Origin of the sequence: Alkalicoccobacillus plakortidis, from assembly GCF_023703085.1 — a bacterium.
Lineage (GTDB): Bacteria > Bacillota > Bacilli > Bacillales > Bacillaceae_D > Alkalicoccobacillus > Alkalicoccobacillus plakortidis.
Window position 1 is genome coordinate 57,672 of the sequence record NZ_JAMQJY010000002.1, and the last position, 115,343, is coordinate 173,014.

125 protein-coding genes and 14 pseudogenes (2 of these 139 cut by a window edge) are annotated in these 115,343 nt (G+C 39.0%); 41 read left to right on the forward strand and 98 right to left on the reverse strand.

The features are described from left to right. Together NDM98_RS14635 and NDM98_RS14640 are read right to left on the reverse strand one after the other, a co-directional pair. Positions 1–462 (reverse strand): annotated as a pseudogene (locus NDM98_RS14635) (amino acid ABC transporter permease) (it extends 197 nt beyond the left edge of the window). Positions 463–476: 14 nt separating this feature from the next. Then, on the reverse strand, positions 477–1,346 hold the full coding sequence (locus NDM98_RS14640; protein ID WP_251609302.1) for a transporter substrate-binding domain-containing protein: 870 nt from the start codon (positions 1,344–1,346) through the stop codon (positions 477–479). Positions 1,347–1,758: 412 nt separating this feature from the next. Here NDM98_RS14640 and NDM98_RS14645 point away from each other — a divergent pair, with 412 nt between their 5' ends. From NDM98_RS14645 to NDM98_RS14660, 4 genes are all read left to right on the forward strand, one after another. Next, on the forward strand, positions 1,759–3,090 hold the full coding sequence (locus NDM98_RS14645; protein ID WP_251610381.1) for an L-cystine transporter: 1,332 nt from the start codon (positions 1,759–1,761) through the stop codon (positions 3,088–3,090). Between the two features lie 128 nt (positions 3,091–3,218). Then, positions 3,219–3,740 carry a ribonuclease H-like YkuK family protein gene (locus NDM98_RS14650; protein WP_251609305.1) on the forward strand — a complete coding sequence of 174 codons (522 nt, stop codon included), beginning with the start codon at positions 3,219–3,221 and terminating at the stop codon, positions 3,738–3,740. A 97-nt stretch (positions 3,741–3,837) separates the two neighbouring features. Then, on the forward strand, positions 3,838–5,058 hold the full coding sequence (locus NDM98_RS14655; RefSeq protein ID WP_251609308.1) for a Bcr/CflA family multidrug efflux MFS transporter: 1,221 nt from the start codon (positions 3,838–3,840) through the stop codon (positions 5,056–5,058). 115 nt (positions 5,059–5,173) lie between these two features. Beyond that, entirely contained in the window at positions 5,174–5,836 is a 663-nt protein-coding gene (locus tag NDM98_RS14660) for a histidine phosphatase family protein (RefSeq protein ID WP_308807760.1), read from the forward strand. A 61-nt stretch (positions 5,837–5,897) separates the two neighbouring features. Here NDM98_RS14660 and NDM98_RS14665 read toward each other — a convergent pair whose 3' ends face one another. From NDM98_RS14665 to NDM98_RS14680, 4 genes are all read right to left on the reverse strand, one after another. Further along, positions 5,898–6,185, reverse strand: coding sequence for a DUF3219 family protein (locus NDM98_RS14665; RefSeq protein WP_251609311.1), 288 nt, complete (start codon positions 6,183–6,185; stop codon positions 5,898–5,900). A 489-nt stretch (positions 6,186–6,674) separates the two neighbouring features. Further along, complete coding sequence (locus tag NDM98_RS14670; RefSeq protein WP_251609314.1) at positions 6,675–6,974, reverse strand: peptidylprolyl isomerase; 300 nt, start codon at positions 6,972–6,974, stop codon at positions 6,675–6,677. Positions 6,975–7,059: 85 nt separating this feature from the next. After that, on the reverse strand, positions 7,060–7,305 hold the full coding sequence (locus NDM98_RS14675) for a YetF domain-containing protein (RefSeq protein ID WP_251609316.1): 246 nt from the start codon (positions 7,303–7,305) through the stop codon (positions 7,060–7,062). Between the two features lie 46 nt (positions 7,306–7,351). Then, a complete protein-coding gene (locus NDM98_RS14680; protein ID WP_251609318.1) occupies positions 7,352–7,510 on the reverse strand; it encodes a hypothetical protein in 159 nt (52 codons plus the stop codon). 155 nt (positions 7,511–7,665) lie between these two features. Here NDM98_RS14680 and NDM98_RS14685 point away from each other — a divergent pair, with 155 nt between their 5' ends. Next, positions 7,666–8,040, forward strand: coding sequence for a TIGR04086 family membrane protein (locus NDM98_RS14685; protein WP_251609191.1), 375 nt, complete (start codon positions 7,666–7,668; stop codon positions 8,038–8,040). A gap of 51 nt (positions 8,041–8,091) precedes the next feature. Here the strand turns inward: NDM98_RS14685 and yajC are convergent, their stop codons facing one another. The 6 genes and pseudogenes from yajC to ruvA form a co-directional block, all read right to left on the reverse strand. Continuing rightward, positions 8,092–8,349, reverse strand: a complete 258-nt coding sequence (gene yajC, locus NDM98_RS14690) for a preprotein translocase subunit YajC (RefSeq protein WP_251609189.1) — start codon at positions 8,347–8,349, stop codon at positions 8,092–8,094. 93 nt (positions 8,350–8,442) lie between these two features. Next, on the reverse strand, positions 8,443–9,582 hold the full coding sequence (gene tgt / locus NDM98_RS14695; RefSeq protein ID WP_251609187.1) for a tRNA guanosine(34) transglycosylase Tgt: 1,140 nt from the start codon (positions 9,580–9,582) through the stop codon (positions 8,443–8,445). Positions 9,583–9,600: 18 nt separating this feature from the next. Next, positions 9,601–10,627 (reverse strand): annotated as a pseudogene (gene queA / locus NDM98_RS14700) (tRNA preQ1(34) S-adenosylmethionine ribosyltransferase-isomerase QueA). Between the two features lie 78 nt (positions 10,628–10,705). Further along, complete coding sequence (locus NDM98_RS14705; protein WP_251609320.1) at positions 10,706–10,918, reverse strand: DUF2905 domain-containing protein; 213 nt, start codon at positions 10,916–10,918, stop codon at positions 10,706–10,708. After that, positions 10,915–11,916, reverse strand: coding sequence for a Holliday junction branch migration DNA helicase RuvB (gene ruvB / locus NDM98_RS14710; RefSeq protein ID WP_251609322.1), 1,002 nt, complete (start codon positions 11,914–11,916; stop codon positions 10,915–10,917). Before ruvB ends, NDM98_RS14705 begins: the two co-directional genes overlap by 4 nt. A 17-nt stretch (positions 11,917–11,933) precedes the next feature. Beyond that, entirely contained in the window at positions 11,934–12,545 is a 612-nt protein-coding gene (gene ruvA, locus NDM98_RS14715) for a Holliday junction branch migration protein RuvA (RefSeq protein ID WP_251609324.1), read from the reverse strand. 135 nt (positions 12,546–12,680) lie between these two features. Between ruvA and NDM98_RS14720 the strand changes: the two genes are divergently transcribed. Beyond that, complete coding sequence (locus NDM98_RS14720) at positions 12,681–12,935, forward strand: hypothetical protein (protein WP_251609326.1); 255 nt, start codon at positions 12,681–12,683, stop codon at positions 12,933–12,935. A gap of 60 nt (positions 12,936–12,995) precedes the next feature. Here the strand turns inward: NDM98_RS14720 and NDM98_RS14725 are convergent, their stop codons facing one another. The 7 genes from NDM98_RS14725 to NDM98_RS14755 form a co-directional block, all read right to left on the reverse strand. Continuing rightward, entirely contained in the window at positions 12,996–13,133 is a 138-nt protein-coding gene (locus tag NDM98_RS14725; protein WP_251609328.1) for a hypothetical protein, read from the reverse strand. A gap of 14 nt (positions 13,134–13,147) precedes the next feature. Further along, positions 13,148–14,224, reverse strand: a complete 1,077-nt coding sequence (locus NDM98_RS14730; RefSeq protein ID WP_251609329.1) for a response regulator aspartate phosphatase — start codon at positions 14,222–14,224, stop codon at positions 13,148–13,150. Between the two features lie 141 nt (positions 14,225–14,365). Beyond that, positions 14,366–15,718 carry a gluconate:H+ symporter gene (locus NDM98_RS14735; RefSeq protein WP_251609330.1) on the reverse strand — a complete coding sequence of 451 codons (1,353 nt, stop codon included), beginning with the start codon at positions 15,716–15,718 and terminating at the stop codon, positions 14,366–14,368. A 34-nt stretch (positions 15,719–15,752) separates the two neighbouring features. Continuing rightward, positions 15,753–16,010 carry an MDR/zinc-dependent alcohol dehydrogenase-like family protein gene (locus tag NDM98_RS14740; RefSeq protein WP_251609370.1) on the reverse strand — a complete coding sequence of 86 codons (258 nt, stop codon included), beginning with the start codon at positions 16,008–16,010 and terminating at the stop codon, positions 15,753–15,755. Then, positions 15,982–16,794 carry an alcohol dehydrogenase catalytic domain-containing protein gene (locus NDM98_RS14745; protein WP_251609372.1) on the reverse strand — a complete coding sequence of 271 codons (813 nt, stop codon included), beginning with the start codon at positions 16,792–16,794 and terminating at the stop codon, positions 15,982–15,984. Before NDM98_RS14745 ends, NDM98_RS14740 begins: the two co-directional genes overlap by 29 nt. Before the next feature lie 155 nt (positions 16,795–16,949). Next, positions 16,950–17,567: a poly-gamma-glutamate hydrolase family protein gene (locus NDM98_RS14750; protein WP_251609374.1), complete on the reverse strand. Its 618-nt coding sequence runs from the start codon at positions 17,565–17,567 to the stop codon at positions 16,950–16,952. A gap of 87 nt (positions 17,568–17,654) precedes the next feature. Continuing rightward, positions 17,655–18,041, reverse strand: a complete 387-nt coding sequence (locus tag NDM98_RS14755) for a hypothetical protein (protein ID WP_251609376.1) — start codon at positions 18,039–18,041, stop codon at positions 17,655–17,657. A 108-nt stretch (positions 18,042–18,149) separates the two neighbouring features. Here NDM98_RS14755 and NDM98_RS14760 point away from each other — a divergent pair, with 108 nt between their 5' ends. After that, positions 18,150–19,241, forward strand: a complete 1,092-nt coding sequence (locus tag NDM98_RS14760; RefSeq protein ID WP_251609378.1) for a metallophosphoesterase — start codon at positions 18,150–18,152, stop codon at positions 19,239–19,241. 493 nt (positions 19,242–19,734) lie between these two features. On the opposite strand, the gene NDM98_RS14765 is transcribed toward NDM98_RS14760, so the two are convergent. From NDM98_RS14765 to NDM98_RS14810, 10 genes and pseudogenes are all read right to left on the reverse strand, one after another. Next, entirely contained in the window at positions 19,735–20,202 is a 468-nt protein-coding gene (locus tag NDM98_RS14765; protein ID WP_251609381.1) for a DUF1648 domain-containing protein, read from the reverse strand. Between the two features lie 28 nt (positions 20,203–20,230). Next, positions 20,231–21,211 carry an NAD-dependent epimerase/dehydratase family protein gene (locus tag NDM98_RS14770; protein WP_251609384.1) on the reverse strand — a complete coding sequence of 327 codons (981 nt, stop codon included), beginning with the start codon at positions 21,209–21,211 and terminating at the stop codon, positions 20,231–20,233. Between the two features lie 461 nt (positions 21,212–21,672). Then, a pseudogene (locus tag NDM98_RS14775) lies at positions 21,673–22,750 on the reverse strand (NADH:flavin oxidoreductase/NADH oxidase). Positions 22,751–22,893: 143 nt separating this feature from the next. Further along, on the reverse strand, positions 22,894–23,448 hold the full coding sequence (locus tag NDM98_RS14780; RefSeq protein WP_251609386.1) for a class I SAM-dependent methyltransferase: 555 nt from the start codon (positions 23,446–23,448) through the stop codon (positions 22,894–22,896). A gap of 131 nt (positions 23,449–23,579) precedes the next feature. Next, positions 23,580–24,203: a DJ-1/PfpI family protein gene (locus NDM98_RS14785; RefSeq protein WP_251609388.1), complete on the reverse strand. Its 624-nt coding sequence runs from the start codon at positions 24,201–24,203 to the stop codon at positions 23,580–23,582. 116 nt (positions 24,204–24,319) lie between these two features. After that, complete coding sequence (locus tag NDM98_RS14790) at positions 24,320–24,817, reverse strand: GNAT family N-acetyltransferase (RefSeq protein WP_251609390.1); 498 nt, start codon at positions 24,815–24,817, stop codon at positions 24,320–24,322. Positions 24,818–24,970: 153 nt separating this feature from the next. Beyond that, on the reverse strand, positions 24,971–25,423 hold the full coding sequence (locus NDM98_RS14795; RefSeq protein ID WP_251609400.1) for a VOC family protein: 453 nt from the start codon (positions 25,421–25,423) through the stop codon (positions 24,971–24,973). A 45-nt stretch (positions 25,424–25,468) separates the two neighbouring features. Next, positions 25,469–26,946: pseudogene (locus NDM98_RS14800) on the reverse strand (protein adenylyltransferase SelO). A gap of 122 nt (positions 26,947–27,068) precedes the next feature. Continuing rightward, on the reverse strand, positions 27,069–27,266 hold the full coding sequence (locus tag NDM98_RS14805; RefSeq protein ID WP_251609403.1) for a hypothetical protein: 198 nt from the start codon (positions 27,264–27,266) through the stop codon (positions 27,069–27,071). Positions 27,267–27,284: 18 nt separating this feature from the next. After that, positions 27,285–27,536: a hypothetical protein gene (locus NDM98_RS14810; protein WP_251609406.1), complete on the reverse strand. Its 252-nt coding sequence runs from the start codon at positions 27,534–27,536 to the stop codon at positions 27,285–27,287. Between the two features lie 312 nt (positions 27,537–27,848). Here NDM98_RS14810 and NDM98_RS14815 point away from each other — a divergent pair, with 312 nt between their 5' ends. The 4 genes from NDM98_RS14815 to NDM98_RS14830 all read left to right on the forward strand — a co-directional run bounded on the left by NDM98_RS14815 (position 27,849) and on the right by NDM98_RS14830 (position 29,325). After that, a complete protein-coding gene (locus NDM98_RS14815; protein ID WP_251609409.1) occupies positions 27,849–28,310 on the forward strand; it encodes a hypothetical protein in 462 nt (153 codons plus the stop codon). Between the two features lie 84 nt (positions 28,311–28,394). Continuing rightward, positions 28,395–28,709: a hypothetical protein gene (locus tag NDM98_RS14820; protein WP_251609412.1), complete on the forward strand. Its 315-nt coding sequence runs from the start codon at positions 28,395–28,397 to the stop codon at positions 28,707–28,709. Beyond that, a complete protein-coding gene (locus NDM98_RS14825) occupies positions 28,699–28,941 on the forward strand; it encodes a hypothetical protein (protein WP_251609416.1) in 243 nt (80 codons plus the stop codon). Before NDM98_RS14820 ends, NDM98_RS14825 begins: the two co-directional genes overlap by 11 nt. A 45-nt stretch (positions 28,942–28,986) precedes the next feature. Next, positions 28,987–29,325 carry a hypothetical protein gene (locus tag NDM98_RS14830; protein ID WP_251609419.1) on the forward strand — a complete coding sequence of 113 codons (339 nt, stop codon included), beginning with the start codon at positions 28,987–28,989 and terminating at the stop codon, positions 29,323–29,325. Here NDM98_RS14830 and NDM98_RS14835 read toward each other — a convergent pair. The 5 genes from NDM98_RS14835 to NDM98_RS14855 form a co-directional block, all read right to left on the reverse strand. Then, on the reverse strand, positions 29,320–29,706 hold the full coding sequence (locus NDM98_RS14835) for a hypothetical protein (protein ID WP_251609422.1): 387 nt from the start codon (positions 29,704–29,706) through the stop codon (positions 29,320–29,322). The two genes, NDM98_RS14830 and NDM98_RS14835, sit on opposite strands and share 6 nt — an antisense overlap. Positions 29,707–29,783: 77 nt before the next feature. Next, positions 29,784–30,350, reverse strand: a complete 567-nt coding sequence (locus NDM98_RS14840) for a DUF6434 domain-containing protein (protein ID WP_251609424.1) — start codon at positions 30,348–30,350, stop codon at positions 29,784–29,786. A 16-nt stretch (positions 30,351–30,366) separates the two neighbouring features. Next, positions 30,367–30,906: a tubby C-terminal domain-like protein gene (locus NDM98_RS14845; RefSeq protein WP_444546312.1), complete on the reverse strand. Its 540-nt coding sequence runs from the start codon at positions 30,904–30,906 to the stop codon at positions 30,367–30,369. Positions 30,907–30,936: 30 nt separating this feature from the next. Next, positions 30,937–31,269 (reverse strand): nitroreductase family protein, encoded by a 333-nt coding sequence (locus NDM98_RS14850; RefSeq protein ID WP_251609430.1) that lies wholly within the window; start codon positions 31,267–31,269, stop codon positions 30,937–30,939. Positions 31,270–31,635: 366 nt separating this feature from the next. Further along, positions 31,636–32,487 (reverse strand): GNAT family N-acetyltransferase, encoded by an 852-nt coding sequence (locus tag NDM98_RS14855; protein WP_251609439.1) that lies wholly within the window; start codon positions 32,485–32,487, stop codon positions 31,636–31,638. An 89-nt stretch (positions 32,488–32,576) separates the two neighbouring features. Here NDM98_RS14855 and NDM98_RS14860 point away from each other — a divergent pair, with 89 nt between their 5' ends. Continuing rightward, positions 32,577–33,347, forward strand: coding sequence for a Cof-type HAD-IIB family hydrolase (locus NDM98_RS14860; RefSeq protein WP_251609443.1), 771 nt, complete (start codon positions 32,577–32,579; stop codon positions 33,345–33,347). 15 nt (positions 33,348–33,362) lie between these two features. Here NDM98_RS14860 and NDM98_RS14865 read toward each other — a convergent pair whose 3' ends face one another. Further along, positions 33,363–33,833, reverse strand: a complete 471-nt coding sequence (locus NDM98_RS14865; protein WP_251609447.1) for a DinB family protein — start codon at positions 33,831–33,833, stop codon at positions 33,363–33,365. A gap of 74 nt (positions 33,834–33,907) precedes the next feature. Between NDM98_RS14865 and NDM98_RS14870 the strand changes: the two genes are divergently transcribed. Continuing rightward, on the forward strand, positions 33,908–34,462 hold the full coding sequence (locus NDM98_RS14870) for a nucleotidyltransferase domain-containing protein (RefSeq protein ID WP_251609449.1): 555 nt from the start codon (positions 33,908–33,910) through the stop codon (positions 34,460–34,462). Here NDM98_RS14870 and NDM98_RS14875 read toward each other — a convergent pair. The 4 genes and pseudogenes from NDM98_RS14875 to NDM98_RS14890 form a co-directional block, all read right to left on the reverse strand. Continuing rightward, positions 34,449–34,815: pseudogene (locus tag NDM98_RS14875) on the reverse strand (YybH family protein). The gene NDM98_RS14870 and the pseudogene NDM98_RS14875 sit on opposite strands and share 14 nt — an antisense overlap. A gap of 326 nt (positions 34,816–35,141) precedes the next feature. Next, on the reverse strand, positions 35,142–35,345 hold the full coding sequence (locus tag NDM98_RS14880) for a hypothetical protein (protein ID WP_251609452.1): 204 nt from the start codon (positions 35,343–35,345) through the stop codon (positions 35,142–35,144). Then, positions 35,326–35,769, reverse strand: a complete 444-nt coding sequence (locus tag NDM98_RS14885) for a nucleotidyltransferase domain-containing protein (RefSeq protein ID WP_251609455.1) — start codon at positions 35,767–35,769, stop codon at positions 35,326–35,328. Before NDM98_RS14885 ends, NDM98_RS14880 begins: the two co-directional genes overlap by 20 nt. Positions 35,770–35,791: 22 nt before the next feature. Continuing rightward, on the reverse strand, positions 35,792–37,519 hold the full coding sequence (locus NDM98_RS14890; RefSeq protein WP_251609458.1) for an ABC transporter substrate-binding protein: 1,728 nt from the start codon (positions 37,517–37,519) through the stop codon (positions 35,792–35,794). Positions 37,520–37,634: 115 nt separating this feature from the next. Between NDM98_RS14890 and NDM98_RS14895 the strand changes: the two genes are divergently transcribed. Both NDM98_RS14895 and NDM98_RS14900 read left to right on the forward strand, forming a co-directional pair. After that, a complete protein-coding gene (locus NDM98_RS14895; protein WP_251609461.1) occupies positions 37,635–38,846 on the forward strand; it encodes an MFS transporter in 1,212 nt (403 codons plus the stop codon). Positions 38,847–38,919: 73 nt separating this feature from the next. Beyond that, on the forward strand, positions 38,920–39,708 hold the full coding sequence (locus NDM98_RS14900; protein ID WP_251609464.1) for a CPBP family glutamic-type intramembrane protease: 789 nt from the start codon (positions 38,920–38,922) through the stop codon (positions 39,706–39,708). A 313-nt stretch (positions 39,709–40,021) separates the two neighbouring features. Here NDM98_RS14900 and NDM98_RS14905 read toward each other — a convergent pair. The 5 genes and pseudogenes from NDM98_RS14905 to NDM98_RS14925 form a co-directional block, all read right to left on the reverse strand. Continuing rightward, a pseudogene (locus tag NDM98_RS14905) lies at positions 40,022–40,501 on the reverse strand (GNAT family N-acetyltransferase). Positions 40,502–40,514: 13 nt separating this feature from the next. Further along, positions 40,515–41,459, reverse strand: coding sequence for an HD domain-containing protein (locus NDM98_RS14910; protein WP_251609467.1), 945 nt, complete (start codon positions 41,457–41,459; stop codon positions 40,515–40,517). Further along, positions 41,446–41,913 (reverse strand): GNAT family N-acetyltransferase, encoded by a 468-nt coding sequence (locus NDM98_RS14915; protein WP_251609470.1) that lies wholly within the window; start codon positions 41,911–41,913, stop codon positions 41,446–41,448. Before NDM98_RS14915 ends, NDM98_RS14910 begins: the two co-directional genes overlap by 14 nt. 301 nt (positions 41,914–42,214) lie before the next feature. Continuing rightward, positions 42,215–42,508, reverse strand: a complete 294-nt coding sequence (locus NDM98_RS14920) for a GrpB family protein (RefSeq protein ID WP_251609473.1) — start codon at positions 42,506–42,508, stop codon at positions 42,215–42,217. Positions 42,509–42,574: 66 nt separating this feature from the next. Continuing rightward, positions 42,575–43,504 (reverse strand): hypothetical protein, encoded by a 930-nt coding sequence (locus tag NDM98_RS14925; RefSeq protein ID WP_251609475.1) that lies wholly within the window; start codon positions 43,502–43,504, stop codon positions 42,575–42,577. A gap of 152 nt (positions 43,505–43,656) precedes the next feature. Between NDM98_RS14925 and NDM98_RS14930 the strand changes: the two genes are divergently transcribed. Further along, positions 43,657–44,724, forward strand: coding sequence for a Rap family tetratricopeptide repeat protein (locus NDM98_RS14930; RefSeq protein WP_251609477.1), 1,068 nt, complete (start codon positions 43,657–43,659; stop codon positions 44,722–44,724). Positions 44,725–45,103: 379 nt separating this feature from the next. On the opposite strand, the gene NDM98_RS14935 is transcribed toward NDM98_RS14930, so the two are convergent. From NDM98_RS14935 to NDM98_RS14950, 4 genes are all read right to left on the reverse strand, one after another. Next, positions 45,104–46,114, reverse strand: coding sequence for a DUF4179 domain-containing protein (locus tag NDM98_RS14935; protein ID WP_251609478.1), 1,011 nt, complete (start codon positions 46,112–46,114; stop codon positions 45,104–45,106). Further along, a complete protein-coding gene (locus NDM98_RS14940; protein ID WP_251609491.1) occupies positions 46,098–46,634 on the reverse strand; it encodes a sigma-70 family RNA polymerase sigma factor in 537 nt (178 codons plus the stop codon). Before NDM98_RS14940 ends, NDM98_RS14935 begins: the two co-directional genes overlap by 17 nt. Positions 46,635–46,789: 155 nt before the next feature. Further along, complete coding sequence (locus tag NDM98_RS14945) at positions 46,790–47,362, reverse strand: hypothetical protein (RefSeq protein ID WP_251609494.1); 573 nt, start codon at positions 47,360–47,362, stop codon at positions 46,790–46,792. A 149-nt stretch (positions 47,363–47,511) separates the two neighbouring features. Then, positions 47,512–48,921 (reverse strand): right-handed parallel beta-helix repeat-containing protein, encoded by a 1,410-nt coding sequence (locus NDM98_RS14950; RefSeq protein WP_373370416.1) that lies wholly within the window; start codon positions 48,919–48,921, stop codon positions 47,512–47,514. An 89-nt stretch (positions 48,922–49,010) separates the two neighbouring features. Between NDM98_RS14950 and NDM98_RS14955 the strand changes: the two genes are divergently transcribed. Beyond that, positions 49,011–49,931, forward strand: coding sequence for a S66 peptidase family protein (locus NDM98_RS14955; RefSeq protein WP_251609497.1), 921 nt, complete (start codon positions 49,011–49,013; stop codon positions 49,929–49,931). Between the two features lie 6 nt (positions 49,932–49,937). On the opposite strand, the gene NDM98_RS14960 is transcribed toward NDM98_RS14955, so the two are convergent. The 4 genes from NDM98_RS14960 to NDM98_RS14975 form a co-directional block, all read right to left on the reverse strand. Next, on the reverse strand, positions 49,938–50,492 hold the full coding sequence (locus tag NDM98_RS14960) for a GNAT family N-acetyltransferase (protein ID WP_251609499.1): 555 nt from the start codon (positions 50,490–50,492) through the stop codon (positions 49,938–49,940). Between the two features lie 325 nt (positions 50,493–50,817). After that, the gene (locus NDM98_RS14965) at positions 50,818–50,970 is read right to left on the reverse strand and encodes a hypothetical protein (protein ID WP_251609502.1); all 153 of its coding nucleotides are present in this window, start codon (positions 50,968–50,970) and stop codon (positions 50,818–50,820) included. An 83-nt stretch (positions 50,971–51,053) separates the two neighbouring features. Beyond that, entirely contained in the window at positions 51,054–52,046 is a 993-nt protein-coding gene (locus NDM98_RS14970; RefSeq protein WP_251609504.1) for a Gfo/Idh/MocA family protein, read from the reverse strand. An 82-nt stretch (positions 52,047–52,128) separates the two neighbouring features. Then, positions 52,129–53,037: a helix-turn-helix domain-containing protein gene (locus tag NDM98_RS14975; protein ID WP_251609505.1), complete on the reverse strand. Its 909-nt coding sequence runs from the start codon at positions 53,035–53,037 to the stop codon at positions 52,129–52,131. 126 nt (positions 53,038–53,163) lie between these two features. On the opposite strand from NDM98_RS14975, the gene NDM98_RS14980 reads away from it, so the two are divergent. From NDM98_RS14980 to NDM98_RS24175, 6 genes are read left to right on the forward strand one after another with little or no spacing between them, the layout of a single operon-like run. After that, the gene (locus NDM98_RS14980; protein ID WP_251609507.1) at positions 53,164–53,910 is read left to right on the forward strand and encodes a sugar phosphate isomerase/epimerase family protein; all 747 of its coding nucleotides are present in this window, start codon (positions 53,164–53,166) and stop codon (positions 53,908–53,910) included. A gap of 16 nt (positions 53,911–53,926) precedes the next feature. Further along, entirely contained in the window at positions 53,927–55,036 is a 1,110-nt protein-coding gene (locus NDM98_RS14985) for a Gfo/Idh/MocA family protein (RefSeq protein WP_251609509.1), read from the forward strand. A gap of 19 nt (positions 55,037–55,055) precedes the next feature. Next, positions 55,056–56,348: an ABC transporter substrate-binding protein gene (locus NDM98_RS14990; RefSeq protein ID WP_251609511.1), complete on the forward strand. Its 1,293-nt coding sequence runs from the start codon at positions 55,056–55,058 to the stop codon at positions 56,346–56,348. A 36-nt stretch (positions 56,349–56,384) separates the two neighbouring features. Then, complete coding sequence (locus NDM98_RS14995) at positions 56,385–57,320, forward strand: carbohydrate ABC transporter permease (RefSeq protein WP_251609514.1); 936 nt, start codon at positions 56,385–56,387, stop codon at positions 57,318–57,320. A 15-nt stretch (positions 57,321–57,335) separates the two neighbouring features. Beyond that, positions 57,336–57,734, forward strand: a complete 399-nt coding sequence (locus NDM98_RS24170; RefSeq protein ID WP_307728849.1) for a carbohydrate ABC transporter permease — start codon at positions 57,336–57,338, stop codon at positions 57,732–57,734. Next, the gene (locus NDM98_RS24175) at positions 57,709–58,173 is read left to right on the forward strand and encodes a carbohydrate ABC transporter permease (protein ID WP_307728850.1); all 465 of its coding nucleotides are present in this window, start codon (positions 57,709–57,711) and stop codon (positions 58,171–58,173) included. The genes NDM98_RS24170 and NDM98_RS24175 overlap by 26 nt, the downstream gene beginning before the upstream one ends. Positions 58,174–58,221: 48 nt before the next feature. Here the strand turns inward: NDM98_RS24175 and NDM98_RS15005 are convergent, their stop codons facing one another. Beyond that, entirely contained in the window at positions 58,222–59,028 is an 807-nt protein-coding gene (locus NDM98_RS15005) for a MurR/RpiR family transcriptional regulator (RefSeq protein ID WP_251609517.1), read from the reverse strand. Between the two features lie 155 nt (positions 59,029–59,183). Here NDM98_RS15005 and NDM98_RS15010 point away from each other — a divergent pair, with 155 nt between their 5' ends. Then, a complete protein-coding gene (locus NDM98_RS15010; protein ID WP_251609519.1) occupies positions 59,184–60,509 on the forward strand; it encodes a 6-phospho-alpha-glucosidase in 1,326 nt (441 codons plus the stop codon). 89 nt (positions 60,510–60,598) lie between these two features. Further along, on the forward strand, positions 60,599–62,167 hold the full coding sequence (gene ptsG / locus NDM98_RS15015; protein ID WP_251609523.1) for a glucose-specific PTS transporter subunit IIBC: 1,569 nt from the start codon (positions 60,599–60,601) through the stop codon (positions 62,165–62,167). Positions 62,168–62,205: 38 nt separating this feature from the next. Here ptsG and NDM98_RS15020 read toward each other — a convergent pair whose 3' ends face one another. Then, positions 62,206–63,057 (reverse strand): YhcN/YlaJ family sporulation lipoprotein, encoded by an 852-nt coding sequence (locus NDM98_RS15020; RefSeq protein ID WP_251609525.1) that lies wholly within the window; start codon positions 63,055–63,057, stop codon positions 62,206–62,208. An 86-nt stretch (positions 63,058–63,143) separates the two neighbouring features. Continuing rightward, positions 63,144–64,547 carry a SafA/ExsA family spore coat assembly protein gene (gene safA / locus NDM98_RS23580; protein ID WP_308807754.1) on the reverse strand — a complete coding sequence of 468 codons (1,404 nt, stop codon included), beginning with the start codon at positions 64,545–64,547 and terminating at the stop codon, positions 63,144–63,146. Between the two features lie 155 nt (positions 64,548–64,702). On the opposite strand from safA, the gene NDM98_RS15030 reads away from it, so the two are divergent. After that, on the forward strand, positions 64,703–65,242 hold the full coding sequence (locus NDM98_RS15030) for a transcription repressor NadR (protein ID WP_251610387.1): 540 nt from the start codon (positions 64,703–64,705) through the stop codon (positions 65,240–65,242). 199 nt (positions 65,243–65,441) lie between these two features. On the opposite strand, the gene pheA is transcribed toward NDM98_RS15030, so the two are convergent. From pheA to NDM98_RS15050, 4 genes and pseudogenes are all read right to left on the reverse strand, one after another. Beyond that, positions 65,442–66,311 carry a prephenate dehydratase gene (pheA, locus tag NDM98_RS15035; protein ID WP_251609528.1) on the reverse strand — a complete coding sequence of 290 codons (870 nt, stop codon included), beginning with the start codon at positions 66,309–66,311 and terminating at the stop codon, positions 65,442–65,444. A gap of 17 nt (positions 66,312–66,328) precedes the next feature. Beyond that, positions 66,329–66,769, reverse strand: a complete 441-nt coding sequence (gene thrR, locus NDM98_RS15040; RefSeq protein WP_251609531.1) for a transcriptional regulator ThrR — start codon at positions 66,767–66,769, stop codon at positions 66,329–66,331. Positions 66,770–66,896: 127 nt separating this feature from the next. Further along, a pseudogene (gene obgE / locus NDM98_RS15045) lies at positions 66,897–68,179 on the reverse strand (GTPase ObgE). A gap of 57 nt (positions 68,180–68,236) precedes the next feature. Beyond that, positions 68,237–68,779 (reverse strand): Spo0B C-terminal domain-containing protein, encoded by a 543-nt coding sequence (locus NDM98_RS15050; protein ID WP_251609533.1) that lies wholly within the window; start codon positions 68,777–68,779, stop codon positions 68,237–68,239. Between the two features lie 628 nt (positions 68,780–69,407). On the opposite strand from NDM98_RS15050, the gene NDM98_RS15055 reads away from it, so the two are divergent. Further along, a complete protein-coding gene (locus NDM98_RS15055; RefSeq protein ID WP_251609535.1) occupies positions 69,408–69,551 on the forward strand; it encodes a YrzI family small protein in 144 nt (47 codons plus the stop codon). A 64-nt stretch (positions 69,552–69,615) separates the two neighbouring features. Here NDM98_RS15055 and hemY read toward each other — a convergent pair. The 11 genes and pseudogenes from hemY to NDM98_RS15110 form a co-directional block, all read right to left on the reverse strand. Beyond that, a pseudogene (gene hemY / locus NDM98_RS15060) lies at positions 69,616–71,002 on the reverse strand (protoporphyrinogen oxidase). Then, positions 70,999–71,942, reverse strand: a pseudogene (gene hemH / locus NDM98_RS15065) (ferrochelatase). The pseudogenes hemY and hemH overlap by 4 nt, the downstream one beginning before the upstream one ends. Before the next feature lie 24 nt (positions 71,943–71,966). Then, positions 71,967–73,023, reverse strand: a pseudogene (hemE, locus tag NDM98_RS15070) (uroporphyrinogen decarboxylase). Between the two features lie 757 nt (positions 73,024–73,780). After that, a pseudogene (locus NDM98_RS15075) lies at positions 73,781–75,928 on the reverse strand (transglycosylase domain-containing protein). A gap of 63 nt (positions 75,929–75,991) precedes the next feature. Continuing rightward, positions 75,992–76,624: a response regulator transcription factor gene (locus NDM98_RS15080; protein ID WP_251609537.1), complete on the reverse strand. Its 633-nt coding sequence runs from the start codon at positions 76,622–76,624 to the stop codon at positions 75,992–75,994. Further along, positions 76,617–77,675: a HAMP domain-containing sensor histidine kinase gene (locus NDM98_RS15085; RefSeq protein WP_251609539.1), complete on the reverse strand. Its 1,059-nt coding sequence runs from the start codon at positions 77,673–77,675 to the stop codon at positions 76,617–76,619. Before NDM98_RS15085 ends, NDM98_RS15080 begins: the two co-directional genes overlap by 8 nt. Continuing rightward, positions 77,672–78,418, reverse strand: a complete 747-nt coding sequence (liaF, locus tag NDM98_RS15090) for a cell wall-active antibiotics response protein LiaF (RefSeq protein WP_251609541.1) — start codon at positions 78,416–78,418, stop codon at positions 77,672–77,674. Before liaF ends, NDM98_RS15085 begins: the two co-directional genes overlap by 4 nt. 27 nt (positions 78,419–78,445) lie before the next feature. Further along, positions 78,446–79,249 (reverse strand): DUF4097 family beta strand repeat-containing protein, encoded by an 804-nt coding sequence (locus tag NDM98_RS15095; protein WP_251609543.1) that lies wholly within the window; start codon positions 79,247–79,249, stop codon positions 78,446–78,448. Between the two features lie 95 nt (positions 79,250–79,344). Further along, entirely contained in the window at positions 79,345–79,956 is a 612-nt protein-coding gene (locus NDM98_RS15100) for a PspA/IM30 family protein (RefSeq protein ID WP_251609549.1), read from the reverse strand. Between the two features lie 20 nt (positions 79,957–79,976). Further along, positions 79,977–80,165, reverse strand: a complete 189-nt coding sequence (locus tag NDM98_RS15105) for a hypothetical protein (protein WP_251609550.1) — start codon at positions 80,163–80,165, stop codon at positions 79,977–79,979. Continuing rightward, entirely contained in the window at positions 80,162–80,365 is a 204-nt protein-coding gene (locus NDM98_RS15110; protein ID WP_251609552.1) for a hypothetical protein, read from the reverse strand. Before NDM98_RS15110 ends, NDM98_RS15105 begins: the two co-directional genes overlap by 4 nt. Positions 80,366–80,590: 225 nt before the next feature. Here NDM98_RS15110 and NDM98_RS24840 point away from each other — a divergent pair, with 225 nt between their 5' ends. Together NDM98_RS24840 and NDM98_RS24845 are read left to right on the forward strand one after the other, a co-directional pair. Next, positions 80,591–80,947: a cytochrome c biogenesis CcdA family protein gene (locus NDM98_RS24840; RefSeq protein WP_444546313.1), complete on the forward strand. Its 357-nt coding sequence runs from the start codon at positions 80,591–80,593 to the stop codon at positions 80,945–80,947. 65 nt (positions 80,948–81,012) lie between these two features. Next, a complete protein-coding gene (locus NDM98_RS24845) occupies positions 81,013–81,312 on the forward strand; it encodes a cytochrome c biogenesis CcdA family protein (RefSeq protein ID WP_444546314.1) in 300 nt (99 codons plus the stop codon). Between the two features lie 319 nt (positions 81,313–81,631). On the opposite strand, the gene NDM98_RS15120 is transcribed toward NDM98_RS24845, so the two are convergent. The 6 genes from NDM98_RS15120 to NDM98_RS15145 all read right to left on the reverse strand — a co-directional run bounded on the left by NDM98_RS15120 (position 81,632) and on the right by NDM98_RS15145 (position 86,207). Further along, a complete protein-coding gene (locus tag NDM98_RS15120; protein WP_251609554.1) occupies positions 81,632–82,366 on the reverse strand; it encodes a thermonuclease family protein in 735 nt (244 codons plus the stop codon). Between the two features lie 96 nt (positions 82,367–82,462). Further along, the gene (locus NDM98_RS15125; RefSeq protein WP_251609556.1) at positions 82,463–82,651 is read right to left on the reverse strand and encodes a hypothetical protein; all 189 of its coding nucleotides are present in this window, start codon (positions 82,649–82,651) and stop codon (positions 82,463–82,465) included. A 236-nt stretch (positions 82,652–82,887) separates the two neighbouring features. After that, positions 82,888–83,640: an EcsC family protein gene (locus NDM98_RS15130; RefSeq protein WP_308807761.1), complete on the reverse strand. Its 753-nt coding sequence runs from the start codon at positions 83,638–83,640 to the stop codon at positions 82,888–82,890. 18 nt (positions 83,641–83,658) lie between these two features. Further along, positions 83,659–84,873: an ABC transporter permease gene (locus NDM98_RS15135; protein WP_251609560.1), complete on the reverse strand. Its 1,215-nt coding sequence runs from the start codon at positions 84,871–84,873 to the stop codon at positions 83,659–83,661. Continuing rightward, entirely contained in the window at positions 84,870–85,613 is a 744-nt protein-coding gene (locus NDM98_RS15140; RefSeq protein ID WP_251610388.1) for an ABC transporter ATP-binding protein, read from the reverse strand. Before NDM98_RS15140 ends, NDM98_RS15135 begins: the two co-directional genes overlap by 4 nt. A gap of 168 nt (positions 85,614–85,781) precedes the next feature. Next, positions 85,782–86,207, reverse strand: coding sequence for a PCYCGC motif-containing (lipo)protein (locus NDM98_RS15145; protein WP_251609562.1), 426 nt, complete (start codon positions 86,205–86,207; stop codon positions 85,782–85,784). A 155-nt stretch (positions 86,208–86,362) separates the two neighbouring features. Here NDM98_RS15145 and NDM98_RS15150 point away from each other — a divergent pair, with 155 nt between their 5' ends. Beyond that, complete coding sequence (locus tag NDM98_RS15150) at positions 86,363–86,788, forward strand: HIT family protein (RefSeq protein WP_251609564.1); 426 nt, start codon at positions 86,363–86,365, stop codon at positions 86,786–86,788. Between the two features lie 103 nt (positions 86,789–86,891). Then, the gene (gene serC, locus NDM98_RS15155) at positions 86,892–87,977 is read left to right on the forward strand and encodes a 3-phosphoserine/phosphohydroxythreonine transaminase (RefSeq protein WP_251609567.1); all 1,086 of its coding nucleotides are present in this window, start codon (positions 86,892–86,894) and stop codon (positions 87,975–87,977) included. On the opposite strand, the gene NDM98_RS15160 is transcribed toward serC, so the two are convergent. Further along, positions 87,970–88,134 (reverse strand): hypothetical protein, encoded by a 165-nt coding sequence (locus NDM98_RS15160; protein ID WP_251609569.1) that lies wholly within the window; start codon positions 88,132–88,134, stop codon positions 87,970–87,972. The genes serC and NDM98_RS15160 overlap by 8 nt on opposite strands. A 70-nt stretch (positions 88,135–88,204) precedes the next feature. Here NDM98_RS15160 and NDM98_RS15165 point away from each other — a divergent pair, with 70 nt between their 5' ends. Next, positions 88,205–88,561 carry a YtxH domain-containing protein gene (locus tag NDM98_RS15165; protein ID WP_251609571.1) on the forward strand — a complete coding sequence of 119 codons (357 nt, stop codon included), beginning with the start codon at positions 88,205–88,207 and terminating at the stop codon, positions 88,559–88,561. 138 nt (positions 88,562–88,699) lie between these two features. After that, on the forward strand, positions 88,700–89,287 hold the full coding sequence (locus tag NDM98_RS15170) for an HTH-type transcriptional regulator Hpr (RefSeq protein WP_251609578.1): 588 nt from the start codon (positions 88,700–88,702) through the stop codon (positions 89,285–89,287). Between the two features lie 51 nt (positions 89,288–89,338). Here NDM98_RS15170 and NDM98_RS15175 read toward each other — a convergent pair whose 3' ends face one another. Both NDM98_RS15175 and NDM98_RS15185 read right to left on the reverse strand, forming a co-directional pair. Beyond that, a complete protein-coding gene (locus NDM98_RS15175; RefSeq protein WP_251609580.1) occupies positions 89,339–89,926 on the reverse strand; it encodes a YpmS family protein in 588 nt (195 codons plus the stop codon). A 713-nt stretch (positions 89,927–90,639) separates the two neighbouring features. Beyond that, entirely contained in the window at positions 90,640–90,726 is an 87-nt protein-coding gene (locus NDM98_RS15185; RefSeq protein WP_251610391.1) for a YjcZ family sporulation protein, read from the reverse strand. A gap of 248 nt (positions 90,727–90,974) precedes the next feature. Between NDM98_RS15185 and NDM98_RS15190 the strand changes: the two genes are divergently transcribed. Next, positions 90,975–91,919, forward strand: a complete 945-nt coding sequence (locus NDM98_RS15190; protein WP_251609584.1) for a peptidylprolyl isomerase — start codon at positions 90,975–90,977, stop codon at positions 91,917–91,919. A gap of 32 nt (positions 91,920–91,951) precedes the next feature. Here the strand turns inward: NDM98_RS15190 and NDM98_RS15195 are convergent, their stop codons facing one another. The 5 genes from NDM98_RS15195 to NDM98_RS15210 form a co-directional block, all read right to left on the reverse strand. Then, complete coding sequence (locus tag NDM98_RS15195) at positions 91,952–92,224, reverse strand: sporulation YhaL family protein (protein WP_251609586.1); 273 nt, start codon at positions 92,222–92,224, stop codon at positions 91,952–91,954. Between the two features lie 73 nt (positions 92,225–92,297). Beyond that, positions 92,298–93,251: a 3'-5' exoribonuclease YhaM gene (gene yhaM / locus NDM98_RS15200; RefSeq protein WP_251609587.1), complete on the reverse strand. Its 954-nt coding sequence runs from the start codon at positions 93,249–93,251 to the stop codon at positions 92,298–92,300. Positions 93,252–93,357: 106 nt separating this feature from the next. Then, on the reverse strand, positions 93,358–94,548 hold the full coding sequence (locus tag NDM98_RS15205) for a sensor histidine kinase (RefSeq protein ID WP_308807755.1): 1,191 nt from the start codon (positions 94,546–94,548) through the stop codon (positions 93,358–93,360). Then, entirely contained in the window at positions 94,545–94,778 is a 234-nt protein-coding gene (locus NDM98_RS24180) for a hypothetical protein (RefSeq protein ID WP_307728851.1), read from the reverse strand. Before NDM98_RS24180 ends, NDM98_RS15205 begins: the two co-directional genes overlap by 4 nt. Next, on the reverse strand, positions 94,775–95,458 hold the full coding sequence (locus NDM98_RS15210) for a response regulator transcription factor (protein ID WP_251609589.1): 684 nt from the start codon (positions 95,456–95,458) through the stop codon (positions 94,775–94,777). Before NDM98_RS15210 ends, NDM98_RS24180 begins: the two co-directional genes overlap by 4 nt. Before the next feature lie 198 nt (positions 95,459–95,656). Here NDM98_RS15210 and NDM98_RS15215 point away from each other — a divergent pair, with 198 nt between their 5' ends. Next, the gene (locus NDM98_RS15215) at positions 95,657–96,466 is read left to right on the forward strand and encodes a nuclease-related domain-containing protein (protein ID WP_251609592.1); all 810 of its coding nucleotides are present in this window, start codon (positions 95,657–95,659) and stop codon (positions 96,464–96,466) included. A gap of 574 nt (positions 96,467–97,040) precedes the next feature. Here the strand turns inward: NDM98_RS15215 and NDM98_RS15220 are convergent. The 5 genes from NDM98_RS15220 to NDM98_RS15240 form a co-directional block, all read right to left on the reverse strand. Next, positions 97,041–97,403, reverse strand: coding sequence for a hypothetical protein (locus NDM98_RS15220; RefSeq protein ID WP_251609594.1), 363 nt, complete (start codon positions 97,401–97,403; stop codon positions 97,041–97,043). Positions 97,404–97,486: 83 nt separating this feature from the next. Then, complete coding sequence (locus NDM98_RS15225; RefSeq protein WP_251609596.1) at positions 97,487–98,347, reverse strand: HAD family hydrolase; 861 nt, start codon at positions 98,345–98,347, stop codon at positions 97,487–97,489. A 182-nt stretch (positions 98,348–98,529) separates the two neighbouring features. Further along, a complete protein-coding gene (locus tag NDM98_RS15230) occupies positions 98,530–98,880 on the reverse strand; it encodes a YlbF family regulator (RefSeq protein ID WP_251609603.1) in 351 nt (116 codons plus the stop codon). Positions 98,881–98,967: 87 nt separating this feature from the next. Beyond that, entirely contained in the window at positions 98,968–99,696 is a 729-nt protein-coding gene (locus NDM98_RS15235) for a DUF445 family protein (protein ID WP_251609606.1), read from the reverse strand. Further along, positions 99,689–100,114 (reverse strand): DUF445 domain-containing protein, encoded by a 426-nt coding sequence (locus tag NDM98_RS15240; RefSeq protein WP_251609609.1) that lies wholly within the window; start codon positions 100,112–100,114, stop codon positions 99,689–99,691. Before NDM98_RS15240 ends, NDM98_RS15235 begins: the two co-directional genes overlap by 8 nt. A gap of 153 nt (positions 100,115–100,267) precedes the next feature. Between NDM98_RS15240 and NDM98_RS15245 the strand changes: the two genes are divergently transcribed. From NDM98_RS15245 to NDM98_RS15255, 3 genes are all read left to right on the forward strand, one after another. Continuing rightward, the gene (locus tag NDM98_RS15245) at positions 100,268–100,444 is read left to right on the forward strand and encodes a hypothetical protein (RefSeq protein WP_251609611.1); all 177 of its coding nucleotides are present in this window, start codon (positions 100,268–100,270) and stop codon (positions 100,442–100,444) included. A 67-nt stretch (positions 100,445–100,511) separates the two neighbouring features. Beyond that, a complete protein-coding gene (locus NDM98_RS15250) occupies positions 100,512–101,399 on the forward strand; it encodes a helix-turn-helix domain-containing protein (protein ID WP_251609613.1) in 888 nt (295 codons plus the stop codon). A 115-nt stretch (positions 101,400–101,514) separates the two neighbouring features. Further along, complete coding sequence (locus NDM98_RS15255) at positions 101,515–102,612, forward strand: oligosaccharide ABC transporter ATP-binding protein MsmX (protein ID WP_251609616.1); 1,098 nt, start codon at positions 101,515–101,517, stop codon at positions 102,610–102,612. A 322-nt stretch (positions 102,613–102,934) separates the two neighbouring features. On the opposite strand, the gene NDM98_RS15260 is transcribed toward NDM98_RS15255, so the two are convergent. Further along, entirely contained in the window at positions 102,935–103,135 is a 201-nt protein-coding gene (locus NDM98_RS15260; RefSeq protein WP_143849666.1) for an alpha/beta-type small acid-soluble spore protein, read from the reverse strand. A 205-nt stretch (positions 103,136–103,340) separates the two neighbouring features. On the opposite strand from NDM98_RS15260, the gene NDM98_RS15265 reads away from it, so the two are divergent. After that, positions 103,341–103,895, forward strand: coding sequence for a LemA family protein (locus NDM98_RS15265; protein WP_251610392.1), 555 nt, complete (start codon positions 103,341–103,343; stop codon positions 103,893–103,895). A gap of 20 nt (positions 103,896–103,915) precedes the next feature. Further along, complete coding sequence (htpX, locus tag NDM98_RS15270; protein WP_251609618.1) at positions 103,916–104,797, forward strand: zinc metalloprotease HtpX; 882 nt, start codon at positions 103,916–103,918, stop codon at positions 104,795–104,797. 47 nt (positions 104,798–104,844) lie between these two features. Here the strand turns inward: htpX and NDM98_RS24700 are convergent. Continuing rightward, positions 104,845–106,049, reverse strand: a pseudogene (locus NDM98_RS24700) (aminotransferase-like domain-containing protein). Positions 106,050–106,258: 209 nt separating this feature from the next. Here NDM98_RS24700 and NDM98_RS15280 point away from each other — a divergent pair. Then, positions 106,259–106,945: a PspA/IM30 family protein gene (locus NDM98_RS15280; protein ID WP_251609620.1), complete on the forward strand. Its 687-nt coding sequence runs from the start codon at positions 106,259–106,261 to the stop codon at positions 106,943–106,945. Between the two features lie 103 nt (positions 106,946–107,048). On the opposite strand, the gene NDM98_RS15285 is transcribed toward NDM98_RS15280, so the two are convergent. From NDM98_RS15285 to NDM98_RS15315, 7 genes and pseudogenes are all read right to left on the reverse strand, one after another. After that, on the reverse strand, positions 107,049–107,831 hold the full coding sequence (locus NDM98_RS15285; protein WP_251609622.1) for a hypothetical protein: 783 nt from the start codon (positions 107,829–107,831) through the stop codon (positions 107,049–107,051). A gap of 154 nt (positions 107,832–107,985) precedes the next feature. Beyond that, a pseudogene (locus tag NDM98_RS15290) lies at positions 107,986–109,798 on the reverse strand (ABC transporter ATP-binding protein). Between the two features lie 12 nt (positions 109,799–109,810). Further along, a complete protein-coding gene (locus tag NDM98_RS15295; protein ID WP_251609628.1) occupies positions 109,811–111,559 on the reverse strand; it encodes an ABC transporter ATP-binding protein in 1,749 nt (582 codons plus the stop codon). A 203-nt stretch (positions 111,560–111,762) separates the two neighbouring features. Beyond that, the gene (locus NDM98_RS15300; RefSeq protein ID WP_251609630.1) at positions 111,763–112,182 is read right to left on the reverse strand and encodes a YusW family protein; all 420 of its coding nucleotides are present in this window, start codon (positions 112,180–112,182) and stop codon (positions 111,763–111,765) included. Positions 112,183–112,282: 100 nt separating this feature from the next. Further along, positions 112,283–113,695, reverse strand: a complete 1,413-nt coding sequence (locus tag NDM98_RS15305) for a SpoVR family protein (RefSeq protein ID WP_251609632.1) — start codon at positions 113,693–113,695, stop codon at positions 112,283–112,285. Positions 113,696–113,906: 211 nt separating this feature from the next. Continuing rightward, positions 113,907–114,893: pseudogene (gene galE / locus NDM98_RS15310) on the reverse strand (UDP-glucose 4-epimerase GalE). 18 nt (positions 114,894–114,911) lie between these two features. Next, positions 114,912–115,343, reverse strand: partial view of a phospho-sugar mutase gene (locus tag NDM98_RS15315; protein ID WP_251609634.1) — the end only. Its footprint extends 1,305 nt past the window's final position; 432 of the gene's 1,737 nt are visible here — the last part of the coding sequence; the start codon falls outside the window, past its right edge; it ends in the stop codon at positions 114,912–114,914.

Sequence of the window (115,343 nt, forward strand, 5' to 3'; positions counted from 1 at the left end):
AATCTAAAAACACATTAAAAAGAGGAGGCGTGGCAACAAGTGCACCTTGAGGGATAATGATCCGTCTTAGTGTTTGCCAATACGTAAATCCGAGTGTTCGACTTGCTTCCCACTGTCCGCGATCAATGGAAGCAATGGCAGAGCGGTTAATCTCTGCTGTATAACCAGCTACATTCATGGTAAAACCAATAAGAGCAGCTGTCACTGCACTAAATTGAATGCCTATTGCAGGTAGCCCTTGGTAAAGTAAAAAGAGCATAACAAGAATAGGTACACCTCTAATAAATGAAATATAAAGTCGGGCTTGCAACTTAAGAAAATAGATGAGGCGTTTCTGGCCAGTCCAATAAACAAACCAAGAACTAAACCAATCCCCATGCTAACAAAGGCTATTAGCATCGTGTAACCTAGCCCTCGTAACACATATGGAATAGAGCGTATGGCAAGATCCAGATCAAACATAACGTTTCTCCCTTTTATTGTTCCTCAATCTCTACATCTGGCTCTTGTGAGACATCAGCTCCACCAAAAAATTGTTGAGAAAGTTCTGTAATGGTTCCGTCCTCAAGCATTTCGTTAATTGCGCTGTTGATTTGTTCCTGTAATTCCGTTTCATCTTTTTTCATAATGATCCCTTGAATACTAGGGAAATAAGCTAAAGTAGGATGTACAACGACATCAATTTCAGGTAGAGCTTCTACAGCTAAACTTTGAAGGTAGTAGTCATTTAATATGACATCCAATCGACCGTTCTCCACATCTCGTAAGTAGGTATCATTTGTGACATTGTCATAAATAACTTCTTCCGCACCATGATCTACACCAATTTGCATGTAAATAGTTGTCGCGGCACCACCTGCTTTTTTTCCTTCAAGATCATCAAGCGTCTCGATGCCTGATAAGTCGTCTGAGCGAACAATAGCCGATCCGTAAGAATGCTTATAAGGATCAGAGAATGAGAATTTTTCTTCTCGGTCTTCTGTGATATCTATATCATTGGCGGCAATGTCTACACGCCCATTATTAACGGCTGTTAAGATATTGTCGATTCCCATTTCACTGAACTCAATGTCGAGATCTAGGCGATTAGCAGCTTCACGAAGAATTTCAACTTCAAATCCAGTTAGCTCATCACTGTCATCCGCGTGATATGAAGTAGGATATAGTGTACCTGACGTTGCGGCTACAATTTTCCCTTCTTCTTGTACCTTATCCCATACAGACTCAGTTGACTCATCAGCAGATTCAGATCCACTTGAGCACGCTCCGAGAACTCCAATTAATGCAGCGCCAACAATAAAACTAGCACTAGTAGATATACGCTTATTCTTTAACAATTCCAACATACAACGTTCCCCCGTAAATGTAGTAAGAGTAATGTCTCCTTAGTGATTATGTCATGAATGAGACTGTATATCAATTGAATGAGAGCAAAATTGATCGAAATGTAGGAGGGATTTTCGTTATGTTTAAGAGAGGAACATAGAACTCGCTCAATTTAGAATCGTAGTGCTAAAACATGCAGAAAGCTATATATCGTTACGATAGATAAATCTGCATTATTTGACTAAAAGTTCGTAAACCTCATAAACTAGAGAAGTCTGCAAAGATTAAACTATTCCTACTTGACAGATATGATTAACGGGACTAAACTGACTAAGCCTATCGAAATTATTTAAGGAGTGAACAACGTTGGATATTTTATATGTTATCATTATTTTAGCTATTCTTTTGGGGTTTGTTGGACTATTGTTTTATATGCAGAAAAAGCATATTTCTTTTTCAAAGCGAGTATTTACAGGATTAGGACTCGGGATTGTATTTGGTTTAGCCCTACAATTTCTATTTGAACCAGATTCATTTGTTATTGAAACATCAGCAGATTGGATGAGTATTATTGGCTCAGGTTATGTTAGATTCCTACAGATGATTGTTATGCCATTAGTATTCATCTCCATCCTATCGGCATTTACTCGATTAACCTTTACGAGTAATCTAGGGAAAATTGCTGCTTTAATTCTTGGTACGTTAATTGCAACGACAGCAATCGCTGCTGCAATTGGGATCACATCTGCATCTATTTTTGATCTGAACGCGGATCAAATTACGCAAGGTGAAGCAGAAACATCAAGAGGTTCTTCTTTAGAAGAAACGTCTGCTGGAATTCAAGCAGATACATTACCACAACAAATTATTGAATTGATCCCATCGAATCCATTTTTGGATTTCACGGGACAACGTGCAACGTCAACAATTGCTGTAGTTATTTTTGCCGCTTTTCTTGGCTTAGCGTATTTGGGAATTAAACGTAAGCAGCCTGAACAGGCAGAGCATTTTGCTAAAATCACAGAAACGATTTACAGCATTGTTATGCGTGTGGTTACACTGATTCTTCGTCTAACTCCTTATGGGGTGTTGGCTATTATGACACGAACGGTTGCCACAAGTGACCTCAACGCTATCATAAGTCTCGGTGAGTTTGTAGCTGCTTCGTATGTAGCATTAATTGCGATGTTTATCGTTCATCTATTAATTTTAACGTTTATTGGATTAAGTCCTGTAACGTACCTAAGAAAAGCATTCCCTGTTCTTGCTTTTGCCTTTACATCAAGAACAAGTGCTGGAGCACTACCAATGAACATCCAAACCCAAAAGCAATTAGGTGTACCTGAAGGTGTGGCTAACTTTGCTGGTTCGTTTGGACTGTCCATCGGTCAAAACGGTTGTGCAGGAATTTATCCAGCGATGCTTGCTGTAATGATTGCACCAACTGTTGGAATTAACCCATTAGATCCAGGATTTCTATTCTTCTTGATCTTTGTTGTAGCAATTAGTTCGTTTGGTGTAGCAGGAGTTGGTGGAGGAGCGACCTTTGCGGCTATTCTTGTTTTATCCGCACTGGATCTCCCAATTGCTCTTGCAGGTGTCTTAATCTCTGTTGAGCCACTAATTGATATGGGTCGTACTGCCTTAAATGTAAGTGGAAGTATGGTCTCAGGTTTATTTACAAGTAAGGTAACCAAACAAATTGATCAAACGGTATATAATGATCCAAATAAGCGTATTGATACACAAGAGCTTGAAGCATAATATTGATTCATTTGGAACTCTAGTCACTTTTGGTGGCTAGAGTTTTTTGTATATATAGATTTGCGTCATGATTTGTACCTTCTGCATATACTAACGTATCAAGGATCAGTAGAAGGAGCGAATGGTGGATGGAGCTGAGAACGTTTTATAATCTCCAAGAGAAAGAGATGACTTTTGAACAAGTATTTGAGCGAATAAAAATGTACATGGCACAGCAGCCTATTGGTCATTATAAATTGATGCTAGGTACCGATTCGCAGGTTCATCCACAGCAAACACGGTTTATTACTGGTATTGTTATTCAACGTCTTGGTCAAGGGGTATGGGCCTGTGCCACTAAAACGATTGTAAAGCGTAAAATGAATCATCTACATGAACGAATCTCCTTTGAAACCTCATTAACTGAAGAAATCGCAACTCTATTCACCGAGAATCACAAAAACGAATTAATCCACATCATTCTTCCTCATATATACGACGGTGCTACATTTTCCATTGAAGGTCATATTGATATTGGTGCCGGTCAAAAAAACCGCACAAGAGAATTTGTTCGAGAGATGACGGGACGAATTGAGTCATCAGGTCTTGAGCCAAAGATTAAGCCTGACTCCTTTGTGGCTAGTTGCTACGCCAATCGATACACCAAATAAATGAATCTGTTTAGTACAGGTCACTGGACAGCGGGTGCGTACTCACGTAGACTAACGATTGATTAGAGAGAACGTGGTTTGAAGGAGAGTAAGAGATATGGTACAAAACCCAACAGGGAAAGAACGAATTGCTTTAGCTTTTTTACTTAGTATGCTTGCTGTACTAGGCCCGCTTAATATTGACATGTATTTACCTAGTTTTCCAGACATAGCGGAGGATCTGGGTGCACGAGAATCCCTAGTGCAGTTGAGTTTAACGGCTTGTTTGTTTGGTCTTGCTGTGGGACAAGTAGTGGTTGGACCTATTAGTGACGCAAAAGGTAGGTTAAAACCTTTAATCATATCAGTGTTGCTATTTGCACTAGCCTCTTTACTCTGTGCACTTGCCCCAAATATTACGTGGCTTATAATAGGACGCTTCCTCCAAGGACTAACAGCTGCAGGAGGTGTTGTTGTATCACGAGCGATCGTGAGGGATGTATTTAGTGGAGCGGAACTGACAAAATTCTTTGCACTGCTTATGGTGATTAATGCCGTAGCTCCGCTTGCTGCACCAATTGTAGGAGGAGCAATTCTGTGGTTACCTTTTACCAATTGGAGTACAATTTTTTACTTCTTATCAATTGTAGGACTTGCTATTGTTGGTATGGTGATGTGGAAGTTAAAGGAGAGTCATCCACCTGAGCGTCGAACACCAAGCTCACTCCCCTTTACGTTAAAAACCTTTGGTGAACTATTTAGAGATAAATCCTTTATTGGTTATGCCTTAACACTAGGGTTTGCTCATGGTGGTAGCTTTGCTTATGTATCGGGAACACCATTTGTATACCAAGGCATTTATGGAGTATCACCACAAGCTTTTAGTATACTGTTTGGGATAAATGGACTCGCTATTATCGGGGGGACGTGGCTTGTAGGGAGATTTGTAGGTAGGATTTCAGAGCAGGCGTTTTTAAGAAGTGGTGTCATTCTTGCAACCGCCGCAACCGCGTTTCTATTAGTTATGACAATATTAGAGGCTCCACTTGCTCTCATTGTTATACCTATTTTCATCTACATGACGAGTATGGGGATGATCCTAACAACATCTTATACGTTGGGTATTAAGAAGCAAGCTCACCGAGCAGGAAGTGCGAGTGCACTGTTAGGACTGTTTCCACTTTTAATTGGGGCAATGGTGGCACCGCTTGTTGGATTAGCAGAAGCATCAGCTGTTCCAATGGGATTGATTTTATTTAGCACTTGCTTAATTGCGCTTGGTTGTTTTTACTTCATTGCGAAAAAAGGTGACCAAGAAGACTCTATTGCACAAAGATGATTTGAAAATTGCAGAGAGGTAAGTAGAGGTGTATGCTTTAAAAGAGAGAGATTTTGTTAAGAAGAATTAGGAGGCGCTTCCGATCGACACATCAAATGATATTAAACTACACCTCATTCGTCATGGTCAAACCATTTTCAACTTTCAAGATAAGGTACAAGGATGGTCTGATACGCCACTAACTGTAAAAGGGCGTACGGTAGCCGCTCGTCTAGGGCGCGGATTAAAGGCAAGAAGTATCGACGCCATCTATTCAAGTGACAGCGGTCGTGCAATTGAAACGGCAACATTGATTCGCGAACATAGCGAAAAGACAGACCTTTCCTTAAAAACAGTAAAAGGACTCCGAGAAATGTATTTTGGAACCTATGAAGGTGGACCTAACCCTGTTTTATGGAATGAAGTGAGAGAAAAAATAGTTCAGAGATACGACAAGGATGGCATCACACGTTCTGACGCTGGCATTGATGAAATATGCCAAACTGTTTCATTACTTGATCCAGAGGCCGAAGATTGGGATACCTATACAAAAAGGTTACTTGATTCCCTTCAAGCCATCGTAGATGACGCTGCAAAGAACGGTCATAAGGATGTATACATCGTTTCACACGGTCTAAGTATCCGTGTCATCCTTCATGTACTAAAATATGATAGCGGCTATCTAAAAATAGAAAACACTAGTATATCTGAGCTCATTTATAAAGCAGGAGCCTTCTCAGCATTCGGTTCTATTAACAATACTGACCTTTTAGTAGAAGAGGAAATAATAACAGAGTAAACGTTAGAAAAAAGCCACTCAGAAATCGTTTCTGAGTGGCTTTTTGAGGTTGGCTTTTGGATTACAATTTCTCAATAAACTCCACCTTGAATTCTCCAACCTCACCCTCGTGATATAAATTGGTTATAGACGTTGAGTACGTGTGAATTGTCGCTTGAAATGACAGTTTTTTTGAAGGAAAGGTAATAAGAAAATCATTTTTGTACAGCAACACGGCAATGTCATGGTATTGTTCGTGTGTCACATCAAAAATAACGCCAATGATTTTTGCGTGCCCTTTTTCATCTTCCCAACATTGCTTCGCTATAACTTGCGTATCATTTATAGTAATAGGTATTTGCTCAGACAAAGTAAGTGCCTCCTTTTTGTCAATCAAATAATCAAGTATAGTGAAAGAGTACCTCAAAAATACCAAGGGGGAATTAAACGACTTGTCTTAACCTGTATGGAAAGATGTAGATACGTATGTTGAAGACAAAATCTTATCCAAAGGATGCCATTTTAGAAGCCAACTGAACAGAAATCGGTGTCAATTGTCCATCATGCCTGCAACTTAGCATGCAACGTACACAAGGAAAGTCTGGATATGTGATACGTGCGGTAAAACTTCAAAGAATGCTCACTTCCAAAGCTTAGAGGATTATTTTCTTTTAATAGAGCCCACAATCACAAATCGTAGCTTACGACATTTTTTAAAAATAGAATCTCCACAGCTTGCTCACTCCCTTTTGTCATCTAACTGTCCTTCTTTTACCGGCACCTACAAAAACCGCACCTACACCATCCCATATCCTCTTCTCCCTTAACAAAGCACAAAAAAACCGCAAGAGCTCAGCTCTCACGGCATTTTAAACCTACTCTTTACCAGAAGAAAAAAGCACCTGCTAGCGCAAGGCCTGCGATTGCACCTTAAAACTGCAAATGGTACGACAGTGTTGGATCCGTAACCACCGTAGTAGCCATATCCGCCTCCATATCCGTAACCACGTCCACCGTTACCGTTACGTCCCATGTCTACATAAACGTGTCTGTCATCTACTTCTACTACTCGTCCGTAATAGCTTTGACCATTCTTATGCTGAATGTTAACGTATCTGCCTTTATAGTTGCAGCATTGTTGGTATAGTGATGATCCCATATTTCCCCTCCTCATTATCAGCGTTCATGAGTAGCATATGGGACTTATAGCTTAATGGTATACGCACATCTCCTCCTGCATATACCTATTTCTTGTCCATTTCATCTATATAGTACAACTGATCCCCACGTACACTGCAATAAGAGATCCGTTTGATGTCTCTGTAACCGAGGTCTTTAATTTGCCTACGTAACCAAAATTCATTTTGTTTCAGTTGCTCTAGCTGTGAATATTGAATTTCACCATCCATGATAACTGGTAAAGGCATTGGTTCAGGAGTTACGGTTTCTTTTAATTCTACAGTCGTTTGCTTTCGTATTCGTTTGATCATATATATAAAAAGTATGCTGATGAGGCTTAGTAGGATAATCAGGATACTATTTTGCTGTGTATTTAAGAGTGGGCCGGACATTAAAATGAATACAGTGAAGCTGAGGACTAACAGGGGGTGTTTTATGGTTTCGACTTGCAATCAGTTGAAATAAGCTAAGTGTGCCAAATATAGCAATAGCTCTTGCTAGTTCATGAATCATCATAATCCGCCTCCTCTTGCTCCTAATGTCCCCCACTTTACTTAAAAGCATGTGATGAAGCATCTTCCAAAAACATATTTTACATAAAATCATTCTAAGCTTGGTCAAGCCTGAATATAGTTGTACCAATAGGCTATGTAGCAAAGGGAGGCTCTCAAATGAATGATCGTCCATTTATTCCGGCGGTTTTTAGTGGGTTAGTTGTCATTATGGCAGGAGCAATCTTGGCCAGTTTGTTGTTAGCAAGCTTTTTAAGTCTGACAAGCTATACGGAACACTCAATAAAATGGTTAATCACATTTTTAGCTTTTTTCTGCTTGTTCATTGGTGGATTTGTATCAGGAGCGAAGGCAAAAACAAAGGGCTGGCTAGCAGGAGGTTTAACCGCCATTCTATTTAGCCTTGTTGCTTATTTAATCTCAACGTTAGGTTATGATGTTGCCTTCACAAGTTCTCAGTTTATGCTACATGGCGGCTATCTACTCACAGGCGCAGTTGGTGGGATGATCGGGGTTAACCTCATGAAATCATAACTAGAAAAAAGCACAAACCAGATCTTATCCGGTTTGTGCTTTTTCTTATTACTAGTCTCTAACGATATCACGAACTGAAGCGCGGTCAAATGTAAGCTTACGGTTGTCATTCACTAGAAGAATAACCGTATCCTCATCAATCGCATCAATCGTACCGTGAAGCCCTCCGATTGTCACAATCTTATCTCCACGTTGCAATGAGCTATGCATTTCACGTACTTGTTTCTGACGTTTTTGTTGTGGTCTAATTAAAAAGAAATAGAAGACAACAATCATCAGAACTATGGATAGTAGTGGTGCTAGTTCCATTTATAATTCCCCCTTTCTGGTGTACCAGATTGTCAGCTTGCATCGCTCTCATCAAAAGTCGATATGGCTATCATCTGTTTCACAAATTTACAATTAGAAGTTTTTAGCATTCGCCTTATTGAAACCATACTGCTCAAAAAATTCTTCTTTAAAGTCGAGCAACCTGTCCTCCATAATTGCCTGGCGAACGTCCACCATTAAGTTTAACAGGAAATGTAGATTATGATAAGTAGTAAGTCTAAATCCGAACGTTTCTTCACATTTGATTAGGTGGCGGATGTAAGCCCTTGAATAATTCTGACATACATGGCAGTCACAATTCTCATCAAGTGGTCCAAAATCGCGCGCATACTTAGCATTACGCACGACAAGACGTCCATTACTTGTCATACATGTCCCATTTCTAGCAATTCTTGTAGGCAACACGCAGTCAAACATATCAATTCCCCTTATAGCACCATCAATAAGTGAATCTGGAGAACCAACTCCCATTAAATAACGTGGCTTATCAAATGGCAGGAGTGGCGTTGTGAATTCTAATGCTCTATTCATCACATCTTTAGGTTCTCCCACGGATAAACCGCCAATTGCATAACCTGGAAAGTCTAATGAAACAAGGTCACGAGCACTTTGCTTACGTAAATCTTCGTACTCTCCACCTTGAACAATACCGAAGAGGCCTTGATCCTGCGGACGAGCGTGAGCTTCTAAGCACCGCTCTGCCCAACGACTTGTGCGTTCTACGGATTTTTTCATGTAGTCATGCTCAGCTTGGAATGGAGGGCATTCATCAAAAGCCATCATAATATCTGAACCGAGTGCATTTTGAATTTCCATTGCACCTTCAGGCTTTAGAAAAAGCTTTGCTCCATTAAGATGATTGCGGAATTCTACGCCTTCTTCTGTAATCTTACGCAAATTACTCAAACTAAATACCTGAAAGCCGCCAGAATCTGTTAAAATCGGACGATCCCAGTTCATAAACTTGTGTAGGCCACCTGCTTCACGAATAATCTCATGTCCAGGACGAAGCCATAAATGATACGTATTACTTAAAATAATTTGAGCATCCATACGATGAAGATCTTCAGGACTCATCGTTTTGACCGTAGCCAACGTTCCAACGGGCATAAACATTGGTGTCTCAAATGTCCCGTGTGGTGTATGGACTCGGCCAAGTCTAGCTCCTGATTGCTTACATGTTTTGATGTGTTCATACCTAATAGCAGACATACTCATATCCCTTTCTTGTTACTTAATCAGCATAGCATCGCCAAAGCTGAAAAAGCGATAATTCTCTTGTACCGCATGTGCATACGCGCGTAAAATGGCTTCTCGTCCACCTAACGCACTTACTAGCATCACAAGGGTTGACTTGGGTAAATGAAAATTTGTAATTAAAGCATCAACGGCTTTGAATGTGTAACCTGGATAGATGAAAATATCTGTCCAGCCTGATGCCTCTGTAAATGTCTCTTGAGCCGTAGCAATCGTTTCAAGCGTACGCGCAGAGGTTGTTCCAACTGCAACGATTCGCCCATGACGCTCACGAGTTTCTTGCAGGATCGCTGCTGTTTCAGCACTCATTTGATAAAATTCTGAATGCATCTGGTGTGTTTCAATTGTATCAACACTCACAGGACGGAATGTACCTAACCCAACATGAAGCGTGATTGGTGCGATTTGTACACCCTTCTCTTTTAAACGAGTGAGCAATTCCTCAGTAAAATGCAACCCGGCCGTTGGCGCTGCAGCGGAGCCAACATGTTTGGAATAAACCGTTTGATAGCGTTCACGGTCATCAAGTGTCTCCTTAATATAAGGAGGCAGGGGCATTTCACCTAACTGATCAAGCACTTCATGAAAAATACCGCTATAACTCATTTCAAAGTCGCGCCCACCTTGCTCGCCTTCCGCTACACATGTTGCTTTTAACAAACCGCCACCAAATTCAACCACCGTGCCAACCTTCACACGCTTAGCTGGTTTAGCTAAAGTCTCCCAAGCGGTCACCTTCTATTTGTTTCAAAAGTAAAAGCTCAATTGCGGCTCCCGTATCCTGCTTTTCACCGTGTAATCTCGCAGGCATCACACGAGTGTCATTAATGACCAAACAATCTCCAGCACTTAGCTCATCTTCAATCGAGGAAAAAAATCGATCTTCTGTTTCTCCCGTTTGCTTATCTAGCACAAGCAAACGAGACGCCGTTCGATCAAGAAGCGGCGTCTGCGCAATTAATTTTTCTGGTAGGTCAAAATCAAAATCTTCTACGTTCATATCTATACGTCACCTTTTTTTGTTGTCATACGTAAGTCCTTCATAAGAATAACGGACTTATCCCTTCAAATCAAGCACTCAGCGTCGAAATAATAAGAGAAGCAAACTGAGTACCACACTTACAATAATCGAAGTCATCAACGGAAAATAAAACGTCATATTTTCTCGTTTAATCACAATATCTCCGGGCAAGCGTCCAATTGGCAAAAATCTGCCGCCAAAATGCCATAACAAACCAACTACAATCAAGACCAATCCGCCGATAATCAGCAGCTTTGGAATATCGCTCATGATTCTGGCACCTCTAGTTTAAAGTGTTCATAACAAGCGTGTGTCACTACACGTCCTCTTGGAGTACGCTGTATAAAACCGATTTGTAAGAGATACGGCTCATATAAGTCCTCGATTGTCTCTGATTCCTCGCCAATAGTCGCCGCAATCGTATCCAACCCAACAGGACCACCACGGAATTTTTCGATCATTCCTCGTAATAGCTTGTCATCAATATGATCAAGACCAAGTCGATCTACCTGCAATCTTTCTAAAGCACCTGCTGCTAACTTATATGTGATGACCCCTTCACCCTCTACCTGCGCAAAGTCACGAACACGTTTTAACAATCGGTTTGCAATACGTGGTGTGCCTCTTGCTCGTCTAGACAACTCTTCCGCTGCACCCTCTTCAAGCTCTGTTACAAAAATATCTGCTGTGCGTCTTATGATGTCTGCAAGCTCTTGCTCATTGTAGTACTCCAAACGCTCTACCACACCAAATCGATCACGGAGTGGTGCTGAGATCATTCCAGCTCTCGTTGTAGCGCCAACCAATGTAAATGGAGGTAAATCCAAACGAACGGATCGCGCTGTTGGCCCCTGACCAATGACTATATCTAAGCAAAAATCCTCCATCGCTGGATACAATACCTCTTCAACCGAGCGATTTAAACGATGTATTTCATCAATAAATAGGACATCTCCTGGCTCCAACGCAGTCAGAATTGCAGCCAAATCACCAGGTCGCTCAATAGCCGGTCCCGACGTAGTCCGCATTTGCACACCCATTTCCGAGGCAATAATTGCCGACAACGTTGTTTTTCCGAGACCTGGAGGACCATGTAACAAGACATGATCAAGGCTTTCTTCGCGCATCTTAGCAGCTTGAATATACACTTCTAAATTACGTTTCACCTTTTCTTGCCCAATATATTGTGTAAAACTTAACGGGCGAATCCCACTTTCAATTGAATCCTCCATTGGCTGGCTCTCTGCTGAAACCAAACGCTCTTCCATGTGATAACCGCCTTTCCTTAACGCTTAAGCAGAAGCTGAAGCGCCTTCTTAATGTAGCCATCAATCTCAAGCGTCTCTTCTTCAAGTTTTGGACGAACTTTCTTTAATTCCTTTTCTACATAGCCAAGTGCACGTAAAGCTTCAAATGCCTCTTCTAATGCGTCCGTTTTCGGCTCTTCATAAGGAGCAAATAAAGTTGGTTCTGCTGATAGTACGCCTTCCCCTGCAAAATCAGTCAGTTTACCCTTCAGATCCAAAATAATTTGTCGCGCTGTTTTTTTACCGACTCCAGGAAAACGAGTCAATAGTGCTTCATCCTCTTGTTCAATTGCCGCCACCACGTGTTCAGGCTGCCCAGATGCACAAATAGCAAGCGCACCTTTTGGTCCAATCCCTGAGACATTTAACAGCTTTTCAAATAAAGCTCGATCCTTACGTGTTGGAAAACCAAATAATCGGATTTGATCTTCTCTCACATAATGATGCGTAAAGATTTGAATATCCTTATGTACCTCATGCTGGTAAATATACGGATTTGGACAGAATATCTGATATCCTAACCCGTGATGGTCTACCACTACATATTGAGTATCAATGGTTTCAAGCGTTCCTTTAACATAATCTATCAAAAGTCTAACCTCTCTTATGCGAACATTTATTTCTATTTTAGCACATCAATCGAGCGCGGTCACACCGGAATCATGTGTAAAGCCTTCTAAATCAGGGTATGGTAGCTTATGGTTAAAAAGGAAGGAGAATGTAGTATGTTCAAACGTGATCAAGCAAACGCCTTAATGACCCTTCAGCCTAAAGAACGATACTACCGCAGTCTGATTTTTGTACCTTTTGTCCTTTTGTTTATTGTTCTTATGTTTGTGATTCCCGGTGGCAATTGGCCTCTTCCAGTCAAAATCATCATTTCCGCGCTATTCATTATCTTAGTTACTTGGCGCCTTATCATTAATTATAGGAGGGCTAGAGAGCAGATTGAACTTGAGAAAATAGATCAACAAAGATAGAACAATAAAAAAAGGCGTCCACACTGGGACGTCTACATACTCTTTAGCTCGTTCTTCTTTTTATGGTTTCCCTCTACCTGTGTCGACTTTCCCTGTTGTGGTGTATTCAATAACTGGTTTGCCTACCGCAGCCTGTGTTTGATGAGAGAATCCTGATGAAATACTGATTAACACAATGGCCACACTTAGTGTGATCATCGATTTTCTTATTGCTAATCACTCCCCAAAGTAAATTGAAGAACATTCATTTCACGAGCTATTTTCATATAATTCAACGCAAGTTTGTAATTTCCTTCTTTTTCATAAAAATTTGAAATTTCTTCGCAGACCTCTGCTGTATCAAAATACAGTTCATCATCTTTTAGCATTTGAATGCCTTGATCCACTTTCAATTGGTCAGGATTCACATGAAGATGCCTGCAAATTAAGCATCTAGCCTGATATTCAATGTTGCCACGTTCAACAGCTAACTGTTCAGCCTCAACTAGCAACGACAGTGCCCCAGGCTCTCCAAGTCTCAGCTTGATAAAAGACAGATCTGCTTTTGTTTTTAATGCGATGACAGAGCTTTTATGTTCTGGAATCGCAAGCGCCAACTCCATATATTCTTTTGCTTCTTCTTGTAAGTTTTGTCGTAGTCTATTTAAACCGATTCCTCTAAGGATTAATGCATGAGCAAACGGAATATCTACGGACTCTCTCCGAATGCGTTGATACCTAGTTTCAGCTTCATCAAATCGATTAATTTCCGTATCAATTGCCGCTAAAACAAGTTCAGCATACAAGACTTTCTCGCGATAGGACTCGTCCATTTTAAAGATATTTAACGCCAGTTCCAAATAAGAAACAGCAAATGTGTATTGATTAATGTGATAATACCCTTCTGCAATACGTTGATAAAACTCCGCACGTTCATAATCATCCGTTACATGCTCAAGTAAGTTTTCAGCTCTAACATAAAGTCTAATCGCAGCTTTAAATCTACTTTTGTGAAATTCATTTTGACCGTTCATAAAATAATAAAGAAACTCTAAAAAGGGGTCGGTTTGATCCATTATCACGACTGGAGGACCTTCAACGTGATTTACTGATTCTTGTAACAGCAACTGATGTCTAAACTCAAGCAATGAATAATAGGCCAAAACCTTGTCACTCTGCTCCATGTCCGATAGTAGCATTGAAATTTCTTGCTTTATTACAGTCGATTTCTCTATATCTCTAGCAATCATCAATTTATACCATTCTGCACATCTTGCCCCAACTTCAGCAGCTGAAATTGCTGTTCTCAAACAACCACCTCCCTATATCTATTATACCGGTAAAATTTTCATGCTGACAATCACTAAGAACTGGAAATGGGTTGTTTTTTTTTGAAAACTGAATAGAAAAATAGAGTGCCCATTCATTAAGCACTCTACCTCTTTTTATTTTTAAACAAAAACACTCAAAAGCAGTACAAACACTAATCCACAAACAGATATAATCGTTTCAAGTGCCGTCCAAGTATAAAACGTTTCTTTGACGGTTAATCCAAATGACTCTTTGACAATCCAGAATCCTGTGTCATTCACATGAGAGGCAATGACACTACCTGCTCCAGTTGCAAGCACCATTAGCGCGAGATTGACATCTGATCCACCCATAAGCGGAATTACAAGGCCTGCCGTAGTAAGGGCTGCTACTGTTGCCGAGCCTTGAGCTACTCTCATTAAAGCAGCTATTAACCAAGCTAAGAACAGTGGTGAAAGAGAGCTTCCTTCAAAAATCTGCGCAACGTAATCCCCTACGCCACCAACAATAAGCACTTCTTTTAAAGAACCACTAATCCCTAAAATTAATAGAATCATACTGATTGCTTTCACAGACGTTTCTGCAGACTTCATCAGTTGAGACATTGTCCGTTTTTGTGAAATACCCATCGTATACAAGGCTACTAACAATGAGATAAACATAGTGGTTGTCGGTTGACCAATAAAGGCCATAAAATCAAACGCTGCATTACCGGATACACCGGTTGTTTCCTGCAGTAGATTTGTAATCGTTGCGATTCCCATTAATAGGACTGGGAACAATGCTGTTAGTGCACTTTTAAAAAATCCTGGTGTTTCTTCAATTAGCATCTGCTCTGCATCACCAATTGATGCCATTGCACTTGTATTAATTTTCTCAAATGCCTCAGGAACGAGCTTCCGTGCATATTTTGTAAATAAAGGTCCTGCGATGATAACGGTCGGAATTGAAATAATGAATCCGTATACAAGAACCATCCCAATGTCGGCACCGTATTCCCCGGCAATTACAGTTGGTCCTGGATGTGGTGGCAAAAAGGCATGTGTTACTGATAAAGCCGTTGCCATCGGTAATCCTAAATATAGAAAGGAGACATTCACCTGTTTTGCGATTTGATACACAATTGGAATTAAGAGAACAAGTCCCACTTCAAAAAATAACGCAATCCCTAATATAAAGGCAGTAAGAACTACAGCCCATTGAATCTTCTTCTCTCCAAAAATATCAATTAGCGTAACAGAAATACGTTGGGCTCCCCCACCGTCAGCAATTAATTTACCCAAAATAGCTCCGAAACCAAAAATCAGTCCGACACTACCAAGCGTACCTCCCATACCCGTTTCAATCGCGGCAACGATCTCAGTTAACGGAATTCCTAATGCCACTGCGAGTAAAAACGATACAATAGCCAACGAAAGAAACGTATTGATTTTTAATTTCATGATCAATAATAGTAATAATGCTACTCCTAATGCCGTAATGATTAAAGGCATTTCCTCCACTCCCTTTTAACACCCAAAATTATTTCTATCTTTCTGGATATACAATCACTTTGATACTCTTATCCTTTTGACTCAAAGCATGGTGAAATGCTTCTTGCACTTCACTCATTGCATAAAAATCAGTTAATAGTTTACTAGCTGAATCTTGATCTTGACTTAATAACTCTATAGCCTGTTCAAATGTGTTTCGATATCGATAAATGGGTAGGTAACTGACTTCTTTTTGAATCATTTTTAATAAAGGCATAGCTGAACTAGACTTTGCCTGGAAACCCAATTCCACCTATCTTTCCCCCACGCTTCAAAAGCCTTACAGCCCACTCTAGCGCTTCATCTTTTCCTGTCGTATCTATCACACAGTCATAGCCTCCGAGCATTTCAGCATGATAATCTAACGAGTGAACCGCTTGATCCTCCCTAATTTGGATTCCATGAGTTGATCCTATTTGCTTAGCAATTTCCAAACGAAAAGGTTCAACGTCTGTAACCGAAATCGTTTTAGCTCCAAACCACTTTGCTGCTAGAATCATACATAATCCAACTGGCCCGATTCCCATGATAACGACGTGACTATTTGGTGCTAGCTGTAATTTTTGAGCAGCGTAGATCCCAACTGATAATGGTTCTGCAAGCGTTGCCACTTCATTTGATACGTGATCAGGTATTTTATATGTAAAGTGAGCAGGATGAGCAAGGTATTCCTTTAACACACCATCATTAGGTGGGGTAGAAAGAAATAACACGTCATTACACAAATTATACGTTCCTTTTTTACATGTGGGACACAATCCACAAGGAAGACCAGGCTCGATAACTACTCGGTCGTTTGGTTTAAGATTTTTAACGTTTTCGCCTACTTGTACAACCATACCAGCACACTCATGTCCCTGCACAAGTGGCTTACGAACAACTCGATCTCCAATCCTGCCATGTTCATAATAATGAAGATCTGATCCGCATATCCCAACTGCTTTCACCTTAATAAGTACGTCTTCAGGTCCAATTATAGGCTTGTCTCTCTCATTCAATTTAATCGAGCGAGGTGCCATCAAAACAGCTGCTTTCAAATATAGGTCCTCCCTTCCATTTGATTTCGCTTACATCTTTTTTAAAGCTATACCCCAAAAAACGAGAACAATAACGTCTAGTATTGTTCTCGTTTACATTTAGGCTAATATAAAATTCTTTACTTGAAAAGGTATGACCACAAACTATCACATCTTTACACAAAGCGATCTACTGCTCGCAAAACGGCAGCTACATACTTTGAGAACAGCTCATTTTTTGTTTCGCGCCTTCCAGGTGCCGTGAAGCGCTCAAACAACAATAGCCTTTGTTGGTAGCTTATCTCTAGCTGCACACCTTTTCCTCTTTGATTTTTATTCACAATATTTTCTGGATGAGATCCACCTATCTGGTGAGCAGCAATAGCCTCTTCCGCTTGGAATCCAGCAGCTAAGAGCTCTTCGGCAATAGCTGCACGAAGCTTATAGTCGAGTCCTCCTACGATCGTGTTCATCTCAGACCCACCTGAATAGCCATGATAAGAGATTGTATAAGAAGACGCCGCTACCAAGTCTAAACACTGTGGCTCATCAAAATGTACTGAAGTTATATGCAAATTAGCATTCCCAGAAGAACGAATGCCTTCGAAACAATAAAAAGAATCACGATCAGCAGCAGAATATTCAGCCAGTTCACTCGTTCCAGGTTCAATGCCGCCTCCATGAATCGCTTTGAACAGAATAGTAGACTGCTTAGTTTGATAGCGAATTTGATAATCTCTTCCTATCTCATTATCTCGTTTAAGTTCTTCAATATTTTGATAAAGGTCGTTCATCTAGATCCACTCCTTTATAGGAATCAATTACCCGTTCTCATACTGAATTATGATTTCTTTTATAGAAAGGAGGTTGGGATATTTTTGCTAGCCATTAAAACGAACAACATAATATCTAAGAATTTTAGAGAGTAAACAGAATAATGGCGTTACCAAGAAAAAAGGAGAAACCATTTCAACTAAACTCAAATCAAATGGAATAAATCTACCAACAATTGTTGCAACCATTATTAAAATAACAGGCCAAGCCCATTCTCCTAATGTAAGAGAAAGATAATGAAGAGGGCCAATAATCATGACTAATGGCAAATAAGAAAAAAGAAAAAACCAAATCATCGTTAAATTAAACTCCATACCTAAAGGTAAGTGTCCCTTTGATAAATAAGGATAAATAAGGACTGCTATAAGTGAAAACAATATACTCGTCAGAATTGTGGTAAGCCCCATATCAAACAGAAATCGATTCTCTTTCATCTAGTACCTCAAATGTATGGATTTTTTTAGTTCTGCGTATCTTCAATAAGAATTGTTCGTTATAATAGTAGAAATGAGCGTAGATTTATTAATGTCAGGAGAATTGTCATGAATACAACATTTGGTTTAGTGATTTTTTTAACAATTTATGCAGTAATCTCGTTTTACATAGGTTACAATGGTTGGAAATGGGGAAAGGCTGCACTAGCTCTAAAATGGAAAAAAACATATATTCTTGTTATCCTACTTTTATCTTCCGCATACATCCTCTCCATGTTTTTGTCGTCTAGAATCCTCCAATTAGTTGGTGGCTATTGGTTGGTCATCTTCGGATACTGTTGTATAATACTTCCAATTATAAATCTAGTATACTTTATCTCAAAGAGAAATGTGAAGTGGAAAATACGAAGTGGTTATGTCACCCTAGCTTTTTTTGCCTTTGTTTTAATTTATGGCTCTTATAATGCTTGGACTCCAACTGTACGAGACTATTCAATCGAAATAAATAACCCTGATAAAGAAATGCAAGGTGAGCAGATTAAGCTTCTAATTGCAGCGGATTTACACCTAGGCGAAGTAATTGGTGAACGTCACTTACAACGATTTGTAGAGGTGGTACAACAAGAGGAACCAGATTTAGTGTTGCTCTCAGGAGATATTATTGATAATAGCATCTCTCCTTATTTCGCAAATAATTTATCGGACACAATGAGTCAATTAGATGCTCCACTTGGCGTCTACGCCGTGCCAGGCAACCATGATTATTATGGAGGAGATCTCTATTTATTACGCGATGAATTCAAGGAGATCGGATTTAACTTTTTAATGGATGAAATCGAAACCGTTAACGATCAACTTACCATCATCGGACGAAACGACTACACAGACAAAGACAGACAATCAATTGAACAGTTAATGGACCAAGCCGACAACAATTTACCGGTGATCATGCTTGATCACCAACCAAGAGAAATTACTGAAGCCCAGCAAAGTGGAGTCGACCTCATCATCTCAGGACACACACACCGCGGGCAAGTTTTCCAAGCCAACCTCATTACTAGCGCACTGTATGAAAACGACTGGGGACACTTACAAAAAGACCAACTCCACTCCTTTACAACATCAGGTTTCGGATTCTGGGGACCCGCCCTACGCATCGGCAGCCGCTCCGAAGTCATGACCGTCACACTAAATTATTAAAAAAACGCATCTAGCACACGAGCTGTGTGAGAGATGCGTTTTTTTGCGGGTATGATGCGCACGTGGTGCTTGTTAGGTTTTGGTTTTGGCCTGTTAGGTGGATCCTTGGCCTGTTAGATCTTTGTTTTGGCTCGTTAGGTCGATCCTTGGCCTTTTAATTCCCTGCTTTGGCTCGTTAGGTGGTTTCTTGGCCTGCTAGTTCTCCGCTTTGGCTTATTAGGATGGCTCTTGGCCTGTTAGTTCCCTACTTTGGCTCGTTAGGTCGATCCTTGGCCTTTTAGTTTTCATTTTGGCTCGTTAGACTTGTTCTTGGCTTGTTAGATCTCCGATTTGGCTTGTTAGACTCGTTCTTGGCCTGTTAGTTCCCCGCTTTGGCTTGTTAGACTTCCTCTTGGCCTGTTAGGTCCCCGCTTTGGCTCGTTAGACAGCCTCTTGGCCTATTACTTCCCCGCTTTGACTTGTTACACTCGCTCTTGCCCCGCATCTAAGCCCTTCAATCCTCCGCCTTCAATAAAATTGACCAAAATAAAACATACACAGGATATATCAAAGTTACAGTAAGCATCGCCCCTGCCAAGGTTAATGCCATTACAGTACTTTGATTTAATGCTGCTAGAAGAAACGCCTGATTCGCTAAAATCAACATCATAAATGAACAATTCTTCAGCACAATACTTAATGTTCTACCTTTTTCATACATCAAGTGTTTGTTTGCTTCTGTTAAATTTATATAATTAAGATTCTCTGGTTTTCGAGTAATTAAATGAATAACTAACCAGAGAACAATCGCTCCTCCAGGCATAAGAAGTAATAATGCCTTACTCCCCCACTGTGTTGCTTCGTTGAGATGATTATATTGGATAGCTATTTCTGCTGGGAGCGTTGGCCAAAAATAAATGAGATAGCCTACATGAATAACAAACACAATGAAACCTAGACTTAACATTAACTTCCCCATCATCTATTGCACCTTCACCATCGTTCCGACTTTATTTACTACTAATCTCTTGAGAAAACGCTAAGACTTTTTTATACGTCTCGCTTTCTTCATATTGATCAAATATGCCACTCTCTTCACACCATTTATATGCTTTTTCCAAACCCTCTTTTAAAAGAATCTTCGGTAATGGCAAACCATATTCAAGAAGTTTACTGTTGTCCATTACATACGTTATGTCTCTAAAAGGAAAAAACTCTCCTACCGTGACATTCAATTCAGACATCCCTTTTTCAGTTATTCCACTAACAGGTACTTTTGTCCCTGCCACTTCATTTATTGTTTGAACAAGGGTTAGCCAATCCACCTGTTCTGCGTCCGTTAAGTTAAATGCTTCACCCACAACTAATTTGTTATCCATTGATTCAAGTAAAATCTGTACAACATCTTTAATATGAATAAATTGTACCTTTGCCTCACCTGAAACTGGGATCACAATGGGCAGAGATTTTACAGCTCTACTAAAAAGAAAGGATTCCCGCTTTAAGTTATTTCCTTCACCATAGATATAGGAAGGTCTAAAAGTCACATACGGAAATGCTGTCTCTTTATATAGATTCATAAGATAATCTTCAGCCAGCTTTTTATTAAAGCCATACTCTTTCCAGTTCTCGTTTCTACCTCTCTCATCAGATTCCTTCATGAGCTCGGTAGTTGGTTTATAAACAGCGCCAGAACTCACAAAGATATATCTCTTTAATGAGCTAGTATCTAGAGAATCCACCAGAATCTCAACATCTTCTTTTGTATAAGCAGATACATCAAATATGTAGTCATAATTCTTATTTTTAAAGATTGCTTTCATTTGCTCTTTGTTTTTTCGATCTGCAATAAGATGCTTGTGGTAACCGTCAAAATCGATCTCTCTTTGCCCTCTTGTGACAAAGTCTACTTCATATCCTTTTTTGATAAGTTCCAATAAAATAGCCCGACTTATAAATTCCGTTCCACCCATTACTAATACTTTATTCATAAAAATCCCCTGTCTACAATATCGTTTTTTTCAACTATAGTTCATCTTACCACTTCCCTACCTCACCACTCTATAGCAAGTACATGACTTCTATAGTAATATATATTTGGAAACAAAAAGACTGGGGTGTATGGAAAGTTAACAGCTATTATGAAGTGAATCATGGGGAGACGCAAAGCGATCTTCCATCAAGAGTTAAAACAGCTCAATTAAAACAACATAAAAAACGAAACAAAGCGTTAAATTTCATTAGATTTTTCCTTTTATTCTGCGTTGCAGTTGCCGTCAGTTATTATTCAAGTAAATTTTTCCCTCGCGAAAGCGGCACAGGTATCTACTTAATAGGTGTGTTTATAAGTTCAATTGTTACGATGGGATTTTGGTTTTTAGTCTTTTCATCCTTCCAAAAAAAATAACAAAGTGAACATGCTACATGTCCACTTTGTTATTCATTCCTTGCCTTACCAGCCTCGCTCGTACTGCGGTGGTGTATCCAGGTGATCTGTTTGATGGATAGCTTGTGCGGCACGTAGTGGCCAATAAGGATCGCGCAGTAATTCACGAGCTAACAGGATGATATCTGCGCGTCCATTACGAATATGATCATCTGCCTGCATGCCTTCAGTAATTAGCCCTACCGCTGCCGTAGCAATTCCTGCTTCACGACGAATTCTCTCTGCAAACTGAACCTGATAACCAGGCCCAACATCAATGGATGGATTCGGTGTGTTTCCACCAGAGCTGCAGTCAATTAAATCAACGCCCTCATCCTTCAATCGCTTAGAAAGCTCAACAGAATCTTCTATCGTCCATCCACCTTCTGCCCAATCCGTGCTTGAGATACGTACAGTAAATGGTAGATTCTCTGGCCACTCCTTACGCATAACACGAACCGTTTCCAAGCACAAAACGAATTCGATTTTCAAAACTACCACCATACTCATCTGTGCGAGTATTACTTAACGGCGAATAAAAGCTATGAGCCAAGTACCCATGAGCTGCATGAAATTCCATCCATTCAAAGCCTGCCTCTAAGCTACGAATTGTCGCCTGCCGGAATGCCTCCTGTACCTCATGAATGTCTTCAATAGGTAGCTCTTTCGGTGTACGATATGCTTCAGAAAAACCGATTGCACTAGGACCAACAACATCCAAGCCACCTTCTTGATCTGATACATCTACCCCATGATCAGGCTGCTTCCATGGTGCATAAGATGATGCTTTACGCCCAGCATGGGCTAGTTGGATGCCAGGCACAGCGCCTTGATCTTTAATAAATCGAGTAATAGGTTTAAATGCCTGCGTATGTTCATCCGTATATATGCCAAGATCCTCAGGAGAAATTCGGCCTTCTGGAACAACCGCACTTGCTTCAGCAATCACAAGACCCGCGCCACCTACTGCACGAGAACCTAAGTGAACCAAATGCCAGTCATTAGGTATGCCATCTACTGCACTATATTGACACATTGGGGATACCCCAATTCGATTTCGCAACGTGATTCCTTTAATTGTGAATGGTGAAAATAAATTAGCCATACGTTCCTCCCATATTTTATGATTACACGTATTTTACACTCGTAATCTAGCAAGTGTCGAAGATTCTGCTTGGTACTGACTCCATATTGGTTAGACAGTTAGAACGAAAATCATTCTGACCTGCACGTACCGTACCTTTCACCTTATTTCTCACCTACAATTATATATACTGGTTGATTTGCTATCTTCTTCTCAGGAAAAAACATCTCTTTTATTGTGAAGCCTGCTTTTATCATTTCAGTTTTCATCTCTATAGATTTCACTCTAGGTGCTTGGATTCCTTCTACATGTTCTAGTTCAATACAAACAAATAAACCATTGTTTTTTAGTACCTTATAGATTTCACTTAATGCTGTAGGGAGAGGTTGAACCTCGTGTAATGAAATTGAAGCTACTGCTTTATCAAAACTCTCACTCTCTAACGGAATATCTTTGAAGTCACCTACTCTTGTTTCTATGTTCTTGATATTTTTTTGATTGGCAACCTTTTCAAGATAGTGAAGAACATCTGAGTCAAAATCAAAAGCAACCACTGACTTCACGCGCTCGGCAATAGCAAGTGACATATAACCCGTTCCGGCTCCTACATCTAATACACGATCTTCTCGATTAAGCGATAAGTATGTACATACTTCATTAGCCTTTACCCTTTCAATGTTTTCTAAGTTATTAATTTTTCTTTCAAGTCTTTGGTTCATAATTATAACCCCCTATTAAAGATATAACGAGTCTATAATAACTATAATATATCCAACACGTATTGTAAAAGTTTTTAATTTCATTTAAATTGACCGAATACTAAAAACCAATATCAAGTTCGACATTGGTTTTAGTATTCTTCTATTAAATATTCAATTGTTTCGGCTGTTCTCTTTGATGCTTCTTCTCCTACTAGTTTTTGAACAATATAAAGAGCCATATTTATCCCTGATGAAACGCCTGCAGAAGTGATAACCTTGCCTTCATCAACATATTTTACGTCCTTTACAACTTCTGTATAAGGATAAGCTCTAGTCAATATACCTAACGCAGCACGATTGGTTGTAGCTCTTTTTCCTTTTAGCAAACCAGACTCTGCTAAAATGATAGCTCCTGTGCACACAGAAGCTATCATTGCATCATTATTTCGAGCAACCCACTCTACCACTTCTTTGATTTTAAGAACCGTTTGAATCGTTTTTAATGTCCCTCCAGGAACCAAGATCAGATCAAAGATGGGAGCCTTTTGAAAACAATAATCAGGTGTAATCATTAACCCGTGATTAGCTTTAATCGGCTTACCCTCTTGAGAGACCGTATACACTTTAAACGGTTTATTATCTAAGTAATTCGTCAATAGCTCCTTAACATCCTTTTTATGAAACGTTGTCATATTAAACACTTCATAAGGACCAACAAAATCTAATGCATCAACACCATCAAAAAGAAGAATACCTACGTGGTACGTTTTCATTTTATCAGCCTCCTAGTAGTTCCCATTATACCCGACCTGGGTATTAGAAACAGCAAAAAACCAATATCTAATCTGATATTGGTTAAATAGTAAGGTGTATAAACGAAGACATCAAATCACTCCTCATTCAGCTCTAAAGAATACCCCTTATAAATCTTACCCCAATCAATCGGTCTTTCCATTCTTCGTTCTGGCTCTTTTAGTGCAGAAAACCCGTACTGTTCATACAATGTGTGAGCATCATTTGTGCCGAGATTAAATCGAGTTCCACTTAACTGTGGATGCTCTGTTATAACCTCAAGCAACCACTTACTTAACCCTCGCCCCCGATAATCAGGCAAGATAAACACATCACATAACCAAGAAAAACGCACAAGATCAGAAATAACACGCGCGAATCCAACTAGCTTCGCCTCATTATTCGTTGGATCTTGATCATACACACCATAACAAAGAATCGAGTTATCTATTGCAGCTATCACAAGCTCCTTAGGCGTATCCTCTGCCCACCAGTAAGAATCTTTGGTTAGGAAGTTGTGAATGGCATCAATATCTAGATACTGTTTATCTGTGCTAATAGTGAAAGTTTTGTGAGTGTAGGTTAGGTTTTTCAAAGTAACTTACTCCGTTTCTAATCGTTTTTTTATTCTGTAGTTGATATTTCATTTATTTTAGCATAATTACCCAGTACTATTGGTGGTCAATGTACAAAAAAGAGAGAAAGCACTCTTCTCTCTTAATCATCAATTTTTATTTCAGAAAGCTTTTTATTCATTCCCCAATTCCTCCGCCAACCCAATCAAAATTCCTTCTGGCCCACGAATGTAGCAGAGTCGATATGAGTCCTGGTACTGAACTACTTCTCCAACGAGTTCGGCACCGTTTTTAGTGAGTCTGGATACCATTTCGTTAATGTCTTCAACAGTGAACATGGCGCGTAGATAACCGAGGGCGTTTACGGGGGCAGTCCGGTGATCTGAAATCGTTGGTGGGTTTAGAAATCGCGAAAGTTCAATTCGGCTGTGGCCATCTGGGGTAACCATCATTGCAATTTCTACTTGTTGAGATTCCAATCCGGTAACACGACCAGCCCAATCACCTTCGACAGTGGCTCGTCCTTCGAGGTTCAAGCCAACTTCCTCGAAGAACGAGATTGCCTCATCAAGCGATTCTACAACGATGCCGATATTGTCCATTCTTAATAATTTGTTTTTTGGCATCGATTGATCTCCTTATGAGTTTCTTCTTCGTTTTTTACAGTCATTTCATGTCCCACAAAACGTCCGATAATCTTTGCCTTCATCTCCTGGTCCGTGCTTATACGCTTCTTGCTCAGTGCTGTAAGCATAAGGATCCTGCATCACTTGAAGTAATTGCTGCAAGACGCTGTAATCCCCTTCCTCAACTGCTGCATCGAGCGCTTCTTCCACACGATGGTTACGGGGAATGATCGCTGGGTTGTGGGTTTTCATCAGTTGATGTACTTCCTCTGTTGATTGTGATTGACGTGTGAGTCTTGCCTTCCATTGATCGTGCCAATCTGAGAATTCTTTTGAGCAGCTTAGTGCGGGTTCTTCGGAAAGATCTGCAAGTGTAAGAGCTCTGAATGTATTGGTAAAGTCAGCTTCAGTTGATTTCATGATGCTAAACAAGTTATCAATTAGCTCTTGATCTTGTTCTTCTATTGTAAAAAGTCCAAGCTTTTTACTCATGCCACCATACCAGCTATTCAGATAAATGGTTTTGAAGGTCGCTAACTCATCTTGTACAAGTTTGATGGCTTCATCCTTATCCTGATGAATAAGTGGGACAAGTGTTTCGGCAAAGCGAGCAAGATTCCAGTTTGCGATATAGGGTTGGTTACCATATGCATATCGTGCTTGGACATCAATCGAGCTGAATACAGTTTCTGGATTATACGTATTCATAAAGGCACATGGTCCGTAGTCAATCGTTTCGCCACTTATTGCCATGTTATCGGTGTTCATCACGCCATGGATAAAACCTACTAGCTGCCATTCTGCGATAAGCTCGGCCTGTCTCTTGAGCACTAGTTGATAAAAAGTGAGATACGGGTTTTCAGTGGATGCAGCTTCTGGATAGTGACGGTTGATCGCATAATCCGCAGCTTTTTTAGTTCTTCGGTATTTCCTTTTGCGGCAGCATATTGGAATGTGCCAACACGAAGATGACTTGATGCAACTCTAGTCATAATCGCTCCTGGTAAACCAATCTCACGTAGAACTAGCTCTCCTGTTGTCACCACTGCGAGGCTTCTTGTTGTCGGAATACCTAGACTATGCATCGATTCACTAATAATATATTCACGTAACATTGGACCAAGTGCAGCTCGACCGTCTCCACCTCTTGAAAAAGCCGTACGTCCAGAGCCTTTGAGCTGAATATCAAAGCGCTTTTGATCTGGAGTGATCTGTTCTCCTACTAACAGTGCACGTCCATCTCCAAGCATTGTAAAATTACCAAACTGATGCCCTGCATAAGCCTGTGCGAGTGCATGCCCGCCTTCAGGAATGTTGTTTCCAGCCAGTATATTTACTTCGTTTTGTTCACGTAAACGTGCAGAATTAAGCCCAAGTTTTGCTGCAAGAGATTCATTTAATAATACAAGTTCAGGTGACTTCACAATATTTGGTTCAAACAGGCTGTAAAAATCCTTTGGTAGCTTCTCATAGCTATTATCAAAATTCCAGCCCACTTTATGTTGAAGGTCTTGATGAGACATAATATCCCCTTCTTTGCTTAGTATTTATCGGATTCTTCCTAATTTTAGCATAGAACAGATTGTGATTAAAATTTAGTAAAACCAGATGATACCTGCGAACATAATCAGACCGCAAATACTATTTACCCAGCCTGCTTTTTTTCTTTAAACAGAAAGGCAATTACACCAGAAATGATAAAGGAACTTGCCAAACAAATGAAAAAGAGGTTCAAGAGGTATACTGTATTCATCTCATTACTTAGTGCAAGAGCGGCCACTATGACTAAAACAACTACAAAACCAAGCCTAATAAAGATATCAACTTTACGCCATGTGCTCATTCCGCCTCACTATCCTTATTAAAATTGAAACCAAAGAATAAATACTAACAAAACGCCTCCGCAAACAAAGTTAATTTTTGCATCTTTTCGTTTATCAAATCTCCAAGAGTTTACTCCTAAAGCCAACATCATAACGGCTAAGCCACATGCTGAGATGTAAACTGGGTTAATCACATCTATACGAAACAACGAAAAATATAACATTAATAAAATAAGCGGAACAACAAATAACGTTCGAATTAAAAGATCAGCTTTGCGCCACTTACTCATTGCTCATCACCGCCCTTATTTAACAGCTACCCACTTATGTACAAAAGCAAAAGTGGTTTTTGATATTCGTTTTGATTTTTGAGCACTTTGTTTATATTTTTGCGCATATTGAACTTTTTTGAACGTATTCATTTACTTTTTGAGCACCAAGCCTTCCCTTTTTGAGCATTTTTAAAATTTTTGCCCCTTCGTATCTTGTTATTGAGCATCTGGATCTTTTTTTTGCCCATGTAATTGAAGCGATTCTAATCATATTTATGCTGAGATTCCAATACAGTTTTAAAGGACAAACTTTCGGAGGGAGGCTCGGCCTTGGAATTTCTACATTACATGACTTTGTTTTTGTTAAGCTCCATTCCTTTTGTTGAGATTTTTATTACGATTCCTTTGGGTCTGTTCCTATATAAATTCGACCCTACGGTTGTTGCAATCGTATGCTTTTTAGGCAATGCGACCGGCATCATTAGTTTCCTATTGCTGTACTCCTTATTTGAAGGTCGTATATCTTTTCATTCTGTAAATTCAACTTATCCAGAGAAAAAGCACGGTTCCCAAAAACGAAATGCGCTCATCGAAAAAACCTTTAAAAGGTTTGGTGTTTTTGGTGCAGCAATCATCATTCCAATGGTGTTAAGCTCTCACCTAGGTGTTTTTTTCTATCGAACCATCGGGGTCGGTAAGATTTATTTATTGCATTGGATATTAGCTGGTTTAGCATTCTGGACGATTGTACTAACAACTGCCTGTGTAATTTTCCCTTCGCTGATTAGATAACCCGGTTTAGGTTTATTCAGCATAACTCAGGGTAAGGAAGGATATGTAAGTAAAGGCAATTAAAAATAGAGAGGAGATGTTCGATTGTCACTTGGTCGTTTGTTCCTTATTAGTGTTGGTTTAGCTCTTCTATCTGTTTTTATCACTCCCCCGCATCGATTCGTAATGGAGCATGGCATGACGATCTCTTATGGATTCCCTGTAAAATTCATGGAATATTACAGCTCAAATGGCGAGGAACCCGCCAGATGGGAATTGTTCACTTTTATCCAAACCTCTCTGCAAATAGGTGAATTATTAATTTGTGCCGCCTATTATTTTTTTGTTTTTCTTATCATTAAGCTATTCAGGGATAAGTTTAAAAAAGATCGTGAGGAGGAGTTAGGGCATGAGCAGTGAAAAAGATGGGATTCTTTTAGACAAAACCACTATGATAGGAATTGTCTCTATTTTTATAGGCATTGCATTTTTTCTTGCAGTAGTTCTGATCTATCCGCTTGGGAATGAGAGCTCATGGGGTGGCATGGGTATTTTGGTTATAAGTGCTATCTTCGGTATAGGCGGGTTGCTTTTAATCATCATGAAAATTCTCTTTACTCTAATTACTCATTTTAAACATCGTCAACATTAAAACCATAGAAAGTGTAACCTAAAAATCTCAAAGGAGATCATTCACGTGATTAACCAAAAAAGATCTCACATCTTCTATATCATTATTTCTTCCATGGCTATCATTGTTTTAGCAATCCTTTACACCATAGAAACAAACAAAACAATAACAACTCCAGAATTAATAGAGTCACTACTTATTGAGAATGACCTAGAGAATGTGAATAGTGAAGCTTCCATAGAATCACTTTCAGCCTTACAAGATTTTATCCGATCAGAAAACTTCGAAAGCTCATCCAATTACTTAGAGTTAAAGGGAAACGACACAAACTATGTTGTACAATTCCGATATGAAGAAAACCGCGAGATACGAATCTTAGGGATTAAAGAGGTTGCGGGATCATAAGTTTTTATGCCTTTTTTCTTCAATAAGCTTTAACCACTTTTTATTATCCGTGAAGCCAGTGTAAAAACTCCAGTTAATCATTAGATAGATTTTTCTATTTGAATGAGTAATGATAAGCGGTTCTCCCTTTAAGAAGAATCCCGGCCTAGAGTCAACATTGGTGGTAAATCTACTAAAGTTTTCATCAAACTCACACGATATAGACTGAATCTCATTTAATTTGATCTCGCACCAATTTTCCAATACCAATTTATCATGATTTAATTCAACTTGGCCACCAAACTCAAATCTATATTTCGGATGAATCATGCCTGATATTTTTTCTGAAAAAGTGGCGTTATTTAAACTCAAAGCAGTGCTACCAAAATACGTTGCGTTCATACGATCAACTCCCGAGATACGTCTCATTTATAAGTTATCTACGTATTTATAACTTATGGGTTTCAAGATAGTAGAAATTAGTTAGATCCATATCTATTGCTTCCGGGCAGCTGCTTAATCTTATTCCAGGTCTTAATTGCTTCTTTTCGACCCTTCCCTTTATTATTAGGATCAGCAAAAAAATCACGAATAAATTGGTTGTATTCAAATTGTGGTGCAATCTTAGTTTTGTATGTAGGATCTTTTTTACGCTTTTCTTCCTCATTCCAATTATCAATTACATCTCGATAGGTTTTCCCCACATTATGTTTAAAGTAGTTTTGGATATGCGTTGAAAAGTGAAAATTCGGGATAACTGACTTGAAAAATGCTCGAACATGTTGACTACAACGATGATTTTCAGTAATGACCGTATTAAGGCTTAATTCAAGTTGTGGAGTGGGCTTTGTACTCTTTTTCTGTTGTCTAGAAGGCTTTTTAATTTCTCCAGTGCGCAAAAATAATTCAATACGCTCCGAAAGCTCTATTTTTGAACCTGAAGTACTGATGCCATTCTCTCGACAAAAAGAATGTAACTCTTCCTTTAACCAATAAAAATCCTTAAATTCTTCTACATGAGTATCTTTAGTCAAACTAGGTCTCATACCTTACCTCCATCTATTAATCCATTGGAATAACCGCAATTAGACTGAGTAAATAAATTTCTTCTAAAGATAGTCTTTCTTCTACATACATTTTTATATAAAAGGTTCTTCCTATTATCAAATGATTAAAATATGTATTCGCTATTTTCGTTCCATTTTCAGTCTTAATCATTGTATTCTTATCAAGAAAGTCATTCGTTAAATAAAAAGTCTCATGTTCCTTATAATACGCAAACGTTGGATTCGTTGTAATCTTTGATTCATTAACAAGCAACCCTACTTGTTGTTGTTCATGATTAAATAGAGTCCATCTTAATTTAAACAATGTATCTTTTATACTGTGGGCATGCACTTCAAATCCTTGCTCAGAATTAGAGTAGTTAAATCTGTAATTCGTTTTATTATAGATTGTCAGGTATCTGCTCACTACCTCATCCATTTTTGAAGAATAAAACGGCTGAATGCTTCCAATCTCCCTTTCATCAGCATCCAAGATATGAATTGCTTTCATAGATCTCTTCCAAGCAGGGAGTTTAAAAGTGTAGTCATAGGTCATTTTTTAGCTCCTTCTTATTTTGAAGTGGCTCTATTTCATTTGTTCTCCAACTGGTACTAGGTATATCGTTTTAAAATTGATTAGAGGTATACGTTCATTAGCTGCATCATCAATAAAACCGCCTATTGGGGCGATACCCAAGTTTAGTGAACTAGCTACTAGGTTCATATTTTGCATAATGTGACCTGCTTCTAACAAACTAAAACGGTAACCTCTCTCACCATAATGTTGATTCACTTCATCAAAGTTTGTCCCTAAAATGAAACACAGATTAAAATCAATTCCGTCTTGTACAAATGCATTCAGAAATTCCCTGTATTCGCTTAGCCATACAATAGAATGATTTCCAAGCATTATATTCATAGATGCCTGTTTTCACTCTCTCCACATTTTTAATAACAACCAAAATTTTAAGTTTATACAAGGCACCTGCTGAGGGATACATTCTTTTCTCATTTCTTTTCCCCACGGACCACTTTAAAAGTGTCCCCAATTTAAGTTTGTCTACTGCCTTGCCTATAAATACTTGTTTGGAAGATGTTCTTAACTCCAATGACTCCATCAAGCTTTTGTCTATATCTTCGTATTCTAAATGAATTGCGTTCGCCGAATGTGTATTATTAATATCATTAAGGTTAATCTCCGGTTTTGACATTGGTGGCCAATTGGATTGTGAATGATATTCCTCGTAATGATTGGTCATAATATCCCCCCTGAACTATTAATGATTCATCCAAAAGCCTGCGCTGCAACTGCAACTAGGTGGCCATTTCTTTTTCGTGTATTTGTGTGGTTTAGTGCCATAACAGGTGGTTCGGTCACTTTATTAAATCCTCTTTCTTCTAGGAAACGAGTCATCGTTGGATCAGTTTGAACTAAATCAATTCTCACTTTACCTGTAAAGTCTTTTAGTAATTCTTCGATAAGTGAAATAGCGTTATCACTGCACTCACTGATTATTGGTCCTAAAATGACATTTTGAGGTGTACGTATACTTAAAGCATAGCCAGTTATCTCGCCAGATGTATTCCTAATGACTACACGTTTTTCAGATTGCTTTAGTCTTTGTGTTAGAAAGCGTTCTCGTTTATCACCAAAAGCCTGCTCATCTATTTTGACTACTGAGTTAAAATCCTGCTCTTTGTAAACATGGACGGAACTATTATTCACTTCACATTGATTTGTGTGCTTAATTGCGGCAGTATATTTTTCAATGTGACTTATGATTGTAAAACTCATTTTTTCATATAGCCTTTTTCCCTCTTCCGTAGCAATCAACATGATTAAACATTGATTAGAATTAACCGCTTGAATACAATCTTCTGTTACTTCTCTTCCTAATCCCCTACCTCTAAAATCAGGATGAACAATGACCATACCTATTGAAGCCACCTTCTGAAAATCATATTGAATAATGGCAGCACAAGCTACTACTCTATCTTCAGAGTCTACGCAACCAAAGATTTGTCCTGATTTAAGAATTGTATGTATTTCATTTTCGTTATAATCCCATCCTACTTCTGATGATAGACTAATGAGCTTCGAACAATCCAGCTGCGATAGTTGTCTTACTTTAATCATTTAGAAACCCCTTCTCACACAGTATCTATTTCCTTATTTTATCACAAGTGGTATATATAGAGTGAAGCCGATCACAAAAGGAGTCTACTATGTATAAAATTGTTTTCTTTGATGTAGATGGAACATTAACAGATCATCGAGATGGCAGCATCTCCATCTCAACTAAGCGCTCAGTTAGAACTCTTATTAACAATGGAGTTCAGGTGGTTGCTGCAACAGGTCGTCCCCTATCTATGTGTACAGAGCTAATAGAGTTAGGTATTCAAACTTTTATTACGGCAAATGGAGCATACGTTAAGTACAAAGATGAGGTTATACATAAAAATGTGCTAGACCAGGATGTTCTGATCGATGTGATACACTATGCAAAAACCAACGATTCTGGCCTTTCTTTTTTTACAGAGTCCTTAAGTATGAATGGTGTTAGGAATACGAAGATCAAATCTGCATTACTAGAGACTTTATTATTAAATGACTACCCCATTACTGATGAGCAGATTCACTTAAAAGAGATCTATCTACTATGTTTGTATGCAGATCATAAAACTGTGCAGCACTATGAATCTCGTTTTCCAGAGCTGACGTTTAGTAGATGGCACCCATATATTTGTAATGTTCTACAAGAAGAAGTGGACAAATCAATTGCAGTTAAAAAAGTTCTTACTTTTTTTGACCTAGATGAATCTGAAGCCATTGCTTTTGGCGACGGTTATAATGATATGCAGATGCTCGAGATGGCGGGGCTTGGAATTGCGATGGGAAATGGGAACGAACATCTAAAATCTATAGCTAATTTTGTCACAAGAAACTCCAGTGATGATGGTATTGAATATGCATTAAGGAAGTATGGGGTGATATAATTTAATCTTAGATTTTCAATCCCAAATAACAGGTCTAGGCACTTCCATTGTTCTTAAATAGTCTAATAATTGTCCTGTATGTACAGATTCGTGGTAAGCAATACGCAACAGCATATCCCCAAGTTCTCTAATATACCCTTGTTTAGAACGATCGACTTTGATTAATTCTAGGTCAACATCTGAGTATGTTCGGATTGTACTTAAGAAATCATTACGATACTTTTTAGCAAACTCTAATTCATCTTGAACCGAATGATAAGGTCTCTCTGAAAAAGGAGAATCAAAAGATACGAGATCTCCTCTATTTAGAATAGCAAGATGATAATAATGCTCACTTTCAAGTACATGACGAATCATGTGTATACAACATAAAGCGTGTTCATCTGGTTTCCAATAAAGCTTACTTTCAGGAATAGACGTCCAAACTTTAATACTTCTTCTTCTTACTTCTTCAAAATTAAGAACGATTAGTTCAGTACTTTTCATACGATCACTCCTGTTTTCATTTTATTATACACGAACAAACGTTCTGTAACAATACATTAAAGAAGGTGAAAATAATGCACATAACACTTACAAAGCTCTTAAAAGAGTTAGAGAATAAAAATCTCACCTGGGCTATTGGTGGCTCTCTTATGCTTTCAATTCGCGGATTAAAAACGACACCAAATGATATTGATCTATTGGTTACACAAAAAGACGCTCAAACCATTAGTGGCATTTTGGATTCAATGGGTACACGTTTAGATCCTATCTCTAGTCATCCAGTATTCACTTCTAGTTATTTTGCAAAGTATGAAGTAGATGGAGTAGGAATTGATGTGATGGCTGACTTTGGTGTGAAGCATAAAGCTGGTTTGTATGTTTGTCCTTTTGCTACTGATTCAGTGACGACTATTCATGTTGTAGATGAATCACCGTGTCCGCTAAGTTCAATTGAAGATTGGTATGTTCTGTATTCGCTTATGCCTAATCGAGAGGGTAAAGTCGAGCTCATTGAGCATTATTTTAAGGAACATGGTGTATCGCAGCCTTTGTTGTTGGAACGCGCATTAGATCAGCCTCTTCCTTTAGAGATAAAAGATAAAATTAATCGTTTGCTTACGGATTTTTGACTGTACTAAGATGTTCGTGAATTAATTTCCATTCACCGTCTAATAACACAAAAACATTCGTTGCTCTTCCGCTACCAGAAATGAATTCTCCATCTACATACCCAGAGTATTGATAGGTATACATGCAAGAAGCACTGTTATTATCTTTAGTAAGCCAAGTCACATCCTTTGCAGCGTAGACTTCATCATTAATATAATTCCAGCTTCCATTAAAATACTGTTCGATTTTTTCCAAGGTGTCACAAGTTTGGTCACTAAAGAAATAAATTGCGTTTGGGTGCAGTAGCTTGGCGACTTCCTTAAAGTCATGTTGTGTTTGTTGCGTAAATATATTCATCTAATATAGAATCCATTGTGTCCTCTCCTTGTCTGTCTTCATTTTTGAGCAACTCATGTCTGTTTTCGAGCATTTTTCAAAATTTTGAGCATTCCTCGTTTGTTTTGAGCATATACGATGTTTTTTTGAGCATTATTGTTATCTTTGAGCACCGTCTTTCATTTTTTGAGCACTTATCCTTTATTTTTGAGCATTTGCATTTAGCATTCAAGCCATTTTAAGCTGCGGTCTAGTCCGCTAAGTAATATTTGATTTGAACACTGACCATTTGAATGAAATAGTGTTTCTAACTCGCAAAAAAGAGTCTCATCAGGGAAATATCGTTTTAGAATTTCTACATTTTCAAGATTTTTTGTGGACCAAGCTTTTGTCTTGCACATTAATCGTTAGATACAATCCTCTTATGATTCGTTTAATCATTGTTCTTTTTCTTAAAGATGAGATGTCAGGTGTAGTCAGAAGTTCTTTTTTATATCGGATCATCACGCCTCTAAAATCTCCATTTAGTGCTAAGCTGACTTGTTCATTAGGTTTCATGCGTGGCAATTGCTTGGCTCAAATCGATTCCAATTAAACATGTACACATATGTTTGAGCCAGAACCCCCATTCATATTTATTTTCTAGAGCTACTACTTGCTTTAAAAAGCCAATATCATAGTCCACTTTTGTGATGATGTATTGAGTCTCTGCAAGAAGTGACTCCGTTCTAGACATTATCAACTCTTTCTCAGAACTATTTAAAACTGAGTAAACAATAACAGTCAAATCCAAATCTGATGATTCAACTTTCGCCTCTCCCCTACCAATACTTCCGTAAAGGTACACACTGTGCAGTTTGTTTTTCAGAAGCTCTTGCACCATCTCAGTAAAAGACTGGACAACAGGTCGAAAAGAGTCTTGGATATACGTTTTAGAGGTTGGATTAATGATGTATCCATCTGAATCAGTACCAATTTTTGTTGGTAGCATATCACGCACTCCTTTTAACTATCTAAGGTAACCATAACTTCCTAAAATCCACATGACCATATGAGTGATGTGTGGCATTTTGAATAATGGGATCAATCGTTCTTGTAATAGTAGGATGGTAGAGAAAAACTAGATGTTTCTCATCTCTTAAAATCCTCTCCGTTTCAATGATAATCTGCTCTCTGTCGTTAAAGTTGTGCGCACCTTCAAATGCGTTTAATTGTTGTTTAATAAACTCTACTGTCTCTGTTTGCAAAAATTGCATAATAGATAAGTGTTCGTTTCTAAATATACTCATAAAGGAGAGATGCCTATCTATTGAAAAAATCATCTTCATAAATAAAAGATCAACTTCATTCATGATTGTTTGATCATAAAAATCTGTGTGTGAGATCGGCATTAATTTCAGATTGATTCCAACGTTTCCTGCTTCCTCAATAATCCATTTGGCCTCCACAGCTGTGAGTTCATTGTCTAGATACCCTAGCTTCATTTCCTCACCTGCATAATTTGCTTTAATTAACAATGTTGAGATGAGTTTTTGGTTTTTTTCTAAGTGTTTTGAACGCATCTCACTGAAACTGCTAGCTTCACATACATTTAACTGTAAGTCTTTAATCATTTTAGGTAGGTCCATTAAATGATAAATCGCTGTTCTAAGTAACGAATTTTTTAAAATAGTGTTCCTGTTTTGGTTAAATAATAGAAACACAACACATAAATCTTGCAGTGTTTGTTCTTCAATTTTTGTCTTGGATTTCTCAGGGTTGGACTGCAAGTACAGTACATTTGCAGCATCTTTTGAAACGGTATAAAAGTGAACCTCATCAATTAAAGCACGTTCTTTAAAATAGTGTTCAAAGGCTTGAAGAATAATTTTTGATTTTGAACGCTCTTTTAATAAAAACGGCCCCGTGCCAATCCATTCTTGTTCATTAAAAGGTGTGTTTGAAGGAAGAATACAAAAAGTAGCAGTGGATAACATCTGTAGAAATAGTGAATTTCTCTTTTTTAAATGGATACTAACTTTGTAAGGAGTCTCACATTCTACTTTTTTGATTGATTCTACTAACCATGCATATGCCTTGCTTTTTGTTTTAAGCCGTTCAACTGTGAATGCAACATCAAGGCTACTGAGCTTATCCATGTTATGAAAGTGAACGTCTTTTCTTAGATAAAATGTGTAGATCAACTCTGATTGGTCTACTATGAAGTGATGTGCTAAGTGAGGAATAATACGATTTCGTTCTGAATCGTAGCAAACAAGTGTATCACCAAGTTGCTGTGTTAGATGCACTTCTAGGGCAATTGATACGTTTACTGGATCAAGCGTGGACACTTCGCGAGACTTAAACATATAAAGAATGTCTTTTGATATTGAATGACGCTTAAAACCAAATAATTTCTGAAACTCAGAAGCAGAAGATAACTGAATTAGCCATGACCTAGGTATAGGAAGTCTTAAAATAAAAGCAACCATATCTAAGTTACCAAGCTCCACATATTTCTTTATATATGCTTCAATTTCTTCTTTAAATGACTGGTTAAAAAGTAGAACTGAATAATTGCCACGGCCTCTTCCTGGAATGTAACGAAAATAACCATCTGCTTCTAGCTTGTTGAGTACTCTCTTCACATTTCTTCTTGTACAAAACCAGAGCTGTTCGAGGTCTTCATGCTTAAACGAGACTTTAAAATCCTTTTCTCTACTATGAATATAAGATCTTAAAACTAGATATTTCTCTTCCAACTCCATCACCTCTCTAAAAGGGGACATTAATAGCTTAATTCTACCCTTTTTACCTCTTTTTAGAAAGAAGATAATAGTGATAGATCCATCACTATATCGAATGGGGAGCTGCAAAATGGTTCACACAAAACTCAATCATATTTATAATTACATTGCCTATTTTCTAGGCACAATTCTGTTCAAGCTTGGGGATAAAATCTATTTGATTGCTATTCCATGGCTTGTCTATGACCTAACAAAATCTTCAGCTAACATGGGGATGATGTTCCTGGTACAAACACTACCTCTCATTTTCATCTCACCAATCGCTTGGATGCTCGCTGATCGCTTCTCTCGTAAAAAAATGATGATATTCTGTGCAGTGATTCAAGGGTGCTTAGTTCTAGTGATTCCTCTCTTGCAGCACATGGACTTATTAAAAATTGGGTTTATCTATGTTTTAGGTTTTTTCATTGCAAGTGCTGGTGCATGCTTTAATGTAACCAATGGTACAATCATTCCACAGTTATTTTCAAAACATCAGTTAATGCGCGTTAACTCAATTTTTCAATTCATTGATACAAGCTCTGTTTTATTTGGCAGCGTGTTAGCCGGAGTTCTGATTAGCCTAATTGGAATTCAGCCTCTGTTTGTCATTGTTGGAGTGTCCTACTTTCCAATCATCTTGTCCTTACTTATGCTAACTCTACGACATTCCTCTGATCACCCTATCAAAACAACTGGATGGCAATCATTAAAAGAAGGCGCTCATTATCTCTGGAATCATTCCGTTTTACGCTCATTAACATGGCTCATTTTTATTGTAAATATGGCAAATGGAGCTTTAGTTAGTATGTTGGTTTTTTTCTCACGTGATGAACTTGCGATTACTTCAACGGAAATGGGTTGGGTATATGCTGGTGCAGCAATTGCTCAAGTAGCAGGTATCCTGTTGTTGAATCTAATGAATAAGAAGAATCATCCATTAAATTTGATGGTTACTACACTTATTATTAGTGCTTTAGGCATTGTAGGTACAGCTTTGAGTTGGAATTGGATTAGTTTGATGATCTGCATCGCTATTCAAAGTGCACCAGTTATCATGTTTAACGTATTAAATAAGACCTTTAGACAACAAATTGTCCCTTCCTTTATCCTAGGTAGAGTGAACGGAATAATCATGATGATTAGCCTCGCTTCTCTACCATTAGCGGGATTTGTTACTGGCATTCTCTCTGAGTTAATAAATATTCGATGGATCTTTTTAACATTAGGTATTATTTCAATGTTAACAGTTATTCGATTTAGATCATTAGGTACTCAAAAAGCTAACGTCATTGCTTCTTAATAACAAGTAACATGCAACCTCTTGAACATAAATGACGTAGATGAGTTTATACATATGTAGGGAGGCGCTTAAAATGGAGACAGTTCGTAAGCCTTGGCGTTCTTTTTTATTCTTTATGTTTTTAGGTGTTCTTGCCGTATTAACGTTGCTGCCGATGTATATAGAGATTATTCCTGAGCAATTGGCTGAGTTTGGAATTCCATTAACGATTCCGGTTCACGTTATCGCGTTGCTCTCTTTGATTAATCCACTGCTTTTTATTATCGTTGGTTTAGTTGTGGGGCATTTACTCGCTAGTCGAACTGGTCTTGTTTCTTTTGTTTATGAGACGGATCGATTTAGACGACCTTTTTGGAGTCGATTGGTTAAAGTGCTCAAACCATCGATTCTCCTTGGAGTTCTGGGCGGTATCATTGTCATGAGTGTTGAGTTTCTTATTCAACCTCTACTCCCGTCAGAGTTACAAATGGTTGGTGCTAGCGGCTCTCTAAGTCTGATTGATTTTGCCTCAAGAATGCTCTATGGCGGGGTTGCAGAAGAACTGATGCTCCGATGGGGAGTTATGACATTGCTTGCTTTTCTTTTGTGGAAAATTTTCAGTCGTAAGAAGCTGCAGCCATCGCCTCTTTTGATGTGGATCAGTATCGTTCTTTCCGCATTGCTTTTTGCCATTGGTCATTTTGGTGCGACTGCGGCCATAACAGAGATAACTGGAATTGTGCTCTTCCGAATGCTATTTTTAAATGGGTTTCTTGGGTTAATCTATGGGTTGCTTTTTTGGAAAAAAGGACTTGAAGCCGCAATGATTGCACATCTGGTTACCCATATCACTTTAATTGTGATTACTTTCATATTTTTATAACTAACTCATCCCTACAACCAATATCGTTAGTAGGGATGAGTTAGTTATTTTTTTATGTGAGTGTCATAAAAATCGATTGATTTATATAGAAGAAAACCTGATATAGCTATAGAGACAAAGATTAAAACAAAAAGTCCCACGCTAAGTGCACTTCGGTCGATGATCGTATTCATAACTATTGGCTCACCATATTTAAAATAAGCAACAAAACTCATTCCTATTTGTAGCATAAGGGTAAACAATATACTTGCAACAAATGATAAAACAATCACAAGTAAAAATTGAATTAAAAATCTAAAGATATGTAAACCTCCTAAATAGACGATAAGTGCTTCATAAACTGAACACGGTCTTGCCCATCTCCATCATAGTTTGAGGTGACCGCTATTCCATCTATCCATTTATCACCTTCACACATTTCAAATCCCATTTTTTGATGATAGGCAATTGAGTTAGTGTTTTGTGGCGAGGTGATACATCTTACCGTGTTACGTCCTTCTTTTTGAACCACGTCATAAAACTGCTAATAGAGTCTTTGACCAATCTTCTGCTTACGATGATCTGGATGGACACCAACAAAATGAATATAGGCCTCATTGTCATTTGTTTGTGAGAGGAATCCAATCAGAAACCCTACCATCTTCTCATTATTTTCTATTATAAAACTCGTTTCATTAAAATGATGGAAAAATAGTCTTGGCAGCATGTGAGACATCTCTCGTCCTCCCCACCATTCATTAACAACTGGTAGAATTTGCTCTTGATCATAACTATCTATTGTTCGAATTAACATGTGTTACCCCCCTCTACTTTAAGCACACTTCATATTCTTTTAACATGGACTCAAGTTCGGTTGCAAAAGTGCTTGCCTGATCTGTTTGGGTCATTTCATCTCCGTTGATAAGAGGTAGCCTATGATAGATTTTCCCTTTAGGCACAACGTATCCAGTCCCCGTTATCGTTTCTGAGACGTGTATACGATTCGGCTCAAATAAAAGCGCCTGGATAATGGAACGAGCCTTTGCATTAGGTGACTGAATTAACTGGGCTGTCACTTGGGCATCAATTAAAAAAGAGAAATCCTGTTTCACAGAAAACCAGTGAAGGTGAACTGCTTCTGCAAGTAACCGGTCAGCAGCTTTTAACATCGGTGCGTGCATATACGTATGGTCTTTTACAATAATGGATAAAAGCCACTCTGCTGTCTGCTGATCTGTTGAGATGCCTTTCTCCGTACAACTGAGATTTGTCAGTATTTCGCTTGGATCTCTATTTAGATCACTCATCATATATGTATCTCTTATGAAGCTGTCTAGATGATCCAGTCCTAGTACTAAGTCCGTACCTGTTAATGGCGACTGATTTGTTAACAAATGACAGACATCATCCGTTGAGATACCTGCTTTTTTTAAGCGACTACTAATATCGTTGCTTTGTATGTATTTGAGAGTCAGTTGATGGTGATTGTAGCCTAATGTTCTCTCAACAGCGTGGGAAAATGGGAGATGGCCAATATCGTGCAAAAGTGCCGAAGCTCTCAATAAATGATGTTCAGGGAAAAAATATGCAGCCAGCTTCCAAACCCCAATTGTATGTTCAAATCGTGAATGAGTTACTGGTGAAACAAATGACCCTGCACCGTAATGAGCTAGGTGCTTTAAACGTCTAAGGTATGAAGATTGAATTAAGTCTAGTTCCAGAGGGGTAGGTTGTATACCAGGGTATAGCGGTTCGTTTCTAACATTCATCATATTTTCTCCTTTGAGAGAGTAATTTTTCAAAATAGATACAGTTATGCTTTCGTTGAACTTCATGATACCCACACGTTTTATAAAGGTGGATCGCACTGTGCCAATGATCACTCGTTTCCACAATCAGTTTAGAATAACTTTGCTTGTGGGCTTCATTTTCCAAATGACTGATCATGCGTTTAGCAAAACCTTGATTGCGCCATTGTATGTCTACTGATACCCGTTCAATTCCTACTACATGGTTTGAGCGCTTTGTTAAAGCCCCAGTGCACACTACTTCACCTTGTTTTTCTCCGATAAATAGTTTTCTATCTTCACCATTATAGCTCATTAATAGATCTTGCAAGTCTGTATTATAAGTAGTATCGAACACAGAGAAACGCTCTTTTAATCCATCTAAAATAATAGATTTAGCCTTTTCGACTGTTTGAAGAGAGACCAGCTTGATTCTCATAAAAGCATCGCCCCTTTTCCATGATAAGTACCAGAAAACCTACCAATCAGTAAAAAATGCAGTGAGCTTAGGTCCACTGCATTGTTCTTTTATAAACGGTTTATGAAGTCTTTAAAATGTTTAGACTGTAATACCGTCTCTATAAATAATGATTTTCTCTCTCGATACTTATCCATTAATCTACCTTCATACTCAAGCTTTAACTTATTATATTTTGCTTGAATATCAGGGTTTTGCTTTAGATATTCTGTTAGTTGCCAAAAATGATCAACCTCTGAATCAATTACAGTTAATTGAATCCCTATATCAAGCTCATCCTGACATTCAAAAGCTGAAAAAAGGACGTTTGTGAGCTCCCTGTATTTAATTGATAAAGGTTCAATAAAGCTCGTTTTGCTGATTGAAAGTGCTCCTGTTTTACTCTAACTTGTAAGTCGATATCACCTTTTGTGATGGCATGATCTATAGCTGTGCTTCCAACGTGATAGATGTCTGCAGCAGGAACAGCTTCTTGTATCTGTACTGTATACTTTGTGAGCATTCTTTTTAAAATGGTTTGATCGACTTTTTTCAGATAAAAGATCTCTTGATTCATACCATCCCTCACTTATCGGTAACTAAACAAATAGACATTAATTACGGTACGTGAAATTTACTATTCTTACGCTCCACTAAATGAAAAATTAAAGTTAACAGGCTCTCCGACCTTTGCTCCAGTATTTTGGTTCACTGGTGCATCTGTCACTCCATATATAGAGTAAATATCTTTGAGATTCATGCTATCTATCATATAAAAGAGTGTGATGTGATGCTCTGTATTAGGTGGGAGATCACCATAACCTCTTCCTGCTCCACTAAACATTTCATGCGCATAAAACGTCTGTCCACCTGAATCAAAGCGAGTATTATCGACATGGAATGTGATTGGATCGCTGCTTGTGTTTGTAACAACCGCATCCAGCTGAATGTATTCCACATAATCACCAGCTACTCCTGCCAGGCTTTCTTCTGTCACATCCCCACTGACTTTGCTAACACTTTTAAGCTGTATCGTAACAGGACCTGTGCTGAGTGTTTGGATGTTTTTGAGTGATGATTCAATTGTAAAATTTCCTGAAGCATTTTGCACATTGGCTCCAGTTGATCCATCCACAGCAAACGCACCTCTGTTATGGTAAATCGATTCGTAGGTTTGCTCTGGTTCGGGTTCAGACTCTTCCTGCTTTTCTTCTTTCTCCTCTTTCTCCTCTTTCTCCTCTTTTTCATCCTTTACTTTATCTTGCTCTTCTGTAGATTCCGAGCTCTCATTGTTTTCTTCCGTTTCCTTAGCTGTAACACTTTCTTCTTCTACTACTTCATCATTGTTTTCTTTTTCTTGCTCTTCTGCTTCTTCTTCTTCTTCTTCTGCTAATGCGTCTTCATCTTCCGTCTCTTCTTCCTCATCCATAAGGACCAGCATTTCTTTCTCTCTATCCTGAGCTGCTTCTTTGTGTGAATGACTTCCACTCAAGCGTTCCTCTGATTCTTGCTGATTACAGCCTGTTAAAGCCAGTACAGTGACAGCAAATGAAGTGATTAGTAGTTTCTTCAACTTTCTTCCTCCTTTTAATCTCTTTATAAAGGGTAACAGACTTTAAAACTAGTTCTCAAGCAGGAATTTATGACTAAATCTAATACATCCTGTGATATAGTGTTAAAGCAATTATTCATAAGCCGATAAATGAATTAAGGGGAGGTGTAGAAATGACAACCGTTATGTTACCTGGGATTATTGTTGGTTCAAAGTGTGCAGAATGGTATAGCAGTATGATTGCCAGTGACTCAAGTCGTGCAACCATCCTTAAATATGAAGTGGACGATATGATCAAAGTGATGGAACCCGATGACAAAGTAATTGCCTATTATTCGCTACTCCAGTTTCGCTACAACGTATTACTTGAAGAACCTACTACTCAATTTACCCACACAAATGACACCATAGAACCTTACTTAACATATATGTACTACTTTATGAATGGACAAAGCGATTTTTATGCAGCAAGATACACGTCTGCTATCAGAAAATATGAAATGGCAGAGGAATATCTAGAACAGGTTTCTGATCCATATGAACAGGCGGAGTTTTACCTTCGATTAGCCGAGGGCTACTATAGAATTAATCAGTACGTATTTGCAATCTCTTATATGGAAAAGGCAATGGCTATCTTTAAAACGGAAAAAGTCTACAAAAATAAAGTGTTAAATGGGTACCTACTTCTTGCAGGAATTAATACTGAATTAGGAGAATTTACTAAAGCAGAGGATAACTATCAAACAGCTTTAGCAGATTCTACTGACTTTCCAAGAATCCGTGCCCTACTTTTAAGAGGACTTGGCCTTAATCGCCTTAAGCAAAACAAACAAAAAGAAGCGATGTTCTATTTTGAAGAAGCATTAGCAACAGGCGATCATGCAGACACAATCGTAGGCATGAAATCAAAGGGTGATCTGGCTTTTATCCACCTACGTTTTGGTGACATCCAAACTGCCATCCCACTACTAGAGGAAGTGGAGACTCGCTCTTTGGAAGTGAATGATATTGAGTACATAGCTAGATGTAGAGTGTACAGAAATCTCTATGTTCACTATCATCGTGACCTTGTTGAAAGTGGATTGAATCTATTAATAGAACATGAACTTTATTTTGATGCTTGGGAGATTGCCGAAGACCTATCCACTTATTATGAAGCAAATGATGACTTTATCTCTGCTCTGAAGTACATGAAATTAGTTACGCAAATGAACACCAAACAGAATACATTAGGAGGGTGAATGAACTGAAGATTTTTCGAAGTCTTTTAGTCATTTCTGTTATTTTGCTGATTTTTTCATATCAACCTGAGATAGTAAACCAAACATCTGAAGAAGAAAGTTCGTGGAGAGGCAAAGTGGATTTAGAGAGGTAGAACTTTGGGCGTGCACAGAGCTGTTCTGGCTAAACTGAAGAATTAAGTGGCAGGCATAGAAACAGATTGCCTTATTATATTAATGATGAGAACCGTCCTAAGTATAATTCTAGGACGGTCTTTTTGCACATGATAGCTCTTCTTTCCAATGTATCGGCTCTTCTTCCTATGACCTATCGATTTTCGCGCGGGCTTCAATTTTTTTACACATTATGATTGCGTTTTGAGCATTCAGCTTTCCACCCTTATTCCTCTATTAGCTCAATGTTGAATGAGTCAAACTCTAAATCCTTACCTGGTGCCTTGATGATCGGTACTATCGTCATTTGATCTGACATTTCAACTTCTTCTAGATCTACTCGAATTCTGCTATTAAAGTGGAGCCATTGATTGCTATAATCTCCACTTCCATCACCCGATAGTATGGTTGTTTTTCCTGTGTTTGGATCGATTAATTTAATACTAATGGATGGAGATAGATAGCTCTCATCCTTTTTTAGTGGTTCTTTTAATGTAATAGGAATGATGAGCTCGTTTTCGGTTTGAGTGATACTATCAATGTTAAGAGTAATGCCTTCAAGTACTTGGTTATTATAAACAGGGATCATCGGCAGGCCCTCGACTTCTTTTATTAAAAAAGTAAAGTCCCATACCTCATCCTGATCTGCAGTTAGAGTCATTCCGAGCGTAAACTCATTAGGTAAATCATCTCGTAAATCCAATTCATTGTATCCTGTTAGCTCAGTGGGGCTAATCACTTGTTCAGATGTAAACTCACCGTAGGCGTTCAGTTCTTTCTCATCTACCCTGTGACTAAAAACAGAATCAATAGCACTTTCCTCAAAATTTTCCGTTTCAGATTCGATACTGTAGTTAATGGTTAGTACGCTTTGATCATATAGAGCGTCTTCGATTGTAACAGTTTGCCCATCTATTGTTTGTGAGCCACCCTCAAATCTGCGTAATTCTAAATTTTTTGGTTGCTCATCGATTACTTCTGAATCTTCATCTTCCAAAAGTGCACTTAAAAAAGGGATATTCGAAAAACCACCTGTATTTGATTGAGAAAGGATGGTTGCACCAATGAGCAAAGCACAGCCAACCGCAACACTACTTGAGAGAAACACAAACAAGTTTCTTGGTCTCGCCATCGATGACGTTTCTTGAGTTAATTGTTGCTCTGCTTGAGAAATGCCTTTTTGAATCGCTTGACGTACTTCGTGTTTTGGGAACTCTGATTCAGATGATTTTCTCAAAATATTCACTCCTCTCCAGCTGCTTTTTTAATTGTTTTTTTCCACGTCTCAAATGTGTTTTTACCGTATTCACTGGTATATTCATCGTTTCAGAGATTTGTTTAATTGGTAAATCATGATAATAAAAAAGAATAAGAACAGATTGGTAAGGTTCTTCAAGCTGATAAACAAGCTCTTTTAATGTTTGAGTTGATTGGGTAGGAACCGTTTTATAGTCTACACGTTTTAAAAGCTCCTTTTCATCAAAAGGAATCATGCGTTGTTTTTTCTTTACTATTTTGTAGCATTCGCGAATTAGAATTTTTGTCAGCCATGTTGAAAAATATTCAGGGTGTTTAAGCTGATGGATAGAAAGGTATGCTTGGCAAACCGCTTCCTGTATAGCATCCAGGGCATCATCTTTATTTTTCACATAGGAAAGTGCGGTGTAATACAATGTCTCTTCTACAGAGAAAAGAAGCGTCTCAAATGCTTGCTTATCTCCTGAAATTGCTCGTTTCACATCATCGATTGTATGCATCTCTTACCTCCCTTCATACATTAGAGAACACTGACGCTAAAAAAGTTTCAACAAAATAAAAATAGACAGTGAACACCATTCGATGTCCACTGCATTGTTTAGTTTAGGTTTGTATATCCAACATCTAAATCCGGTACGTGAAATTACCAAATATCCTACTCCAATCCTTCTCTCACAATAAACGAGATCTCAGAAGAAATTTCATAAGACTTAGATGGTTCTTGGTCTATGATAAAATCAGCAATTCCTGTCACTGAATATTCACCTACTGGCAAGCCCTCATTCTCGTTAAACTCTTTAAGAAATGACTGATAGTCGGCATCTGCTTCAGTTGACCCAGACGCACCTGAATACTGCTCTTGTAGAGGTTGATCTCGCACTAGATCTGTCGTTACATATGGTTCTGGCATTGGATAATCAACGGTGTATCCACGAAGATGTTCATAAAAAAGAAAGAAAAACGGTGAATAGGCGTGACCGATCGTTATGCTCTCTTCATCTCCTTCATACACAAGCTCTGCATAGATCTCAATAGGTTCCCCTACTTGATACTCTTCTTTTGTACTAACAAGACGATAACTAAAATCATCCTGCTGCTCTTCGCCAATTGGTTGTGCACCTGGGTATGGGCGATCTGGATCTGCCGGTTCATCACCTAATGTTACATCCGTTTGATTGCTACACCCTGCTACGCTAAAAATAAAAATAAGCATCAAAGACCTTTTCATCAGCATCCACTCCCTTGTAGAGATATGTAATCCCACCATACCATATTAAGGATAAAGCTAAAAACAGCCCTTAATATGCGGGCTGTTCTTAACATTACTTATTTAAGGTTTTGTCCATTTTGCTCGATGACTTCTTTGCCCGAGAAAAATTATCGTCTAGAATGAAAAGAATTGGCTGGAGATTCATCTTTCAATTCAAACTGATAGTGATCCGCGTCTACAAAATCGGGATCATCATAAATAGATTGTTCATCACTGCCCGTCAAATCCTGAAAAGCTTCTAGTGAGCTAACTTGCTCTCCTTGCCATATCCAAATTGGCTTTTTATTTGTTTCCTTATGGTATACGTTTTGAGTCAATGTGTTATCTATACTCTCTTCGTATTCGTTATTCACAAAGATTCCAGAGTCGCTCGTAGTCATGATATTGTTTTTTATGACATTGTCTACTGCATTGTATTGAAACAAAAGCTGCCCGCCATCCATATCTTTTGTATCATTTTTATATAAGATATTCTCAGCTATCAGAGAGTCTGATGTACCACCCCGCTGATCATCGTATCCTCCAATAGAAATTCCTGTGTAGTAGTTTTCATACACAGTGTTGCGAATTATTTCAATTCCACTTGCATTTTTGCCACCATGTTCAGAGGTTGCTTCAATGCCAATGTCATTTTGATAAACCGTATTTCCTTCAATTAAAAGGTCACTGCCTCCATCTACATAAATGCCGCCTGCACTATAATTATTTCCGTAGCTCGGATTACCATAGCTTGAGTTATGACGAACCGTATTGTTGCTAATGACCCCATTACGAGTAAAATCAGATGAAGCATCATGGGCCGTTCCTTCATATCCAATCAAGTCAATGCCAATGTTGTTGTTGTGCTGAATGACATTCTCGGTGATTAAAAAGTCGCTTACATCTCCGTTTAATACAAGCGCTTCACTCCAACCAAGTTTTAAATCCTCTAGCGTGTTCTCTTGGATAACAATATTTGATATAGGCTCATCACCATAAACTGCAATCCCGTGTGCATTACCTTCATCTGCATGTGTTTCAATATGATGAATATGGTTTTTCAGCAATTGAATATGTTGACTATCCCCAGTCACTAGAATACCCATGACTGTTTTCTCATCACGATCTGTCTTTAAGTCACTTACCTCTAACCCTTTTATGGTTACGTAGCTTTTGTCTACAATGTTAATAAGTTCAATGTCTTCTTCATTATCTTGAAGTTCTCCCCCACTAATGTGAACCGGCTCATTTTGGTAAGCCTGAAAAACAATTGGTTCTGATTGGCTTCCACTGTGTTGGACGATTAAAGGCTCGTAATAGGTACCTTCTCTAATAAATACTTTCGTACCTTTTATTGCTCGCTCTGATGCTTCTTCTAGTGTCAGCAATGGCTCTTCAATTGTCCCTGAATTTTCATTATCTCCATTGGTCGCTACATAAAGCTCATTAAAATGAATCTCTTCTGAGCTGCTCTGAACGCAACCGGCTACTATCAAGCTTACAAAAATACTACTTATTACAAAACATTTTTTTATCACGTAACTCGTTCCTCTCACCTTAAGAAAACATGGTTTTTCCTGATTATCGTTGCATATACATTTCAAATAAATGAAAAAGGAGGTCTTGAATGGCTAACAAACCACCCGCATTACAGCAGGGAGATACAATTGGTATCGTCACACTTGGCAGTCCACTTGATCCAACCGTCATTAATGCTCGTGCCGATTACCTGCGGTCGCTAGGATATAATGTCATTTTTGGCGAACATGTCTTTGATCAAGATGGATTTCTTGCAGGTACAGCAGAAGATCGAGCTGCTGACCTGATGAGTATGTTTACTAACGATTCAGTAAAAATGATCCTTCCCTCACGTGGAGGTGTAGGTGTCGCTGGTATTCTGCCTTTTCTCGATTTTGATGTGATTAAGCAGAACCCCAAAATTTTAACTGGATATAGTGATATCACCGTTTTGCAGAATGTATTGTTTCAATATGCTGACTTACTTAGTTTTCAAAGTCTATTACTTATTGATTTTCGTCCCACAACTCCAGATTATAATTTTGACCAGTTTTACTCAGCTGTGTCAGCACCCATCCAAACAAAACCACTGACTAATCCACCTGAATTTCCGTTAATTAGTCTTGTCCCAGGAAATGTGTCTGGTACATTAATTGGTGGGAATCTGACATCCTTTGTCGACACGCTTGGTACAGACTTTGAGATTGATACAAGTGGAAAAATTCTCGTCATAGAAGAAACACATGAACCAATAAATACGGTCTATCGTTATTTAAGCCATTTAAAAGAAGCCGGCGTCTTTGATGAAGTGGCCGGTATCATTATGGGTGAGTGTACAAATTGTGAAGAAGCATATGGTGTTTCTTATAATGACCTCATAGAGAGCTTCATCGTCCCGCTAGGCAAACCCTTAATAACCAATCTCAAAACAGCCCATGGCGAGTATAAAGCCGCTGTGCCCATTGGCGCCCGTGTGAATTTAGATGCTGTGAACTCCATCATTACCATCCTTGAACCAACTGTAAGCTAGGATTAGCTAGATTACAGTTGGTTTTTTCCATTCATCAGCAAGTATTCCGTACACGATATGGTCTACGTAGAGATCATACAGTTTTTCAGCTTGTCGAATTCGACCTTCCTCTACAAAACCTAATCGTTTTGGTATCTGCCTACTTTTATGATTTTGCTCCGCTACACGTATCTCTACTCTATTTAGCTTTAACTCGTAAAATGCGTAATCGATTAGAGCTTTCGCAACAGCCGTCATAATCCCTTTACCTTGATGAACATCCGCCAACCAGTATCCTATCTTTGCTATGTCACTTTTCCAATCAAGCTCATTAAACCCAGCAATCCCAACCATTTTCTCGTTATATCTAATCGCAACATTTATACTCTTATTGTCCGCATAGCTTTTTAAGGAAAAATCAATAAATCTTCTAGTATCCTCAACGCTTTTTATTTGATCTAACCACGGGAGCCACTGCCGAAGATAATTTCGCGATTGATCGGTTAGTATAAAAAGCTCATCTGCATCAAGCGTATTTAGTAAGGTTAAGTCTATCTCTTTTTGATTTATATGTAATTGCATTACATTTGCCCCAATTGCATGATTATAGATTTTAGTATACCATTCAAAGACTTACTTGGAGTATTTTTAGACGAAAAGCATTTGTTGCAATTAGAGGTGGGCTCTATTGCATTGATAATTGCTCGATCGTTTGGGTTTTTTGGTCCATCGTTTTGAATTTTGGTTTCTATCGTTTTGATTCGGGCTTCCATCGTTTCAATCTTATCTCTATCGCTCCATTTCCGGCTTCTATTGCTCCAATCTGTACTCTATCGCTCCATTTCAGGCTCCCATTGCTCCAATCTGTACTCTATCGCTCCATTTCAGACTCCCATTGCTCCAATCTTTACTCCATCGCTCCATTTCCAGCATCCATCGCTCCACTCGACCTTCCATCGCTCCATTTCCAGCATCCATCGCTCCACTCGACCTTCCATCGCTCCATTTCCAGCATCCATTGCTCCACTCGACCTTCCATCGCTCCATTTCCAGCATCCATTGCTCGACTCGACCTCCCATCGCTCCAAATCCACACCAAATACCCGTGAAAATCCTTTCACGGGTCCTAATACATTTCAACTATTATCCTAATGAAATTCGTTTCCCTTGCTCTGATGATTCTTTTGCTGCTTCGTTTATTCTAGTAAGGTCAAGCATATCCTTTTGTGTAATGCGTGGTGTTTGGCTGTGCAGGATTTCGTTCAGCCATTGCTGCATGGCACTTTCCGCTTGTTCTGGGAGCTCTGGTGTTTGCCATTCTCCGTCTCCAAGTTCAATCGAACGAATTTTAAGTGTTCGATCTTCTACTAGGATACTGCCCTTTGTGCCATGTAATTCAAGGATAAAGGGGCTGCCGTTTGCCACAAATCCAGCCTCAATGACACCTATTACGCCTGATTGATGTCGTGTGATCACCGTTGTATGATCATCCACTTCTCTTCCCGTATAACGGCCCATCTCACAAAGAACTGCTTCTACATCACCTGCTAGACGGTTTGTTAAATAAATCGGATGTGCACCTAAATCAATGAGTGCGCCTCCTCCACATTGCTCCGCGTGATAAAAATGCTCAGGAAGCCAACCATTTGGATTGGCATCGCTTGGAACGGCTCCTCCATGCTCGAGGCGGCAGCGAATCGAGGTTAATTCACCTAATAAGCCATCATCTAATGCTTTCTGTGAATAAAGATAAGTAGGGTCATTTAATCTCGGTAATGAGAGCATCAGCGAAACTTCATTGCTTTTAACTTCTTTAAAAATCTCTTCGCATTCTGAGGCCGTAAACGCTAAGACTTTTTCCGTGAATATATGTTTTCGTGCTTGAGCGGCTGCAACAATGACTTCTCTATGCAGATTTGTTGGGGTATCAACAATAACCGCTTCAATATCCTCTCTTGCAAGTAGTGTAGTTAAATCAGATTCAAAATCAACTTGAAGCTCTTCGGCCCAGTTTTGACCGCGCGAGGAATCCTCATCCCATACCGCAACAATTTCTATATCTTTATTTTCAATTGCTTCTTTCGCATAATCATTTGCATGGACATGCCACCGACTTAGCATTGCTACCTTTACCATTTTATCATCCCCTGTAAAGTAATCGCTTTCAATTTATATCCTAGACAAGTCCGGCTGAATCGTCAAGACAAAATAGTGATATTTATTTCAGATCGTTAGCGGCTAACTTTTTTCTGAATTGATATGGGGATGTTTGCTTAAACCCTCTAAACTGTTGAATAAAATAACTTGTACTAGAATAACCAACTGTAACAGCAATTTCTGTAACGGTTAAATTCGTTGTGGATAAAAGCTTTTCTGCCTCTGTTACACGTACATAGTTTAAGAGCTCAGTAAAAGAACGTCCGGTTATCATTTTGATCTTGCGCGAGAAATAACTATAGCTCAACTTACAGTGCTTTGCCGCATCCCTAGCAGTAATTGCTGTAGAAAATTGTTTCTCAATTAAATCAAACACTTCTCGCATTAAGTTAAGTTCCACCTCATTGTATGGCTCTGTTTCTCGTATAGCGACACCATGATTCCTCCAGTATCTAAGCACCTCTAAAAAGATCGAGCAAATTTGAATTCGGATGGCAAAATCATATCCATACTCTTTCAAATAAAACTCTTTCATGATTTGATCGATAATGGTTGAAATAGCTGTATGACTCGTTTCTTTTTTTGTTAATAGTGTCTGCGGACTTGTTTTAGCCATCGTAAAAGGTAGAACATACTTTGATTCAAAGATTGATCGTGATGTTGAATATAACACCTCTGGCTCAAGCTTAATGACGAGGTATCGCGTATCTTCACCTTCTTCAGCAAATATGGAGTGAACTTCATTTGAGTTGATGATAACTAAATCACCTTCTTCCATAACAAACGTTTCTCCTCCTACAAACATTTTTGCTTTGCCTGAGAAAGAAAACAATAATTCAATTGCTTCATGGAAGTGAGGATTTGCAATTTGATTGGATGGGGAGCTGTGCTCCATATGACACTGGATGGGTTGTTTTAATGCATTTTCTTTTAACACATGTTCATGCTGTACGTCTGAATAAGCAACCATATTCTCTCCTCGCTTTCTTCGATGACAAATATCTGTTACTTTATAATACTTTAACTATATCACCTTCTCCATCTTCATGTTACATTTTTACTGAGTTTAAGCTTCTAACAGAGAGGTGTGTCTATCATGAAAAAAATTGGGTTACAGCTGTATTCAGTAAAAGAACGTTGTTCTGAGAACTTTTTTGGGACACTTGATGCTGTTGCAAAAGCCGGCTATGATGGTGTTGAATTTGCAGGATATCACGGAAAAACGAGTAAAGAATTAAATAACCATCTTAAAAACAATCAATTAAAAGCCGCAGGAAGTCATGTTGGCATCCAAGAGCTTGAATCTAATCTTGAAGGCGTTATTGAGTATTCGCTTGAAATTGAAAACCCTTTCATTGTTTGTCCTGGTCTTCCCGATCATTATCGAGATAGTACAGATGCGTATAAACGGACTGCTGAACTTTTCTCACGTATTGGTGAAACGGTCTCAGCCGCTGGCCTAACATTCGGCTACCATAATCATGATATTGAATTACAGACGTTTGATGGAGAGTATGGGCTTGATTTATTGTTCGCTCACAGTGATGCACGCCATGTCTTTATGGAGCTTGATACATATTGGCTTGAGGCAACTGGCTTAAAATCTGTTGACTGGATTCATCGCTATAAAGACCGAATTAAAGCACTGCATATTAAAGACATGAACAACCTGACAGAGAAACGAAATGTTGAGGTTGGCTCAGGAGTAATGGATTTCAAGAAGATTGTTACAGCAGCAAGTGCACAAAATATAGATTGGTACATTGTTGAACAAGAAGAATTTAGTATGGATGAATTTAAATCAATTGCGATAAGTTCTGCGTATTTAAAAACAATTTTATAATGAAGGAGTGTTAGACATGGAAAAGGTCGTACGAGTAGGAATCATTGGTTGCGGGGGAATTGCGAATGGCAAACAAATGCCAAGCCTAGCAAAAGTTAAAGAGGTACAGATGGTTGCGTTCTGTGACATCGTTCAGGAACGTGCAGAAAAGGCTGCAGCTGATTATGGGACTGAGGAAGCAAAGGTCTACACAGACTTCACTGAGCTTTTAAGTGATACATCGATTGATGTAGTCCATGTATGCACACCGAACAAATCGCATTCAACAATCAGTATTGCTGCAATGGAAGCTGATAAACATGTTCTTTGTGAAAAACCAATGGCAAAAACAGCCCAAGAAGCACGTGAAATGGTAGAAGTAGCCAAACGCACTGGGAAAAAGCTGACGATTGGATATGACAATCGTTATCGTAATGACTCTCTTTACTTAAAAGAACTAGTTGAACAGGATGAGCTTGGTGAAGTTTATTATGCAAAAGCTCATGCCGTACGTCGCAGAGCTGTTCCTACTTGGGGAGTTTTCTTAAATGAAGAAGAACAAGGTGGCGGACCGTTAATTGATATCGGTACACATGCCATTGATTTAACACTTTGGACAATGGATAATTACAAGGTCAAAAGTGTTGTTGGAAATGTTTATTACAAACTTTCCAATACCGAAAATGCTGCAAATGCATTTGGCCCATGGGATCCAAAAGAATTTACAGTAGAAGATTCGGCCTTTGCTTTTATTACGATGGAAAATGGTGCAACTGTCTCACTTGAAGCGAGCTGGGCACTCAATACACTTGACGTCGATGAAGCCAAAACAACCCTTTGTGGAACAAAAGCCGGGGCAGATATGAGAGATGGCCTGCGCATTAATGGTGAGAAATTAAGTCGATTATATGTAACAAAGCCTGATCTTAACGCCGGTGGTGTTGCTTATTATGATGGTGGCACAGAGAGTCAAGCTGACCGCGAAGCAAGACTTTGGATTGAAAGCATCTTAAATGATACAGAACCATTTGTAAAACCTGAGCAAGCTTTAGTTGTTAGTGAAATACTTGAAGCGATTTATGAATCGTCTAAAACGGGTAAAACCATTTATTTTGATCAGAAAGAACAGTTCTCTACTTCAAGTTAATGAAAGGGTGTCATTAGCTATGGCGAGGTCTTCTGACTACAAACGTTATCTATTAATAGGGATCAGCACAATCTTTGTGACTGCAGGCTGTCAGGCCACAGAAACTTCAGAAGAAATAGAAGAACCTATCTCTGTAGAAGGTAAAACAACGGTCTCATACTGGCATAATCATACTGGTAGAGGTCAGGAAGCACTCGAACAGGTTGTAGAGGATTTTAATAGAAGTCAGGAAGATATTTTTGTTCAAGCCATTTATAGTGCCTCATCTGAGGGAGACGATCAACGGTTACTAACGGCTATTGCCGGTGGTAACCCCCCTGATCTTGCCCACTTTGACCGCTTTAAAGTGGCTCAATATGCTGCTGAGGATTCGTTGGAATCTCTTACACCATTTATTGAGAGAGATAGCTTTGATATGGGTAAGTATTATGACTATGCAGCAATGGAAACAATGTACAATGATGAATACTACGCAATCCCGCTGACTACTGATTCAAGGCTTTTATTCTATAACAAAGATCGTTTTGAAGAAGTTGGTCTTGATCCAGATAATCCACCTTCTACGATTGAGGAATTAGATGAGGCTATTGATCGCTTATCTGTTTTTGAAAGCGGTAACATTAAACAATTAGGTATGGTGCCGTGGACGGCTCAAGGCTGGTTTTATACGTGGGGCTGGTCATTTGGTGGAGAGTTTTATGATGAAAATACTGGTGAAGTCACATTGACTGACCCGAAAAATATCGAAGCACTTGAATGGCTTGTAAGCTTTGCAGAAAAATATGATGCGGCAACCATTACTAGTTTTGATACGGCTCAGGGAAGTAATGAGATGGATCCATTTAACCTTGAGTTATATAGTATGAAAGTTGATGGTCCGTTTGCGATATCAAATATTGAACAGTACAACCCTGACTTAAACTTTGGTGTAACACCTATCCCAACACCAACCGGAGATAACTTCACTACATGGTCGGGCGGAATGTCGCTTATTATGCCTAAAGGAGCAAAACATCCTGACGAGGCATGGGAATTCATGAAATACTACGGGAGCGAGGAAGCTCAACGTACCTTTAGTGAGATCGATAACCAAATGTCAGTCATTGATACCGTAAATGAAGAGCTGTATAGTGATGATCCGATTATGAGCGAATTTATCGACATTCTCCCAAACTCAAATGCACGTCCTCCTATTGCTAATGGTCAGCTACTTTGGAACAAGCTCGATAAAATGGTTGAGTATGCGATTCATGGTCGAGGAGAGCCTGAAGAATTATTAGAAAAGGTAAACAAACGTGTAAATGAGCAGTAGTAACTTCCGAACAACTTTGATGGGAGGGTATGATTGATGAAATCCAGTACAGAGCTTTCTAAAAAAACAACACCCATTCAGACACACAAGTCAAAACGATCTAATGAGACTTTAACCGGTTGGTTATTTGCTTCTCCTTGGGTTATTGGATTACTGTTATTTTTCGCGTATCCGTTGCTTTCTTCTATCTATTACAGCTTTACTGATTATAGTATTTTTCAAGCTGGTGAATTTATTGGATTAAGTAATTATCAAGAACTATTCACCGATGAATTATTTTGGATCTCAATTGGCAATACGATTTACTTTGCTCTACTCTTTGTACCTCTTAGTATCATTTTTGGTGTTGCCTTAGCTATGGTATTAAATATGAAAATCAAAGGCATGTCCGTTTACCGAACCATTTTTTTCTTACCAACACTCGTTCCACATGTTGCCCTTGCCATTCTGTGGATTTGGCTTTTGAATCCTGAGTTTGGCCTCATCAATGCGGCACTCGGAACCATTGGAATTGACGGACCTCCTTGGCTTGGAAGTACATTTTGGTCTAAACCCTCTCTAATCCTTATGTCGTTATGGGGAATGGGGCAAGCTGTCATTATTTATCTTGCCGGTTTAGGAGATATCTCTCAAGAATATTATGAGGCGGCAGATGTTGATGGAGCAAGCTTCTTACAAAAAACATTTAAGATTACACTTCCGCTATTAACTCCTGTTATCTTTTTTAACCTAGTCATGGGCTTCATTGGTGCATTCCAACAATTTACACTCCCTTATACGATGACAGACGGTTCTGGTAGCCCTGCTGATTCGTTAACGTTCTATGTTATGTACCTTTATGATAACGCTTTCAGTTATTTTAGAATGGGTTATGCTTCTGCCATGGCATGGATTCTCTTTATTATCATCATGGGTTTAACTGCTTTTGTATTTTGGACCTCAAAGAGATGGGTTCATTATCAAGGAGATTAAGGAGGGAAGACAATCATGAGTGCATTAGCAAAAAAACGAATGCAAAGTGTATATGCTCATACAGTTCTAATTCTTGCATCCATTCTGTTCTTAGTTCCGTTTGTATGGATGGTTTCAACCTCTTTAAAGCCACTCACTCAGGTATTTAGTTTTCCACCTGAATTCATTCCAAGTCCGTTTCAATGGGAGAATTATATTGAAGCAACAAAATACATTCCGTTTTGGCGATATACTTTAAATACTGCGGTTATCACCATTGCTAGTACGATTGGGGTTATCATCAGCTGCCCACTTGTTGCGTACAGTTTCGCTAAGCTAAAATGGCGCGGACGTAACACATTATTTGTGATTACAATTGGCGTGATGATGATTCCAAGCTCAAGTAACAATGATCCCACTTTTTCTGCTTTTTAATCAGCTAGGCTGGGTTGGAACCAATCTTCCGTTAATTGTACCTGCATTTTTTGGGGTCCCCTTCTCTATCTTTTTGCTCAGACAATTTTTTAAAGGACTTCCCGACACTTTACGAGAAGCAGCCAAAATTGACGGCGCTAGCGAATGGAGAATTTACTGGCAGATCATGTTTCCTCTTGCCAAACCAGCAGTGTTAGCAATTGCTTTGTTTCAATTTATGGCATCATGGACCGACTTTCTTGGACCACTCATCTATTTGACCAATGAAGCCTCATACACTCTTTCACTTGGTCTACAGCAATTTCAAAATCAACAGGGTTCTCAGTGGCACATGATGATGGCTGTCTCCACTCTCATGACTTTACCAATTATCATTCTCTTTTTCTTCATGCAAAAAACATTTATAAAAGGTATTACCTTCACAGGAATTAAAGGATAATGACTAACAGCCCACGCTAAGTTTAGACTTAAAGTGGGTTGTTATATTTTACATACTTTCTTTCTGTTCCAACAACTTCGAATAAGCCATATATAACACATTGATCGCACTTTGCATCACAATCTCTTCAATAATCGGTGATTTATACTGACTAATCTTTTTCTTACTTACAGGAATCACATAATCAGCTTGAGACGCAAGATACGCATCGGTAGTGCCTGTGATTGCGATGATCTTGTTCCCCTGCTCCTTTAAGACTTTAATAAGTCTGGTAATAAAACGTGTTTCTCCCGAGAATGAGATGACTATCGCTACATCTTCATGATCTAATGATATAGCATCATTTAATTGATTCTCATGATTCCCATAAGCGGATGTATATTTGCCTAGTCTCATAAATTTAATCTGCGCATTTCGTGCGAGAACATGCGAAAAGGTAACGCCAAAAAAAGCGATCTTTTTTCCTTGATGTAGGGTGTTCACAACTTGTTTCAGATTATCTGCTTTCATCATTTTTTCGGTTTCATATAAAGCTTCATGTAATTCCTCGAAATAAAAATCCATGCTTAATGATTGATCTTGATTAACTTCTGTTGTATTAAAATCATTAAACTCCCGCGCAAATTCCTTTAATTCCTTATAGGATACATTGTCAAACTTCCGGCAAAAACGAGTCACCGTTGCTGGTGAAGTGTGACAGGCCTCTGCTAACTCATAGATCGATAACTCAGGAATGGTACGAACATGCTTAAGAATATACGTTGCAATGACTACTTCTGAGTTGCTTTGATCAGTTGATGCTTCAATAAAATTCTGTAGTTTGGCAAAAAAGTTATACATAACTGGTTCCCTCAATTTCTTCTTCCATTAGAGCCTATTCTACTCCTCCGCACATTAATTGAAAAGTACCTGCTTTGTTTCATAAAATGAAACTTTTCATCAATTACGTTGATTGGCTGTTAACGTTGGTTCTAGAAAGTAACGTATACACAAACAGTTGGAGTGATTTGATGAAGAAATTTAATATCTTAGTTGTCGGTGGAGGAAGTACATGGACACCAGGTTTACTTAAAAGCATGTGTGTCAGACAAGAGTCTTTTCCAATTAATCAATTAACCATGCTTGATACAAATGCAGATCGTCAAAAGGTTATTGGTGACTTTGCAAACGTTCTATTTAATGAAGAGTATCCCGATATCAAGTTTCAATATACAACAGATAAAGAAGTAGCGTTTAATCAAGAGCTTGATTTTGTTTTTGTCCAAATGCGCACTGGTGGTTTCAAAATGCGTGAGCAGGATGAAAAGATCCCACTAAGCCTTGGTGTCATTGGTCAGGAGACATGTGGACCAGGTGGATTTGCGTATGGAATGCGTTCCATTAAAGATATGATTGAGCTTGTTCATGACGTGCGCAAGTATAATAAAGAAGCGTGGATTTTAAACTATACAAACCCTGCCGCTATTGTAGCGGATGCCTTAAAGCGGGTATTTCCTGATGACAATCACATCTTAAATATTTGTGATCAGCCTGAGAACCTTCTTCGCTCATATGGACGTCTCCTAGATCGTGACCCTCGTAGCTTTGACCCTGTATATTTTGGGTTAAACCACTTTGGTTGGTTTACGCACTTATATGATGAGACTGGGTACGACCTCCTTCCAGAACTTCGTGATAAGATCTTAGATGGTGGCTTTAGACCAGTTGACTTTGAACAACGTGACAAGTCATGGCTTGAAACGTACGCGATGGTTGAACAAATGGTCAAAGATTTCCCTGAGTATTTGCCTAATACGTATCTTCAGTATTATTTATATCCAGATAAAGTATTAAACAAGCTTGATCCTGACTTCACTCGTAGCAATGAAGTAATGGCAGGACGTGAGAAACGAGTATTTACTGAATGTAAACGAGTTGCGGAAGTTGGAACGGCCCAAGATTCATCCGTTGTGCACAACGACGCACATGGGGAGTTTATCATTATTGTCGCAGAATCGATTGCCTATAATCGTGGAGATCACTTTGTTGTCATTCTTGAAAACAATGGCATAGTTGAAAACCTGCCAAATGACGCCATGATTGAAGTAGCCGCTAGTTTAACAAAACAAGGTCCTCGTCCATACGCGGTTGGTGAGATTCCTACTTTCTATAAAGGATTAATTGAGGGACAGTTTGCTTACGAAAAACTGACAGTAGAAGCGTTCCTTGAGGGTTCATATCAAAAAGCGCTACAAGCCTTAACACTTAATCGTACAATCGTTTCAGCAGGCAAAGCAAGAGAAGTTCTTGATGCGTTAATTGAAGCAAACAAAGACTATTGGCCAACATTAACTTAATGGTTAAAAAGGCAAGGGTATTTCCCTTGCTTTTTAACTCACATACAAGTATCCGCTTTCACTATTACACAAGAAACAGGTGATCTAGAATGAGCAACATCTTTAACTTTGAGTTTTTCCAACGAATTGGTAAAACCTTTATGGTAGTGATTTCCCTTTTACCGGCTGCAGGTTTACTTCTTGGAATTGGGACCACTCTGCAATCTCAATATTTTATCGAATATTTTCCCTTCTTAGCAGGTGACGGTTGGCAAACGGTCGGCTCGTTAATGAGAGCAGCAGGTAGTGCCATATTCTCCAACCTTGGAATTTTGTTTGCTATCGGGATAGCAGGTAGCTGGACTGGCGGCAAGGCAGCAGCTGGATTATCTGCGTTTGTTGGCTACTTAATCATGCACACGGTCATTGGTGTTCTTGTTGGGGCCACTCCTGATAATGTCTCAAATCCTGGATTTACAACTGAACTTGGCATCCCTACTCTTCAAGTTGGTGTATTTGGTGGAATCATCATGGGCTTTGTGGCAGCAGCTTTATACCAAAAATTCCATGACTTCCAACTACCCGAAGTACTTTCGTTTTTTGGAGGATCACGTTTTGTGCCAATTGTTACAGCAGGAGCTTCCATTTTATTAGGTGTATTCTTCAGTTTTGTATGGCCGTTTGTCCAAGATTCTATTTTCTGGGTGGGTAATCAGTTAGTTGGTGAAAATACGCCCCCGTTTTACTTATTTATTTATGGTTTAGTGGAAAGAGCATTAATTCCTTTTGGTCTACATCATATCTTTTATATTCCGATTCGTTTTTCAGAAATTGGCGGTACGTATACGACTCTCGCCGGTCAGCTTGTTTCAGGTGACACTGCGATGTATATGGCTCAGCTAGCAGATCGTCAAATGGACTCATCTGTTGAAATAACAGCCGGTCGCTTTATGACTGGTAAATATCCATTTGTCTTATTTGGTATCCAAGCGATTGCTCTTGCTATGTACCATGCTGCGAAACCAGAAAACAAAAAAGCGGTAGGTGGCCTTCTTTTTACAGCCGCAGCAACTGCCTTTTTAACTGGAATCACCGAACCACTTGAATTTACCTTTTTGTTTGCTGCACCATTTTTATATGTCTTTCATTGCTTGATGGCAGGGCTCTCATTCATGTTAATGTATATGTTTGATGTTCACGTTGGTTATGCGGGAGGCGCAGGTTTTATAGACTTCACCCTCTTTGGTATCCTCCCTGGTGTTGGTGAACCTTGGTGGCTTGTCATAATTGTAGGATTAATCATGGCAGTTGTGTATTATGTTGTGTTCCGTTTCGCCATTGCCAAATGGAATCTTATGACTCCTGGACGCGGTGATTCAAGTTCAAATAAATTAACTTCTAAAGATGAATACAAAAACAGAAATAATCAAAGCACCGGTGAACAGACGCAGGCTGAAGGTGTGTTGGCTGCACTAGGTGGAGAGCAAAACATCAAACATATTGATGCTTGCATTACCCGACTACGAGTAAGTGTTCATGATAAATCAGCTGTGAATCATGACAGCTTAAAAGACCTAGGTGCTCGTGGGGTCCTTGAAGTTGGAAATGGGATCCAAGCCATTTATGGACCTAAAGCAGAAATTCTTAAGAATCAAATTAATGATATTATTGAAAAGTAACAAAAAAAATCGATGAGTTTCCTCATCGATTTTTTTTGTTATCTACGCATTCCTTCAAAAGGACGTTTAGCTGCATCGCCTAAATCCTTCATCATGTCGTTGACAGTATCACGTACGTTATCAAAAGCTTCGCCGTTTCGCAGTTTATCATCTGCTTCTTGTACACGGTTAAATGCTTCTGAATCCGTTAAGACACGGATATCTTTTCCGTTAGTCAGATCTTTGACTCCGTTTTCGATATCCTGAGTAAGATCGCCCTTATGATTGTCATCATGCATGACTGCAATAACAACTTGGTTATCATAAGACATTACTCGTGCATCTTTGACGCCATCCATCCCCGCTACATGAGAACGAACTTTTTCGACGGTCTCGCCATCGTAGTCATCCGCATAATTCATTTGAGATTGAGCGCCATGTTTTTTCATACCATCACGACTCTCGACACCAAAACGGCTATCTCTAGGCAGTTTTTTGCCATTGCCTGTTTCCATACGAGTAGCACCACGGTAAATCATCCCGTTTTCGTCAATCATTCCGACACGGTCATTACCAGTTACACCACGAGATAGGCCTGTCATGTGGTTTTTGTTCTCATAGCTTGAACGTTTGACACTTGTGCCATCCATTTTTAAGCCTTGATTCATTGAGTTATTTTGACCACGAGTGCCACCTCGATAGCTCGTCCCATAATTGTTACCACGCATTCCGGCATAACCATCATCCGGAGTCATCATGTCAGTTACAGGTCCCTCTGAATTCATATGAGTGCGGTTTGTACGGTTCATGTTTTGTGTGTTCACACCTGAATCGTCAGTATTTCCACACGCACCCAATAATCCAGTTGATAAAAGAACAGCAGTCGTAACAGTGAGTGTTAGTTTTTTCATATTTGTTTAGCCTCCTTTCGACTTTATTTTGTCTAAAGGAGGCTCATTCTACTCTGTTAGTTCTTGGGCAGTGTGAGGATTAATTGTCAATCCTCGTAATCATCTTGCTCACTATATTGATTGATGTGTTCTGGCTGTTGATACCTTGGCATCGGAATCATTTGACCTTGCTGATTCATCATCATTGGTTCAGTTGGTGCATATGCGTATTCTTGTGGTTGTTGATATTCTTGATAACCATTTCCATTTGAATAAGGCTGCGGCTGCCCTCCATACATCGGCCATTGTGGTCCCCAATGTCCTTGATGTCCATGATGATGATGTTGTTGATGCGGTCTCGGTGGTGGACACGGTGCACAGCCAGGCATCATTGGACTAACTGGCATGTAACAAGGCTGACCCCACTGATGATTTGTTCCTTGTTCTGCTGTTGGCCATCCTTGATTTGGATAATTTGCTCCTTGTTCCGCGGTTGGCCATCCTTGATTTGGATAATTTGCTCCTTGTTCCGCGGTTGGCCACCCTTGATTTGGATAATTTGCTCCTTGTTCCGCGGTTGGCCACCCTTGATTTGGATAATTTGCTCCTTGTTCCGCGGTTGGCCACCCTTGATTTGGACTCATTGCTCCTTGTTGCGCTGTTGGCCACCCTTGGTTCGGACTCATCGCTCCCTGTTGTGCTGTTGGCCACCCTTGGTTCGGACTCATCGCTCCCTGTTGTGCTGTTGGCCACCCTTGGTTTGGACTCATTGCTCCCTGTTGTGCTGTTGGCCACCCTTGGTTTGGACTCATCGCTCCTTGTTGCGCTGTTGGCCACCCTTGGTTCGGACTCATCGCTCCCTGTTGTGCTGTTGGCCACCCTTGGTTCGGACTCATCGCTCCCTGTTGTGCTGTTGGCCATGCTTGATTTGGTGCATTTGCTCCTTTTTGTGCGGTTGGCTTTGATTGGTTTGGTTGATTCGCCGCTTGTTGCGTCGCTTGTTTAGATTGATTTGGCTTCATTGCACCTTGCTCGGCAGTAGGCTTAGGTTGATTAGGTTTTTTTGCTGGTGCTTGAGCCTGTTCTGTAGCTGTAGGTGTTTTTTTAGGTGGTGGCGGTGCATTTGTTGGTTTTTGTTGCATGTAAACATTCATGTTTGCTTGATAATTATTCTTTTGTGCTTCTTTTGTAGGCTTATGTGGCATCATCACTGGTGGTGCTTTTGGTGCTGCTGTTGGTTTAATCGCTTCTTTTTTCGGCTTCATCTCTGTTTTAACTTGCTCTTTTTTGCTTTCCTTAGGTTTTACCGTTTCTTTTGAATAATCCTTCGCTTGACCTTCTTCTTTTTTTACAGCCACACTACCTGATGGAATTTTGATTTTCATTCCGGGCATAATCATATCAGGATTCGCTAGTTGAGAATTGGCTTTTATTAACTCATTAAAATCAACACCATAGGCTTTAGATAATTTCCAAAGTGTATCTCCTTTTTGGACAATATGAATTTTCACTTTATCAACCCCTTCTTAGTCATCCGTTTATAGTATGCGGGACTTGGGCATTATGACACTTCTGCTCATTTAACTACCTCAAGTAGTGTATGTAAGCCATTACTTAAATAGACCTACGTGTTATACTTAATAAAAATGGAGGGTGTGTTGTGACAATGACAAAAGGCGATAAATTAGTTGGCGATCAACGTCGGGCAGCCATTTTAGACTGGCTAACTGAACAAGCTGCTCCAATTACAGGAAGTGAATTAGCTCGGCGATCTAATGTTAGCAGACAGATCATCGTTCAGGATATCTCCATCTTAAAAGCAAAAAACCACGAAATTTTTGCTACTTCACAAGGCTATATGTTATTACCAAAGCCTAAAACTTCAAAAATCACTCAACTATTAGCTTGCAAACATGATCTTACTCAAACAAAAAATGAACTTTATATAATGGTTGATAATGGATTAGTGGTACGTGATGTTATCGTAGAACACTCCTTGTATGGAGAACTAACAGCTTCACTTATGATCAAAACTCGCGCGGATGCAGACTTATTTTATAATCAAATTAGCCAATCTGGGGCACAGCTTTTATCAACCCTTACAGAAGGTGTTCATTTACATACAGTTGAAGCGGACCAACTAAGCCAAATTCAGAAGGTATCTGAGTTATTAAGAAATGAAGGGATATTGCTTGAAGAAAGTTAATGCACCACAGGAGGCAGAGACAGAAGTATATCTGTAGTTTCTTCGCTAAAGGATGAGAGGCATGTCTCACCACAGGTGCGCAGTGTATGTCCGGAGCGTTAGCCTTACTCTATGATCTTGATTCACAAAAAAAACCTAACCATTGTGTGAGATAAACATCACAATGGTTAGGTTTTTCTTTGAATTTATACGTTTCTGCTCAGCTTTTTTTCGTGAGATCCGTTAAGGAATAACAGGTATAACTACCGAGCAGTTCTACTTTACAGCCTAATACTTCAAGCTCTGAGATGGCTCCTGGGATTAAGGTGTCGTCCATTTTTTGATCAATATCAATAACAAAATAATAATTGCCTAAGCCAGTTTTGGTGGGTCTGGACTCAATTTTTGATAAATTAAGCTTACGCCATGCAAAAGCTGATAAGACTTGGTGAAGTGCCCCTGTATAATCCTCTGGTAAAGTAATCATAAGTGTTGTTCGATCACTGATTATGTATGGAGCTGTGACGGTATGCTGTTCACCTTGGCGTCCGAGCACTAAAAATCGTGTACGGTTACTACTATAATCTTGGATATCCTTATGGACAACTGTTAGTCCATACTCCTTTGCAGCAAGTTCATTTGCAATACAGGCCACAGGCTCAGCAGGATTCGTCGCAAGCCACTCTGCAGCAGAAGCCGTTGAGTTTGTATACTCAACTGGTGCATTCTCATACGTCTCTTTTAAGAAATCATGACATTGAGCTAATGCTTGCGGATGTGAGAGCACTCGTTCAGGCTGATTCCCCTTTTCAATCTGTATGGGGTGCATGAGGAACTGCTGAGCAATCGTAACCGTTACCCCTGCAATAATTGGTAATCGCTGTTTATGGATTAAATAATCTAACGTAATATTTACAGAACCTTCTATTGTATTTTCGATTGGAACAACAGTTAGATCTAGCTCATTTGATGAAACCTTGTCCATACTTAGTGGAATCGTTTGACAAGGAACTAGTTCTTCATCTGGAAATAATGCTCTTGCAGCCATTTCTGTAAATGTTCCTTTTGGCCCTAAAAACCCGACTTTCATTCAAAACTCTTCCTTTCTCAACCCGATCCAGCAAGTTCTACTTTTTCAACTGCCTTGAGCTTTTTCATTTGTTCAAATAGTTCATCTAACTGCATAGTAATTGGCGCCGTATCAATTGATAGCGTGATATGAGCTCTTCCTTGAAGGGGAATGGTTTGATTAATTGTTAAAATATTCGCCCCTGTACCCGAAACAATCGTTAATAATTCAGACAGTGTCCCTGCTCTATCTAATAAATTGATCGACAACGTCACAATCTTTTCTTTAGCCATGGCGTGAAAAGGAAATATGCCGTCTTTATATTTATAAAACGCACTCCGGCTTAGACCAACCTTCTGAGCTGCTTCGTTGATCTTTTTTGCTTCGCCTGATTGCAGCATAGACTTTGCTTCTAACGTTTTGATCATTGCATCTGTTAATATATCTTCTCTAATAAGGAAGAACCGTCTCGCTGACATATATCTCTTTCATCTCCCTAGCTTATACACTGTTCACAGTGAGTGTACATAAGTACTCTTACCTATTATAGGAGGATCGGCACTATTTGACAACCGAAAAAAGGAGATGCGAGCACCTCCCCTTTGCTTATTCTACAAATTCAAATTCATAATTTAAGATACGGACAAGATCACCGTTCTCGGCACCTCGTTCACGTAAGGCTGCATCCACACCCATTTTACGTAACTGACGGGCAAACCGACGAACAGACTCATCCCGTTGAAAATCAGTCATTTTAAAGACACGCTCAAGCTCCACACCAACAACATCGTACACACCATCATCTGCACGAGTGATGATAAATGGCTCTTTTCGTTTTTCATGCTTGTACAGTACTCGAGTATCCTCATCCGTTTCCTCATAAAGTGGAAACTCTGGAGCATTTTCTAACTCATCAGCAATTTGTTGCAACAAGATCTTTAATCCATTTTTCGTTAATGCGGAAACTGGAAAAATCGCTGTCTCTTCATTTAGCTGTTCTTTAAATTGGGTAAGGTTCTCTTCAGCATCTGGCATGTCCATTTTGTTAGCTACAATCATTTTTGGACGCTCAGTTAAACGAAGATTATATTGTTTAAGCTCATCTTGAATACTTAGGTAATCCTGATATGGATCACGGCCTTCAATTGATGCCATGTCAATCACATGTACGATGACTCTTGTCCGTTCAATATGGCGCAAGAATTGGTGACCAAGACCTGTGCCTTCATGTGCTCCTTCAATTAAACCTGGAAGGTCTGCCATCACAAAGCTACGATGGTCAGCCGTTTCGACCACTCCTAAGTTAGGAGAGAGCGTTGTAAAATGATAATCACCAATTTTGGGTTTTGCTGCAGAGACTACAGACAAAAGCGTTGACTTTCCTACACTTGGGAAACCAACTAAACCAACATCAGCTAATAACTTAAGCTCTAAGACAACTTCACGTTCTTGTCCGGGTTCTCCGTTTTCAGCTGTATCAGGTGCAGGATTGGCAGGTGTGGCAAATCGTGAGTTGCCGCGTCCTCCTCTGCCGCCTTTTGCGATGACAGCCTTTTGACCAGCATCTGTTAAATCGGCGATAATTTGACCAGTTAGTTCATCCACTACAGTTGTACCTGGTGGGACTTTAACAATCATATCATCGGCATTTGCACCGTGTTGGTTTTTTGGACGTCCATTCTCCCCTTTTGGTGCTTTAAAGTGACGGTTATAACGGAAATCCATTAAAGTACGCAGACCTTCTTCTACAATAAAAACAACACTTGCTCCGCGTCCACCATCTCCACCAACTTGGCCCGCCATCTGGTACATATTTCTCTTCGGTAGGAGACCTGACCGTTTCCGCCATCTCCTCCTTTAGCATAAATCTTTACCTTATCTACAAACATCTACTTTCACCTCTAGTACGTATTCAACAGCTTGATTAAAACTAATCTGCCATGTCCTCACGCTTCTTTTATTAATATAGTAAATACACACTCATACCGATCCTGATGTAGCAATGAACCTTTCAAACCAGAATCCGTTGTTCGGTTGATTATACCTTGCCAATCGGCTTCTTTTAGCTCTGTTTTTCCTACAAACCTAAACGTTAGTGAACAGATTTCCTCCACAAAGTTGAAAGTAATCATTACACTGTTCTCAGAAGTAAAAGAAGACGATCGATCTAGATGATCCATAATCGCACGTACAAGCAAATAAAGAGGCTCTGCCCAATCTTTTAGGGATTTCACTTCGCCTATTACTTCATAATTCATGTCTACTTTTTGACTAGTCCAGTTATAACCAATCAAGAATAAACTTAGTTCAGGTGCATGTATATTACACAATTTGCTTTCAGAGATTGATTTTTGAGTAATCTGCTCAATTATTTCTTCGATACGTTTATAATGACCAAGAGCTAAATTCCCTTTTATCAGTTGTATGGTATTTAACCAATCATGTCGTGTATGTTTAATTGTTGATAAAAGCTCATCATGTTGGCTCATTCTAACTCTCCTCGTTTTCACTTAACGTGAACAGAGTGTATAAAGTGTACAAATCATTTTATCACAGAATAACTTAATCAAACAGGAAACTTAATAATAATCATGCGGAGTTTTAGCTCCATTCCTATCCTTACCAACATTTAACTATTCTAACATAATAAAAAATGTTTATGTCAAGAGTTATTGCGATATTGTCGAATTTTTTTCACAATAAACCTTTACAAATTTCCAATCATTAGCTATAATTTGAAACGTACAAAACAAATTCAAGAAGGGAGCTGAGCAAAAATGATGACATTAACATTTGATCTAATGACTACATCTAACCAACTAAATAACAAAATTGCTCATGCCCAAATTCTTCGTTGAATGTCGACTACTAAAATTGCGCTTCCCCAAAAAGGGAATTCGATATAGTCGCAGGGATGATGCTCCCTGCGGCTTTTTATATCTAAAAAACCCGCAGAAATGACTGCGGGTTTTTTGTGCACTTTTTTAGTAGAAATAATTTGAATAGGAGGAATAAAATGTGATGAATGTATTGAAAGGCTCACTCGTATTAGATTGGTACAAAAAGGTGAAAGGTCTTACCTGAAGGAATCAACCGAACAGACAGGAGGAAAAAAACATGAACGTACACTTTATATTTTTTACAATTATAATTAAAAAACGAACGTATTCAGAAGCTGAACTTAGAGAATTAGCTTATCATCAGCAGATTGTTGAAGAAATTGAAACAAATCGCACAAAATACTTTATGCACATTCGTTAATTTGAGATTAAGAATGTGAAAAAAGCGCAGTACCGGATTATTTCGGTCTGCGCTTTTATTTTGACTATTTATGAAGTATGGCTTTGGCCGCTGCATTTCCTTGATCTATGCAGTCTGGCAACCCTACTCCTTCAAGACCAGCTCCAAGCAATATAAAGACCTGGCATTTGTGTAGAAATATCTTCTCTCATTTTCTCAAGCTTAAAGGTATGTCCAACTTGATACTGTGGATTTGACCACCGGCTTACATAATAAAATTCTGGTTTCTCCCGGATCTCAACAACATTTGATAAATCGTTTAACACAGTTTGTACAATTTCTTCATCTGATTGCTGAACAATTTCGCTGTGTCCAGGTCGTCCTACATAACAACGAAGGATGACTTTACCATTTGGTGTTGTATGATGCCATTTTTTACTCGTCCACGTACATGCCGTAATGGTATATCCACTCTTTCTAGAAATGACAAAACCCGTACCCTCTTCAGTCTGATGAACAGCGTCTTCTGGAAAAGCCATCGCAACTGTTGCAACCGAGGTCATCTCCATCTGTTTAAAATAATCAAAATAAGTATACTGCGCTAACATTTTGGCAGTTACCGGTGGAGGAGTTGTCACGATTACCTCATCAAATAGTTCAGACTCGACGTTATCAAAATCGATTAAGAATCCCGATTCAGTCTTTGTGATATTTTTCACAATTTTATTCAACTGAATGCTTTGTGGATGTAAGTTGTCAGCCACGGCTTCTACTAATGATTCTAACCCGTTTTTTAATGTTTGGAACATGCCTACTTTTTTCACAGGCTTACCTTGGGGTTTTGGTCGACTCTGTTTTATCCCTTTTATTAAACTGCGATTTTTTTCTTCCATCTGTTGAAAATGTGGAAACGTCGCTTTTAAACTAAGCTTATCCATATCTCCACCATAGATGCCTGATAGAAGAGGTTCAATTAGATGATCAACAATTTCATTGCCCAAACGTCTTCTAAAAAAATGACCAAGAGAGATGTCTTCATTTGGACCAATCGTTGCCGGAATAAAAAAGTCACCTAATGCACGGATTTTGCCTAACGGACTAAATAAGGCTGTCGTAACAAATGGTGTTAGTTCAGTAGGAACTCCCATTACTGCACCAGCCGGAATCGGATATAATTTTTTTCCTTTTAGAATATATGATTGGCCCGTATCATTTGTTGTGAGATCTTCTTCAAGCCCAACCTCGCGAATTAAATCGGTCATACTTTCTTTTCGTTTTAGATAGGAGTCAGGACCCGCTTCGATCACGAATCCATCTTTTTTGAATGTACGAATTTTACCACCCAATCGATTTGAGGCCTCAATGACTTGATACTCAATGTTTGCCTCACCACGTTGGTTCGCTTTCTCTAGCTGATAGGCGGCGGCGAGTCCCGTAATCCCGCCACCTATAATCGCAACCTTTTTCTTCACACCGAGTCCCTTCCTTCAATCAGCTTTTTCCGAACAACGTTTGCCAGACTTGCAAGAAACTCTGGGTTTGTATTTGGCATCTTTGGTCGGAAATAATCAACACCAAGCTCGTCCGTCACAATCTTACACTCGTAATCATTATCAAAAAGAACTTCCAGATGATCAGCAACAAAACCAACCGGGCAATAGACAAATGCCTTATATCCTTTTTCATGATAAAGAGTTCGGGTCAAATCCTGAACATCTGGACCAATCCAAGGATCTGGTGTATTCCCTTCACTCTGCCAACCTATCTCGTAATGAGTTAGTCCAGCCTTATCAGCGAGTATATCGGCTGTTTCTTTTAACTGATCCGGATATGGATCCCCAGCAGCAATAATTTTTTCCGGTAGACTGTGAGCTGAGAAAATGACACACGTCTCTTCTCGGTTTGGTACCTGTTTCATTATCTCTTTAATTTGTGTTGTCCAATACTCTAAAAATCCCGGTTCCTTGTACCAAGCTCTCCACACTATGGATCGTTAATCCACCCAAACGCTCTGCCTCTGCCTGAGCACGTCCATTGTAAGATTTCACACTAAAGGTTGAGAAATGCGGTGCAAGAACAAGACTAACCGCTTCCTCCACACCATCTTTCACCATTTCTGCAACGGCATCCTCAATAAACGGGCTAATGTGCTTAAGGCCAAGATAGGCTTTTACCTCATAGTTTTCCAAGCGTTTCATTTAAAATATCTTCAATTCCTTGAGCTTGTTGCTCGGTTATGATGGCCAATGGGCTTAAACCACCTATCGCCTCATATCGATCCATTAAATCTTGAAGTGCTTCTTCACTCGGCTTTCTACCACGTCGAATATGAGTATAATAGGGCTCCACTTCTTCTTTTGAACGTGGCGTTCCATATGCCATAACAAGTAATCCCAGTTTCTTTTTAGCCATAACTATGATCTCCTTCGAACAACCTTATGATGTATGTGTTTGCTTAAATGCCGATGAATATTCATGAACAAATGCCGTTAATCTACGTAATACCGCGGGATCAACTTCAGGGAATACCCCATGACCGAGATTGAAAACGAAATGATTTGACTTCATTCCCTCATCTAAAATTTCTTTTGCTTTCTTTTCGATAACCGGCCAAGGAGCAAGTAGAAGCGCTTGGGTCTAGGTTACCCTGAACCGTTTTTGTTACTCCTAGTGCTCTTGCTTCGTCGACACTTAGTCTCCAGTCAAGCCCCACTACATCCAGAGGTAAACTATTCCATTCCGTTGCTAAATGACTAGCTCCCACACCATGCATGATAAGTGGAACACCTTCAGGTCGAAGTGTAGCAAAAATCCGTTCCATAACTGGCTTAATGAAGGTTACATAATCCTTGCGACACAACGCGCCAACCCATGAATCAAATAGTTGAATCGCTTGAGCTCCAGCTTTAATTTGAGCTTTTACATAAGCAATGGTAACGTCACCAAGCTTGTCCATTAGCAAAAACCATGCCTCAGGATTTGAGTACATAAACGCTTTTGTGTTGTGATAATTTTTAGAAGGACCACCTTCAATCATATAACTAGCTAGAGTAAAAGGTGCACCCCCAAAGCTAATCAAAGGTACTTCAAGCTGTGTTCTAAGTAATTTAATTGTATCTAATACATAATCAACATCTTTTTCCGGCTCAATCATTCCCAGTCGCTCAACGTCTGCCTTTGATTGGATCGGATTATGTATCACAGGACCAATACCTGACTTTATCTCAACGTCCACACCAATCGCTGGCAATGGAGTCATAATATCTTTATATAAAATAGCTGCATCATTGTTATACTGATCAACCGGGAGTTTGGTCACATATGCACATAACTCTGGCTGATGTGTAATTTCAAATAAAGAGTATTTCTCCTTGATTTTTCGATATTCCGGCTGAGATCTGCCTGCCTGCCTCATATACCAAACTGGTACATGGTCATGCGCTTCCCCTCTACACGCCTTTAAAAATGTATCATTCCATTGCTTTTCTCCCATAGCGTTTGTCCACCCTTCTCTACTTCTAGAACCCGAACACTTTTTAATCCACTATATAGTTTACTTTATTTTATAAAGAAAAGCATTCTATGCGAATTAATTACTCACCTTTCACTATAATAACCTGATTAACCATTGTATACACACAATGAGCAACTGTCATAAATTTGATGAAAACTAGAAGGTGCGTGGACGGGGTTCTTTACTGATATGAGGGGCTCTTTCTCGATTTCCTGTTCTCTTTACCGATATGCGGAGCTCTTTCTCGATTCCGTCCTCTCTTCCTCGATTCCGCTCTCTCTTCCTCGATTCCGCTCTCTCTTCCTCGATTCCGTCCTCTTATCCTCGATTCCGTCCTCTCTTCCTCGATTCCTCACTCTCTTCCTCGATTCCGCTTCCTCATCCCCGATTCCTCACTCTCTTCCTCGATTCCGACCTCTCTTCCTCGATTCCGCTCTCTCATCCTCGATTCCGTCCTCTCATCCTCGATTCCGCTCTCTCTTCCTCGATTCCATCCTCTCATCCTCGATTCCGCTCTCTCATCCTCGATTCCGTCCTCTCATCCTCGATTCCGTCCTCTCATCCTCGATTCCGTCCTCTCATCCTCGATTCCGTCCTCTCATCCTCGATTCCGTCCTCTCATCCTCGATTCCGCTCTCTCATCCTCGATTCCGCTCTCTCATCCTCGATTCCGCTCTCTCATCCTCGATTCCGCTCACGCCGAAAAACAAAAAACCGGCGAGAGCTCTCACCGGTTCTAAAATGAAAATCCTATGTTAAAATCTGCTTCGGCTATGTTGGAGGTTTCTCCTTCGATGCCGGCGTTTGAATCATATGGAACCACTTCATAGGTTTTGGAGGAGAAGGGATTTAGCCTTGAATGTGCGTAGCTACCGCCTTCTATTCCAGAGGCTACTAATTCTTTTTCGCCTTTATGCACCTCATAAATGTTATACCGAACGCGTTCGTCTTCTGATGGTGTCCATTCTAAATCGACTGTTAGTAATCCTTTGCCACCTACTCGCATGGATGCTTTTAGATCTTCTACTGCTAGGAGTGGAATTGGTGGTGAGAGGTCCTCAACATCGTCTGGTTTTTCAAAGGCTACGTTCCGCAACTCATCCGGCAAGTCATTTACAATGTTCTTGAATAATACCGTTGGATAGGCGCTACCTTCATTTAAATAATGATCTTTATTCGTAGTATCATAACCCATCCAGACAGCCCCTACCACTGTTGGTGTGTACCCAACAAACCAAGCATCCGTAGTGGCTCCTTCAACACCCTGATAGGCAGTAGTACCGGTTTTTCCGGCAATTGGTGTTTGCGCAGTTCCTGCCGTTCCTGTTCCGTCCGTAATAACGGATTCAAGCATTCTAGTGATATTCCAGGCATTCTGCTTAGATAAGACTTCTGTTTGAACAGGGCTTGCTTCTCCAATTTTTTCGCCACTGTGATCATAGAGTTCTTTAATAAAATAAGGCTCAATAATTCGACCTTCTTCATTAAATGCACGATACGCCTTTGTTAGTTGGTAAGGTGTTACGCCTTCGTTTAGTCCTCCTAAAGCAAGCGATAAACCGTGGTCTGATATTTTGAATCCAAATTCTCCGACCATTTTTAACGATCGATTAATGCCTATTTCATTCAACAACCAGACAGCTTGGTGCATTGGCAGATTGTACTAGTGCATCGTACATCGTCATTTCACCCGTGTACTGCTTGTTGTAATTTTGTGGTCTATATGTTCCATATGCCAATCTTTCATCACGCAGCATTGAGTACGGGCTATATGCACCTGATTCAAGAGCTGGTGCATAGACAGAAATTGGTTTAAAGGTAGATCCTGGCGAACGTTTGACATTAACCCGGTTTAACCCTAAGCGAACGTAATCTCTGCCTCCTTGCACGGCAAGGACGCCTCCTGATTCACTATCCATCATCATGACACTCGCTTGTGCATCCTCATTACCTTCAGGGAAGTAAACATCATCTTGCAATTTATCGTAGGTTGATTGTTGCAAAGACTTGTCCATAGGCACAACAATTCGGTACCCACCTGTCATTAGTTCCTCTTGAGAAAGGTGATAACGATTTTCTGCTTCTTCCATCACCATATCTATGTACGTATATAGTGCTTCATCCTTAACTGGATTTTGCAGGTCTAGTGCGATAGTTTTGCCTTTAGAGCGTACACTTTCTTCCGCCGTGATAAATCCTTGATTCTCCATTAACGTGAGGATTAGATCTCGACGTTCCTTACTTCGATCTGGATCATTAATCGGTGAGTAGCTATTTGGTGCTTTTGGTAATCCTGCTAGAAGGGCGCCCTCATCAACAGTAAGCTCACTTACATCTTTATTAAAATAAAGATTAGAAGCAGTTTGCAGACCGTACGCTCCATGACCAAAATAAATTTGGTTTAAGTACATTTCTAAAATTTCATCCTTGCTATAACGTCGTTCTAAATTTATAGAAATAAAGACTTCTTTTATTTTTCGAAGCCATGATTTTTCATTTGTAAGGAACACATTTTTGGTGAGCTGTTGGGTAATCGTACTTCCCCCTCAGACTTGCCACCTGCTATAATATTTCGATACATCGCTCTACCAATGGACCTGAAATCAATGCCTGAATGCTCATAAAAGCGATTGTCTTCTACAGCAACAAAGGCTTCCTGTACATGTTCTGGAATGGTATCAATCGAGACAGGCTGTCGATTTTCAACATATACTCTTGTGATTAACTCTCCAGATTCATCAACCAATGAACTTGAGTTGTTCATAATAAGTTTTTCATTATCAATAACATAATTACCTGCTAAAATAACAATGGCATAAACAAGTAGACCGGTTACGAGGGCAATACCCGCCAATATGAAATAGGTAAGTATTTTTTTCAACACTGTCATTCCCCCCCTTTTGTTGCAACTAGTTTACCCAAGCTTTCCCTTATTTTACATATGCTTCTACTCAACAAGTCCATGCCGATGTGCGTATATGGCTAGTTGAGTTCGATCATCCAAGTCTAACTTGTGTAGAATATTACTGACATGTGTTTTTACTGTCTTGATCCCGATGTATAAATGCTCAGCAATTTCCGAATTGGTTTTCCCATCTCCTATTAATAAAAGCACATCAAGCTCCCTTGCAGTCAGTTCTTCATGTAATAGTTTCACTTGGTTTGTTCTCATCTTGTTCATCATCTTTGTTGCGACCTTTGATTCTACAACCGGTTCTCCTTTGGCTGCAGAACGAATCGCCTTTGCAATATCAGAGGCAGACGTTGTTTTTAATAAATAGCTAAAAGCACCCGCTTCTATCACCGGGTACACCATGTCATCGTCTATAAAACTAGTTAAAACAATAATTTTACTATCTGGTTTTTGCTCCATAATCTTTTTTGTTGCCTCTATGCCATTCATGTTTTCCATTAGGAGATCCATTAAAATGACATCAACCTCATGCTCTAAAGCGAGCTTTGTCCCACTCTCTCCATCATTTGCTTCACCAATCACCTGAATGTCTGCCTGCGTGGACAGATAAGCACTAACACCCATTCTAACCATTTCGTGGTCATCAATTAATAGTACTTTAATCATCCTTCTTTTCCCTCCATGCTAACGGAACCTTAGCTTCAATCTGAGTGCCCTTACCCTTAGCTGATTTCACTTGAAGTAACCCACCTATTTCAATCATTCGTTCTTTCATTGTCTGCAAACCATAGGAACCTTGACTAATCTGGGCAGGATCAAAGCCATTCCCGTTATCAATGATGGATAGCTTCCATTCGGATTTGCCGGCTTTAAGTGTACACTCAACTTTGGTTGCTTCAGCATGTCGGAGAATATTAGAAAAAGCCTCCTGTACCATTCGAAATAGTTGATCTTCAAAGCCTTGTGGAAGATTTAAATTTGGTTCAATTTCATACACGATCTGTAAGTCTTGCTTCTCTTCCATCTCGAGGAATAATTGGTTGAGTCCTTCTTGAAGACTTCTTCCTTTTAATTGAGTTGGTCTCAAATGTAGCAGTAAACTTCTCATTTCAGATTGAGCGAGGTTTGCCATCTTTTCAACACTTTTAAGTTGTGTCAGATTAATCTCTTGGTTGAGTTCTGCACCCTCTTTGATCGCTGCTGTCATCATGGAAATCGCAAATAGTTGCTGACTCACTGCATCATGCAGCTCTCTGGCTAAACGCTGCCTCTCTTCTGTTACTGCAGCCCGTTTGACCGTGTCCTGCATGTTTGCATTTCGAGTCGACAATCTTTGTAACGAGGCGACCTGTTCTTCTACATGCTCAGCCATTGAATTCATTCTTGTGACTAGCTCTGTGAGTTCATCCTCTCCTTCTATACGAATACGATGAGAAAAGGTTCCACGTTCATATAAGGCCGCGCCATGTAACAGAGATTCCATCCGTCGTTTTAATGGTTCTGCCTGAAGAAAACCACTAATGAATCCTGAACCGATAATTAGTGCTAAAATCCACAATAGTAATGGTACACCAAATAATTGACGATCGAATAATACTAAAAATCCGCGGTTTTCTTCGTTTGTAACCATCAGTATGACTAAAATGGTCACTAATAAGGAATGAACTAATCCATGTTTAACAAACTGCCATAAAAAACTTGAAAGGCGCTTCTTCATATCTCACGCACCTTGACAGATCCTACAGCACAGGAAAGAACAAGTTTCACTTTTCTTACGCTGTTTTGATAATCAGGTGATCGTAGAAGAACCGTTTGATTAAAACCACCTTGTTTAGAATGCAAGATGGAGCTTTCACCCACCAAAACATACGATTGAATGGCGTATCCTAAATCCTCAGGCATGTAAATATGAACGTCACCAATCACATTTTGTACGATAATTAACGTTTCACCCTCTGGAATAATGGCTTTTGCTAAATCAATGCGAACATCGCCAATGCCATTCCAAATCGTCATATCTGTTAATTCGAAGGCAGAGTGGGTATAACGGACTTCTCCAAGCAGACTTCTTTTTATAATGGTTTGGTTGTCTCCAACTTGTTGAATTGGTTTTTCCTCTTCAATTGGTTGTTTCTGCTCTTCAACCTTCTTTTTCTGTCTCTGTTTCTTTTTCGGTTTTGTTTTTTTATCTGAACGAACCATTTGCCAACCAGCGTATAACAAACATAAAGACAAAAATAACGTAAAGAAATTTATATGAAACAACTGACCAAAAAAGATAACAATAGCTAGAAAGAAAAATAATCTTCCGAGCCTCCGCTTTTGTTTTTTAACGAAAAATACCCCTAAGGCAAGGAAGACCAACGGCGCCACTAAGGAGTTCGAGAAAAAGGCAAGTGTATTAAATAGAATGATTAAACCAACTGCTGCAAAAATACTCCCTATTATCGTTCTGCGCACGATCTTCCCTCCTTTCCGCTGTCAAATTTATTCGAATGTGATATCTCCAGAAAGAGTTGATATGCTTATCTGATAGTCTCCATCACCTATTGAATTGCTATACTCTCTTGCTTTTACACTGCTGCCTTGTTCAGTTATTGTCCCACTTAACGTATCAACATTATAATGAGCATTCCATTTAGGTGCTGAAACTCGAACATCCCCTGATACTGTGTCCACTTGGATATCCCCTTGCTCATCAGAGTAACCAAATTCTATATTTCCAGATACGGAATCCGCTTGAACTTCATCACTTGTTATATCCGCCAATTCCACCTTACCTGAAACTGAATCAACATTTACAGTTTCCGCGTGCAAAAGCCCTGAGTTGGTAAACCCTCCAGAAACCATCTCAACATCAATGTCTTCGAACGTAAAATCACCATCTAGAGTTAAGACACCTGACACTGTTGAAAGATTAAGATCTTTTGTATAGTTTTTTGGGAGGTAGACAACAGCTTCTCGATCCTTTAGATCACCAAAAAATGATGGGAACCAACGAAATCCTTTTTGCTCGGTAAGGATTTCTAGCTTACGACTATTTCGTTTCACATTAAAGATGTCCTTTACTTCTTCTCCAGTTATGCTTACTCTTAATTCTTTGTCATCAGTTGGTACAATTGTCCAATTAACAGCCTTGCTTTCTAATGACAATTCATTGATTCCATCTATATTTTCCGTTACTTCTGATACTTTAGAATTTGCGTTTTTTGTATAAAAGAAAGTCGAGGCTGTTACCAGTAATAGTATAACACCAACACCCATCATGACGAAGCCTAGTAGTTTTTTCACGCACACACCGCCCTTGTCTATTAGTCACTATAAATGGTTTTCTTCGTTTTCACAAGATAGAAAAGCGAGGTTTCCCTCGCCTATCTAATCTCTCATTATGACTTTTGTGACGCCTTTAATTGTGCAAGCTCTTCTTCAATCTCTGCTTTTAGGTCGTCGTTTTCAATTTCAATTGCTGCCTGTTTCCACTGATCAAATACCTCAGGTTCACCCTGCTTAAATGAACGGCTTGTGCGCGAGAACATTTTCTCAAGCTCTGCTCCGGCTTTTGCTACTTCTTTTTGTTGCTCAAGCTCTTGCTGCTGTTCAGCCTTATAATGTAAAGATTGCTCTAGCTCTTGAACCTCATCATTAAGGCTTGCAATCAACTCTTTATTTTGCTCAATAAGAGCACGATATTTTTCTTGCTCGCCTAGAGCATGCCTTTTTTCCAAAAGGGCTCTTCTCGCAAAGTCTTCTTCTTCCTTCTCAATGGCAACTGTCGCTTGTTGTTGTCTTTTCTCAGCTAGCTTGCCTGCCATTTCAATAGAGCGTTCAAATGTTGTATACATACGCTCCTGCTTAGCGATTTGGTCTTTTTTCTTTCTGATTAAATCCTTTGTATCACGAATATCCTGCTTTAACAGTGCCAATGGATCCTCCATGCGCTCTAATCCCTCATGGATAGACGCTTTTACCAAACGTTGAACTCGTGTCGTAATACTCATTATGACATCCTCCTCTATTATTATTTATTCATGATTCTTGAGAACTCTTCATCTAACGAACGACTTTTCTTTACGACCGGATTAGTGTGATAATCCGTATCGGAGTCACTTCCTTCATCCTCATCCTTAAAGTAACGATAGCCCCAAAATACAAGCAAACTAGCAATGAAAAATGGAATCAATGCTCCGACTCCACTAAGAGTCATCATTCCTCCAAAAATAAATAACACGATACTACAGCTGATATGCCGCCTTTTTGCTGGTACTTTTTATATCCCCAATACAGAAGACCAAGTCCAATCGCAAAAGGAACAAGTCCACCTAAATGAACACCAATCATTCCAAGCAATATCACAACACCGATAATCATCAATACAATACCTAAACCAGGATTCTTACGTTTTTTCAATGTTTTTCTCCTCCTTTCCTTTCGTTATCCTTATTGTAGGTGAGCTGAGCTTTTTTTACGCCAAGCTGCAGCATGGTTTTCTCTCCGTCTTCAGGCTGATCCTACTCTAAGCCTCTCGCGTTGAATCCGCCTTCATTTTGTCATGGTTATAGGGACAAAAGTTCGTTATACTAGAAGTGCAAGTCTTACATAGACTAAAAGAAAAGTGTGAAATCAGGAGTGTGAATGATATGGAGGTTTCAATATGGTTGGCGTTTTTCGCTTGGAATGGTTTCGTTTCTGTCTCCATGTATCTTTCCATTAGTGCCTGCCTACTTAGCCCAATTAACAGGCTCCACTATAGCCGATGGACAAGTGCAAGCTGAGAGGCATTTGATTTTAACAAGAAGTTTGGGGTTTATTTTAGGGTTCACAATTATATTTGTCCTAATGGGTGCATCATCTTCGTTTTTAGGACAGATCTTCGCAAATAACCGTCAATTAATTGAACAGCTTGGTGGAATTTTTATTGTTTTATTTGGGTTACAGATGGTTGGAGTAATCTTCTCAGATCATTGCTTACAGAAAAAAAGTTACCAATAAAACCACGAAAATCAGCCAGCTTTTCTAATTCTTTGTTGATTGGATTTTTGTTTGGAGCAGGTTGGATGCCTTGTATTGGTTTAGTTCTAGGATCAATTCTTATTATTGCGAGTAACGGGGAGACGATGAGTTTTGGTATTCTTTTACTCTTTGTATACTCAGCGGGTCTTGGAGTGCCGTTTTTAATTGTAGCATTTTTCTGGTCAAAATCTTTATCAAAGCTCAGAGTGATAAACAGATGGTTACCAACGATTCAACGTGTGAGCGGGATATTAATGATCATTCTAGGAATTTTACTCTTTACGGGTTATTTCCGTGTTCTCTCGGCATACTTTGCACGTTTTGTTCCGTTTTTTAATTTTTGAGTACAGAAGTAAACAGGATAATAAATACACGGACGAAACAAAACAACAAACGATATTATTAATAGGATCGTTTGTTGTTTTATATTTAGGAATGATTATGGTGATTGGGCATCTGGAGACTACCTCCTTGCTGCGTGTACCTACGTTATAAAAAGAGTTAGGGTTTCTGGTAACAATGACTTCCAGATCCATTTCCTCAACCGATTTAAAATAACTCGCAGCGTCACCATAAATAAATGTTAGTTGTTAATAATATCCACAAAAAAATAGGAAGTAGTAACTCCCTATTTTCGCTTTTCCTATAATGCTGCTGTTTTGTTCAGTTGTTTGAGTTTTCTTCTTCCCATTTCTTTAGTGACTCTTCAAGTACATCATAATCAAACCCCGATTCGGTCACAAATCCTTCTAAAGACCAAATGTATATTTCTGCATTTTTGATATGTTCCTCAGCTTCTACTAGCCTATCTTTGTATCGTTCATCCTCAAAATCAGGTAGCACACGCGCCAATCCACCACTAACTAAAGCGTAATTAATATTATGCGTTTCTTTGCCTTCACCTACATACCAAATGTATCCAAGCGATTCTCCATCCTCATTTTCACTAGGATTGGCACGTACTAATTTTACGGTTTCACCTACAGCTTGATACGGCTCGGCCCAACCTTGTGCGCCTGTAACCCATTCATGATCCCCTTCTGTCGGTGCTTCAAGTCCTGCAAGTCGGATCGTTTCTTGTCCGTTTTCAGTTTCGACAACAACATTATTACCATCAATTGCTTCCACTAAGGTGACTTCTTCGTACTCATTATCTCCTATTGCGATTCCTCCCTCTGCTTCCGCTTCAGCGTCTGCTTCCGCTTCTAGTTCTGCTTCTGTTGGTTCGGGATCTTCAGCTTGCGTTTCTTGTTCACTCTCACCAGAGGACTGTACTGCATTGTCGCTTTCTGAATCACTGTTGCATCCTACAAGAGTAATGGCTAACGTCATTGTAAAAATGGACATGTACCATTTGAATGATTTTGTTGAATCTGCTCCGTTCGCTATTTTAATCACAGTCCTGCACCTATCCTTTTCAAATTAATTTATATAGATCAATCCACAATTACTCTAATATCCTTTTTTCAACAAATATAAACTGATTTTTATAAGCTATCCTTTTTTTACCTCAACCCTACTTTTATCGGTTTTTATCTTTTTAGCTATCCACTCTTTCATATAATGGACACGATCACCACGCTCTAATGTTCTAAGTTCCTTAGTAAGCATCTCAATTTCATCATACTCATCAGAAAGAAAAGAACAGAAAAGAACGATATTCATATGAATTTGTTTTACCATCGAGAACAGCTATTGATTTTTTAATTTACTAAAATTAGTGTTTGGATGCAGTCAAGAAACTTAACATGTCAAAAGACTGTTTATCTAATCTTTTAAGAGTCTGAGACAGTCTTTGTTGGAACAAAATAAAATCGGCGAACGATCCTGACAATAGGACCGTTCGCCGTTTGATTTTGGAAACTGATTAGCTATTAGTATTCTCATTAAGCTAATTTGTATTTTGAAACAGATGAACATCATAAATTAGGACCTTCACCTTGGGTCAACATGCGCATCCGGTAGCTGTTCATGGCAGTTACTTTAAGCAGGTCTAGGAAGTGGCTGTTGGCTGCGGCTCCTACTACTGCGCCAAAGCCAGGAATTAGTTGGAGCATTTTTGGGAGATCAATAAAATCTCGATAGCTTAATTGGAATGCCTTCCAATCCATTGTGAGTGGGTCTTCTGGGTTTGTTGGGAGTTGCTTGGCATAGTCCTCCCAGTTCTCGACTCTCTCTAATAACTTAGCCCGTTCCTCGCCTTCAGAAAAAGCAAGTTGGAAAATGGTTAGTAGAAATAGCCGTTCTTGAAATTCCCTGCAGTCGTATCCATAGGTAATGGCTGTATCAAACAAACATTTCATTTTAATACTTAACAGCAAAGGGAAGTCAGCCATGCCGAGCAATATCCCACCTGCTCCCGTACCAATACCCTCTGCAATCGCCGTATTTTTATAAGTACGGAAGAGTTCTTGAACCTCTTGCTCACGCTCTTCAAATGTAGTTGTTAAATCCAACTCTTTTTTTGAAATATACTCTGATCCAGTTAACGTTGCCTGCACCATATGCTTCACACTTACAGTGACAACCGAATGAACTTTTTCTGGTATAAAGGTGTTCATTTTCTTCTGCCACTTCTTCGCAAAACGACCAGTCATGGATTGGCTTTTGCCGAGCTTACGTTTCCACCTGATCATTTCCTCTTTTGCTTCCTCTTCATATAAAGAAACGATTGTGCCTCACCTCTCTACTTAAACGGCTTGTTTTTTGCGGCGGTGAATAAATGATGTGCTACCTAAATACGCGAATACTAGTCCTGCTGCTAAGCCAACAACTGCGATTAACGCATCTCCTACTAGAAAAAGCACAACAGCTAAAACCACAGCCATAAATGATAGGAGCTTTAAACTTAGTGATGTTAGTGCTTTTTTTCTTCCTTCTGGTTCAGCAGGGTAAATATCTACCCACATATTCATATCGTAATGATACCAAATCGTTGAGAGCTGCATCATAACCATATGCATAAAAACAATAATTATCGCTATTTGAATCCAACCACCCGGTAGAATGTATAGAACAAACGCACCCACTGCCATCAATCGTAGATAAATCCCAAGATAATCGTTCGCTCGAATAAAAGAACGACTCATTAAGAATGTGTAAACGGATTGATTTTTTCCAACAAGGATAGGGATCAACCAGCTTAAGTATTTGCGTTCTCGTACTTGATTACGCAGCTGTGGTACATCGGTAAAGGCATTTGCAATCCGGTAGAAGAACATGACCATACTCTCTTCGACCTCTATCAAATGGTTCCATTTCAACGAGTAGGTTCGGGCAAGTTTTTTCCAATATAGAAAATAGAGTCCAAACATCAATAGCAGAACGATGCCTACAAAGGCGATCCCTGCTTGGGAAAACAATAAATACAGAAGCACTACATTAATAATAGCGCGGAGTACCATATGAGATACTCTCTCCTGCTTACTTTGTAAACGTTGCTCCTCCCAACTCGAAAGCACGTTCCAAAGTTTAGCCAGAACTAAAACAGCAAGTGTTGACCAAAATACAGGACCTGTACCGATTCTTAGGACAAATAACGGACCTAATAACAGGAGACAGAGCACAATGAGTCCAACCTGGATAAAAAACGAGTAACGAATGGCGGAACGGAAATAATCACTCATTTTTGCTTCAAACGGTAATAAAAACACCACATCAGCCTGCTTCACAAATGTACGCACGCGACTTCTTGTTAAAATAAATAGAAATACAACTGTAAAAAGTTCTACCGTAGGAAATTGTTCAGGTAGCTGCTCTAAAATTTGTTGGTAATAATAGCTTCCAACAATAAACAAAAAGTAAACCGTAAACAAAAATCCGCTATTTCCAATTAACTTTAAGTAACGTCCTGCTTCACTCCAATAAGATTGGACCCTCTCTTGCCATAAGCTTTGCGCATTCATATCGTTTCATCCTTGGTCATTTCAATATAAATGTCATCAAGGGTTGCCTTAGGCTGTCCAATATGTTGCTGCATTTCAGCTAATGTGCCTTCTAGTACCTTACGTCCGTGATGCAAGATGATGAATCGGTCACAATACCTTTCGGCTGTTGCTAATATATGCGTCGACATTAAAACAGCAGACCCTCGTTTTTTCATATCCGAAATAAAATTCAGGAAGGACTGAATGCCCAGTGGATCTAAACCAACAATCGGTTCGTCTACAATGTATACAGGTGGTTCGATTAAAAATGCGCTCATAATCATTACTTTCTGACGCATTCCTTTAGAAAAATGGCTCGGATACCATTTTTTCATTTTTGTCATTTTGAATTCTTTTAGTAACCTCTCTGCACGCTCTTCAAAATGCTTAGGATCAAGTCCATAAGCGACACTAGTGAGCTCAAGATGCTCCCAAAGAGTTAGTTCATCATATAAAACAGGTGTTTCAGGTATGTACGCATATGAGCGACGGTATTGATTGGCATCTTCTTTAAATGAAATTCCATCTATTGTGATTTCACCTTTTTGTGGCTGAAGCAATCCTAAGATATGTTTAATGGTTGTGCTTTTACCAACCCCGTTTAAGCCGATTAATCCTACAATCTCTTGCTTGTTAACGGAAAGGTTCACATCATGTAGGACTGGTTTTTTTGGGTGGTATCCACCAGTTAGACCAGTGATTTTCAATAGCTCTGTCATCATACTCCACTCCCTTATGTATGTATCTTACCAAAATCAGCTTATGAAAAACCAGTCACAGCTCAATGAATTGTAAGATAAAGGCTTGTCCTTTGCTCATTGTATTCTAATCAATAAAAAAAGAGACTTAAAAAACCGTCTCTTTTTTCTTTAGCTGTCTAATCCTGACTAGCTTCCCTCACCGTATTGATTAACAACGGCTTCTCGAATTTCTTCAATTGACTTATCGTTTTGCCATGCTTCAATGCTGTATGCTGCCGAGTCAATACAGGCATTACATCTGGCTCCATGATCATTCCAAGTAACCGTACCATCATCAGCTTGATCATAAATAAAGGATTGATATAAATTGTCTAATTCTCCTGGCTCACCATTTACATCATAACTAGGTAATTGCTCGAGCACCTCTTGAAAATCGGATATGCCCTTATAAAGATTGCCTATATTATCAGGATAATATTCTAGGAAACTTGGAAGGTTCTGCACGGATGCAGTTTCTTCAAGTACATCTTGATTATCATTTTGATCCGTTTGAGTTTGGCACCCTGCCAGTAGGATTAAAAAAGCTGTACCTATTACAAAAAATCGTTTCATACGTCCACTCCATTTCAACAAACAATTCTTTCAAAGTATACCACAGGATGATTTGTTCACTTCTTACAATCTAACGAATTCTCATTGAAAAACCTAATAGTAGAGAGTAAGCTAATGGACAAGATCTAATATTACTTAAGAGAGGATGAACCACTATGACTTCATGCATATTTTGTAGCATTATTGCAGGAGATATTCCATCTAAAAAAATTTACGAGGATGAGCATACCTATGCTTTTTTTGATATTAGCCAAGTAACCAAAGGACACACATTAGTTGTACCCAAAAATCACCATGAGAACTTATTTGATTTACCAGAGTCTGAACTAAATCATGTATATCAATCCGTACAAAAAGTTGGTCACGCTCTAAAAGAAACGTTTTCTCCTGCTGGTTTAAATCTTGTAAATAATAATGGTGAGGCTGCTGGACAAACCGTTTTCCATTATCATGTTCACCTTATCCCTAGATACGACTCAACTGATGGTTTTCGAGCAAAATGGGAAGAACACGGATCAGAATATTCTGAAGCAGACCTCGAAGCAATGCGAGTAGAACTCGTCCAATCACTTTCTAAATAAGGAATTTACTTAGCTAACTTAAAAAAAGAAAATGTTATGTGTTTCTATGATAGGATAGAGTTACATTGACACGCACTAAAGTGGTAAAGGGGAGAGATTATAGATGAGTCCAGTGTATAACTTTAATGCAGGACCTGCAGCACTGCCAAAACCTGCGCTTGAAGCAGCCCAAAAAGAACTGCTTAACTTTAATCATACGGGAATGTCCGTTATGGAACTCAGTCATCGCAGTTCAGATTATGATGCTGTTCATCAACAAACAAAACAATTACTAAAAAAATTAATGAACATTCCAGACACACATGAGATCTTATTTATCCAAGGTGGAGCAAGTCTTCAATTTGCGATGCTACCGTACAATTTATTATCGTCAAATAAGATTGGTCAATATGTGTTAACAGGGTCATGGTCTGAGAAAGCAGTAAAAGAAGCAAGTTTTATTGGAGAAACAAATATAGCTGCTTCTACAAAAGAGTCCAACTATACTTCTATTCCCGACTTAAAAAATGTACATTTCTCAGACAACGACGCGTATGTTCATATCACATCAAATAACACAATTTATGGAACCCAGTGGAAGCAATTCCCCGATTTGACTCATGCTCCATTGGTAGCAGACATGTCCAGTGACATCCTATCAAGAAGTCTGGATGTTGAGAAATTTGGACTCATTTATGCAGGAGCCCAAAAGAATCTTGGTCCATCAGGAGTCACTGTTGTTATTGCAAAAAAAGAAATTATTGATTCTGCACAAACAAATCATGTGCCAACGATGCTGCGTTACAGTACGTTCTCTAAAAATGATTCATTGTACAATACACCTCCTACCTTTGGCATCTATCTTTTAGGGAAGGTACTTGAATGGGTTGAATCAATTGGTGGGCTTACTAAACTTGAAGAAGCAAATGAGGAGAAAGCTAGGGTTATTTACGAAACAATTGACGAAAACAACGGATTCTTCAGTGGCCATGCCGAAGCGTCAAGTCGTTCATTAATGAATGTAACCTTTACACTACCTAACGAAGAATTAAGCAAATCGTTCTTAACACTTGCAAAAGAACGAGGCTTTGTTGGACTAAATGGTCACCGTTCAATCGGTGGGTGCAGAGCCTCCATTTATAACGCAGTTCCACTGGAAGCATGTGTTGCCTTACGTGACTTAATGATTGAATTTAAACAAGCTAACTAATAACAATCAACCATCCGGCACACGAAAGAAAAAAAACAATCGCAATGATGTACAGAATCAGTGCAGGACGATGTTTTCGAACATGTTCTGCCTGAAAGATGCAATAAAGCCCTACAAGGCTAGCGGTAATAAATAGCATTATAATTCCCTCAATCATAAAAAACACCCCTCTCATTATGTGTATGCAAATGATTGGTCCTAAGACTATTTAAAAGGAGAGTTCTTCTATGAATCTAAAATCAGTTGGAATTGGCTTGTTAACAGGTACTGTCATATCTGGAGTTGCCGTTTTACTTACAGCCCCTGCGTCCGGTAGGGACATAAGAAATGGCTGTCAAAGTTCTATTCAATCCTTTCGTCAATCAGCAAAACAATTGTCCAGAGAAGGAATTGAAATTAAAGACCAAGCAGTTGAGACTATTAAATTTGGCGGGGACATCTTAAAAACCGCAAGTAGTGAGCTTAAGACATCTTTCGAGCAATGGCAGGAAGATACCGCACCCTCCATCGATCGAATTAAAGCCGAAGTTGAAGGAGTTCAAAAAAATATAGAAGAACTTCAACAGCTGACTAAAAAAGATTGAGTAGGATTTTTGTATTTTCCGAAAATTAGTACTTTATTTCTTACCCATTTCTTGTCATAATAAAAGTATTCAAAAATAATGTTGTGAGTATTGGTGTAGAGTATTTTTTGTTGACGGATTATGGACGGAGGAGATTAGATGGAACACCAGACGCCGCACTCCTTAAAGCAATCGGTTATGTTTAGTCATCGACTTGCTCAATTGAGTAAAGCCCTTTGGAAATCAGTTGAAAAAGATTGGCAAGCATGGATCAAACCTTTTGACTTGAATTTAAATGAACATCATATTCTTTGGATTGCCTATCAATTAGATGGCGCTTCTATTACAGACATAGCTAACTTTGGTGTAATGCATGTCTCCACTGCCTTTAACTTTTCAAAGAAGTTGGAATCACGGGGGCTTTTGACATTTTCTAAAAAAGAAAATGATAAACGAAATACGTATATCTATTTAACTGACGAAGGTCAAAAATTATTACTCGAAACATTCCAAAGCTACGATGAACATACGTATAGTGTATACGGTGGAGCACTTCCAATAAAAGAATTGTATGGAAAATTCCCTGAATTCTCTGAGTTAATTAGTATTGTTCGCCATGTATATGGAAGTGATTTTGTCGATCGTTTTGAGACTTCTTTACTTAAATTTGAAGATTGTTTAAATGATGATGATGGCTATCTGTCTATTAAAAACGAAAATGAAGAGAAACCAGTGGATGTTTCCTAAATCTCTTAATACGTGAAGAAGGCTGACTTTTTAGTCAGCCTTCTTCACGTATTACTCATTCACAAACATTTCTACTTCAATCTCATCATTTGCTAAATCAAATGCTTGTACTCTAAAGGAATAGCGATCATCAAATTGAGCATTTGTCACTTGTACTTCAATCATCGATTCTGACGGATGGATGACTATCCAATCTGGAAGCTCCGTATTATTTTTCAGAAGCTGCATCGCCTGATCAGATGGGATGTTAAAGATCCCAAACGAAAAGGACTCTGCTGTAAGCAACAAATCTCCGCTATTTGCCACTTCAGGTTCAAACTCCACAGATATAGGCACAGATTGTCCAAGTATACTAAAGGTTGAACGAAACTCTACAAAATCAGAAAGCAACTCCACCGTGTACGGTGTTTCTTCTTCCAATTGGCTAGATGCCTCGGCAATTAATTGATTCATTTGTTCACGTGTTGAGCTTATGGTTAAAAGACCTTCTTCATTTGCAGGAAGATTAGGCGTATAATGTGATTCCTCCGCTTCGGGGAAGAATGTACGAACCATTATAAATAATACAATGATCAAAATGAATACAACAGCCGCTAAAAGGAAAAATGCAAATTTCCAACCATTTTTACTAGATCTCATACATACCAACCACCCTCTCCACCTAATCATAATGCGGATAAACATCAGCTGTAAAGGCTGGTACATCATTAGTAAAAAGTAGAAAAATAGAGAAGTTCAATCGTTTTTCTATCTTTTTCTTAGATTCTTTGATAAAGTTTAAGATAATACAAGATCAACAGGAGGCAGTATTATGCTCTTCCCTCTTATTATGTTTGCGGTCTTTATTCTTTACATCATTAACTCGATGGCAGATGCATTCTGCGCAAGAAGAGAAGTTCCGACCGAAAAACAGGCGAAGGTATTTCGCGTTACAAATATATGTCTAACGATTCTTTTGACATCTACATATGTAAAACTGTTTTTCACTTAAAAGAAGCTCGGACAGAAATGTCTTAGCTATCATAAAAACCGAACCGTTAATTATGATGGTTCGGTTTTTTTGTTTATTAAAAATAATGGAGCAATGCTCCGCTCCGGACATTTACTCCACACCCGCACCTGCAGGGCGGTTTAAGACGCTCCCACAAAACAGACGGGATGAGGAGGCCAACTCCTATGGGACTTACGGGCAAGGTTGAAATGAAAAGGCGTAGTCGGTTTAAGCTGCCGTCTTCCCGTAGCGATTAGACTGCAGATTCCTCATATCTCTCATTTGTAACGTAAACCAAAACGAAGAACGATCCTAAATGTAGGATCGTCCGTCTGTATATCTCTCTCCCAGGCTCTATTTCTTAGTACACCCAAGAAGCTCCGATGATTACTAATAAAATAAACAGCACCACGATTAAAGCAAATCCATTGTTGAGTCCAGAACTCATAGAAAACGCCTCCTTTATTCTTTAAAAAGCAACACGAGTACGTGACTTCATGCGCTTTATAGATTTATACTATGCAGAGTAAATCATTTCGTACTGGGCGTTAGCCTTATTTGCCCAATGTACTTTTATTGGAATTACTTTCTATTCATATCTTTAATATGGTATAGTAGTGGTTGTGTTGATGGCTAATGCTAATTGGACAGGCTGGCCATATTTTACGTGATAACAACTTTTGAGGAGTGTACACAATGAAAAAAATGATTGTAGCAATTGCAGGATTAGCTAGTATTGCAGTTTTTTCGGCTTGTAATAATGAAGCAGCCCCAGAGGATGCGGTTGTAACGATTAATGGAACAGACATTACAGAAGCTGAATTTGTGGAGTCATTAAAAGAACAAGTAGGAGATCAAAGCCTACTTTCTTTAATCCAGCTTCAGCTATTAAAGGATAAAGAATCAGAACTTGATATTACGGATGAAGATATTGATCAAGAAGTAGATGAATTAAAAAATAATCTTGGTGCTGAATCTGATGAAGATTTGTTAAATGCATTAACAGAACAATCCCAAGGACAAGTCGATTTGGAATCAAAGGATGAGCTTATTGAGGAATTTATTAAACCACAGCTTGTTATTCAACAGCTAGCTTCTGAAGGTGTAGAAGTGACGGAAGAGGAAAAAGAAGCTTTTTATGAAGAGCAAAAAGATTCTTTCCCTACAGAAGTTCACGCTCGCCATATTCTAGTTGAGGACCAAGAGACGGCTGATGACCTTAAAGCTCAATTAGATGACGGAGCAGACTTCGCAGAGCTTGCTGAAGAAAACTCTACAGATCCTGGTTCTGCTGCAAACGGTGGTGAATTAGGATTCTTCCCTGAGGGACAAATGGATCCTGCATTTGAAGAGGTTGCGTTTTCGCTTGATATTGATGAAATTAGCGATCCTGTAGAGTCTTCTCATGGCTTCCACATTATCCAAGTGTTAGATCGTCACGATTCGTATGAGGATTATGCCGATGAAATTGAAGAAATCCTAATTCAACAAAAATCTAAATCACCAACTGAAGTGTTCTCTGATTTAGTGAGAGCAGCTGACATTAACATTGAAGATTCAAGATATGAAGACCTACTTGCTCCATTTGAACAGACTGAAGATGATTCAGCTGATGAAGAGGACGAAGAGGCTCAAGGATAAATAAAAAAAAGGATGCTGCGGCATCCTTTTTTTTATGACTTGCTTTCTTTTTTTAGTCTAGCTTCTTCTAATCTTTCCATAAATACATGACCTTCCTGTTCAATCCACGCCTGTTCCTGGCGTCGATCTTCAAGAAGATACTTAATACTAAGATAGCCGCTAATTAAAACTCCTAGCATCACTAGATACACCCACCATGGGTCCTGGGCAACAACAGATAGAAGATTCGTTTGAGTCGTAATAAACACAATCACTAAAATAGCTAGAAAAGCCACGGCCAACTTTTGTTTCAACTGATCAGTCATAATCTTTCTCCCCCGCTTGTCTACTTGGTGTATTCTATGTGGGGAGTTAGATCATTAGAACAAACGATTTTATTCAGCTTGGAGGATCTTGAAATGTTGGCTTGTAGAAGCTGCGATTTTCAAGTGGCATCACACGTTCAGAGAACGCACCAGGCAGAACACGATCCAATGCTCGATCCATCATATTAATCTTCGCATCTACGTTATCAATCAAGTGCAATACCTCAGCCTCTCGGATAACCGGAACCTTAGGACTACCCCACTCGCCTTTTCCATGATGGCTTAGAACCAGATGCTGTAGCACGGTTACTTCTTCACCCTCAATTTTTAGTTCTCTAGCAGCTGCATCAATTTCATTAGAAACTATTGAGATGTGGCCCATTAACTTTCCTTCAATCGTATAACTTGTATCAATAGGACCAGAAAGCTCTCGTACCTTTCCTAAATCATGCAAAATGACACCCGAATATAATAAATCGGTATCAAGACTAGGATAGAGCTCTGATAAACTCTTAGCTAACCTCAGCATCGATACGACATGAAATGCTAGCCCTGAAACGAATTCATGATGATTACGCGTAGCAGCAGGTGATTCTAAAAACTCCTGTTGATGCTTTTTTAGTAGGTGCCTGGTTATACGCTGTATATTAGGATTTTTCATTTCAAAAATATATTGTGTAATCTCCTCCAGCATATCTTCCGCTGATATAGGAGCCGACCGGACAAAATCATTCATTTTCACGTTATCCAAAGCCGATACTGGGCGTATACTAGATATCTTTAACTGATTGCGTCCGCGATAATCAATCAGATCTCCCTGCACATGTATTAAGGCCCTACTGGCAAAGGATGCTTCATCCTCAGGAGATGCACCCCAGAGCTTTGTCTCAATATCACCGGTCTTATCACTTAAAATTAACGTTAAAAAAGGTTTACTGTTACTTGCAATACTTTTTGTTGAAGATTTTATTAGAAAATAACTATCTACCTTTTCACCGACCTGATAATTACGAATTCCTTTGCTCATCTTGTCACCTCTTTAACTAGTCATCAAGCTCAGTATACCATACCAACCTGCATTGGATATAAAGAAAAACGAGAAAAAAGGCCAAAGCTGTAAAGCCTTGGTCCTTTTATAAATCCGATTTTTTATCTTTCTTTCGATCTCTTTTCCGAGGTTTATTCGTCTGTTCCTCAATAAGCAAATCATCCTGCTTAGGCAATGTAACAGTAAAGAGAACACCATGCTCCGTATTTTCTACTTTAGGTGAGCCATGATGCAGCTCTGCAATTTGTTTTACAATCGCAAGCCCAAGGCCAAATTTCCCTTTATTCCCTTTATAAAATGGCTTAAATAACTCATTGATCTCGTCATCCTCAATCGGATCACCATTATTCTCAACTCGAATTTGAACACCTTGAGATGTTGCTTCTGCAGAAATCCAAATCGCATCGTCAGCATAGCGTAAAGCATTCTCAACTAAATTCTCAAGTAATACTTCAAGTTGATCGAGATCGCCATTAATCTCAACCTCTGGTGAAACAACATGAATCGTCACGTCTTCACGCTGATAACGAAAACGCTCTTCAATCTGATAGGCTAAACTACCGAATACAAACGTACTGCGATTTAATTGATTCTTTTTCATCTGCTCGAGTTTGGTGAAATAAAGCATTTCAATGACTCGACGCTCCATACGATTTGCTTCTTCAGTAATTACTTCCATTGTTTGTTCCAGACTCTCTTTAGGCATAATGCCATCCTTCACGGACTGGGCATAACTTTTGATCACCATAATGGGAGTCTTAAGCTCATGAGAAGTATGCTGAATAAACGTTTTTTGCGCCCGATCATAGCTGTTTAAATTCAACCTCATCCGCTCAAATTGGGTGGACAACCGTTCAAAGTCCTCATCGCCTTCTAACTGAAGAGGCTCTTGCCAATCTCGATTAGCAATTTGATCCAAATGATTACCCAAAATCGTCAACGGCTGCTGTAAATAATATTTTAGCCAGATAGCCGGTAACAATGCCAATACACTGGTCAACATCAGTAAGTAAAGTAATCTCTCCCAAAGTCTGTCTACCATAGAATTTCGATATTCATCAAACATATACGAAATCAAATAACCAGATTTATTCAGCTCCGTATTCGTTACCTGACTGATCACATAAAAAATCGTTGCATCACCAAACTGAATTTCATATCTTCCACGCTGAGATTCCTGATTAATAGCATTTGTGACCATCTCAGCGTAGATTTCACTTGGTGGTGGTGAACCATATTGCAAACTTATTTCTTCAGGGTAAACAAAATGACTCACAGCTCTAGATTGATTTTGTGCATCAATAAACTCATACTGATTTGCTGTGGATTAAATTCTGACGGATTGATGATGTTCTGAGATTGTATTTGTTCAATCATTCGGTACGTTTCTTCTGTTAATGTCCCCTTTATAGACAGAGGATAGACAATCGTAATAGAAAGCCCAACCAGCAGGATAAGTGAAATAAAGGCAAGCCAGATCCGCTGTGTCAGATTAACCTTTATCATGAGGAGAGGATCCTGTACCCATAACCATAAAGTGTCTCAAGATGTATACGGTTCATCTTTTTACGAACTCTCCTGACGACATCATCAACAGCTCGCTCTGAACCAAAGTAATTTTCGCCCCAGACAAACTCAATGATTTTTTCCCGAGAAAAGGCTTTTCCAATATCACCAGTCAAAAGAAGGATCAAGTCCATTTCTTTTGTTGTCAAATCAACAATTTCCTCACCTGCAGCTAACGTATCCGTCACTGTTCGACCAATTGGATCAATTAAATATTGATTAAGTTCAATTTTCTTCTGCTCTTGCGTCGAGGTGCCATAAATCCGATTAAGAATCTTTTTCGCACGAATAATCAATTCCTGCGGGAGAAATGGTTTAGATAAATAATCATCACTACCCATCTCAAGACCAAGTACACGATCTAAATCCTGATCACGTGCAGAGATAAAGATCACAGGACGATCCTCAGTTTCTTTAATCGCCTTTAACAACTGATATCCATCCGTACCAGGTAGCATAATATCTAATATCCATAAATGAGGCTTGTCCTCAATCGCTTCAAGCGCATCATTTCCATCATTAAATACCTTTACATTCCAATTTTCTTTTTCTAAGTATGCTTTAAGTACCGCAGATAAATTATCTTCATCTTCTACGAGATAAACTAAATATTGTTCCATTTTTATGTCCTCCTTTTTCAAAAAACACTCTGAGATAAAAAAATAATAGCTATATCTACCTATTTTAACCCATTCGACCCTCTATCGCGAGTTTAGTACATTTTTTACGTATTTATTCACAACATTTACATGAAACATGCTATTTGTGAAGGAATTCCTTAAAAATATGTAGAATGATTGAGAAAAGGGGGCATTGATTTGATTGTAAAGAAACGTTATGCACCAATCCAACTGTTAGGATTGGAAGCTCTTATCCGCCGAAGTAGTTCTGTAACCGATGTGATGAATACAGACCTACACAAATGGCAGATCGGGTACAGAGGAGAGTGCTCCATTCATTATTATCTCAATCAACTCGATGGTTTTATGATTTTGCACGATTTGAGGCTACCAGCTGAGCCAAGCGGATTTTTTCAAATCGACTCGCTGTTATTAAGTAAGTATGGAATCATCATTCTTGAAGTTAAAAATTTTCATGGCGTCATTCAATTTAATGAGCAATCTCATCAGGTGCTACGCATTCTTAACGATAAGGAAGAACGTATCCCCAATCCACTTATTCAAGCTTCACGCCAACAAGCACAACTAGACTCATTTCTCATTCGAAATGGGCTGCCGTCACTCCCAGTAAGTGCTTACGTCGTGTATAGCTCCCCGCTTACCATTTTTCGTACCTCACATGCAAAAGTTATACACGCAGAAGCAATCCCTGTTCAACTGGAAAGTTATAAGCAAAAGGCAAAACGCGAATATCTAACGCGAACACAAATGGAGCACATTAGTTCATTGTTGATGGGCGCAAATAAGACTTTTGTGCCGGATTTATTGAAGAAGTATGGCCTTAGTTCAAAAAATATACAGAACGGAGTACACTGTACGCACTGCAACAAACTTACAATGATTCGGCCAAGTCGCATTCGGAAGTGGACATGTCAAAACTGCTATTTTTCTTCTCAAAATGCTCACATACCAACCCTCCAAGATTATGCCGTGCTTTTCCAAGCCTAGGATCAAAAATCATCAAGCACGTGAATTCCTCAAACTTCCCACTACAACAATGGCTAAATATCTTTTGAAAAATTTAAACTTAACTACTACCGGAAATAACAAAGGTCGTATCTATCACATTCCACTACCTTTTGAGATTTAGCATTGAATAGTGATGGTTATGTAAGCTCTCTTTGCTGATATCCTGCTATCTTTGCTGATATCTGCTACTCTTTACTGATATCTCGCTCTCTTTACCGATATCTCGCTCTCTTTGCTGATATCTGCTCCTCTTTACCGATATCTGCTCCTCTTTACCGATATCTGCTCCTCTTTACCGATATCTGCTCCTCTTTACCGATATCTGCTCCTCTTTACCGATATCTGCTCCTCTTTACCGTTATCTGCTCCTCTTTACCGTTATCCCGCTCTCTTTACCGATATCCCGCTCTCTTTACCGATATCTGCTCCTCTTTACTGATATCTCGCCTCTCATCCTCGATTCCACACTCTCATCCTCGACTCTGCTCCCTCATTCCCACCTCACCACCCCACCCAAACAAAAAAACCAGCCTCAATCCAGGCTGGTTTTCTCTTACAACAGAGCAAATGCAGTTAATGCGGCTAGTGGGAAGATGAGTCGTCTCCAACCGTATGGACGCGGGCGTGGATAGTAGGGGTAATATCCTGGATAGTAAGGCTGGTATGGGTAGCCGTAGCGTTCCTGTCCAGACGTCATCGTTTGTTCTTCTGGTTGGTTCATTGATGCGATGACTTCATGCATACTCATAAATTGGCCCTGTTCATCTACAGGAACCATCACATACACATGATGCTCATCAACTGTCTCGACTACACCTTCATAATCTACTCCGTTGGCTTGCATTTTAACAGCTTGATTAATGTGTTGTTCACACATTTCTTTCATCTGCTGATTATACGCGGCTTGTTGATCCAAAGTGATCGCCTCCTTTTTTCTTAGTGTATTCACCCATGCCCAATTGGTGCACTAAACTTGTGATCGTGAAAAAACACAGCCTCTTATTTGAGACTGTGTCTGTCGAGATTGATGCGTAGTTGTTTTCTAAATACTTCGTGAATCATATAGGAGACGCCATCTTCATCAACAGAGCGTGTGATCCAATCGGCTTTGTCTTTTAAAGGCTTTGGCGCATTTCCCATCGCTACTCCGAGTCCGGCCATTTGCATCATTTCTATATCTTCCTCAAACGCTCCGATGGTGATTAGTTCATCGTTACTTATTCCTTTTCGATGACACAGCCACTGAAGTGCTTTTGCTTTTGATACTTCCGCTGATACTACGGATAGGCGGTCCTTGCCTATTCGCTTGATTCTCACATCTTCTGTTTTTTCGTTCAGCAAATCAAGTGCTTGTTTTCGCTGAATGGATGACTCAAATTGGATTTGCATGGTTAGTGGGCCTTGCCCTTCTTCCATTGCATAATTGTATAACGAATCTACATAGGTTAACGGATAATAAAGTTGATCAGTTGCGCCAAGAGTCATCTTAGCGATAAGGTGATTTTTTTGCTTTTCTTTACTTGTAACGGCGTGTGTTTCATACATTAAATGGATGCGGCATTGATATCGTTCTAGTGCCTCCATCATTTCCATAACGGTTTGCTCTGGTAGTTCCCGTGACATCAGCTTCTTTTTCTTCACTTCACTGACGTAGGCTCCATCATGTGCAATCAAATACCCCTCTAGCTTCAGACTTTTTGCGATTTTTTGGGCTGATAAGTAGGGCCTTGAGGTAACCAGAGCTATTTCTACTCCTTTTTTGGTTAAGTACTCCATGGATTGACGTGTTGATTTGCTCAATTTTGAATTGGATCGGAGCAACGCGCCATCAATATTTACCGCTATAAATTTGTAAGTCATCCACGCTTCTTCCCCTCTTGTTGTATTCTCCTTAGAAGTCACTCAGGAGGCTCGTCGGTTCTGATTTAAGCATATGTATGTCCTTCACTAGTCAGAACTTGATTTAGAAGTTTCTCAAGAATTCGCGCATGAAAAAAATCCCTCTGAGTGATTACTCAGAAGGATTCTCTACATTCTTGTTCTTATTGTTCTGGTGAGCCATAGATTTCTTCTAGTGGCTCTGTGATGATTTTGTTAATATCTCCAATAATTACGCTAAGTTGTTGCTCAGCTTCCATTAGTTTAGAGATAAGATCGTGTTGTTGAACAAGTTCAAACTGTTGTTGTGCTTGTTGTGCTTCTTCTTCAGAGATCTGAACACCTTGCATTTGTTTCTGTTGAAGCTCCAATTGCAATTGACGGAAGTTGTCCAACATTTTTTTAGCAATTTCGTCTTCCTCAATTTGTGAGTGAAGTGATTGAAGTGATTTAAACTCATCACTTTCTGCTAATGCTAGTTTCAATTCTTGCGCTTTGTCTTGAAGTTGTGCCATGTTTAATTCCCCCTCTTAATTGTCTACACGACTATAACATGTTCTCGTATAGAATTCACGGAAAGTCCCGTATTCCTTACTAAAATCTTATAATCCATTGATGAGTAGGACAAACAATCCTTGAAATAATCCTACTATGCCACCAATTAATGCACCTAAATAGGTAATGAGCTTAAGCTCTTTTGAAGCAACAGACATGACTAGGTCTTCTAAATGTTTAGTTGAAAAGGATTGAACCTGGTCGCTAATAATTTTTTCGATTTGAAAGGCTTTAAGGAAAGCCCCAACTTGAGTGGCTGCTACTTCAATAAGTACATTCACCCCACTTGGAATCCATGAGCTGAGAATTCGTTCCTCATAATCAGGAACCCAACTATTTAAAGGCGCATCCAACGACCTTAACACAGGTGTCTTGTCTTTGACCAGCTGACTTAAAAAATGGCTGACTTTTCCTTGATTAATAAAATGATTTACTTCATGAAGAGGCATCTCCTTAGCTTTTGCCCATTCCTTAACAAGCAATTCACTTAACAATTGGTTTGTCCGCTCATTTTGTAAAAAACGTAAAATTTCTGGCTGAACCTTATCTACTAAGCGTTCATTCCCCATAAACATTTGGATCATACTTCCTAAGCGCCCCTTATGATCAAGGAACTCCTCAATCATGCCACTTAGCTTCTCTTTTCCTTCACTGCTCTCAAAGTAATCAGTTGTCTTGTTTAACACTGCTTGAGAAAGCTGAGGTATATAGGATTCAATTCTTATCACCAGTGCATTCGGCAAAATATTTTCTATTTTTTTATCTTGATTATTCATTAAAAACCGATTGATTCCAAGCGTTAATCATTTTATCCGTACGTTCATACGTGGATTCTTTCATGTTAGGAACACCAATAGTCTTCTCTACATACTCGACTAAAGTCTGTTCACTATGAATGATTTTACTTGCTTCTTCCTCCAACCAGTCAGTCACACCTGTTTTAAATGAAGAATGTTTGATTTGTTTTTGAAGTCCTTCTGCTGTTAAAAGGTAGGTCCCTACCATTTGACCAAGCTGAACAGAAATTTCTTTATGACGTTTTGGAATAAGCCCTGGTGTAAAAGGTACCTTCCAATCACCAAGATAATAGGCTCGATGTGGTTTAAATAACATACGAATCGCTAATGCGTTTGTTAGGCCACCAAGTGCAGCCCCAACAACCACCATAAAACTAATAAACATCCATGGATCCACTGTTTACACTCCTTCAATTGCTTAGAAAAGTTCGACCTACCTAGTATAATCGATTTTCCTTCTATAGGAAAACACTTGATGCTAAGCCTTTTAGAATAACCCAAAAATAGATCAGGAATACTAGTTACACTGTGATAAGAAAGGAGACGACTCATGGAAAAGTCTAAGCAACAAAAAGAATCTGATCAAGGAAAAGATAAGTATTTTATGGACGTCGATCGAATGATCAATGAAGGTTTAGGCGGTGGTAAAATTGCCGGTCATCATGCAGGCAACATAGAAGAAGCGCGAGAACTTGAAGAAGAAGAACCTCCTGCAAAACATGAATAGTGCTTTTCGGATGTATCTGTAAACGATATACTGGATATATTCTACAGTGGCGAGGAGTGCTTAAGCTATGATTACACAATCATTAAAGCGGCAATTTGGACAAGCCGTTACAACAGATCCGGCTAATTATCATCGATTAGATGTACTGTGGTTGCAGGATGAACAATCAAAACCAATTGGGTTCTATAGAGAGCATTTAACAAAACGAGAGCAGCAATTACTCATGCTGCTCTTACCAATATGGAAGCCATTTCCTGAGCCTGAAACGGTGTCTGAAAAGCGGTGGAAAGACTGGCTTTTTCAAGATCAATCAGAAAAGGTTGCCCCACCAACAGATGAAGCGGTAAGGTTCATTCATTTCTCATTAGCTGAAACAATTGATACATACAGCGATTTTTATGAAGCCTGGCAAAACAAGCTTGCTGGACTACATACTATTATATGGATAGACTCTTTACACGGTGTTGTGATTGACCATGGAGACGATGAAGTGAATGGATTTTCAAATTTTGTACAGGCCATTGCCTCTGACTTTTATGTAGACCTCACATTACTCATTGGCTCTACTTGTTTGATTGATCATGCTCGTTCAACTTTTAATTGGGAACAGGCTTGTTTTAAGGCGGCACTTCCATATGTAAATGCTCAGCATATCTTTAAGGAACATGAGGCTGTACCTTATTACCTCACGCAATTCATTCCAGAGTCAGAACGTACATATATCCGTTCGCAAATTTTAACGGATGCTGTATTAGCTGATCCAGATATGATTAAAAGTATTTCTGCTTATCTTCATCATCATTTAAACCTATCTTCTGCAGCTAAAAGTCTACATATGCATCGAAATAGCCTACAATATCGTATCGACAAATTTATTGAGCGCACAGGCATTGATATCAAACAGTTCCAACACGCGTCCTTTATGCATTTTGTTCTGCTATTACAAGATCACTGACCCTTTCTGTGCAACTTGCCTAGAAATTCAAGTGATCTTTGTGCACCTTCCCCATAGTCCAACCTAATGAAAAGGCTTACAATTCATTTATACTTAAATTTTGGAGGGGTTACACATGGCAGAGATTAGTTTAGATAGTATCTATAAAATTTACGATGGTGATGTTACAGCCGTATCAGATTTCAACTTATCAATTGAGGATAAAGAATTCATCGTTTTTGTTGGTCCCTCAGGTTGTGGGAAGTCAACAACTCTTCGAATGATTGCTGGTCTAGAGGATATCTCTAAAGGTGATCTTGTTATTGGAGATAAACGAATGAATGATGTAGCCCCTAAAGATCGTGATATTGCAATGGTATTCCAGAACTACGCCCTATATCCACATATGAACGTATACGATAACATGGCTTTTGGTCTAAAACTACGTAAATTTAAAAAAGATGAAATTGATAAACGAGTTAAAAATGCTGCTCAAATTCTTGGTTTAACAGAAATGCTTGACCGTAAACCAAAAGCGATGTCTGGTGGTCAGCGTCAGCGTGTTGCATTAGGACGTGCAATTGTCCGTGATCCACAAGTATTCTTAATGGATGAGCCGCTCTCTAACTTAGATGCTAAGCTCCGTGTACAAATGAGAGCTGAAATTACAAAGCTTCACAAACGTCTACAAACAACAACAATCTACGTAACACATGATCAGACAGAAGCCATGACGATGGCCACGAGGATCGTTATTATGAAAGACGGCTTTATCCAACAAGTTGGTTCACCAAAAGAAGTATACGATAATCCAGAAAACGTGTTTGTTGGTGGATTTATCGGGTCACCTTCTATGAACTTCCTTTCTGGTCGTCTTAATGGAGATAACTTCATTGTTGGTGATGTATCCCTTAAAGTTCCTGAAGGCAAGTTAAAAACATTACGTGAAAAAGGCTATGCAGATAAAGAAATTATTCTTGGTGTTCGTCCTGAAGATGTTCACGATGAGCTATTATTCCTACAATCTTCTCCAGATACAAAGTTAAATGCTATCATTGATGTTGCTGAGTTAACTGGTGCTGAAACGGTACTTTACTCAAGTGTAAATGGTCAAGAATTAGTAGCTAGGGTTGATTCTCGAACTGATATCACATCAGGTCAAAAGATTGACCTTGCTCTTGACTTAAACAAATGTCACTTCTTTGATGCTGATAACGAGCAACGCATTCGCTAATTTTAAAGGCTGATAAAACGGACCATTATGTTCACACACATAATGGTCCGTTTTTTTAATCATCACGCTTTGCACCAGCTCCGTCTAACTACGGAATGTCACAGGTTCTGTTCTTCTCTCACCGAAGTTCTATGTTCACTGCTCTAAATCCACACTACCAAATGTACTGTTACATAATGGGTATCGTTTGCTATTCAATAAGTTGGCATATAATTTGTAAGTTGTTTGAGTTTTTTAATTAAAAACGGTCCAAAATGCGGCCATTTTCTTTTAAGTACAAATAGAAAGGGAATGGCGTAGTGCCATTCCCTTAAATCCATTATTATTTTTGGTATCCACCAAGTTGTTGTTCAGCAGCTTGTACTAAACGTTTAGTGATTTCTCCACCAACTGAACCGTTAGCGCGAGCTGTAGAATCTGGTCCAAGAGTTACGCCAAATTCAGAAGCGATTTCGTATTTCATTTGATCAAGAGCTTGTTGTACACCAGGTACTACAAGTTGATTTGAACTGTTGTTAGCCATGTATGTCACCCCCTTAACTAATCATAGTGTAGGTCATTTGATGATTAACTATGTATCAGATAAATTGGTAATACTTAGATTTTATTTTGTGAATAATTTCTGTACATATTAGCTAAATACTCGTGCTACACTGATTAATAAATGAAACCATATGAACAAACAAAACGTAACAGTATTATTGCTTGCAGATGAAAGGATGATCGAGATGGGATTTTTAATCGCCGGAGGAATTATCATCATTATCGGTGGATTTTGGATTATGAATTATAATGGATTAATTAAATTAAGAGGATGGAAAGAAGAATCTTGGTCGCAAATTGATGTGCAGCTTAAAAGGCGGTATGATCTAATCCCAAACTTAGTTAACACGGCAAAAACCTACATGAAGCACGAACGATCAACTTTGGCTGAAATCGTTGAAAAACGAAACCAAATCACTTCACCCGACTTAACCCGCGAAGAACAGGTGCAGGCAGATAATCAGCTTTCAGGTGCACTAAGACAATTCTTTTCACTAACTGAAGCCTATCCTGATTTAAAAGCAAATGAAAGCTTCTCTAAATTACATGAGGATCTAGTTGCAACCGAAAATAAAGTGGCTTATTCTAAACAGCTTTATAACAAAACAGTCATGCAATATAACAATAAGGTCGAGTCTTTTCCAAGCAATCTTATTGCATCTGTTCATAATTTCCGTAAGCATGGATACCTAGAAGCAACAAATGAAGAACGCCAATCAGTAAAAGTGGATTTTGATTAAATATGAGATGAGGTAAATCCATGCATCTATACCAACAAATCAGTCGTAATAAACGGAAAACAATTTTCATTGTTGCTGGATTTGTTTTTTTTGTTCTTGCTGTTGGAGCTGCCATTACTTATCTATACTTTGGCGACTACATTAGCGGAATGATATTAGCTACATTATTTGGCGGTGGTTACACCCTTATCATGCTGCTTAGCAGTACAAATGTTGTCATGAAAATGAATCATGCAAAAGAAATCCGCAGTTCAAATGATCATGCATATTTGTGGAATACAGTAGACAGTCTTTCGTTGGTGGCACAAATTCCACAACCACGAATCTTTATTATTCGTGATGAAAGTCCAAATGCCTTTGCAACTGGTACATCGCCAAAAAAAGCTGCTGTCGCTGTAACAACTGGACTTTTGGATCAATTAAATAGAGAAGAGTTAGAAGGAGTCATCGCACATGAAATTGCTCATGTTCGTAATTATGATGTGCGACTAGCTACCATTGCCGTTGCACTTGTATCCGCCATTGCCATCTTAAGTGACATTGGGGCACGTAGTATGATGTATGGCTCAAGAGGTAGAAGAGACAACAAACAAAATGGACTGATTTTAATTTTATCGATCGTATTAATTTTGTTATCTCCCTTAATTGCCACTTTAATTCGGCTAGCTATTTCAAGAAATCGTGAATTCCTTGCTGATGCAACGGCAGCAGAACTGACAAGAAATCCATATGCACTAGCTAATGCACTTAAAAAGATTACCAATTCACACACACCTGTTAAGGAAGCTTCAAGCACCTCTGCATCACTTTATTTTGCAGACCCTTTAAAGAAAAAAGCTGCTGGTCTTTTTTCTACACACCCACAGCCAGGTGAAAGAATTAAACGGCTAGAAGCCATGTAAAAAATAAAAAAACGGTCCCGCGCTTTAATGAGCTCGGGACCATTTTATTAGATTACTGTTTCAATCCTATCATCAGTGTGTGTAAACACTTCAGCAAGTAAGTTCATTCCTCTTTTTATTTCCTCATCCGTAGCATGTGTAAAATTAAGACGCATTGTATTGGTTTTTGGGACCCCGGCATAAAACGGAGCTCCTGGCACATAGGCTACGCCTTTTTTGACAGCTTCTGTCAACATGGCTGTTGTATTCACTCGTTCATCTAGCTCAATCCAGAGAAACATTCCACCCTTTGGTTCAACAAAATGAACATTTGGTAAGTTTGATTCTCTTAGACATTCCATCATTATATCTCTTCTGTGGCGATATAGATCCGTTACTCCTTTAATATGTCCATCAAAGTCAAAGTGCGTACAGAGCTGATAGATCGCTTGCTGTGAAAGTGAATTTGAATGAAGATCATTTGCTTGCTTAGCCTGTGCCATCATTCGGATCACTTGAAACGGTCCAACAATCCAACCCGTTCGCAATGCTGGAACAGCTGTTTTAGAAAAGGTGCTCGTATACATGACACGTGACCCATCATCTAAAGCAGCCATTGGTGTATACGTTTCATCAGGATTAAATTGAATATCACCATAAGGATCATCTTCAAGGATTAAACAGTTATACTTATGAGCTAATCTCACTAACATCTTACGGCGTTCTAAAGACCATACCTTTCCAAGCTTGGGTTAGAAAAGGTTGGCACAACATAGATACATTTAGGACGAAGGGTACGAAGCTTAGCCTCTAAGTCCTCCTGAATCATTCCTTCGTTATCTGATTCCACTGCAACAATGTCAGCTTCATATGATTGAAACACCTGAAGTGCGGCAAGATATGTTGGATCTTCTGTTAAAACAATATCTCCTGGGCTAAACATGACCCTTGAAAATAAATCAATTGCTTGCTGTGAGCCGGTCGTTAATAAAACATCATCAGCAGTAAATCCAGTAATTTCCTTACGACTCATTCGCTCCACTACAAGCTCCCTTAATGGTCTGTAGCCTTCAGTCTCAATATACTGTAAAGCCTTTGTTCCAGAAGCAAAAGCTCTAGAAAATGCCTGTTCAATGGCTTCTACTGGAAATAAATCATCTGCGGGAAGTCCTCCTGCAAATGAAATGACATCACCGTTCCCCACAACCTTTAAAATGTCTCGTACAGCGGAAGACTGTAAGTGCCGTACTCGTTTTGAAAATGCATATCTCATCCCTCAACACCTCTGTATGTCTCTCTGTATTATCTTATTGTAATAGGTTTTATTTTATCTGATTTATCAGTAAAGTCAATCTTTAGATTCTATTCACAAAAAATGAAACGTTTTAGCCTTTCATTCGTATATACAAATAACAACTAATCACAGAATGAAATGCCTGTGATAAACTAATGATAGTGAACATACCATAGGAGGGATTTTACATGTTTCGTTTCTTTTCTCGAGTTCGTACCATTGTTTCATCTGAATTAAATTCTCTACTTAACAAAGCTGAGGATCCAGGTAAAATGCTAGATCAATTTATTGTTGATATGAAAAATGATATTTCAGAAGTTGAAGCAGCAGTGGCTAAGCAAATAGCAAGTGAAAAGCTACTAAAGAAACAACTTGATGAGTCTACACAAGCTGTAACAAAGCGTGAAGAGCAAGCGATGGTAGCGTTAGAGTCTGGTGATGAGGACCTTGCTCGTAGAGTTTTAGAAGAGAAAACAAAGCAACAGACACATGCAAGCAGCTTACAGGTTTCATATGATGAAGCGACAAAATTGTCATCAGAACTACGAGATAAGCTCCGTGAAATGAAGGATGAACTTCGTGATATGACCATGAAAAAAGATTCCCTCAAAGCACGTAATGAGAGCGCACAAGCACGAGCTAAAGTAAATCGTTCACTTTCTGGAATGGATTCTGGTGCTAAAAGCGGTTTTGATCGTATGGAAGAAAAAGTTATGCGAAGTGAAGCTGAGGCAGAGTCTTCTGAAGAACTTAGAAGTATAAATAAAACGTTGGATGACGACCTTGCAGCATTAACAACAAAAAGTACAGTTGATAGTGAACTTGAACAATTAAAAGCTAAAATGGCCGAGAAAAAAGCCTCTGCTTCCGAGTAACAAAAAGCTCAGTACCCTTCTAATCCTAGGTACTGAGCTTTTTTTATCTTATAGGGAATGAGTCATTTCCTCACGCACTTTTTTCAAATATGCCTCTGCTCGATCAACTTCTCCAAGCCTTGAGAGCTAATGTAAAACGTTCGTACGAATCAGGTAATGATGACTTCTCTTTAAATTCAAATTGGGAGTCAATGTCACGCTGTTCCCTAAGTAGCGTATGGAGCCTATTTATTCGATCCTCAAGTTCAATCCTGTCATTTTGTAGGTGCTCAAGATCTTTTTTAGCCGACATCGAATCAAGTTGTTCAATTTGTGAAGATATTTCTTCGAGCTCGCGTTTTAAGTACTTGGTTTTTTGAACTAAATTTGTTAAAGGGTACTCCATTTTATTTGCTAAGGAGTGTAGCTGCTTTTCTATATTCGCAATGTTAGCCGTTTCTTCTTTTTCAAGTGATGCTATATGCGTATCCTCTTGATCAAAGTCTTCAAGCTCCTGTTTCAATTTATGAAGCTTTTCAAATTCTTCTTCTAACTGAGACTTTGCACGCGGTAACACCGCTATTACTGACCCGTAAGAGGCTCTTGTTACACGTAAGCCATCAAGGTTTTGTTGGGCTTCTTTTGCATTGTGTAGGATACTAAAAAAACCCTCGCTTAATTCTTCATAGCGTTCTTTTGTTTTCCCACGAGAAAGTTTTAACTTGTCTGAGGAATCATGATATGGCTGCAATACTTCTGCAAGCAGCTTGTCATGTTTTTTTGAAACTTCTTCTACTTCTTGCTCTAAATAACGGTTTCGTTTATTTTGTAGCGAATGTCTAATGAATAAAATAATGACTGCAAACACCACTAATGTCACTACAATCTGAATGAACATGACTAACATCTAAGAACACCCCTTTCTCTTCTGTTTATGAATACCCTATTTTGCTCTTGTTACTTCATTATCTCAAAATTCTTTTGATTCATCATACATATACGTTACTAAGTGTAAAAATGTTGCATATAAAAAACGCGCCTCAACCGAAGCGCGTTTTGACCTATTTCTCTAATGCTGCATATTGTGATTTGACTAACTCGTAATACTTGCCTTCAGAATTAATTAATTCCTGATGGTTCCCTTGTTCAATCACATTCCCGTGCTCTAAAACAATGATTTGATCTGAATCACGAATAGTCGATAAGCGATGAGCAATCATAATCGCTGTCCGGTTATGAAGAAGTCGTTTTAAGCCATTTTGAATAATTAACTCTGTTTCGGTATCAATGCTGGCTGTTGCTTCATCAAGGATGAGAATTCGTGGATCAGCTAACAATGCTCGAGCAAATGATAATAGCTGTCTCTCCCCTACAGAGAGAACACTACCCTGCTCTTCTACTTCTGTCTGATAGCCTTTTTCCAATTTCGAAATAAATGTATCGGCACCAATTGCTTTTGCGGCCTCAATCACTTGCTCGTCTGTTGCACGAACATTACCGAAACGAATATTCTCCATAATGGTTCCTGCAAAAATAAAGGTATCTTGCAGCACATAACTAACATTTGTACGTAACTCATTTAGTTTCAGATCTCTTAAATCATGACCATCAAGTAATACGCGGCCTTTGGTTGGATCATAAAAACGACTCATAAGATTAACAATGGTTGATTTACCTGAGCCAGTATGTCCAACTAAGGCAATCGTTTTTCCTGCCTCAAAAGTTAAATTAATCTCATTTAATGCTTTTCTTGATGAATCGTATGCAAACTCAACATTTTCGAATACTAATTCACCTTTAACATCTTTCAACGATTTTGCATCTGGCTTTTCAGGAACAGATGGTTTCTCATCAAGAAATTCAAAAATACGCTCAGATGATGCCATACCAACAAGTAGCTGGTTATACACTTGACCAAGTCTAGAGATTGGCTCCCAGAACATTCCTAAGTAGAAGGCAAAAGAAACAAATACACCAATTGTAATATTTGGATCGTTTCCTTGAATGAGATGAGCACCATACCAGATCAAGATCGCGCCACCAAGAGCACTTGCCATTTCTACAAATGGTCTAAACATCGCGTTCATTCGTGATGCCTGCTTCCAAGCTCTCATAGTTATCTGTATTCACAGTATCAAAGAACTCCATGTTTTCTTTTTCTTGAGCATATGCTTGGGTTACACGAATGCCTTGAATACTTTCATTTAAATGCGAGTTTAGCCTAGATTGTCTAATCCGAACGACCTGCCACGCACGACGAATTTTGCGTCGTAGCTTAGTAGAAATGAAAAACATAATTGGTAGGACAATCAGTATGGCCAAAGCAAGCTGTGGACTCAATGTAAATAAAATAATGACAATCCCAACTAGCATCACTAAATCCATTAATAAATTTACAACACCATTTGTAAACAGATCCTGAAGGGAATTAATATCATTAATGACACGAACTAAAATGGATCCTGCTGATCGTTTATCAAAAAAGCGGTGAGACAGCCTCTGAATATGCTTAAATAAATCAGAGCGAATATCATAGATAATATGCTGTCCCAGCTCGTTCATCCATCGAATACGATAATAGTTTGACACGTATGACAAGATATACATCCCAAAAACAATAGCAGCTAACATAAACATAAACGATACATCATTACTTGAGATCCCATAATCCAGTGCGTAGACGCCAATGAAAATTGGAATGGCGAGTCGCACAAGAGTGGAGATAAGCATCGCAATAATTGTTTTTGGGAGTTGTGATTTAGCATAAGGTTTCATATATCCAAAGAGTCTTGTCATTTGTAACCAGTTAAACGGTTTTTCAATGATCTGCTCTACTGGATAATGAAATCGCGATTTCTTTGTCGTCTGTTCCATCATCCTACCCCCTTACGCCCGTTGCAACACATGTTGCTGGTCCTGATTCTGAATATCATAAATTCTGCGGTAGATACCTTGCTTTTGACGCAATAATTCTTCATGCGTTCCACGTTCCGTAATTTCACCATCATCTAATACTAAAATCTCATCAGCATGCTTCACGGATGAAATTCTGTGAGCAATGATGAAAGTTGTTCTACCTTTCATCACTTCTTTAAACGCTTTTTGGATTTTCACTTCCGTTTGCATATCGACAGCACTAGTAGCATCGTCCAAAATTAAAATACTAGGATTCATTATGATGGCTCGTGCAATGGCAATTCGCTGTTTCTGACCACCAGATAAACCGAGACCACGTTCTCCTAGCACTGTTTCATAACCGTTTGGTAATTCTTCAATAAATTCATGAGCATCAGCCCGTTTTGCTGCATCAATAATCTCTTCCATTGTTGCATCCGGATTTCCGTATGATAAATTATCACGAATAGTTGATGAAAACAGGAATGTTTGCTGAAGGACCACACCTATATTTCTTCTTAATTCTTTTAATGTGTAGTTTTCAAGCGGGCGTCCATCAATTAGAATGTCTCCTGATTGTCTTTCATAAAAACGAAGCATTAGCTGAATCAATGTTGATTTTCCTGAGCCAGTTGCTCCAACCAATCCAATTGTTTTTCCTTGAGTTGCTTCAAAGCTAATGTCTTTGACAGTTGGTTTGTTTTTAGAATCATATTGAGACGTGACATTTTGGAAGCTCACTTCTCCAACAAGACGTTGTGTCTGTTCATCTGCAACACCATCTGGTCGTTCTTCTTCATCAAGCACTTCAAGTAAACGCTCGCCTGAAGCTTTTGATTGCGAAAAAGTATTAATGATAAATCCTAATCCCATAATTGGTCCTGTAATGTAGGCAACGAGACTAAAAAAGGCAACGAGTTCTCCTGGAGTAAGCGAACCTGTTATCGTTAAATACCCACCAAATGCCAAGAGAATAACCGCTGCCAAATTCCCTACAAGTTCCATCAAAGGAAAGTATGTTCCCCATATTTTTGCTACATGAAGATGTTTACTTCGGTAATCTTCATTTTTTCCAGAAAAACGAACGATTTCCTCATCTTCTTGAGACAAGGCTTTTACCGTTTGCATCCCACTAACATTTTCCTGTACTTTTGTATTTAATTGAGCGAGAGATTTTCTGATTCCTCTAAAAGCTGGATGGACACGCTTGTCAAACCGAATGACCACGAGTACAAGTAACGGAACCATTGTCATTGTGGCAAGAGCTAATGGAATCGAGTAATAAAACATAACCGCCATACTAAAACCAATTAGCAAAACAAGGTTGACAAGCTGCGCACAGCCAAATGATAAGAAGAATCTGAAGGCTTCAACATCAGCCGTTAATCGTGACATTAAATCTCCAGTTTTGGCGTTATCATAATAGCGAAAGGGTAAGAATTGAAGTTTTTCATACAGAGAATTTCGAAGTCGATACACAGCTCTTACTCCAAACATATCTCCTAAATATTGATGAATATAAACGGCTCCCCCTTTTAGCATCATAATTCCTATAAATCCTAAAGCCAGATATGGTATTAAACCATATTGTCCACCAACTACAGCTGTATCAATGGTGTACTGTAAAATAATCGGATACAACACCGTTAATCCTGATACAACAGCCAAAGAAATTAATGACCAGATAAACATCTTCTTATCCGGCAAGTAAAATCTCGAAAGCCTTTTAAACGTATCCATGCTAACCCCCACCTCAAATCAATCGCTCTCTAATTATTTAGAGCCACGAAGAATAAAATAGCAAAGTTAATCTTACCTTGATCCCCCCGAACAGTCAATTGTTTATCACTAATTTTTTTATATTTCTGATCTTTTTAAAATAGCGCTTTCATTCTATGTATACTGGGCTTGGATTATTCGAGAATGATAAAAGAAAAACGACCTTAATGATCGTTTGTCTCATAATGCTTTTTTGTTCCATCGGCAAATGTGATGTGAAGATCAAGGATATCGTACGTACCACCAAATTCAAATACATATCTTGCCTGTTGGATGACTTCTTCGGTGAATGTTGCCTTATCAATTGTCAAAAGCTCTATCTTCTCAGACAATTGATCTTCATTAATTGAATTTGAATTCAATAAATCGTTGTGATACATCCACTGTTCTGGCTCACCCTGCACATATTGTGCTCTGACTTCTTCCCCGTTCTCATAGACAACTTGTAACGTTAATTCTTTAATTTGATCAACGTAATCACCAACGGATTGAACTTTCGCGGGAGTTGCGTCCTTTTCGTTTACTTGACTCTGACAACTAGTTACTAACAACAACATGAATAAACCATAGACAATTCTTCGCATACCACGGTCTCCTTTAGACTTAAGTTAACCCTAGTATGTCCAGCTTTACTTGTATACTATGTAAAAAACTGCCCACTTTAATTAGCTGGGCAGCTTCACATTAAATATATTTACGCTGCATTTTTTTCCCGTCATAAAAAAAGCAAATCGGTTTATCATTGATTTTTGATTCAATGTGAACAGGTCTACCCCACAATTGATTGATATATGGCATTACCTTCTCCAAATAAGACACGTCGAGCTCTGTATCTTCAAAGCTGTGCGTAATATATAGCTCTCCATTTTTCAAATAATCTCCATCTGTAATGCTTAAGTATGGAAATCCTCCATTCACTCTTGATGATGCAAGTTGATCACGAACGGACTCCCATTGCTTATCGATCACTTTGTATTCGTTACCTTGCTTTTGAAACAAATACATATCTTCTCGCATCACTAAGTCTCTTGTTAAATAGTTTCGGATAAATGAAATGTCTGATTCAATTTCGCGCACTTCAAACATTTTTTCACGACCACTACCAGGCTTAATGCCTTGGCGTTTTTGCATCTCTTCCGTTGGATGATCATATTCATGTTCAATATTTTCAAAGATCTTTAATCCAAGATAGTACGGATTAATTGATGTTTTTGATGGTTGAACCACTCCTGCATTCAGCTTTGCAAATTCAATCGTTTCACTTGTTGTTAAGTCCATCTCTCGAAGTATTCGAGCATGCCAATAGGATGCCCATCCCTCATTCATAATTTTTGTTTCAAGCTGAGGCCAAAAATAGAGCATTTCCTCACGCATCATCGTTAATATATCTCGCTGCCAGTCCTCAAGTTCACGACTATATTCTTCTATAAATAATAAGATGTCTTTTTCAGGTTGTGGTGGGAAGTGTTGTTTTTTTCTAGGAAGTGATTCTGGGTCTTGTTTCTTCGAGTTCTCTAATTCCCATAGATCATCATAGTCACCTCGACGCCTTACCTGCTTCTCTTCTTTTTCATCAAGAGACCATGATAATTTTGGTCGAAGTAAGCTCGGATCAATATGCTCTTGAATAGCTAGTACAGCATCTAAAAAAGTCTCGACTTCATCTTTTCCATGTAGATGTTCATAATGAGCGATGCGTTCCGATGTCGCACTCATGCTTTCTACCATATCTCGTCTTGTATTCGAAAAACGTACGTTGTTTTTAAAGAAATCACAGTGTGCTAAAACATGAGCAACAATTAATTTATTTTGAATAAGTGAGTTACTATCAAGCAAAAAGGCGTAACAAGGATCTGAATTGATCACTAGTTCATAAATCTTGCTTAATCCTAAATCGTATTGCAGCTTACTTTTATGAAACTGCTTACCAAATGACCAATGACTATAACGTGTTGGCATGCCATAGGCTCCAATAGTATATATAATTTCTGCCGGACAGATTTCATAGCGCATTTCGTAAAAATCCAATCCGAAACCAGTTGCAATTTCTGTTATTTCACCAATTGCCTGTTTAAGATCATTCCAATCATTTGACACGTGTGTTTTCCCCTCACTTTCGCTTTTTTTACTATATGAGTGTACATGTAGATTTTATGAGCGAATTAAAAATGTAGAAGGGTAAAAGCTAGAATTACACTATGAAAGGTCAAAAGATGCAGAATAAGAATCCTACGCTGATTGGTACCTTGAAACGAAAAGACGAACGATCATTTAAGATCGTTCGTCTTGGAAATTCGTCAGTATAAAATTAGTTCTGATAACCGTTTGGATGGGCAGAATGCCAGCTCCACGCGTGTTTAACTATATCTTTTAAATTAGTAAATTTCGGTTCCCAAGAAAGCTCGGATTTTGCTTTTTCAGGAGATGCAATTAAAACAGCGGGATCGCCTGCACGACGAGGTGCAATCGCTGCTGGATCTCGTGTCCTGTTACTTCTCTACAAACATCAATGACTTGTTTAACAGAGAAACCTTGACCAATTCCTAAATTATAAATTGAGCTAATTCCATCATTCTTCAGCTTCTTAACGGCTAAAAAGTGAGCATCTGCTAAGTCCATAACATGGATATAGTCTCGGATACACGAGCCGTCTTCCGTCTGATAATCATCACCAAATACTTGAACCTGATCTCTTTGTCCTAACGCCGTTTGCAAAACAATTGGAATAAGATGAGATTCCGGATCATGATCTTCACCAATACGTCCTTCTGGATCTGCCCCAAGCTGCGTTAAAGTAACGAAGGCATACTGATTTTAAGCCATACGCCTGATCTGACCATTTTAACATCTTTTCAATAGCAAGCTTAGTTTCACCATATGGATTTGTCGGATTAGTTGGTAATGTTTCCACAATTGGTACTTGCTTTGGTTCTCCGTATGTTGCTGCAGTAGAGGAGAACACGATGTTTTTTACATTATGTTCAACCATCTTAGTTAGTAGTGAATGAGTTCCAATCACATTATTGTGATAGTATTTTAATGGTTCTTTTACACTTTCTCCAACTAGTGAATCCGCTGCAAAATGAATAACCGCATCAATATTTTGTTCAGTAAACACCTTGTCAAGAAAGACTCCGTCCAAAAGATCCCCTTCATATAAGGTTGCACCTTGTAGTGCATCACGGTGTCCTTTTGAAAGATTATCCAGCACTACTACATCTTCACCTTTATCTAACAAATGAAGTACGGTATGGCTGCCGATGTATCCAGCACCACCAGTAACTAAAATAGCCATTTTCTTTTTCCCACTCTCTTAAATAAATTGGTTCACGTAATTCATCACTGCTGTGCGAAGTGACGCTAATTTCTCGTTGCTCTCTTCTTCATTATCTGCGTTGACACCAAAGTAAAATTTCACTTTAGGTTCTGTGCCAGATGGACGTATGCAGAACCATGATCCGTCCGCTAGTTTATATTTTAAGACATTGGAAACAGGTAGTGTGATCAATTCCTTTGCACTAGTTTCCAGAGTGATTCTTTCACTTGATTGGTAATCTTCAACGGATTCAATTGGAACATCGTTCATTTGTTTAGGTGGGTCCAATCGGAATGAGGAAAGAATGCTATTAATTTTCTCAGCTCCCGCTTTCCCTTTTAACGTTAACGATTCAAGTCCCTCACGATAAAATCCATACTTACGGAATACTTCCTGTAAGCCTTCGAAAACAGTCATGTCACGCGACTT

Coding starts and splice junctions, on each gene's coding strand:
- NDM98_RS15010 (WP_251609519.1), top strand. CDS start 59,184: ATGAAGAAATTTAATATCTTAGTTGTCGGTGGAGGAAGTACATGGACA.
- NDM98_RS15185 (WP_251610391.1), bottom strand. CDS start 90,726: ATGAGTTCTGGACTCAACAATGGATTTGCTTTAATCGTGGTGCTGTTT.
- NDM98_RS15030 (WP_251610387.1), top strand. CDS start 64,703: ATGACAAAAGGCGATAAATTAGTTGGCGATCAACGTCGGGCAGCCATT.
- NDM98_RS14750 (WP_251609374.1), bottom strand. CDS start 17,567: ATGAACGACCTTTATCAAAATATTGAAGAACTTAAACGAGATAATGAG.
- NDM98_RS14980 (WP_251609507.1), top strand. CDS start 53,164: ATGAAAAAAATTGGGTTACAGCTGTATTCAGTAAAAGAACGTTGTTCT.
- NDM98_RS14900 (WP_251609464.1), top strand. CDS start 38,920: ATGGAGACAGTTCGTAAGCCTTGGCGTTCTTTTTTATTCTTTATGTTT.
- NDM98_RS14865 (WP_251609447.1), bottom strand. CDS start 33,833: ATGAAAAGTACTGAACTAATCGTTCTTAATTTTGAAGAAGTAAGAAGA.
- NDM98_RS24845 (WP_444546314.1), top strand. CDS start 81,013: ATGCCTTGTATTGGTTTAGTTCTAGGATCAATTCTTATTATTGCGAGT.
- NDM98_RS15235 (WP_251609606.1), bottom strand. CDS start 99,696: ATGAATAATCAAGATAAAAAAATAGAAAATATTTTGCCGAATGCACTG.
- NDM98_RS15160 (WP_251609569.1), bottom strand. CDS start 88,134: ATGATTGAGGGAATTATAATGCTATTTATTACCGCTAGCCTTGTAGGG.
- NDM98_RS14755 (WP_251609376.1), bottom strand. CDS start 18,041: ATGAAAGAGAATCGATTTCTGTTTGATATGGGGCTTACCACAATTCTG.
- NDM98_RS14960 (WP_251609499.1), bottom strand. CDS start 50,492: ATGCAATTACATATAAATCAAAAAGAGATAGACTTAACCTTACTAAAT.
- NDM98_RS15150 (WP_251609564.1), top strand. CDS start 86,363: ATGACTTCATGCATATTTTGTAGCATTATTGCAGGAGATATTCCATCT.
- NDM98_RS14785 (WP_251609388.1), bottom strand. CDS start 24,203: ATGAAAACGTACCACGTAGGTATTCTTCTTTTTGATGGTGTTGATGCA.
- NDM98_RS15195 (WP_251609586.1), bottom strand. CDS start 92,224: ATGACTGATCAGTTGAAACAAAAGTTGGCCGTGGCTTTTCTAGCTATT.
- NDM98_RS15170 (WP_251609578.1), top strand. CDS start 88,700: ATGGAACACCAGACGCCGCACTCCTTAAAGCAATCGGTTATGTTTAGT.
- NDM98_RS14845 (WP_444546312.1), bottom strand. CDS start 30,906: ATGACCTATGACTACACTTTTAAACTCCCTGCTTGGAAGAGATCTATG.
- ptsG (WP_251609523.1), top strand. CDS start 60,599: ATGAGCAACATCTTTAACTTTGAGTTTTTCCAACGAATTGGTAAAACC.
- NDM98_RS15020 (WP_251609525.1), bottom strand. CDS start 63,057: ATGAAAAAACTAACACTCACTGTTACGACTGCTGTTCTTTTATCAACT.
- NDM98_RS14805 (WP_251609403.1), bottom strand. CDS start 27,266: ATGAGCACATGGCGTAAAGTTGATATCTTTATTAGGCTTGGTTTTGTA.
- NDM98_RS14990 (WP_251609511.1), top strand. CDS start 55,056: ATGGCGAGGTCTTCTGACTACAAACGTTATCTATTAATAGGGATCAGC.
- NDM98_RS14895 (WP_251609461.1), top strand. CDS start 37,635: ATGGTTCACACAAAACTCAATCATATTTATAATTACATTGCCTATTTT.
- NDM98_RS15135 (WP_251609560.1), bottom strand. CDS start 84,873: ATGAATGCGCAAAGCTTATGGCAAGAGAGGGTCCAATCTTATTGGAGT.
- NDM98_RS14965 (WP_251609502.1), bottom strand. CDS start 50,970: ATGGATGCTGGAAATGGAGCGATGGAAGGTCGAGTGGAGCAATGGATG.
- NDM98_RS14680 (WP_251609318.1), bottom strand. CDS start 7,510: ATGATGATTCATGAACTAGCAAGAGCTATTGCTATATTTGGCACACTT.
- NDM98_RS15080 (WP_251609537.1), bottom strand. CDS start 76,624: ATGATTAAAGTACTATTAATTGATGACCACGAAATGGTTAGAATGGGT.
- yajC (WP_251609189.1), bottom strand. CDS start 8,349: ATGGAACTAGCACCACTACTATCCATAGTTCTGATGATTGTTGTCTTC.
- NDM98_RS14685 (WP_251609191.1), top strand. CDS start 7,666: ATGAATGATCGTCCATTTATTCCGGCGGTTTTTAGTGGGTTAGTTGTC.
- NDM98_RS15050 (WP_251609533.1), bottom strand. CDS start 68,779: ATGAGCCAACATGATGAGCTTTTATCAACAATTAAACATACACGACAT.
- NDM98_RS24175 (WP_307728850.1), top strand. CDS start 57,709: ATGATCCCACTTTTTCTGCTTTTTAATCAGCTAGGCTGGGTTGGAACC.
- htpX (WP_251609618.1), top strand. CDS start 103,916: ATGCATCTATACCAACAAATCAGTCGTAATAAACGGAAAACAATTTTC.
- NDM98_RS14835 (WP_251609422.1), bottom strand. CDS start 29,706: ATGAACGCAACGTATTTTGGTAGCACTGCTTTGAGTTTAAATAACGCC.
- NDM98_RS14985 (WP_251609509.1), top strand. CDS start 53,927: ATGGAAAAGGTCGTACGAGTAGGAATCATTGGTTGCGGGGGAATTGCG.
- NDM98_RS15210 (WP_251609589.1), bottom strand. CDS start 95,458: ATGGAACAATATTTAGTTTATCTCGTAGAAGATGAAGATAATTTATCT.
- NDM98_RS14735 (WP_251609330.1), bottom strand. CDS start 15,718: ATGCCTTTAATCATTACGGCATTAGGAGTAGCATTATTACTATTATTG.
- NDM98_RS14940 (WP_251609491.1), bottom strand. CDS start 46,634: ATGCATACAATCGATGATGTGAAACGAGCAATTTCAGGAGATAAGCAA.
- NDM98_RS14720 (WP_251609326.1), top strand. CDS start 12,681: ATGTTCAAACGTGATCAAGCAAACGCCTTAATGACCCTTCAGCCTAAA.
- NDM98_RS14725 (WP_251609328.1), bottom strand. CDS start 13,133: ATGATCACACTAAGTGTGGCCATTGTGTTAATCAGTATTTCATCAGGA.
- NDM98_RS15190 (WP_251609584.1), top strand. CDS start 90,975: ATGAAAAAAATGATTGTAGCAATTGCAGGATTAGCTAGTATTGCAGTT.
- NDM98_RS14955 (WP_251609497.1), top strand. CDS start 49,011: ATGGCTAACAAACCACCCGCATTACAGCAGGGAGATACAATTGGTATC.
- NDM98_RS14995 (WP_251609514.1), top strand. CDS start 56,385: ATGAAATCCAGTACAGAGCTTTCTAAAAAAACAACACCCATTCAGACA.
- NDM98_RS14945 (WP_251609494.1), bottom strand. CDS start 47,362: ATGAAAAGGTCTTTGATGCTTATTTTTATTTTTAGCGTAGCAGGGTGT.
- NDM98_RS14780 (WP_251609386.1), bottom strand. CDS start 23,448: ATGAACCAAAGACTTGAAAGAAAAATTAATAACTTAGAAAACATTGAA.
- NDM98_RS14915 (WP_251609470.1), bottom strand. CDS start 41,913: ATGAGAATCAAGCTGGTCTCTCTTCAAACAGTCGAAAAGGCTAAATCT.
- NDM98_RS15280 (WP_251609620.1), top strand. CDS start 106,259: ATGTTTCGTTTCTTTTCTCGAGTTCGTACCATTGTTTCATCTGAATTA.
- NDM98_RS14675 (WP_251609316.1), bottom strand. CDS start 7,305: ATGATCAAACGAATACGAAAGCAAACGACTGTAGAATTAAAAGAAACC.
- NDM98_RS15225 (WP_251609596.1), bottom strand. CDS start 98,347: ATGACTTACAAATTTATAGCGGTAAATATTGATGGCGCGTTGCTCCGA.
- NDM98_RS15245 (WP_251609611.1), top strand. CDS start 100,268: ATGGAAAAGTCTAAGCAACAAAAAGAATCTGATCAAGGAAAAGATAAG.
- NDM98_RS14670 (WP_251609314.1), bottom strand. CDS start 6,974: ATGGGATCATCACTATACCAACAATGCTGCAACTATAAAGGCAGATAC.
- NDM98_RS15300 (WP_251609630.1), bottom strand. CDS start 112,182: ATGCGAAGAATTGTCTATGGTTTATTCATGTTGTTGTTAGTAACTAGT.
- NDM98_RS14650 (WP_251609305.1), top strand. CDS start 3,219: ATGGAGCTGAGAACGTTTTATAATCTCCAAGAGAAAGAGATGACTTTT.
- pheA (WP_251609528.1), bottom strand. CDS start 66,311: ATGAAAGTCGGGTTTTTAGGGCCAAAAGGAACATTTACAGAAATGGCT.
- NDM98_RS14850 (WP_251609430.1), bottom strand. CDS start 31,269: ATGAATATAATGCTTGGAAATCATTCTATTGTATGGCTAAGCGAATAC.
- NDM98_RS14910 (WP_251609467.1), bottom strand. CDS start 41,459: ATGATGAATGTTAGAAACGAACCGCTATACCCTGGTATACAACCTACC.
- NDM98_RS14765 (WP_251609381.1), bottom strand. CDS start 20,202: ATGATGGGGAAGTTAATGTTAAGTCTAGGTTTCATTGTGTTTGTTATT.
- NDM98_RS24180 (WP_307728851.1), bottom strand. CDS start 94,778: ATGATAAAGGTTAATCTGACACAGCGGATCTGGCTTGCCTTTATTTCA.
- NDM98_RS15055 (WP_251609535.1), top strand. CDS start 69,408: ATGAACGTACACTTTATATTTTTTACAATTATAATTAAAAAACGAACG.
- NDM98_RS14975 (WP_251609505.1), bottom strand. CDS start 53,037: ATGGTTGCTTATTCAGACGTACAGCATGAACATGTGTTAAAAGAAAAT.
- NDM98_RS24170 (WP_307728849.1), top strand. CDS start 57,336: ATGAGTGCATTAGCAAAAAAACGAATGCAAAGTGTATATGCTCATACA.
- NDM98_RS15250 (WP_251609613.1), top strand. CDS start 100,512: ATGATTACACAATCATTAAAGCGGCAATTTGGACAAGCCGTTACAACA.
- NDM98_RS14645 (WP_251610381.1), top strand. CDS start 1,759: ATGCAGAAAAAGCATATTTCTTTTTCAAAGCGAGTATTTACAGGATTA.
- NDM98_RS14795 (WP_251609400.1), bottom strand. CDS start 25,423: ATGCCAAAAAACAAATTATTAAGAATGGACAATATCGGCATCGTTGTA.
- NDM98_RS15295 (WP_251609628.1), bottom strand. CDS start 111,559: ATGGATACGTTTAAAAGGCTTTCGAGATTTTACTTGCCGGATAAGAAG.
- NDM98_RS15265 (WP_251610392.1), top strand. CDS start 103,341: ATGGGATTTTTAATCGCCGGAGGAATTATCATCATTATCGGTGGATTT.
- NDM98_RS15230 (WP_251609603.1), bottom strand. CDS start 98,880: ATGGCACAACTTCAAGACAAAGCGCAAGAATTGAAACTAGCATTAGCA.
- NDM98_RS14705 (WP_251609320.1), bottom strand. CDS start 10,918: ATGAGCGATATTCCAAAGCTGCTGATTATCGGCGGATTGGTCTTGATT.
- NDM98_RS14970 (WP_251609504.1), bottom strand. CDS start 52,046: ATGGTAAAGGTAGCAATGCTAAGTCGGTGGCATGTCCATGCAAATGAT.
- NDM98_RS14810 (WP_251609406.1), bottom strand. CDS start 27,536: ATGAGTAAGTGGCGCAAAGCTGATCTTTTAATTCGAACGTTATTTGTT.
- NDM98_RS14885 (WP_251609455.1), bottom strand. CDS start 35,769: ATGCTACCAACAAAAATTGGTACTGATTCAGATGGATACATCATTAAT.
- NDM98_RS15125 (WP_251609556.1), bottom strand. CDS start 82,651: ATGGTAAAACAAATTCATATGAATATCGTTCTTTTCTGTTCTTTTCTT.
- NDM98_RS14640 (WP_251609302.1), bottom strand. CDS start 1,346: ATGTTGGAATTGTTAAAGAATAAGCGTATATCTACTAGTGCTAGTTTT.
- NDM98_RS15105 (WP_251609550.1), bottom strand. CDS start 80,165: ATGATGACTCTTAGTGGAGTCGGAGCATTGATTCCATTTTTCATTGCT.
- NDM98_RS15100 (WP_251609549.1), bottom strand. CDS start 79,956: ATGAGTATTACGACACGAGTTCAACGTTTGGTAAAAGCGTCTATCCAT.
- NDM98_RS14770 (WP_251609384.1), bottom strand. CDS start 21,211: ATGAATAAAGTATTAGTAATGGGTGGAACGGAATTTATAAGTCGGGCT.
- NDM98_RS14860 (WP_251609443.1), top strand. CDS start 32,577: ATGTATAAAATTGTTTTCTTTGATGTAGATGGAACATTAACAGATCAT.
- tgt (WP_251609187.1), bottom strand. CDS start 9,582: ATGTCTGCTATTAGGTATGAACACATCAAAACATGTAAGCAATCAGGA.
- NDM98_RS15140 (WP_251610388.1), bottom strand. CDS start 85,613: ATGACAGAGCTATTGAAAATCACTGGTCTAACTGGTGGATACCACCCA.
- yhaM (WP_251609587.1), bottom strand. CDS start 93,251: ATGAGCAAAGGAATTCGTAATTATCAGGTCGGTGAAAAGGTAGATAGT.
- NDM98_RS14920 (WP_251609473.1), bottom strand. CDS start 42,508: ATGAATCAAGAGATCTTTTATCTGAAAAAAGTCGATCAAACCATTTTA.
- NDM98_RS15260 (WP_143849666.1), bottom strand. CDS start 103,135: ATGGCTAACAACAGTTCAAATCAACTTGTAGTACCTGGTGTACAACAA.
- NDM98_RS15175 (WP_251609580.1), bottom strand. CDS start 89,926: ATGAGATCTAGTAAAAATGGTTGGAAATTTGCATTTTTCCTTTTAGCG.
- thrR (WP_251609531.1), bottom strand. CDS start 66,769: ATGTCAGCGAGACGGTTCTTCCTTATTAGAGAAGATATATTAACAGAT.
- NDM98_RS14870 (WP_251609449.1), top strand. CDS start 33,908: ATGCACATAACACTTACAAAGCTCTTAAAAGAGTTAGAGAATAAAAAT.
- NDM98_RS14760 (WP_251609378.1), top strand. CDS start 18,150: ATGAATACAACATTTGGTTTAGTGATTTTTTTAACAATTTATGCAGTA.
- NDM98_RS14825 (WP_251609416.1), top strand. CDS start 28,699: ATGAGCAGTGAAAAAGATGGGATTCTTTTAGACAAAACCACTATGATA.
- NDM98_RS15285 (WP_251609622.1), bottom strand. CDS start 107,831: ATGTTAGTCATGTTCATTCAGATTGTAGTGACATTAGTGGTGTTTGCA.
- NDM98_RS15145 (WP_251609562.1), bottom strand. CDS start 86,207: ATGAAACGATTTTTTGTAATAGGTACAGCTTTTTTAATCCTACTGGCA.
- NDM98_RS14930 (WP_251609477.1), top strand. CDS start 43,657: ATGACAACCGTTATGTTACCTGGGATTATTGTTGGTTCAAAGTGTGCA.
- NDM98_RS14840 (WP_251609424.1), bottom strand. CDS start 30,350: ATGAGACCTAGTTTGACTAAAGATACTCATGTAGAAGAATTTAAGGAT.
- NDM98_RS14655 (WP_251609308.1), top strand. CDS start 3,838: ATGGTACAAAACCCAACAGGGAAAGAACGAATTGCTTTAGCTTTTTTA.
- NDM98_RS15085 (WP_251609539.1), bottom strand. CDS start 77,675: ATGAAGAAGCGCCTTTCAAGTTTTTTATGGCAGTTTGTTAAACATGGA.
- NDM98_RS24840 (WP_444546313.1), top strand. CDS start 80,591: ATGATATGGAGGTTTCAATATGGTTGGCGTTTTTCGCTTGGAATGGTT.
- NDM98_RS14855 (WP_251609439.1), bottom strand. CDS start 32,487: ATGATTAAAGTAAGACAACTATCGCAGCTGGATTGTTCGAAGCTCATT.
- NDM98_RS15255 (WP_251609616.1), top strand. CDS start 101,515: ATGGCAGAGATTAGTTTAGATAGTATCTATAAAATTTACGATGGTGAT.
- ruvB (WP_251609322.1), bottom strand. CDS start 11,916: ATGGAAGAGCGTTTGGTTTCAGCAGAGAGCCAGCCAATGGAGGATTCA.
- serC (WP_251609567.1), top strand. CDS start 86,892: ATGAGTCCAGTGTATAACTTTAATGCAGGACCTGCAGCACTGCCAAAA.
- NDM98_RS15165 (WP_251609571.1), top strand. CDS start 88,205: ATGAATCTAAAATCAGTTGGAATTGGCTTGTTAACAGGTACTGTCATA.